Origin of the sequence: Massilia aurea (assembly GCF_024753205.1) — a bacterium.
Lineage (GTDB): Bacteria > Pseudomonadota > Gammaproteobacteria > Burkholderiales > Burkholderiaceae_D > Telluria > Telluria aurea.
Genome location: NZ_JANUGZ010000005.1, coordinates 278,235 through 393,577, shown reverse-complemented (window position 1 = coordinate 393,577; position 115,343 = coordinate 278,235). Strand labels below are relative to the sequence as shown.

The 115,343-nt window shown below is 65.4% G+C and carries 97 protein-coding genes, 9 tRNA genes and 3 pseudogenes (2 of these 109 cut by a window edge); 48 read left to right on the top strand and 61 right to left on the bottom strand.

Going from position 1 to position 115,343, the window contains the following annotated elements; translation table 11 throughout:
* From ureG to NX775_RS21100, 8 genes and pseudogenes are all read right to left on the bottom strand, one after another.
* Positions 1-13: the beginning of an urease accessory protein UreG gene (ureG, locus tag NX775_RS21135; protein WP_258837752.1), read on the bottom strand. 611 nt of this gene lie to the left of the window's left edge; the window shows 13 of its 624 coding nt (coding positions 1-13); its start codon is at positions 11-13; its stop codon lies off the left edge, out of view.
* A 23-nt stretch (positions 14-36) separates the two neighbouring features.
* On the bottom strand, positions 37-702 hold the full coding sequence (locus tag NX775_RS21130; protein WP_258837751.1) for an urease accessory protein UreF: 666 nt from the start codon (positions 700-702) through the stop codon (positions 37-39).
* Positions 699-1,232, bottom strand: a complete 534-nt coding sequence (gene ureE / locus NX775_RS21125; RefSeq protein ID WP_258837750.1) for an urease accessory protein UreE — start codon at positions 1,230-1,232, stop codon at positions 699-701. Before ureE ends, NX775_RS21130 begins: the two co-directional genes overlap by 4 nt.
* Before the next feature lie 9 nt (positions 1,233-1,241).
* Positions 1,242-2,941: pseudogene (gene ureC / locus NX775_RS21120) on the bottom strand (urease subunit alpha).
* Positions 2,941-3,273, bottom strand: a complete 333-nt coding sequence (locus NX775_RS21115; RefSeq protein ID WP_258837749.1) for an urease subunit beta — start codon at positions 3,271-3,273, stop codon at positions 2,941-2,943. Before NX775_RS21115 ends, ureC begins: the two are co-directional and overlap by 1 nt.
* 12 nt (positions 3,274-3,285) lie before the next feature.
* Positions 3,286-3,588 carry an urease subunit gamma gene (locus tag NX775_RS21110; RefSeq protein ID WP_183551533.1) on the bottom strand — a complete coding sequence of 101 codons (303 nt, stop codon included), beginning with the start codon at positions 3,586-3,588 and terminating at the stop codon, positions 3,286-3,288.
* Between the two features lie 26 nt (positions 3,589-3,614).
* Positions 3,615-4,454, bottom strand: coding sequence for an urease accessory protein UreD (locus NX775_RS21105; protein WP_258837748.1), 840 nt, complete (start codon positions 4,452-4,454; stop codon positions 3,615-3,617).
* A gap of 103 nt (positions 4,455-4,557) precedes the next feature.
* Positions 4,558-6,030, bottom strand: a complete 1,473-nt coding sequence (locus NX775_RS21100; RefSeq protein WP_258837747.1) for a GGDEF domain-containing protein — start codon at positions 6,028-6,030, stop codon at positions 4,558-4,560.
* Positions 6,031-6,207: 177 nt separating this feature from the next.
* Between NX775_RS21100 and NX775_RS21095 the strand changes: the two genes are divergently transcribed.
* The 3 genes from NX775_RS21095 to NX775_RS21085 are packed head-to-tail and all read left to right on the top strand — an operon-like array spanning position 6,208 to position 8,474.
* Complete coding sequence (locus tag NX775_RS21095) at positions 6,208-7,173, top strand: SDR family oxidoreductase (RefSeq protein ID WP_258837746.1); 966 nt, start codon at positions 6,208-6,210, stop codon at positions 7,171-7,173.
* A gap of 24 nt (positions 7,174-7,197) precedes the next feature.
* Entirely contained in the window at positions 7,198-8,238 is a 1,041-nt protein-coding gene (gene ku, locus NX775_RS21090) for a non-homologous end joining protein Ku (protein ID WP_258837745.1), read from the top strand.
* 2 nt (positions 8,239-8,240) lie between these two features.
* Entirely contained in the window at positions 8,241-8,474 is a 234-nt protein-coding gene (locus NX775_RS21085; protein WP_258837744.1) for a hypothetical protein, read from the top strand.
* 22 nt (positions 8,475-8,496) lie between these two features.
* Here NX775_RS21085 and ligD read toward each other — a convergent pair whose 3' ends face one another.
* Positions 8,497-11,070, bottom strand: coding sequence for a DNA ligase D (ligD, locus tag NX775_RS21080; RefSeq protein ID WP_258837743.1), 2,574 nt, complete (start codon positions 11,068-11,070; stop codon positions 8,497-8,499).
* Between the two features lie 123 nt (positions 11,071-11,193).
* Here ligD and NX775_RS21075 point away from each other — a divergent pair, with 123 nt between their 5' ends.
* Positions 11,194-12,135, top strand: a complete 942-nt coding sequence (locus tag NX775_RS21075; RefSeq protein WP_258837742.1) for a D-2-hydroxyacid dehydrogenase — start codon at positions 11,194-11,196, stop codon at positions 12,133-12,135.
* Here NX775_RS21075 and NX775_RS21070 read toward each other — a convergent pair.
* On the bottom strand, positions 12,132-16,016 hold the full coding sequence (locus NX775_RS21070) for a sensor histidine kinase (protein WP_258837741.1): 3,885 nt from the start codon (positions 16,014-16,016) through the stop codon (positions 12,132-12,134). The two genes, NX775_RS21075 and NX775_RS21070, sit on opposite strands and share 4 nt — an antisense overlap.
* Positions 16,017-16,125: 109 nt before the next feature.
* Here NX775_RS21070 and NX775_RS21065 point away from each other — a divergent pair.
* The 5 genes from NX775_RS21065 (at position 16,126) to NX775_RS21045 (ending at position 17,588) form a co-directional block, all read left to right on the top strand.
* Positions 16,126-16,202: transfer RNA gene (locus NX775_RS21065), tRNA-Arg, on the top strand.
* A 192-nt stretch (positions 16,203-16,394) separates the two neighbouring features.
* A tRNA-Arg gene (locus tag NX775_RS21060) sits at positions 16,395-16,471 on the top strand.
* Positions 16,472-16,560: 89 nt separating this feature from the next.
* Complete coding sequence (locus tag NX775_RS21055) at positions 16,561-17,190, top strand: NUDIX hydrolase (RefSeq protein ID WP_258837740.1); 630 nt, start codon at positions 16,561-16,563, stop codon at positions 17,188-17,190.
* An 81-nt stretch (positions 17,191-17,271) separates the two neighbouring features.
* Positions 17,272-17,348, top strand: a tRNA-Arg gene (locus NX775_RS21050).
* Positions 17,349-17,511: 163 nt separating this feature from the next.
* Positions 17,512-17,588, top strand: a tRNA-Arg gene (locus NX775_RS21045).
* 133 nt (positions 17,589-17,721) lie between these two features.
* On the opposite strand, the gene NX775_RS21040 is transcribed toward NX775_RS21045, so the two are convergent.
* The 3 genes from NX775_RS21040 to NX775_RS21030 are packed head-to-tail and all read right to left on the bottom strand — an operon-like array spanning position 17,722 to position 22,137.
* Positions 17,722-19,614, bottom strand: coding sequence for a sensor histidine kinase, YfiR-like protein-associated (locus tag NX775_RS21040; RefSeq protein WP_258837739.1), 1,893 nt, complete (start codon positions 19,612-19,614; stop codon positions 17,722-17,724).
* Complete coding sequence (locus tag NX775_RS21035; protein WP_258837738.1) at positions 19,614-20,201, bottom strand: TOL_0243 family YfiR-like periplasmic protein; 588 nt, start codon at positions 20,199-20,201, stop codon at positions 19,614-19,616. The genes NX775_RS21040 and NX775_RS21035 overlap by 1 nt, the downstream gene beginning before the upstream one ends.
* Positions 20,202-20,217: 16 nt before the next feature.
* Positions 20,218-22,137 (bottom strand): TOL_0244 family TonB-dependent receptor, encoded by a 1,920-nt coding sequence (locus NX775_RS21030; protein ID WP_258837737.1) that lies wholly within the window; start codon positions 22,135-22,137, stop codon positions 20,218-20,220.
* Positions 22,138-22,429: 292 nt separating this feature from the next.
* Between NX775_RS21030 and NX775_RS21025 the strand changes: the two genes are divergently transcribed.
* The 3 genes from NX775_RS21025 to NX775_RS21015 all read left to right on the top strand — a co-directional run bounded on the left by NX775_RS21025 (position 22,430) and on the right by NX775_RS21015 (position 27,586).
* Entirely contained in the window at positions 22,430-23,263 is an 834-nt protein-coding gene (locus tag NX775_RS21025; protein ID WP_258837736.1) for a response regulator, read from the top strand.
* Between the two features lie 161 nt (positions 23,264-23,424).
* Positions 23,425-26,451: an ATP-binding protein gene (locus tag NX775_RS21020; protein WP_258837735.1), complete on the top strand. Its 3,027-nt coding sequence runs from the start codon at positions 23,425-23,427 to the stop codon at positions 26,449-26,451.
* Positions 26,452-26,581: 130 nt separating this feature from the next.
* Positions 26,582-27,586, top strand: a complete 1,005-nt coding sequence (locus NX775_RS21015; protein ID WP_258837734.1) for a GGDEF domain-containing response regulator — start codon at positions 26,582-26,584, stop codon at positions 27,584-27,586.
* A gap of 101 nt (positions 27,587-27,687) precedes the next feature.
* On the opposite strand, the gene NX775_RS21010 is transcribed toward NX775_RS21015, so the two are convergent.
* From NX775_RS21010 to NX775_RS21000, 3 genes are all read right to left on the bottom strand, one after another.
* On the bottom strand, positions 27,688-28,656 hold the full coding sequence (locus NX775_RS21010) for an IS1595 family transposase (protein ID WP_258837733.1): 969 nt from the start codon (positions 28,654-28,656) through the stop codon (positions 27,688-27,690).
* Positions 28,657-28,806: 150 nt separating this feature from the next.
* A complete protein-coding gene (locus NX775_RS21005) occupies positions 28,807-29,226 on the bottom strand; it encodes a hypothetical protein (protein WP_258837732.1) in 420 nt (139 codons plus the stop codon).
* Between the two features lie 189 nt (positions 29,227-29,415).
* Positions 29,416-29,895, bottom strand: coding sequence for a hemerythrin domain-containing protein (locus NX775_RS21000; RefSeq protein WP_258837731.1), 480 nt, complete (start codon positions 29,893-29,895; stop codon positions 29,416-29,418).
* A gap of 191 nt (positions 29,896-30,086) precedes the next feature.
* Here NX775_RS21000 and NX775_RS20995 point away from each other — a divergent pair, with 191 nt between their 5' ends.
* Positions 30,087-30,806 carry a sensor histidine kinase gene (locus NX775_RS20995; protein WP_183551481.1) on the top strand — a complete coding sequence of 240 codons (720 nt, stop codon included), beginning with the start codon at positions 30,087-30,089 and terminating at the stop codon, positions 30,804-30,806.
* A 76-nt stretch (positions 30,807-30,882) separates the two neighbouring features.
* On the opposite strand, the gene NX775_RS20990 is transcribed toward NX775_RS20995, so the two are convergent.
* From NX775_RS20990 to NX775_RS20980, 3 genes are all read right to left on the bottom strand, one after another.
* Positions 30,883-32,184, bottom strand: a complete 1,302-nt coding sequence (locus NX775_RS20990; RefSeq protein WP_258837730.1) for an NAD(P)/FAD-dependent oxidoreductase — start codon at positions 32,182-32,184, stop codon at positions 30,883-30,885.
* Between the two features lie 95 nt (positions 32,185-32,279).
* The gene (locus tag NX775_RS20985; RefSeq protein WP_183551475.1) at positions 32,280-33,050 is read right to left on the bottom strand and encodes a LytR/AlgR family response regulator transcription factor; all 771 of its coding nucleotides are present in this window, start codon (positions 33,048-33,050) and stop codon (positions 32,280-32,282) included.
* A complete protein-coding gene (locus NX775_RS20980; protein ID WP_258837729.1) occupies positions 33,047-34,309 on the bottom strand; it encodes a sensor histidine kinase in 1,263 nt (420 codons plus the stop codon). Before NX775_RS20980 ends, NX775_RS20985 begins: the two co-directional genes overlap by 4 nt.
* A 309-nt stretch (positions 34,310-34,618) precedes the next feature.
* Between NX775_RS20980 and NX775_RS20975 the strand changes: the two genes are divergently transcribed.
* From NX775_RS20975 to NX775_RS20945, 7 genes and pseudogenes are all read left to right on the top strand, one after another.
* Positions 34,619-35,383 carry a glycosyltransferase family 2 protein gene (locus NX775_RS20975; protein ID WP_258837728.1) on the top strand — a complete coding sequence of 255 codons (765 nt, stop codon included), beginning with the start codon at positions 34,619-34,621 and terminating at the stop codon, positions 35,381-35,383.
* Positions 35,380-36,084 carry a TVP38/TMEM64 family protein gene (locus NX775_RS20970; protein WP_258837727.1) on the top strand — a complete coding sequence of 235 codons (705 nt, stop codon included), beginning with the start codon at positions 35,380-35,382 and terminating at the stop codon, positions 36,082-36,084. Before NX775_RS20975 ends, NX775_RS20970 begins: the two co-directional genes overlap by 4 nt.
* A complete protein-coding gene (locus tag NX775_RS20965) occupies positions 36,056-37,783 on the top strand; it encodes an ArnT family glycosyltransferase (RefSeq protein ID WP_258837726.1) in 1,728 nt (575 codons plus the stop codon). Before NX775_RS20970 ends, NX775_RS20965 begins: the two co-directional genes overlap by 29 nt.
* 68 nt (positions 37,784-37,851) lie before the next feature.
* The gene (locus NX775_RS20960; protein ID WP_258837725.1) at positions 37,852-37,989 is read left to right on the top strand and encodes a hypothetical protein; all 138 of its coding nucleotides are present in this window, start codon (positions 37,852-37,854) and stop codon (positions 37,987-37,989) included.
* Between the two features lie 112 nt (positions 37,990-38,101).
* Entirely contained in the window at positions 38,102-39,346 is a 1,245-nt protein-coding gene (locus NX775_RS20955; protein ID WP_258837724.1) for a DEAD/DEAH box helicase, read from the top strand.
* Between the two features lie 549 nt (positions 39,347-39,895).
* Positions 39,896-40,681 carry a flocculation-associated PEP-CTERM protein PepA gene (gene pepA / locus NX775_RS20950; protein ID WP_258837723.1) on the top strand — a complete coding sequence of 262 codons (786 nt, stop codon included), beginning with the start codon at positions 39,896-39,898 and terminating at the stop codon, positions 40,679-40,681.
* 419 nt (positions 40,682-41,100) lie between these two features.
* Positions 41,101-42,046, top strand: a pseudogene (locus tag NX775_RS20945) (IS110 family RNA-guided transposase).
* Positions 42,047-42,387: 341 nt separating this feature from the next.
* Here the strand turns inward: NX775_RS20945 and NX775_RS20940 are convergent.
* From NX775_RS20940 to NX775_RS20920, 5 genes are all read right to left on the bottom strand, one after another.
* Positions 42,388-42,756 carry a hypothetical protein gene (locus tag NX775_RS20940; RefSeq protein WP_258837722.1) on the bottom strand — a complete coding sequence of 123 codons (369 nt, stop codon included), beginning with the start codon at positions 42,754-42,756 and terminating at the stop codon, positions 42,388-42,390.
* A 130-nt stretch (positions 42,757-42,886) separates the two neighbouring features.
* Positions 42,887-43,210: a hypothetical protein gene (locus tag NX775_RS20935; protein WP_258837721.1), complete on the bottom strand. Its 324-nt coding sequence runs from the start codon at positions 43,208-43,210 to the stop codon at positions 42,887-42,889.
* Positions 43,211-43,363: 153 nt separating this feature from the next.
* Positions 43,364-43,669, bottom strand: coding sequence for a hypothetical protein (locus NX775_RS20930; protein WP_258837720.1), 306 nt, complete (start codon positions 43,667-43,669; stop codon positions 43,364-43,366).
* 134 nt (positions 43,670-43,803) lie between these two features.
* Positions 43,804-46,509, bottom strand: coding sequence for a bifunctional acetate--CoA ligase family protein/GNAT family N-acetyltransferase (locus NX775_RS20925; protein WP_258837719.1), 2,706 nt, complete (start codon positions 46,507-46,509; stop codon positions 43,804-43,806).
* Between the two features lie 147 nt (positions 46,510-46,656).
* Complete coding sequence (locus tag NX775_RS20920; RefSeq protein ID WP_258837718.1) at positions 46,657-47,067, bottom strand: hypothetical protein; 411 nt, start codon at positions 47,065-47,067, stop codon at positions 46,657-46,659.
* Between the two features lie 113 nt (positions 47,068-47,180).
* Between NX775_RS20920 and NX775_RS20915 the strand changes: the two genes are divergently transcribed.
* Genes NX775_RS20915 through NX775_RS20900 form a run of 4 tightly spaced genes read left to right on the top strand, consistent with a single transcriptional unit; the run spans position 47,181 to position 50,805 of the window.
* Positions 47,181-47,594 carry a hypothetical protein gene (locus NX775_RS20915; RefSeq protein ID WP_258837717.1) on the top strand — a complete coding sequence of 138 codons (414 nt, stop codon included), beginning with the start codon at positions 47,181-47,183 and terminating at the stop codon, positions 47,592-47,594.
* 60 nt (positions 47,595-47,654) lie between these two features.
* Positions 47,655-47,993 (top strand): hypothetical protein, encoded by a 339-nt coding sequence (locus NX775_RS20910; RefSeq protein ID WP_258837716.1) that lies wholly within the window; start codon positions 47,655-47,657, stop codon positions 47,991-47,993.
* Positions 47,993-49,396 (top strand): TolC family protein, encoded by a 1,404-nt coding sequence (locus NX775_RS20905; protein WP_258837715.1) that lies wholly within the window; start codon positions 47,993-47,995, stop codon positions 49,394-49,396. The genes NX775_RS20910 and NX775_RS20905 overlap by 1 nt, the downstream gene beginning before the upstream one ends.
* Positions 49,393-50,805: a multicopper oxidase family protein gene (locus NX775_RS20900; protein ID WP_258837714.1), complete on the top strand. Its 1,413-nt coding sequence runs from the start codon at positions 49,393-49,395 to the stop codon at positions 50,803-50,805. Before NX775_RS20905 ends, NX775_RS20900 begins: the two co-directional genes overlap by 4 nt.
* Here NX775_RS20900 and NX775_RS20895 read toward each other — a convergent pair.
* From NX775_RS20895 to NX775_RS20885, 3 genes are all read right to left on the bottom strand, one after another.
* Positions 50,802-53,537, bottom strand: a complete 2,736-nt coding sequence (locus tag NX775_RS20895) for a PAS domain S-box protein (RefSeq protein WP_258837713.1) — start codon at positions 53,535-53,537, stop codon at positions 50,802-50,804. The two genes, NX775_RS20900 and NX775_RS20895, sit on opposite strands and share 4 nt — an antisense overlap.
* A 157-nt stretch (positions 53,538-53,694) precedes the next feature.
* The gene (locus NX775_RS20890; protein ID WP_370660607.1) at positions 53,695-56,136 is read right to left on the bottom strand and encodes a heavy metal translocating P-type ATPase; all 2,442 of its coding nucleotides are present in this window, start codon (positions 56,134-56,136) and stop codon (positions 53,695-53,697) included.
* Between the two features lie 131 nt (positions 56,137-56,267).
* A complete protein-coding gene (locus NX775_RS20885; protein WP_258837711.1) occupies positions 56,268-56,606 on the bottom strand; it encodes a hypothetical protein in 339 nt (112 codons plus the stop codon).
* A 171-nt stretch (positions 56,607-56,777) separates the two neighbouring features.
* Here NX775_RS20885 and NX775_RS20880 point away from each other — a divergent pair, with 171 nt between their 5' ends.
* The 3 genes from NX775_RS20880 to NX775_RS20870 all read left to right on the top strand — a co-directional run bounded on the left by NX775_RS20880 (position 56,778) and on the right by NX775_RS20870 (position 58,851).
* On the top strand, positions 56,778-57,275 hold the full coding sequence (locus tag NX775_RS20880) for a nuclear transport factor 2 family protein (RefSeq protein ID WP_258837710.1): 498 nt from the start codon (positions 56,778-56,780) through the stop codon (positions 57,273-57,275).
* A 222-nt stretch (positions 57,276-57,497) separates the two neighbouring features.
* Positions 57,498-58,127, top strand: coding sequence for a superoxide dismutase (locus tag NX775_RS20875; RefSeq protein WP_258837709.1), 630 nt, complete (start codon positions 57,498-57,500; stop codon positions 58,125-58,127).
* Positions 58,128-58,221: 94 nt separating this feature from the next.
* Positions 58,222-58,851, top strand: coding sequence for a Rossmann-fold NAD(P)-binding domain-containing protein (locus tag NX775_RS20870; RefSeq protein ID WP_258837708.1), 630 nt, complete (start codon positions 58,222-58,224; stop codon positions 58,849-58,851).
* A gap of 5 nt (positions 58,852-58,856) precedes the next feature.
* Here the strand turns inward: NX775_RS20870 and NX775_RS20865 are convergent, their stop codons facing one another.
* The 5 genes from NX775_RS20865 to NX775_RS20845 all read right to left on the bottom strand — a co-directional run bounded on the left by NX775_RS20865 (position 58,857) and on the right by NX775_RS20845 (position 64,214).
* On the bottom strand, positions 58,857-60,911 hold the full coding sequence (locus tag NX775_RS20865; RefSeq protein WP_258837707.1) for a TonB-dependent receptor: 2,055 nt from the start codon (positions 60,909-60,911) through the stop codon (positions 58,857-58,859).
* Between the two features lie 218 nt (positions 60,912-61,129).
* Positions 61,130-62,389, bottom strand: a complete 1,260-nt coding sequence (locus NX775_RS20860) for a PQQ-dependent sugar dehydrogenase (RefSeq protein ID WP_370660611.1) — start codon at positions 62,387-62,389, stop codon at positions 61,130-61,132.
* A 29-nt stretch (positions 62,390-62,418) separates the two neighbouring features.
* Entirely contained in the window at positions 62,419-62,850 is a 432-nt protein-coding gene (locus NX775_RS20855) for a DUF2231 domain-containing protein (protein ID WP_258837705.1), read from the bottom strand.
* A gap of 184 nt (positions 62,851-63,034) precedes the next feature.
* On the bottom strand, positions 63,035-63,460 hold the full coding sequence (locus tag NX775_RS20850) for a hypothetical protein (protein ID WP_258837704.1): 426 nt from the start codon (positions 63,458-63,460) through the stop codon (positions 63,035-63,037).
* Between the two features lie 22 nt (positions 63,461-63,482).
* Positions 63,483-64,214 (bottom strand): hypothetical protein, encoded by a 732-nt coding sequence (locus NX775_RS20845; protein ID WP_258837703.1) that lies wholly within the window; start codon positions 64,212-64,214, stop codon positions 63,483-63,485.
* A 431-nt stretch (positions 64,215-64,645) separates the two neighbouring features.
* On the opposite strand from NX775_RS20845, the gene NX775_RS20840 reads away from it, so the two are divergent.
* Together NX775_RS20840 and NX775_RS20835 are read left to right on the top strand one after the other, a co-directional pair.
* Positions 64,646-68,002: an nSTAND1 domain-containing NTPase gene (locus NX775_RS20840; protein ID WP_258837702.1), complete on the top strand. Its 3,357-nt coding sequence runs from the start codon at positions 64,646-64,648 to the stop codon at positions 68,000-68,002.
* Complete coding sequence (locus tag NX775_RS20835) at positions 67,999-68,499, top strand: hypothetical protein (RefSeq protein ID WP_258837701.1); 501 nt, start codon at positions 67,999-68,001, stop codon at positions 68,497-68,499. The genes NX775_RS20840 and NX775_RS20835 overlap by 4 nt, the downstream gene beginning before the upstream one ends.
* A gap of 11 nt (positions 68,500-68,510) precedes the next feature.
* Here NX775_RS20835 and NX775_RS20830 read toward each other — a convergent pair whose 3' ends face one another.
* The 7 genes from NX775_RS20830 to cysS form a co-directional block, all read right to left on the bottom strand.
* Positions 68,511-69,743 (bottom strand): MFS transporter, encoded by a 1,233-nt coding sequence (locus NX775_RS20830; RefSeq protein WP_258837700.1) that lies wholly within the window; start codon positions 69,741-69,743, stop codon positions 68,511-68,513.
* A gap of 329 nt (positions 69,744-70,072) precedes the next feature.
* Positions 70,073-70,165, bottom strand: a tRNA-Ser gene (locus NX775_RS20825).
* 97 nt (positions 70,166-70,262) lie between these two features.
* Entirely contained in the window at positions 70,263-71,510 is a 1,248-nt protein-coding gene (locus tag NX775_RS20820) for an aspartate kinase (protein ID WP_258837699.1), read from the bottom strand.
* A gap of 148 nt (positions 71,511-71,658) precedes the next feature.
* The gene (gene tilS / locus NX775_RS20815) at positions 71,659-73,083 is read right to left on the bottom strand and encodes a tRNA lysidine(34) synthetase TilS (protein WP_370660606.1); all 1,425 of its coding nucleotides are present in this window, start codon (positions 73,081-73,083) and stop codon (positions 71,659-71,661) included.
* 26 nt (positions 73,084-73,109) lie between these two features.
* Positions 73,110-74,087, bottom strand: a complete 978-nt coding sequence (locus NX775_RS20810) for an acetyl-CoA carboxylase carboxyltransferase subunit alpha (protein ID WP_183551355.1) — start codon at positions 74,085-74,087, stop codon at positions 73,110-73,112.
* 98 nt (positions 74,088-74,185) lie between these two features.
* Positions 74,186-74,875 carry a DNA-3-methyladenine glycosylase family protein gene (locus NX775_RS20805; RefSeq protein WP_258837698.1) on the bottom strand — a complete coding sequence of 230 codons (690 nt, stop codon included), beginning with the start codon at positions 74,873-74,875 and terminating at the stop codon, positions 74,186-74,188.
* Positions 74,875-76,275 (bottom strand): cysteine--tRNA ligase, encoded by a 1,401-nt coding sequence (cysS, locus tag NX775_RS20800; RefSeq protein WP_258837697.1) that lies wholly within the window; start codon positions 76,273-76,275, stop codon positions 74,875-74,877. Before cysS ends, NX775_RS20805 begins: the two co-directional genes overlap by 1 nt.
* A gap of 286 nt (positions 76,276-76,561) precedes the next feature.
* Here cysS and NX775_RS20795 point away from each other — a divergent pair, with 286 nt between their 5' ends.
* The 7 genes from NX775_RS20795 (at position 76,562) to NX775_RS20765 (ending at position 81,719) form a co-directional block, all read left to right on the top strand.
* On the top strand, positions 76,562-77,179 hold the full coding sequence (locus NX775_RS20795; RefSeq protein ID WP_183551349.1) for a peptidylprolyl isomerase: 618 nt from the start codon (positions 76,562-76,564) through the stop codon (positions 77,177-77,179).
* 59 nt (positions 77,180-77,238) lie between these two features.
* Positions 77,239-77,730 (top strand): peptidylprolyl isomerase, encoded by a 492-nt coding sequence (locus NX775_RS20790; protein ID WP_258837696.1) that lies wholly within the window; start codon positions 77,239-77,241, stop codon positions 77,728-77,730.
* 55 nt (positions 77,731-77,785) lie between these two features.
* Entirely contained in the window at positions 77,786-78,544 is a 759-nt protein-coding gene (locus NX775_RS20785) for a UDP-2,3-diacylglucosamine diphosphatase (RefSeq protein ID WP_258837695.1), read from the top strand.
* Positions 78,545-78,707: 163 nt separating this feature from the next.
* Entirely contained in the window at positions 78,708-79,076 is a 369-nt protein-coding gene (locus NX775_RS20780) for a GntR family transcriptional regulator (RefSeq protein ID WP_258837694.1), read from the top strand.
* On the top strand, positions 79,073-79,945 hold the full coding sequence (locus NX775_RS20775) for an ABC transporter ATP-binding protein (protein ID WP_258837693.1): 873 nt from the start codon (positions 79,073-79,075) through the stop codon (positions 79,943-79,945). The genes NX775_RS20780 and NX775_RS20775 overlap by 4 nt, the downstream gene beginning before the upstream one ends.
* The gene (locus NX775_RS20770) at positions 79,942-80,925 is read left to right on the top strand and encodes a hypothetical protein (RefSeq protein WP_258837692.1); all 984 of its coding nucleotides are present in this window, start codon (positions 79,942-79,944) and stop codon (positions 80,923-80,925) included. Before NX775_RS20775 ends, NX775_RS20770 begins: the two co-directional genes overlap by 4 nt.
* Before the next feature lie 5 nt (positions 80,926-80,930).
* Positions 80,931-81,719, top strand: coding sequence for a hypothetical protein (locus tag NX775_RS20765; RefSeq protein ID WP_258837691.1), 789 nt, complete (start codon positions 80,931-80,933; stop codon positions 81,717-81,719).
* Here NX775_RS20765 and NX775_RS20760 read toward each other — a convergent pair.
* The 3 genes and pseudogenes from NX775_RS20760 to rnr form a co-directional block, all read right to left on the bottom strand.
* A complete protein-coding gene (locus tag NX775_RS20760; RefSeq protein WP_258837690.1) occupies positions 81,679-82,344 on the bottom strand; it encodes a YceH family protein in 666 nt (221 codons plus the stop codon). The two genes, NX775_RS20765 and NX775_RS20760, sit on opposite strands and share 41 nt — an antisense overlap.
* A 187-nt stretch (positions 82,345-82,531) precedes the next feature.
* Entirely contained in the window at positions 82,532-83,275 is a 744-nt protein-coding gene (gene rlmB, locus NX775_RS20755) for a 23S rRNA (guanosine(2251)-2'-O)-methyltransferase RlmB (RefSeq protein WP_258837689.1), read from the bottom strand.
* Positions 83,276-84,535: 1,260 nt separating this feature from the next.
* Positions 84,536-86,795, bottom strand: a pseudogene (gene rnr, locus NX775_RS20750) (ribonuclease R); the annotation flags it as partial.
* Between the two features lie 397 nt (positions 86,796-87,192).
* Here rnr and NX775_RS20745 point away from each other — a divergent pair.
* The 4 genes from NX775_RS20745 (at position 87,193) to NX775_RS20730 (ending at position 87,667) form a co-directional block, all read left to right on the top strand.
* Positions 87,193-87,277, top strand: a tRNA-Leu gene (locus tag NX775_RS20745).
* A gap of 37 nt (positions 87,278-87,314) precedes the next feature.
* Positions 87,315-87,399: transfer RNA gene (locus NX775_RS20740), tRNA-Leu, on the top strand.
* A 46-nt stretch (positions 87,400-87,445) separates the two neighbouring features.
* Positions 87,446-87,530 (top strand) — tRNA-Leu (locus tag NX775_RS20735).
* 52 nt (positions 87,531-87,582) lie between these two features.
* Positions 87,583-87,667 (top strand) — tRNA-Leu (locus NX775_RS20730).
* A gap of 103 nt (positions 87,668-87,770) precedes the next feature.
* Here the strand turns inward: NX775_RS20730 and cueR are convergent.
* Entirely contained in the window at positions 87,771-88,160 is a 390-nt protein-coding gene (gene cueR, locus NX775_RS20725) for a Cu(I)-responsive transcriptional regulator (protein ID WP_258837861.1), read from the bottom strand.
* A gap of 124 nt (positions 88,161-88,284) precedes the next feature.
* Here cueR and NX775_RS20720 point away from each other — a divergent pair, with 124 nt between their 5' ends.
* Both NX775_RS20720 and phaP read left to right on the top strand, forming a co-directional pair.
* Complete coding sequence (locus NX775_RS20720; protein ID WP_258837688.1) at positions 88,285-88,491, top strand: hypothetical protein; 207 nt, start codon at positions 88,285-88,287, stop codon at positions 88,489-88,491.
* 73 nt (positions 88,492-88,564) lie between these two features.
* Positions 88,565-89,128 (top strand): TIGR01841 family phasin, encoded by a 564-nt coding sequence (phaP, locus tag NX775_RS20715; protein WP_258837687.1) that lies wholly within the window; start codon positions 88,565-88,567, stop codon positions 89,126-89,128.
* Between the two features lie 25 nt (positions 89,129-89,153).
* On the opposite strand, the gene tssA is transcribed toward phaP, so the two are convergent.
* From tssA to NX775_RS20680, 7 genes are all read right to left on the bottom strand, one after another.
* Entirely contained in the window at positions 89,154-90,164 is a 1,011-nt protein-coding gene (gene tssA / locus NX775_RS20710) for a type VI secretion system protein TssA (protein ID WP_258837686.1), read from the bottom strand.
* A 27-nt stretch (positions 90,165-90,191) separates the two neighbouring features.
* A complete protein-coding gene (gene tssH, locus NX775_RS20705) occupies positions 90,192-92,849 on the bottom strand; it encodes a type VI secretion system ATPase TssH (protein ID WP_258837685.1) in 2,658 nt (885 codons plus the stop codon).
* Positions 92,825-93,346 (bottom strand): type VI secretion system baseplate subunit TssE, encoded by a 522-nt coding sequence (gene tssE / locus NX775_RS20700; RefSeq protein ID WP_258837684.1) that lies wholly within the window; start codon positions 93,344-93,346, stop codon positions 92,825-92,827. Before tssE ends, tssH begins: the two co-directional genes overlap by 25 nt.
* Before the next feature lie 76 nt (positions 93,347-93,422).
* The gene (locus NX775_RS20695) at positions 93,423-93,914 is read right to left on the bottom strand and encodes an Hcp family type VI secretion system effector (RefSeq protein WP_183551309.1); all 492 of its coding nucleotides are present in this window, start codon (positions 93,912-93,914) and stop codon (positions 93,423-93,425) included.
* A 55-nt stretch (positions 93,915-93,969) separates the two neighbouring features.
* Complete coding sequence (tssC, locus tag NX775_RS20690) at positions 93,970-95,460, bottom strand: type VI secretion system contractile sheath large subunit (RefSeq protein ID WP_258837683.1); 1,491 nt, start codon at positions 95,458-95,460, stop codon at positions 93,970-93,972.
* 1 nt (position 95,461) lies between these two features.
* Positions 95,462-95,977, bottom strand: coding sequence for a type VI secretion system contractile sheath small subunit (gene tssB, locus NX775_RS20685; protein WP_258837682.1), 516 nt, complete (start codon positions 95,975-95,977; stop codon positions 95,462-95,464).
* A gap of 61 nt (positions 95,978-96,038) precedes the next feature.
* Positions 96,039-96,629 (bottom strand): tetratricopeptide repeat protein, encoded by a 591-nt coding sequence (locus NX775_RS20680; RefSeq protein ID WP_258837681.1) that lies wholly within the window; start codon positions 96,627-96,629, stop codon positions 96,039-96,041.
* 203 nt (positions 96,630-96,832) lie between these two features.
* Here NX775_RS20680 and tssJ point away from each other — a divergent pair, with 203 nt between their 5' ends.
* From tssJ to icmH, 3 genes are read left to right on the top strand one after another with little or no spacing between them, the layout of a single operon-like run.
* Complete coding sequence (tssJ, locus tag NX775_RS20675; protein ID WP_258837680.1) at positions 96,833-97,435, top strand: type VI secretion system lipoprotein TssJ; 603 nt, start codon at positions 96,833-96,835, stop codon at positions 97,433-97,435.
* 54 nt (positions 97,436-97,489) lie between these two features.
* Positions 97,490-98,869: a type VI secretion system baseplate subunit TssK gene (gene tssK / locus NX775_RS20670; RefSeq protein WP_258837679.1), complete on the top strand. Its 1,380-nt coding sequence runs from the start codon at positions 97,490-97,492 to the stop codon at positions 98,867-98,869.
* Positions 98,866-99,630 (top strand): type IVB secretion system protein IcmH/DotU, encoded by a 765-nt coding sequence (icmH, locus tag NX775_RS20665; RefSeq protein WP_258837678.1) that lies wholly within the window; start codon positions 98,866-98,868, stop codon positions 99,628-99,630. The genes tssK and icmH overlap by 4 nt, the downstream gene beginning before the upstream one ends.
* 35 nt (positions 99,631-99,665) lie before the next feature.
* Here icmH and NX775_RS20660 read toward each other — a convergent pair whose 3' ends face one another.
* From NX775_RS20660 to NX775_RS20645, 4 genes are all read right to left on the bottom strand, one after another.
* A complete protein-coding gene (locus NX775_RS20660; protein WP_258837677.1) occupies positions 99,666-100,448 on the bottom strand; it encodes an OmpA family protein in 783 nt (260 codons plus the stop codon).
* Between the two features lies 1 nt (position 100,449).
* A complete protein-coding gene (tagF, locus tag NX775_RS20655) occupies positions 100,450-101,397 on the bottom strand; it encodes a type VI secretion system-associated protein TagF (RefSeq protein ID WP_258837676.1) in 948 nt (315 codons plus the stop codon).
* Positions 101,397-105,158, bottom strand: a complete 3,762-nt coding sequence (gene tssM, locus NX775_RS20650) for a type VI secretion system membrane subunit TssM (RefSeq protein WP_258837675.1) — start codon at positions 105,156-105,158, stop codon at positions 101,397-101,399. The genes tagF and tssM overlap by 1 nt, the downstream gene beginning before the upstream one ends.
* Before the next feature lie 118 nt (positions 105,159-105,276).
* Complete coding sequence (locus NX775_RS20645; RefSeq protein ID WP_258837674.1) at positions 105,277-106,116, bottom strand: M15 family metallopeptidase; 840 nt, start codon at positions 106,114-106,116, stop codon at positions 105,277-105,279.
* A 60-nt stretch (positions 106,117-106,176) separates the two neighbouring features.
* Here NX775_RS20645 and NX775_RS20640 point away from each other — a divergent pair, with 60 nt between their 5' ends.
* From NX775_RS20640 to NX775_RS20630, 3 genes are all read left to right on the top strand, one after another.
* Positions 106,177-106,920, top strand: coding sequence for a hypothetical protein (locus NX775_RS20640; RefSeq protein WP_258837673.1), 744 nt, complete (start codon positions 106,177-106,179; stop codon positions 106,918-106,920).
* 87 nt (positions 106,921-107,007) lie between these two features.
* On the top strand, positions 107,008-108,663 hold the full coding sequence (locus tag NX775_RS20635) for a VRR-NUC domain-containing protein (RefSeq protein WP_258837672.1): 1,656 nt from the start codon (positions 107,008-107,010) through the stop codon (positions 108,661-108,663).
* A complete protein-coding gene (locus tag NX775_RS20630) occupies positions 108,602-110,950 on the top strand; it encodes a helicase C-terminal domain-containing protein (protein ID WP_370660605.1) in 2,349 nt (782 codons plus the stop codon). Before NX775_RS20635 ends, NX775_RS20630 begins: the two co-directional genes overlap by 62 nt.
* A gap of 4 nt (positions 110,951-110,954) precedes the next feature.
* On the opposite strand, the gene NX775_RS20625 is transcribed toward NX775_RS20630, so the two are convergent.
* From NX775_RS20625 to NX775_RS20595, 7 genes are all read right to left on the bottom strand, one after another.
* Entirely contained in the window at positions 110,955-111,683 is a 729-nt protein-coding gene (locus tag NX775_RS20625) for a LytR/AlgR family response regulator transcription factor (RefSeq protein WP_258837670.1), read from the bottom strand.
* A 4-nt stretch (positions 111,684-111,687) separates the two neighbouring features.
* Positions 111,688-112,755, bottom strand: a complete 1,068-nt coding sequence (locus NX775_RS20620; protein WP_258837669.1) for a sensor histidine kinase — start codon at positions 112,753-112,755, stop codon at positions 111,688-111,690.
* Positions 112,755-113,480: a LiaI-LiaF-like domain-containing protein gene (locus tag NX775_RS20615; RefSeq protein ID WP_258837668.1), complete on the bottom strand. Its 726-nt coding sequence runs from the start codon at positions 113,478-113,480 to the stop codon at positions 112,755-112,757. The genes NX775_RS20620 and NX775_RS20615 overlap by 1 nt, the downstream gene beginning before the upstream one ends.
* The gene (locus tag NX775_RS20610) at positions 113,470-113,847 is read right to left on the bottom strand and encodes a LiaI-LiaF-like domain-containing protein (protein WP_258837667.1); all 378 of its coding nucleotides are present in this window, start codon (positions 113,845-113,847) and stop codon (positions 113,470-113,472) included. Before NX775_RS20610 ends, NX775_RS20615 begins: the two co-directional genes overlap by 11 nt.
* Before the next feature lie 180 nt (positions 113,848-114,027).
* Positions 114,028-114,204, bottom strand: a complete 177-nt coding sequence (locus tag NX775_RS20605) for a hypothetical protein (RefSeq protein ID WP_258837666.1) — start codon at positions 114,202-114,204, stop codon at positions 114,028-114,030.
* A gap of 69 nt (positions 114,205-114,273) precedes the next feature.
* Complete coding sequence (locus NX775_RS20600) at positions 114,274-114,489, bottom strand: hypothetical protein (RefSeq protein ID WP_258837665.1); 216 nt, start codon at positions 114,487-114,489, stop codon at positions 114,274-114,276.
* A gap of 219 nt (positions 114,490-114,708) precedes the next feature.
* Positions 114,709-115,343, bottom strand: the final stretch of a protein-coding gene (locus tag NX775_RS20595; RefSeq protein WP_258837664.1) for a TonB-dependent receptor. The gene runs 2,389 nt beyond the window's last position; only the last 635 of its 3,024 coding nucleotides appear in the window; its start codon lies off the right edge, out of view; its stop codon occupies positions 114,709-114,711.

Sequence of the window (115,343 nt, the reverse complement as noted above, 5' to 3'; positions counted from 1 at the left end):
TGGATGTTGTCATGGTTCCTCCTTCGTCAACAATGATCAAGACCGGTACAGGCGGCCATGCTGGACTTCGTGGCGCATCGACAGCATCGACAGGCCGGGCGCCCAGTTCGACATTTCGTCGTCCGGCAAACCCCGCGCCAATTGGGCGGCGCGCTCGATGTCGGGCCGCAGCGACAGCAGCAGACGCTGGCCGGCGACCTGCCCTAGCGGCACCGATTTGACGCACACCAGCACCTGGTTCTCGACCCATGCGAACACCATCGCCAGCAGCGCTTCTTCGTGCGGAATATCGAGTCCGTCGACTGCGCAGGCAAACGCCAGCGGCAGCGTAACGTCCTCTCCGAGCGCGCGCGTGTCGGCCACGCCCAGCTCTGCGATCAGGCGACTCAGCGAATAGCCCATCTGGACCGATTCGGCGCGCAGTTCGGCCGTGTCGCGCGACGCCAGAAAGCACCCGCCCCACTGCGCGATCGTCTCGCTGTCGCGCGCGGCGAACGCTTTCAAAAGACGCCACAGCACAGGCGCATCCCAGCGCGCCACCACGTCATCGAGGTAGCGCACGATCCACGCGCGGGCGCTGTCGGCGTCCGTGACCAGGCCTTCTTCGAGCGCCGCTTCGAGACCCTGCGAATAGCTGTAGCCACCGATCGGCAAAGCCGGGCTGGCAAACTGCAGCAGGTGCAGCAGGCTGGCGGCGTTCATGCCGGCCCCGGTTCAACCGGCGTCACGTCCGACGGCCGGTGGATCTTCTGGCGCAGCGGCACCGGCGCCAGCAAGCCGCCCGGCCCCTGCTCGTGATGGTGACCGTGACCGCCACCATACGCGCCCGCCTCCGGCTCGAATTTGGCCAGTTCTTCACTGACCTCTGCCCCCAGCCCTGCGACCATCTCGCGCAGCACGGGATCGACACGGATGCGCAGCCAGCCCGCCCCCACCTGCGTCTGCGTATGGCGGTTCCCCAGGTGGAATGCGCAGCGCGCCAGCAACGTCGGGTCGCCGCAGCAGACGACATACGTTGGTTCCAGCGCAGCCTCGACGCGCACGATGCGCCCGCCTTCGCCCAGCAGCAGGTCGCCATCGCGCAGCACGGTGCCGCGCACGAGGAACAGCGCGACCTCTTCGCCCGAGGCCAGGCGTGCGCGCTGGCGGCAGCGCTCCCGTTGTTCGAACGGCAGCACCAGCGTGTCATGCACGACGTCGGCAGCAAGGATGCGGGTATGCAGGGAAATCATGGATGGCCTCTAGAACAGGAAGTAACGCTGCGCCAGCGGCAGCACGCTCGCCGCTTCGCAGACCAGCAGGCGGCCGTCGGCCCGCACTTCATAGGTTTCGGGATCGACTTCCATGTGCGGCGTGGCGCCGTTGTGGATCATGTCGCGCTTGCGCAGGCCGCGCGTGCCACGCACGGCGATCGTCGTCTTGGTCAGTCCCAGCGTGCCTGCGATGCCAGCGTCGAACGCACTCTGCGACACAAACGTAAACGATTTGCGCAGGCCGCCGCCGAACGCGCCGAACATGGGCCGGTAATGCACCGGCTGCGGCGTCGGGATCGATGCATTCGGGTCGCCCATCAGGCTTGCCGCGATCATGCCGCCCTTGACCACCATCGATGGCTTGACGCCGAAAAAGGCCGGCCGCCACAGCACGACGTCGGCGATCTTGCCCACCTCGAGCGAGCCGACGACATGCGCGATGCCGTGCGTGATGGCGGGATTGATCGTGTACTTGGCGATGTAGCGCTTGACGCGGGCATTGTCGTTGCGGCTGCTGTCGCCCGCCAACGCGCCGCGCTGGGTCTTCATCTTGTGCGCCGTCTGCCAGGTGCGCTGATCGTCTCGCCCACGCGGCCCATCGCCTGCGAGTCCGAAGACATCATCGAGATCGCGCCCAGGTCGTGCAGGATGTCCTCGGCGGCGATCGTCTCGCGCCGGATGCGCGACTCGGCAAACGCCACGTCTTCGGCAATCGCCGGGTCGAGGTGATGGCAGACCATCAGCATGTCCAGGTGCTCGTCGAGTGTATTGACCGTGAACGGGCGCGTGGGATTGGTCGACGACGGCAGCACGTTGTCGTAGCCCACGGCCGCGATGATGTCCGGGGCGTGGCCACCGCCCGCGCCCTCGGTGTGGAAAGTGTGGATCGTGCGGCCTTTGAACGCTGCCACGGTCGACTCCAGAAAACCCGCCTCGTTGAGCGTGTCGGAGTGCAGCGCCACCTGCACGTCCAGCCGTTCGGCCACCGACAGGCAGTTGTCGATCGCCGCGGGCGTGCTGCCCCAGTCCTCGTGCAGCTTCAGGCCCACGGCGCCGGCATGGACCTGCTCCTCGAGCGGGCCGGGCTGGCTGACGTTGCCCTTGCCGAAAAAGCCCAGGTTCATCGGGAACGCGTCGGCCGCCTGCAGCATCGAATGAATGTGCCAGGCACCCGGCGTGCAGGTCGTGGCGGCCGTGCCGACGGCCGGCCCGGTGCCGCCGCCCAGCATCGTCGTGATGCCCGAGTACAGCGCTTCGTCGATCTGCTGCGGGCAGATGAAGTGGATGTGCGTGTCGACGCCGCCGGCCGTGACGATCATGCCTTCGCCGGCGATGATCTCGGTCGCCCCGCCGATGGCCATCGTGACATCCGGCTGGATATCCGGGTTGCCGGCCTTGCCGATGGCCGCGATCAGGCCATCCTTGATGCCGATGTCCGCCTTGACGATGCCCCAGTGGTCAATGATGACGGCGTTAGTGATGACCGTGTCCATCACACCCTCGCGCAGGCGCTGCGACTGCCCCATGCCGTCGCGGATCACTTTACCGCCGCCGAACTTGACCTCTTCGCCGTAGGTCGCGAAGTCGCGTTCGATCTCGATCACGAGGTCGGTGTCGGCCAGGCGAATGCGGTCGCCCGTGGTCGGGCCATACATGTCGGCGTAGGCCTGGCGGCTGAGCGTGACCATCATGCGTCTCCCGATGACGCAGGCGCGGGCAGTGGCCCCGACACGCGGCCCTGGAAGCCGTGCACGATCCGCTCGCCCGCCAGGTCGACCAGTTCCACCGTGCGGCGCTGGCCCGGCTCGAAGCGCACTGCCGTGCCGGCCGCGATGTTCAGCCGCATGCCGAGCGTGCTATCCCGCTCGAACTGCAGCGCAGGATTGACTTCATGAAAGTGGTAGTGCGAGCCGACCTGCACCGGCCGGTCGCCCGCATTGGCCACGACCACAGTCAGCGTGCGCCGACCGACGTTGAGTTCGATGTCGCCGCCCTCGAGAAAGTATTCGCCTGGGATCACGCTGGGCCCCGTCTAGGGAATCGGATGGTGGACGGTCACGAGCTTGGTCCCGTCCGGGAACGTCGCCTCGACCTGGATATCGGGGATCATCTCGGGCACGCCCTCCATCACGTCGCCGCGCGCGAGGATCGTCGTGCCTTCGCTCATCAGCTCGGCCACGCTGCGGCCATCGCGCGCGCCTTCCATGATGGCGGCCGTGATCAAGGCCACGGCTTCGGGGTAATTGAGCTTGAGACCACGCGCACGCCGGCGTTCGGCCAGCAGCGCGGCAGTGAAGATCAGCAGCTTGTCTTTTTCGCGGGGCGTCAGGTCCATGGCGGGTCGGTTCCAGGTGAGCCAGTCTAGGTGAGCCAGATGCGCGGCGGGCACGCCGGGCGGTCGAGCAGATGGGGGCGCAGCAACGCCCACACCTGCGCCATGACGGCGCGCGCCGCTTCGCCGTCGTCGCCGAGATAACGCGCGACGAACACCGACTTCACCTGGCTCGAGGCCAGCTGCGGGTCGAGCGCGCGCACGTGCGCCTGCAGGGCGGCGGGCACGGGCCGACCGACAGCGAGAAAGGTCGCGCACACCGCATGGCCTCGCATGCCGAGGGGGCTGGCGATGCCATCCGGGGTCAGGATGCCCTGCTCCCACCACAGCAGACGGCCGTCCTGGCGGATACGCGTGCGCTGGCGGATCCGTCCGCGCGTAAACGCTTCACCAGCGGCAACGCGGCCAAAGCACAGCACTTCGCTGCCGATATAGGTGCTGCCGGCGGCGAGATCGACGTCATGTTCGAGGTCGACGCTGGCCGCGTCATAGAAGATGGTTTCCTGCGGCAGCCATTCGATGGCAGCGCTCGCGCCAACGCGCAGGCGCACCGCCTGCTGCGACACGCGGCCGTTGGCGCGGTACCACTTGGTCGCGCCGGGACTGGTGGCGAGCACGCTGCAAGCGGGGCCGGCGTCGACGTCGATCTCGAGCCGGTCGCCCCCGACCACGCCACCCGGCGGGTGCACGACGATCACGTGGCAGGCGCCCGGGCCTTCCGGATACAGCGCCTTCTGGACGCGCAGCGGCCCGCGGTGCGTGCGGCGCACGAGGCGCGTCGTGGCGCCATCGCGCACGAAGCCCAGCGCCAGGCTGGCTTGCCAGGCGGGGAAGACGGTGGGTGCATCGGTGGAGGTACAATCGCGCATGCTTGATGAAACAGCACGATGCGTGCCAGCGTCCTTACGTGGCGTGGGACGTCTGTTTTGCACGCGCCGCGCACTGCGAAGGTGCGCGCTGCACCCGAACGCGTCAGGACATCGCCAGCTCGATGCAGTTGCGGCCCGCCCGCTTGGCGCGCGCCAATGCAGCGTGGGTACGCACCGCCATCGAGTCGCCGCTCTCGCCCTCGCCCAGCTGGGCCACGCCGAGGCTGATGGTGACGTGGTCACACCCCGGTATCTCGACCTGCTCGATGGCCGCACGCAGCTTCTCGGCCATCTTCAGCGCGTCAATCGCGCTCGTGTGCGATGCGATCACCTGGAATTCCTCGCCGCCCGAGCGCACCAGCACATCGCTCCCGCGCAGCAGCGCGCGCGCCGTATCGGCCACCGTACGCAGTACCAGGTCGCCCACCGGGTGGCCGAAGGTATCGTTGATCTGGCTGAAGCGATCGATATCGAAGAGGATCAGCGCCAGCGGCAGCCGGTAGCGGCGTGCGCGCTTGATTTCCTGTTCCAGTAAACCTTCGCCGTGGCGACGGTTGGCCAGGTCGGTCAGGGCGTCGGTGGTGGCCAGGTGCGTGATGCGGGCCAGCAGCGCCTCGTTTTCGCGCGTGACCTCGGCCATGCGCAGGCCATGCGCGGCCAGCCCGGCCAGATCGTCCAGTGCCTGCAACTGCGCGGGCGAAAAAGGCTGCGCGTCGCCGAACAGCAGGCACAGGGAGCCCATCGGCCCGCCCGGTCCCTGCCCCGGGATCGGCACGCCGACGACCATGCGCGCGCCAAAGGTGTCCAGGCGCGCCGCCAGCGCCGGTTCTCCCGCCTTGTCGAGCGTATCGAGCAGCGTGAATTCGCCGGTCGCCGCCGCCAGCAGGCCGGGGAACGCATGGCGCAGGGGCGAGTGCAGCAAGCGGCCATCGTGCGCGAGCAGCGCCATCAGGTGCAGCCCTTCCACGCCCTGCTCGGCCTCGAGATGCAGGTCGCCATCGCGGTGCTGGAACAGCGCCGCATGCACGACGCCCGGCCAGCCGGCCAGCGCGGCGCACAGGTGCTCGGCAAAGCGCGCGCTGTCGTCGGCATCGGCCAGTGCCTGTTGACAGGCGCTGCGCACTGCCAGCAGCGTGCGCAGTTCAGTTTCCGATGGTGTGGGCAAGCCTGGGGCCGCGACACTGAAACCAGCGCGCATGCGCGCGGCCAGCAGCGCGCGGGTCTGCTGCGCGCGCAGCGGACCGATGGCGTAGTCGAGCGGACCGAAGGCCATCAGCGCCGGCAGCCAACGTGCATTCGTGAAAGGACACAGGACCAGCACCGGCGCGCCGGCGCGCTCGGCGACCAGGGCGCCCAGCGCCGCCAGGTCGATGGCGAGGTCGCAGCGTTCCAGGTCGAGCACGAGCAGGTCGGCCGGTTCGCGTGCCAGCAGCGCGCGCGCCTGCTCGGCCCCTGCCGCCACGCGCAGATTGGCGAACATGCCATCGCAGCCGTGCTGGAAATCGGCGCGGCGCTGGCCGACGGGATTGACGAAGACGCAGGTAAAGTCCTCGCGCGCGCCGTCTTCTTGATGCATGGTGATTCTCCAGAGGTAGGTCCAGCCGCGCCCTGTCGGCATGGCTGCACGGCAAGTTTGCCATAAGCGGGCGTGCCAAGCATAGCAATTGTCGTCCTGTGTGTGGGAGCGCACCGTCGCACCAGGGTGCGCGCCGAATACTCTTGCAAACGAAACCACACTCACGGGAGAACCACCATGGCACATCAAGACGACGTGGCAGCAAAGCAGCGCGCCATCCAGGAAGAGCAGGACGCACGCGACGCCAGGAAGAACGACTCCGAGAGCAAAGAAGCCGTCCAGACCGGGGTTGACCAGCCGGCGCCGCCGATGCCGGCGCAGCACCTGGCCAAGCCGGGACTCGAAGCCGATATGGAAAGCAAGCCGAAGTTCATGGCCGAGGGCTACAAAGGTAGCGGCAAGCTTGACGGCATGGCCGCCATCGTCACCGGCGCCGACTCGGGCATCGGACGCGCAGTCGCGGTGCTGTTCGCACGTGAAGGCGCCGATGTCGCCGTCATGTATCTGAACGAAGATGTCGACGCCGCAGAGACCAAGCGCTGCATCGAGGCCGAAGGCCGCCGCTGCATCACGATCGCGGGCGACGTCAAGGATCCGGCGTTCTGCAACGACGCCGTGCAGCAGGTGGTCAAGGAATTCGGCCGCCTGGACGTTCTGGTCAACAACGCCGCATTCCAGGAACACGCCGATTCGATCCTCGATATCACCGAAGAGCGGTTCGAGGAAACCTTCCGCACCAATATCTTCGGCTACTTCCACATGGCCAAGGCCGTCGTGCCGCACCTCAAGCGCGGCGCGTCGATCATCAATACGGGCTCGGTCACCGGCCTGAAAGGCTCGGCCAAGCTGATCGACTACTCGTCGACCAAGGGCGCGATCCACGCATTCACGATGTCGCTGGCCGGCAGCCTGCTCGACCAGGGCATCCGCGTGAACGCGGTGGCGCCAGGCCCTGTCTGGACGCCACTGAATCCGGCCGACAAGGGCCCGGACGACATCACCGAATTCGGCGCCAGCACCGACTACCGGCGCCCGGCCCAGCCTGAAGAACTCTCGCCCGCCTACGTGTTCCTGGCCTCGCCCGTGTGCTCGGGCTACATCACGGGCATCGTGCTGCCGGTGACCGGCGTCGTTGGCGAATAACGGACCCACAGCGAGGAGCAGGCAATGGCACGCAGCATGTGGAAGGGCGCGATCAGTTTCGGACTGGTCCACATTCCGGTCGATATGTACCCCGCGGTCGAGACCAAGGGGCTCGACCTGACGATGCTCGACCGGCGTGATTTTTCGCCGGTCGGATTCAAACGCTACAACAAGGGCAATGGCAAGGAAGTCGTCTGGGACGACATCGTCAAGGGCTACGAGTACGAGGACGGTGAATACGTCGTCCTGTCGGACGAAGACCTGCGCCGCGCCAATCCGGAAGCGACGCAGACGATCGACATCCAGGCCTTCGTCGACGCTGGCGATGTGCCGCTGATCTACTACGACCAGCCCTATTACCTGGCGCCCGGCAAGGGCGGCGCGAAAGTCTATGCGCTCTTGCGCGAGACGCTGCGCGAAGCGGGCAAGATCGGCATCGCGCACGTGGTCATCCGCGTCAAGCAGCATCTGGCGGCGCTGATCTGCGTGGGCGACACGATCGTGCTCAATACGCTGCGCTACCCGGACGAAATGCGCGACGCGGGTGAACTCAAGATCCCGTCGCCCAATTCCAAAACGGCTGCCGTCACCGTCAAGGAACTCAAGATGGCGATGGCCCTGGTCGAGGGCATGAGCGAAGACTGGGCGCCGGCACAGTACCACGACAGCTACCGCGAAGACGTGCTGGCCCTGGTCAAGAAGAAGATCAAGGCCAAGCAGACCAAGACCATCACGCAACCCGAGCCTGAGAAGGAAAAGCGCACCACCGGCAAGGTCATCGATCTGGTCGCCCTGCTCCAGGCCAGCCTTGGCAAGAAGCCGGCCAAGGCGGCGCTGGCCGACCTTGACGACGACGATGATGACGACGATCCGCCACCACGCAAATCGCGCAAGCCGGCCGACGACGAGGATAGCGAGGATGACCAGCCGCCGCCACGTGCGCGCAAGGCGGCGACAACGTCAGGGGCCCGTGCCACTGCTACCAAGGCAGCAGCTAAGCCGGCAGCCAAGAAGGCAGCGGCGAAAGCCAGCACCAAGGCGCCTGCGCGCAAGAAGGCGGCGTGAGGATGGACGGATTCATCGACTTTCTCCAATGGCCTGCGATGGCCGTCAGCCTGATTGCCGCCTACCTGGTCGGCGCCAAGCGCGCCGAGCGCCGCATCCTGGGCTTCTGGACCTTCATCTTCAGCAATGTGCTGTGGATCGTCTGGGGCCTGCACGACGAAGCGTGGGCGCTCATCGCGCTGCAGGTGGCGCTGATGGCGATGAACGTGCGCGGCATCTTCCGGAACGAAGCCTAGCGTACCGCGCGTTCCCTCACCCTCAGGGCACGAACCCGAGCTGCTTCATCGCTTTGGTCAGTGTCTTCGCCGCCGTGGCATAGTCCTGCCACGGCGTATTCCCCACATCCAGCCGCTCGTGCACATTGGCAATCGTCCACTGGTCGCTAGAAGTCAGTTTATCCAGCTCATCCCAGCCCAGCGGCACTGAAATCCCCAGCCCCGGGCGCGAACGCGCCGACCATGCCGCCACCGTCGTTGCCCCCTGCCCGTTGCGCAGGTAATCGATGAAGATTTTACCGACCCGGTTTTTCGGTCCGCTCTTGAAGGCGAAGCGCTCCGGTAGCGTTTGCGCCATGTGGTGCACGATCGCCTGCGAGAAGCGCTTGACCGTGTCCCAGTCATGGTTGCCCTTGATCGGCACCACGACGTGCAGGCCCTTGCCGCCGCTGGTTTTCAGGAACGCAGGCAAACCCAGTTCGTCGAGGAAGGCATGCATCAGCTGCGCTGCTTCCTGCATCTCGGGCCACTTGATGCCGTCGCCGGGATCGAGGTCGAACACCATCCGGTTCGGTTTCTGGTAACTGCCCTTGAACGCGTTCTGGGTATGGATCTCCACCACGTTCCACTGGGCCGACGACAGGATACCCAGCGGCGTGGCCACTTCGAGCATGGGCGGGTGCTCGGTGTCGAGCGCCTGGTCCAGGTCGCGCAGACCGGGCATCTTGCGCACGTCGACGTGCTTCTGGAAAAACAGCTCGCCGCCCACGCCCTCGGGCGCACGCACGAGCGAGACCGGGCGCCCTTTCAGATGTTCCATCATCAGGTCGCCCACCAGCGCGTAATAACGCACCAGCGCCAGCTTGGTGGTGCCCGACGCCTTGTCGATTACACGCTCGCCGTTGGTGATCTTCAGCGATGCGGGCAGCTTGCCCTGTGCGGCCACTGGCTCGTCATCGGTAACGACGTCCTCCACCGGGAGCGCCTGCTCCCGGGTGATGTTCCTGGCCGGCTTGTCCTTGCGCAGCCCCTGAAACACCGGATGGCGCACGGCGCCGCCGCTCGTCCAGTCCGAGAAACTCACTTCCGCCACCAGCACCGGCTTGACCCAGTGGTGCGCGCGCCCCGGCACGGCGCGCGGCGGGAACGGGCTCGTGTCGGTACGCAGGGCTTCGAGTTGTTCGGCGATGCTGGTCAGGGTCGCGTGGTTGAAGCCCGAGCCGACGTTGCCGGCGTAGCGCAGCACGCCGTCTTCGTCATGGACTCCGAGCAGCAGCGCGCCGATGCCGGTGCGCGCGCCCTTCGGATCGGTGAAGCCGCCGATGACGAATTCCTGGCGCCGGCCGCATTTGAGCTTGATCCAGTCGGGAGAACGGCGCGACACATAGCGGGCGTCGCGCCGCTTGCCGATCACGCCTTCGAGGCCGATCTTGCAGGCGGCGACGATCAGTTCGTCCGGCTTGGCGCCGAATTCGGCGGAAAACCGCACCTTCTCCGATCCGGCATTCTGAAGCACCTGTTCAAGCACCGTGCGCCGGTCGACCAGCGGCATCTCGCGCAGATCGTGGCCGTCGAAGTACGGAATATCGAACAGGAAGTAATCGATGTCGACGGCGCCGTTGCCGTCGAACGCTGCCTGCAGCAGGCCGAAATCGGGTTTGCCGGCGTCGTCATGGACGACGATCTCGCCGTCGTACCAGCCGTCAGGCAGCGCCATGCGTTCCAGCTCCTCCTTCAGCGGCGTCAGTTTGTCGGTCCAGTCGTTGGCGTTGCGCGTGATGAGACGCACGGCGCCCTCCTCGATGCGCGCGAGCATGCGGTAGCCGTCGAACTTGACTTCGAACAGCCAATTTTCGGGGTCGGGCGGCGGTGCATCGACAAGGGTGGCCAGTTCAGGCGAGAATTTCGCAGGGAGCGGCGACGTGGCGTCTTGCGTCGCCGCGCGCTTTGCCGGCTCCTTTTTTGCTGCCGCTTTTTTGGCGGGTGCTTTTTTGGCGGGTGCCTTCTTTGCAGGTGCCGCCTTCGCTTCCTCGCGCAGCGCCTCGACCTTCTGCGCCGCGCGCTTCGGCATCGACAATGCCTTCACGCTGTCGGGCAGTTCGTCGACCAGCGAGAATTCTTCGGCCGGACGCGCGTAATCGTCTTTCTCCTTGATCAGCAGCCATGGCGGCTGCTTTTCGCCACGGCCCTTCATCCGCACGAGCGTCCAGCGGCCGTGCATCTTGTGACCGTGCAGCGCGAACTTGATGCTGCCCTTGGCAAAGCCCGCGCGCGGATCTTCCAGCGGCTCCCAGGTGCCCTTGTCCCAGATGATCACCTTGCCGGCGCCGTACTGCTTGGCCGGAATCGTGCCTTCGAAGTCCGAGTACGAGATCGGGTGGTCCTCGACCTCCACGGCCATCCGTTTGTCATGCGTGTCGTAGCTGGGGCCTTTCGGCACGGCCCAGCTTTTCATTGTGCCGTCGAGCTCGAGCCGGAAATCGTAGTGCAGACGGCTGGCCCAGTGCTTCTGGATCACGAAGGTGAGCACGTCCTGTCCCGCCTTCCCGCCATCGGCCGGCTCGGTCGTGATATCGAAATTGCGTTTGGCTTTGTAGGCTTTGAGCGCGTCCGTCATGGCAACCTCTGGGAAATTCGATGATTGCCAGCGTAGCCCCGTGGCGCGCCGCGGACTGTACGGCAACTCACGCTGACAGGGGCTGTTATGATTACCGCAAGCCGCCAACCGCGAAAGGACACCATGCAGCGAATCGTTTTTCTCGACCGTGACAGCCTGCGCGCCAATGTCCGCGTGCCCGCCTTCGAACATGCATGGGAGGACCATGCCGCCACCGCCGTCGAGGATGTCGTGGCGCGTCTGGCCGGGGCCACCGTGGCCATCACCAACAAGGTGCCGTTGCGGGCCGACGCCATCGCCCGCCTGCCCGACCTGAAGATGGTCGCCATCGCCGCGACCGGCACCGACAATGTCGACCTGGCGGCCTGCCGCGCGGCCGGCATCGTGGTTTCAAATATCCGCAATTATTCGCTGGTGTCGGTGCCCGAGCACTGCTTCACGCTGATCCTGGCGCTGCGCCGCAATCTGCGCGCCTACGCGGCCGACGTCGAGGCAGGCAAGTGGGAAACCTCGAGCCGCTTTTGCCTGCTCGACCATCCGATTGGCGATCTGGCCGGCACGCGCCTGGGCATCGTCGGCTACGGCGCGCTGGGCCGGCAAGTGGCCAGCATCGCACGCGCTTTCGGGATGGAGGTCGTCGCCACCTCGCGCTCGCCGATCACGGACACGGACGTCACGGAACTGCCGCTGGACGAATTGCTGGCCACCTCGCAGGTCGTGAGCCTGCACCTGCCGTTGACCGACGCCACGCGCCACATGATCGGCGCGCGCGAACTCGCTCTGATGCAGCCCGGCGCGCTGTTGATCAACACGGCGCGCGGCGGCCTGGTCGATGAGGCGGCGCTGGCCAATGTGCTGATGGAAGGCCGCATCGCCGCCGGCTTTGATGTCCTGAGCGAAGAGCCGCCCTGCTCGAACAATCCGCTGCTGCGCCTGCGCCTGCCGCACTTCCTGCTCACGCCGCACATCGCCTGGGCCAGTTTTGGTGCGATGCAGACGCTGGCCGATATGCTGGTCGATAATATCGAGGCGTGGCATGCCGGCACGCCGATCAACGTCGTCTAGGGCGCGGGGCTGACCGCGGGCGCCAGGGCCTCGGGCGCTTTTTGCGGCAGTTCGAGCAAAAAGGCGGTGCCGGCATCCGGCAGGCTCACGACGCGGATCGTCCCGCCCATCAGCGTGGTGACGATGTTGTAGACGATGTTCAGTCCCAGGCCGGTGCCGCCCTGGCCCATGCGGGTCGTGAAGAACGGATCGAAGATGCGGCCCAGGTGGGCCGGGTCGATGCCGCGGCCGTCGTCGCGGAACGTGAGCGCGACGCGGCCGTCGGTTTCCAGCGCCGTCAGCGTCATGACGCCGCCCGGGCCGTCGAACGCATGCAGCATCGCGTTGTTGACGAAGTTGATGATCACCTGGCCCAGCGGGCCAGGAAAACTGTCCATCGCAATCCCGGCCGGCACGTCGATGTCGAGCCGGTGCCCGGCGAGGCGCACCGTATTCATCAGGGTCGCGCCGATTTCATGGCAGGCCTGGGCCAGGTCGAACCGGCGCCGCTGGGCACTGGCCTGGTCGACCGACACCTGGCGGAAGCTGCTTACCAGCTCGGCCGCATTGTGCAGGCTGCGCACGATCAGCTGCGACGCGTCGCGCGCCGCGCCCATGTAGTCGGCCAGGTCGGACCGCTTGAGCGTGGTCGCCTCGAACTGCGCCGCGACCGCATGCGTGCGTTCCTGCAGCGTGCTGGCCATGAGAAGACTGTTGCCGATCGGCGTATTGAGTTCGTGCGCCACACCGGCCACGAGCGAGCCCAGTGATGCCAGACGTTCCTGCGCCGCCAGCTGCACCTGGGTTTCCTTCAGGCGCGCGTAGGCTTCGGCATTGTCCATGGCCACGCCGACGTAGGCGGCGAGTGTACCGAGCATGTCGAGGTGGACCTGGCCGTAGGCGCTCGGCTCCAGGCTTTGCACCGTCAGTGCGCCCAGCACGCGCTCGCCCGCCGTCACCGGCACGCATAGCAGCGAGCGCGGCATCGGCAGCGCAGTCGCCGGTGCGGTCAGCGCCACCCCGGCAGCCAAATCGGGCGCGCCGGGCAGACATGCGGGCAATTCGGTGTCGACGTCCGCCAGCAGGAATGCCCGGTTTTCGGCCACGCAGCGCGCCAGCAGGTGCCCGGCCGGGTCGAAGGCCAGCTCGCGCGGGGTCTCGCGCCGGCCGAACGCCATTGCGAACGGCAGCTCGAGCACACCGCGCTCGCCCTGGCGCAGCGCGACGGCAAACAGCGGCGCATCCATCAGCGCCTTGACGTGCTGGTACAGCGTCAGCATGATCGCCTCGTGGTCGAGGTTCGTGGTCAGCATGCGTCCCATCTCGGACAGCAGCGCGATATTGCGGTGCGCGCGCTCGACCGATTCCTTCTGGCGTTCAACCTCGCGCTTGCCCCGTTCGGCCGCTTCCTTCTGCAGCAGCAGCTCGCCGGTGCGGGCGTCGACTTCGCGCGCGAGCAAGCCCTGGCGCGTCACGAGCGCGCCGATGCGCAGCCGATAGGCGAGGTACGACAGCGTCACCACCAGCGCCACGGCCAGCGTACGGAACCACCATGTCTTCCAGTACGGCGGCGTGATCGTGATCGCGAGCGTGGCTGCCTCCTTGCTCCAGAGCCCATCCTTGTTGCTGGCCCGGACCCGGAACACGTAATGCCCGGGATCGAGATTGGTGTAGGTGGCAAAGCGCCGCCCCGCTCCGGTATTGACCCAGTTGGCGTCGAAGCCTTCGAGCTGGTAGGCGTACAGATTGCCCATCGGGTCGGCGTAGTGCAGCGCCGCGAATTCGAGCGAGATCACGGTATCGCGGTGCGACAGCGTGATCTCCCGTTGCGCCGTCAGGTTGTGGATGCCGCGCGAGCGGTTCAGCACCTGCAGGTCGGTAATCGCCACCGTCGGCGGGAACGGATTGTCGTGCACATCGGCCGGGTTGAACGAGGTGACGCCGCTGACACCGCCGAAGTGCAGCTGCCCGTCGGCGCCGCGCCGGCCGGCGCCCACGAAATAGGCGCCGTCGATCAGGCCATCCTTGGCGTTATAACTTTTGGTCTGGCCGGTGACCGGATCGACGCGCGTGATGCCGGCGGTCGTGCTGACCCAGATGATGCCGTCGTTGTCTTCGAGGATGGCGCCGATCGACTGCGCGTCCTGGCTGCTGAACGGGTAGTAGCGAAACGACGTGCGTCCGCCAGCCTGCCCCATCCGGTGCAAGCCCCCGGCAGTGCCCACCCACAGGTCGCCGGCCCTGGACTCGAGCAGGTGATACACGCGGCTGTGGCGCAGGCTCGTGCTGTCGTTCGGGTCATGGCGAAAGCGGCTGAACGTGCCGCTGACGGGGTCGAAGCGCTCCAGGCCCGATTCGGTGCCGATCCACAGCACGCCGCGCCGGTCCTCGACCAGGGCAAACCCGTAGTTGTCGCCCAGGCTCGTCGCGTCGCCCGGCACGTTGCGCCAGTTGCGCGCGATCGTGGCGCCAGGCGCGACGGCCGACAGGCCATCGCGCGTCATCACCCACAGCGTGCCGTCGCGGCCCTCACGCAGTGCCTGTACATGGTTGGCGCCCGGGCTCTGGCCCAATTCGACCCGCCCCATGCGCCCGCGCGCATCGCGCCACGCGAGGCCCGTGGGCCCGCCGATCCAGAGCCGCTCGCCGGCCTGCGCCAGCGCGGTGACGACCTTGCCCGTGAACGCGTCGGTGCCGAAGTGGCGGGTCGTGCGCGAGGCCGGATCGAGCAGCATCAGGCCATCACCGCTGGTGCCCAGCCACAGGCGCCCGGCCGGGTCGTCGACGATCGCGCGCACCCTGGCGCGGCCCATCCCTTCCGTTTCGCCAAAACGCGCAAAGCCCCCGCTGGCCAGGTCGGTGCGGTTGATCCCGCCAAAATACGTGCCGACCCACAGCGTCCCGGTGCGGTCGACCAGCAACGCCGACACCATGTTGTCGGACAGGCTGTGCCGGTCCTGCGGCAGATGACTGTAGCCTGTGAACCGGCCAGTGGACGGATCGAGCCACTTCAGGCCATCGGCCGAGGTGCCGACCCACAGCTGCGCGCCGTTGTCGTGGTACAGCGTGCGGATACGCGCGCCGCGCATGCCGTCGGCAGCACCGATCCGGCGCCGCTGCGGCACATCGCCCTCGATGCGCCACGCCTCGAGGCCCGCTGCGGTACCGATCCACAGCGTCTGGCGCGGCCCCATCGACAGCGCCAGCACGGCATTGCGCTCGGCGTCATCGGGCGGCGCCATCGTGAAACGCGTGACCTGGCCGCTCGCCGGGTCGAGCCGGTCCAGGCCTGCGGCAGTGCCGACCCATAGCGCCCCGCGCCCGTCGAATGCCAGTGCGTTGACGCGGTTGTCGCGCAGGCTCGCCGGGTTGTCCGGATCGGATACATGGTTGCGCTGCTGACCCGTGTGCGGGTCGAAGCGCACCACGCCGTCATTGGTTGCGAGCCACAGCGCGCCATCGGGCCCGGGCACGATCGCCGCCACCGAACGCTTGACGGTGCGACCCGGCTGGGTGAGCGCAAACCGCTCGAAACGCCCGGTCGCCGGATCGTGCCGCGCCAGCCCGCCCTTGGTACCGAACCAGAGGCGCCCGGCCGGATCTTCGTACGAGGCCGAGATGAAGTTGTCGGGGATGCTGGCCGGATCATTGGCGTCGTTGCGGAAGATGACGAGCCGGTAGCCGTCGTAGCGGTGCAGGCCGGCCTGGGTACCGAACCAGATGAAGCCCTGGCGGTCCTGCAGGATGCTCATCACCGAGTGCTGCGACAAGCCTTCTTCGACCGACAGGCGCTCGAAGCGCAGATTGCGTTGGTTGGCGTCGGCCGGCAACGCCAGCGCGAGCAGCAGGAAGAAGGTGAAACGAAACAGGCCGCTACAGGCAGCCCAGGTAGAACCTGGCATGGTCATCCGATCGATTTGCGCTGCAACCAATCTACCAGAGGACTTTGTTGCCGTGAAATAATTTGAGTCTTCCCGAAATAAAATGTCGCTGCTATAATGCGTGCCTCGGGCGGCTGTAGCTCAGCTGGATAGAGTACTTGGCTACGAACCAAGGGGTCGTGGGTTCGATTCCTGCCAGCCGCACCAGAAGATACGAAGGGCCAGATCGCGAGATCTGGCCCTTTTTCTTGGTCGCCGTATTTGTTGCAGACTGATGGACATGTCTGGCGGAATATGGCTTCCGACAGAGCACCTACTGACTGGCAGATGAATCAGCATTACATGAGCATAATCACCCTTTGCCAAGATGCTCACTGCCCGCTATAATGCTCGCATTGGGCGGCTGTAGCTCAGCTGGATAGAGTACTTGGCTACGAACCAAGGGGTCGTGGGTTCGATTCCTGCCAGCCGCACCAAACCTTTTCAAGATAAGGGCACTTCGCAAGAAGTGCCCTTATTGCATTTGGGCTCGTGTCACACGCTTCTCCCAATACACTCCCCGACAATGACCACCCTCCATCCGCAACCCGATGAACACGGTGCGCCGGTACGTCTCGCGCACCCGTCAACGCCAACAACCACCGCCACTTGGGATGACCCGGCCAGCATCGCCACCGTGATCCCACTCGGCGCCCTGCCCCCGTCGCTGAACGACGTGCCGTTTGCGCCCTGGCTCGACATCCCGGCCAGCACCGCCGACTGGCAGGTGGTCCCCGGCCAGGCCGACATCGACGAGCCACCCTTCGCCGTGCCCGCAGGATTCGCGCCTGCTGCAGGCGTGGTGATCGTGGAAGACGATGGCCGTGTGTGGGCCGTCGCTCCCTCCAATGCTTTCGGCGGATATGACGCCACCTTCCCCAAGGGCCGTGTCGACCCGGACATCAGCCTGCAGGCAACGGCCATCCGCGAAGCGTTCGAGGAATCCGGCCTGCGCGTGCAGATAGTGCGGCATCTGATCGACTGCCGGCGCACGCAGACGGTAACGCGCTACTACCTGGCGCAGCGGCTGGGCGGCAATCCGGCGCTGATGGGCTGGGAAAGCCAGGCCGTGCACCTGGTGCCGATGGCGCTGCTGGAGACGGTGCTGGGCAATCCCAACGATGCAGTTATCATCGACGCCCTGCGACGAATCTGAAGCCTCGCCGACGCCGGTAGAAACAAAGTCCCGATAGAAGTTTGCCAAGATCAGCACACCCCGCTATAATGCGTGCCTCGGGCGGCTGTAGCTCAGCTGGATAGAGTACTTGGCTACGAACCAAGGGGTCGTGGGTTCGATTCCTGCCAGCCGCACCAAAGTTTCAAAGAGAATGGCTCAGAAGAAATTCTGAGCCATTTTTCTTTTGCGCGTCAGTTTCTGCTACTTCCAGATCGGTCGAGACGTTTCCCGGTGCGGGACCACACTGAAACACGGCAGACTTTGCCAATCCGGCACATGCTGCTATAATGCGTGCTTCGGGCGGCTGTAGCTCAGCTGGATAGAGTACTTGGCTACGAACCAAGGGGTCGTGGGTTCGATTCCTGCCAGCCGCACCAAAGTTTCAAGAGAATGGCTCAGAAGAAATTCTGAGCCATTTTTCTTTGCGCCCTGGTTTTTTACATCGCCATCGACATCACCACGTCATCTAGAGGACAGGCTTGCCCTGCCCCGCCAGACGACGCATCACACTCAGGTACGCAGCTTCTTGATGATGCTGCGGCTACCCAGGATTTCCTCGATCTGCTCGAAGCGCACCGGCTTGACCATGTGGTGATCAAATCCCGACTCGAACGCCAGCTGGCGGTCTTTTTCCTGACCCCAGCCCGTGACGGCGATCAGCACGGTCAGCGCCCCGGTCGGCAGCTTGCGGATCCCGCGCGCCAGGTCGTAACCGGACATGTGCGGCAGGCCGATATCCAGGAAGGCGTAGTCCGGGCAGAAACGCGCGGCGGCGGCCAGCGCATCGGGTCCGTTGTGCGTGATGACCACGCTGTGCCCCATGGCCGTGAGCAGCGCGCCGATGCTGTTGACGAAATCGACGTTGTCGTCGGCCAGCAGGATGCGATAGCTCTCGGCACTGATGAACGCGGCCGGGGTCGGCTTGGTGGGCGGCTCCGGTTCAACGACGATCGGCAGGCGCACGACGAAGCGACTGCCATGGCCGAGGCCTTCGCTGTGCGCCGTGATCGTGCCGCCATGCAGCTCGACAAGCTTGCGCGCCAGCGACAGGCCCACGCCCAGGCCGGCATTGCTGCGTTCAAGCGTCGAGTCGACCTGCACGAACATGTCGAACACCGAGTCGAGCATCTCCGGCGCCAGGCCGATGCCGGTATCGGCCACTTCGAGGATCAGGGTGTTCTCGTCCACCTCGCCCTTGAGCACGACGCGTCCGCCCCGGTTGGTGTACTTGGCCGCATTGTTGAGCAGGTTCGACAGCACCTGGGCCAGGCGCGTCGCATCGCCATGCAGGAACACGGGGCGGTCGGGCAATTCGAGCACCAGCTCATGCCCATGCAGTTCGATGTAGGAGCGCACCACTTCGAGTGCATCGTTGACGACGGCCTTGAGTTCCACCCGGCCCATCTTGATCGTGAACTTGCCGGTATTGATGCGCGAGACGTCCAGCAGGTCGTCCACCAGACGCACCATCTGGCGCAGCTGGCGTTCCATGATGTCGGTCGCGCGCTGGGTTGCCTGGGCGTCGCCGCTGCGGATGCGCAGGATATCCAGCCCCGTGCGGATCGGCGCCAGCGGATTGCGCAGTTCGTGCGCCAGCGTGGCGAGGAACTCGTCCTTGCGGCGGTCGGCCACGATCAGCGCGCCCTCGGCCTTCTGGCGCACGTCCATCTCGTGCTCGAGCGTGCGGTTGGCCGTCTGCAGCGCGTCCGAGCGACGACCGATCTCGGCCAGCATGTCGTTGAAGGCTTCGACCAGTACGCCGATTTCGCCCTTCTGGTGGCCCGGAACGCGCAGGCTGAAATCGCGCCGCAGCATGACCTGGCGCGCGATATCGGTCACCGCTTCGAGCGGGCGCGTGATCGATGCTTGCAGGCGCGAGGCCACGATGGCGGCAATCACGAGTGCGCCCAGCAGCACGCCGCCAAGGATCGCACCATAGCTTAGCGCCCGGTCCAGCACGCCGTAGCGTGAACGCAGGTAGACGGTCCCGACCCGGTCGCCATTTTCGACGATGTCGTGGTACATGACGACTTCGCCGCGCTCGATGCGATAGCCGGCTGGCTCTGGCCGCTCGGGCAGGCTGGCCTTGACGCCGCTGCGCACGTAGGTGGCAAAGCGCGTGCCATTGGCGGTGAATACGGCCGCGGCCACGATCTGCGGGCGCACCCGCAGCAGGGTCAGGCTCTGCGCCACGTCGGCCGGGTCGTTGAACGAGACCGCCGGTGCGGTTACGCTGGCGACGATGTCGGCCTGGGTGGTCAGATCGTCGATCCAGTAGCGCTGGAAGGTGCGCAGGTCGAGCAACAGCATGGCGATACCCGCGCACAGCAACGCCACTGCGGTGGTGGACACCGCCATGAGGATCAATTTGCTGCGCACGGAGCCGGTATCGTGCATAGACATCACGTGGCTCCTTTTTGCACACGGTTCGCTACCGTCAGCAGGCGCGAACTGAGCTTCACATTCTTCTTTTCCGCCGCATCGAGGGAGACGTCGAAACGCACCCGATCATCGACGATCGTAAAATTGATGACGCTGCCGCTGCGCAGCCCGCCATCGCACTCGGTCACGGTCAGCTGCGCATTGGCGGCGCGCAGCAGGCGCGCGGCGCGTGCGTTATCCTCGCCGGCAACGAACAACACGTGCAGCGGCTGCGCCAGATCCTGCTCGCGCAGCGCGCGCACCGTGATCATGCGCCCGGCCACCAGGCGCCCGGCGGCGATCCGGGTCAGCTCGGCCGCCATGTCGTCGGCGCCGACCACGCCAATGCTCACCGGCGTGGTCGCATCGGCAAACGAGCCGGCCGGAAAATCGGCATACCCCAGAAACTTGTACAAAAAAGCGGCCTTGACACGTCGTTCGAGTACGGGCGCAGCGTCGACCACGATCGCGTGCGCAGGCTGGCCAAGGCCGAGGCTGGCCAGCAGCGGCAGCATCAGGGCCAGGCACGCCCTGCGGCGCGGCAGACAAGCTGGTTGATTGATAGTCATGAAATCCATTCGCACGTCAAAAACGCAGCGTGGCGCTGGCAAACACCGTGCGCTCGAGCAACTGGCGGCTGCCTGCCGCGACAAATTCGGCGTGGCGGGCATGCAACAGATTGCGCCCGGCAAGGGCGAGCTCGAGATCGGGACGCACTTGCCACGCGATCCGCGCGTCGAGCTCATGATAACTTGGCACGGCCAGCTGCGGCAGTCGTGCGACGTAACGGAGTGAAAAATCTGCCCAGATGCGCTCGCTCAGATCGTGCGCACTGCGCAAGGTCCAGGTCAGGTTGGGATCATTCCCACCCAGACCGGACAACCCGGTGGTGTCGCGACTGGCCGGCTCGCGCCCCATGTCGACGTCCTGCAGCAAGCCGCCGGCGTGCAGGCGCCAGCCGCGCGCGGCTTGCCAGCTGGCCCAGAATTCGATGCCGCGCAGATTGCCCTTGCCCAGGCTGCTGATGACGTACGGCAACCGTACACCGGGCGTCGCCGGCTCCAGGGAACGCAGTCGCTCGAAGTCGGTATAGAACAGCGTGGCCGAATACGACAGCGTCGGCATGGGTTGGGCGCGATATCCCAGTTCGGCCACGCGCGCCGTTTCCGCCACCGTGTCGGCGCCGCCGGCAATCAGGAACTGGCGCGGCGAGGCCGGATTGACGAGAAACAGATCTCGGTCGATGCGCGACGGCGCACGCACCGTGCGCGACAGGGCCGCCCACAGCGTTGCCTGGTCGCTCGCGTCCCATGCCAGGCGCAGATTCGGCAGCAACTCGCTGCCTGTATACACATTGTGTTCGACGCGCATGCCGGCCACGGCGCGCAGCGTCGGTGTCAGGGTCAATTCATCCTGCACGAACAGGTGCGACCAGCGCAGGTTGCGGCGCGCCGGCGTGAAGCGCAACACCGGCCCGCCGTCGATCTGATCGCGGCTGTTGCGATAGCCGCCGCCCCAGGTGATGCCATGTGCACCGAAGCGCACCAGGTGCTGGGCTTCGACGTCAACCGTGTCGATCTGCTGCATCCCCACGCCCGGCTTGCTGCGCCGCGTCTGATCGAGCCACGCATGCATGCGCACCTGGCCGGCATCAGCGAGGTCGCGCTGGACTTCTGCCCGCAGATTGGCGCCGGACATCGTTCCGCTCGATAACAGGGACGTGTTGCGCAGGCGCCCCTGGTACACATCGCCGCTGAGCGTGACATCCTGCTCGCTACCTTCCCAGTCGAGACGAAAGCCCGCCTGCTCACGCGCCATGCGATTGTCGGGGGCGTCAGCTGGCGTGCGATCGGCCTCGATCCGGGCTTGCCTGGCATACACGCGCCAGTGCGGGCCGTTCTCGAACTGCCCGCCGTAGCGCACGCCGGCGCCATGCTCATCAGGTCCGGCGTACGCCGTGACGACGCCGCCGTGTGTCTGGGCCGCGCTGCGCGTGATGATATTGATGACGCCATTGACGGCGTTCGTGCCCCACACCGTACCGCCCGGCCCGCTGACCACCTCGATGCGCGCGACGTCTTCCAGCCCCACATCCTGCATTTCCCAGACCACACCCGAAAACAGCGGCGAATACACGCTGCGGCCATCGATCATCACGAGCAGCTTGTTGGCCTGAGGCGACAAAAATCCGCGGGCGCTGATCGCGTATTCATGGGTATTGATGCGGGCGACCTGAAGATTCGGCGCCAGCCGCAGCACTTCGGGCAGCGTGGTGGCGCCCGAACGGGCGATGTCAGCAGCGCTGATCACGAACACCGACGCCGCCGCGCGCGCCAGCGGCTCGCTCTGGCGCGAGACAGACGTCACGGCGATATCGGATAATTGTTCGAGCGAATAATCGGCCCACGGCAGCGGGCCCGAGCCATCCTGCGCGCTTGCATCAAGGGAATAGGCGGTCGACAACAGTGCGGCGATGGCGCAAACGTACAACGAAAAAGGTGGCATAGTTGCCATCGTAGAACATTTTCTCGATCGCACCAAGTGCGCACACGCCACAACGCGGTTCTTCACAACATCCCCGGGATATTGATTAAACCAATGACGGTTATTGGAAATATAAATTGGACTGATTTGACGCAATGCAGCATGATTGCACTGTCTCCTCTATTCTCCTCCCAGGAAATAGATTCAGCCCGCCTCTCACGAAGCGGGCTTTTTTTTGCGCGCACGGTTGCCCGAGCAGGTGCATCCTGTTTGGTGTAGGATGCCGCCCATATTTTCGTTTTTACAACAATCCATGCCAGACCTCGACCTTTCCGCCCGGAGCACCGCTTCCTACGACTGGAGCACGACCGCCCTGGGCGACGCTGCCCGCTGGCCGTTGCCGCTGCGGTTGTGCAGCGATCTGTTGCTCAATTCGCCGCTGCCGACCCTGCTGGTATGGGGACCGGAAACGGTCCTGGTATTCAATGAGGCCTACGCCGCCCTGGCCGGTCCTGGCTACGGCCGCGTGCCGGGCGGCTCGGTCCCGCCCGTGATGCCGCCACCGCTGGCTGCGGCCGGTGCGGCGCTGGCTGCGGCCTGGCGCGGTGAGGCCGGTGTGCTGGCCGACACCGCCCTGACCTTCCGCCGCCTCGATGGCAACGCGGACAACCGTTTCGACCTGCGCCTGTCCCCGGTACGCGACGAAACCGGCACTGTGCGCGGCGTGCAGATCGCCCTGGCCCCGGCCACCGCGCAGCCGGCCCAGGAAGCGGTCGACGATGCAGGCCTGCGCATCCTCGTCGTTGAAGACAATGTCGACTCCCAGTACCTGGTGTGCGAGATGCTCAAGGCCTTCGGCCACGAAGCCGACGGCGTCGCGCATCCCGACGATGCCCTGACGCTGCTGGCGAGCCAGCGCTACGACGTGCTGTTTTCCGACGTCAGCCTGCCCGGCATGTCCGGCGTCGAACTGGTGCAGCGCGCCATCAACGACGACCCGGCGCTGTCGATCATCTTCGCGTCGGGATATGGCGACACGCTGCTGCGGCACCTCGAGTTCCCGTACCAGTCGCTGCAAAAACCGTATGAAATCGACCAGCTGCAGGATGCGCTGGCCAAGGTAGTGCGTCAGCCGGGCCGACGCTGACCGAGGGGCGAAACGGTCCGCATTCACAAAGTGTGAGTCGGACCCGCCCGGCTGGTCTACAATGAAACGCATCCTGCCCGGCTTCGGGCGCATGGCAACCCCGGCATGAACTCTTCATCACAACACGTCCGCCGCATCGCGCGCCACCTCCGGAGGCCGGCATGAGCACTGCCCGCGACGTGTCCGGCCAGGATCTGGTCGCCGCACAAGAGGCGCTCCAGCACGCCACCGAGCGCATGGAAAACATGCTCGAAAGCCTCACCGACGGCTTTTGCGCGGTGGACCGCAACTGGCACATCACCTATATCAATGGCCGCGCCCTGCAGATGGTCGAGCCGCTCAACAAGCGGCGCGGCGATCTGGTCGGGGCCAAGCTGTGGGATGAGTTCGAAGACCTGCACGGCACAACGGTCGCCCTCGATTGCGTGCGCGCCATGGAGGAGCGCGTTACCGTCAATCGCGAATTCTATTACCGCCGCCTGAACGCCTGGCTCGACATGCGGGTCTACCCTTCCCCCGAAGGCCTGACCCTGTATTTCCAGGACATCACGGCGCGCAAGCTCGACCAGCAGGCGCTCATCGACAACAACAACCGCCTGCAACTGGCAATTGCCGCCGGGCGCCTGGGCGACTGGCGCTGGGATGCGGCCACCGACCGCGTCACCTTCGGTGCACGCGCGGCCGAGATCCTCGGCTTGCCGGCCGATGTCGCGCTCGCCTGGCCAAGCCTGCGCGAGCGGCTGCAACCCGAAGACCGCAAGGTCGTGCGGCGCGCCGTGCTGGCCGCCTTCTCGCAGGGCACCGACCTCGATCTCGAATGCCGCCTGCTTGCACGCGGCAACCTGCCCGGCGGCGCGGCGCACTGTGTGGCCCTGGTCGGCCGCCCCGACTACGCCAGCGCCGTCGACGGCGGCGGCGTGCTGGGCATGACGGGCATGGCCCAGGACATCAGCGCCCGGCGCGCGGCCGACGACCACCTGCGCCAGAGCGAAGAAGAATTGCGCGCGCTGGCCAACACCATTCCGCAACTGGCATGGATGGCCGATCCGGACGGCTCGATCGTCTGGTTCAACGAGCGCTGGTACGAATACACGGGCATCACGCCCGAAGAATCGACGGGCTGGGGCTGGCAAAAAGTGTACGACCCGGCGGTGTTGCCTGCCGTGCTCGAACACTGGGATGAATCGGTGCGCACCGGCACGGCGTTCGAGATGGAATTTCCGATCCGCGGCGCCGACGGCAATTTCCGCTGGTTCCTGACGCGGGTCGAAGCGGTGCACGACCGCGACGGCAACGTGGTGCGCTGGTTCGGCACCAATACCGACGTCGACCAGGTCAAGCGCGCCGAACAGGCGCTGCGCGACGAATCGCACGTGCTTGAACTGCTCAACAGCACGGGCAGCATGCTGGCCTCGACGCGCGATCTACGCGCCGTGATGCAGGCCGCCGCCGATGTCGCCTGCGGCGTCTGCAGCGCGCGTCATGCCGCCTTCGTCCATTACGGCCAGGATGGCGCAGGCACGCTGTATTCGCTGTACACACTGTCGGGCGCCACGTCGGCCCAGTTCCAGGACTTCGCCGAACCGGGCGCCAGTGCCCTGTTCGGTCCGGGCCTGCGCACCACCCGCCTGCAGCGCGTCGCCGACCTGGCGGCCGATCCGGTCCAGGCCGGCAGCGCGCTGCGCTTTGGCCTGCCGGATGGCCACCCGCCGGTACGCAGCTACCTGACCGTGCCCGTCATGGCGCGCTCGGGTGAACTGCTCGGCACGATGTTCTTCGGGCACCCGGAACCGAACGTCTTTACCGAACGCAGTGAACGCATCGTCAGCGGCATCGCGGCGCAGGCCGCCATCGCAGTCGACAATATCCGCCTGTACGAAGTGGCCAGCCGCGCGGCTGAAGAACGCAAGGTGCTGCTCGAGAACGAGCGCGAAGCGCGCGCCGAAGCCGAGCGCACCAGCCAGATGAAGGATGAATTCCTGGCCACGCTGTCGCACGAGCTGCGCACGCCGCTGTCGGCCATTCTTGGCTGGTCGCAGGTGCTGCGCCGCGGCAGCCGCGATGGCGCCGACCTGCAGCGCGGCCTGTCGACGATCGAGCGCAATGCGCGCGCCCAGGCGCAGCTGATCGAAGACTTGCTCGACATGAGCCGCATCACGTCCGGCAAGGTGTTGCTCGACATGCAGACGCTGGCGCCGGGCAGCTTCATCGATGCCGCTATCGAAACGGTACGTCCGGCGGCCGACGCCAAGGGCATCCGTATCGAGCGGCGCTATCCCGAAGGCGTTGCCATCCCGTCCGTCGCGGGCGACCCGGGGCGGCTCCAGCAAGTGGTCTGGAACTTGCTGTCGAACGCGATCAAGTTCACGCCGCGCGACGGGCTGGTCACGATCGAGCTGGGCTACCACGACGGCCAGGTGGCCATCACGATCCGCGATACGGGTTCGGGCATTGCGCCCGAATTCATCACGCACGTGTTTGAGCGCTTCCGCCAGGGCGATGCCTCGATGACACGCAGCCATGGCGGCCTGGGCCTGGGCTTGTCGATCGTGAAACACCTGATCGAGCAGCACGGCGGCACTGTACGCGCCGAGAGCGCCGGGCCTGGCCAGGGTGCGAGCTTCACGATTGAACTGCCGGCGGCGCTGTCAAGCATGCCACGCGCGTCTCGCCAGGCGGGCCTTGGCGCTGGCGCGCTGCCCGAGATGGTGTCAGCTACCCTTCCTGCCGCGCCAGAGGCAGCACCCGAACCGATGGTGCGCGACATGCGCGGCATGTCGGTGCTGGTCGTGGACGATGACCGCGATGCGCGCGAGCTGATTGCCCGCATCCTGTCCGATTGCCATGCCAACGTGCGGCTGGCCGGCAGCGCACAGGACGCCATGGCGCAGCTGCGCGCGAGCCCGCCCGACCTCCTGATCAGCGATCTGGGCATGCCCGATGTCAATGGCCTCGAGTTCCTCGCCTGGGTCCGCGCCCTGCCGCGCGATGCTGGCGGCCTGATTCCAGCCATCGCGCTGACGGCGTTTGCACGCTCCGAAGACCGCTTGAAGGCGCTCGAGGCCGGTTTCTCGGCCCATGTGTCCAAGCCGGTTGAACAGAGCGAATTGATGGCGGCAATCGGCATGGTCAGCACGCCACCCGCCGTCCCAATGCTCGCGGAAAGCGGTCGCGGCCATAGTCGATGATGTTCCTACCTTCGGACGCGGCGCTGTCCTACAAGAAATTTTATGGTCCTTGCTACACTAATTAGAGGTAAGGTATCGTTAGATTCCACCCCGAAATGGGGCGCCGCCCAGTTTCGATAAAGAGATAAGCATGCCGAGCAGACAAGACATTTTGAACGCCAAAATTCTGGTGGTAGACGATTCGCCCGACAATATCGAGCTGATGGAAGAGATATTGCGCGAAGAAGGCTACACCTGCGTCAGCTCGACCATGCTGCCGGAGCAGGTGTGCCCGCTCCATCGCGAACACAATTACGACCTCATTCTGCTCGACCTGCAAATGCCGGGCTTGAATGGCTTCCAGGTCATGAAGGGCCTCAAGGAAATTGAACAGGGTGGCTATCTACCTGTGCTTGCCCTGACGGCCCAGCCAAGTTTCAAGATCGCCGCGCTCGAAGCCGGCGCCCGTGACTTCATCAGCAAGCCGTTCGACCTGCTCGAGGTGCACAAGCGCATCCACAACATGCTCGAAGTGCGCCTGCTGTACAAGGAGCTGGCCCAGTATTCGAAGGCCCAGCAGGAGCTGGCGCTGCACGACGCCCTCACCGGCCTGCCAAACCGTCGCTTGCTCGAAGACCGCATCGAGACGGCGCTGCAGCACGCCAACCGTACCCATGCCAAGGCCGCGATCATGTATCTCGATCTGGACGGCTTCAAGGCGATCAACGACACCTATGGCCATGCCTACGGCGACGAGATCCTCAAAGCCGTGTCGCAGCGGCTGCTGGCCAGCTCCCGCAAGGAAGACACCGTTGCCCGCCTGGGTGGCGATGAATTCATGGTCGTGCTGGGCGATATCCATGGTCTGGTCGACGCCCAGGGCCCGGCTGCCAAGCTGGTTGAGTCCCTGTCCGAGCCATTCTTCATCAACGATCTGACGCTGCGCCTGTCGACGTCGATTGGCATCAGTATCTATCCAGACGATGCCGAATCGGTCGACGCCCTGATCAATATCGCCGATTACGCACTGTACGAAGCCAAGCGCGCTGGCAAGAACCGTTTCTGCTCGCCGGCGGCCAATCGCCAGGCAGCGTCCAAAACCAGCGGTGCACCAGTGCCGGCGCCAGCGCCCGAGCTAGCAACGCCGCATCGCTGACACGTCACCTTCTTTCAGTTGACTAAACCGGGGCTCTCGCGCAAGCGAGCGCCCCGGTTTGTTTTTGCATTGGCTGCGCGAATAAAAAGGCTCAGTCAGCGTTATCTGTTGATGACGCTGATGGCAATGCGAAGCAACTGTTCCGGCGAAATAACCCGCTCGCCATCCAACGCCCAGCGCCAGCCGAGGTAGTTGGGCAGGTAGCGCGACGCCACGCCACGAAAGCCCTGCAGCCACACCTTGAAGCGCTGGTGGTAGGCGTTCACGTTCTGCACGTGGATGGCAAGGCTGCCCAGACGTCTTACACGCACACCGGCGCGCACATTGACCGCTTCGTGCGCGATCCTGTGCTTGTGTGCAAACGTGCGGTAAGCGGGATGGCCGTCACTGACAAGCAAGGCTTGCCTGTCAAGTCTGGGCAACAAGTCACGCTCGAGTTGCGCAGCCGTGAGAGCACCCCGGCCAGTGACGGCATCGACCGTGCGACCCTCGCGGTCGCGGCCGACCAGAATGCAATCGAGTTCGCTGGAAATGCCCCGTTTGGCAGCATGGCCGCCGCGGTGGCGCGGTGGTCGATCAAGCGTACGCGAACCTTTTTGTGATTCGAGCAGAAATGTTTCGTCAGCCTCGACGATGCCATTCAGGAGCGCGGGCCGGTCGAGCTTGATCCAATGCAGGAAGCGGTGTCGCCAGCGAAAGGCGGTGTTGCGGTGTACGCCAATTCGATCTGCTCCCTTGCGTACGGGGAGTGAATCGAGCAGCACCTGCGAATACGCGAGCCATTTGGCTTTGTGCCTGAGCCGCGCCAGTGGCGTGCCGGTGAGGTCGTTAAAGGTGCGGCCGCAGGCGCAGCAGCGGTAGCGCTGCAAGTCGTTGGCGAAACCATGCCGGTAGCAGTGCTCGTTGCTGCACCTGGGGCAGCAGCGGCCTGGCGTTCTGACCTCAGTGATGAGCGCAACAACCTGATCAAGCCCAGCTGCAGGATGCAGGGCATCCAGCATTTGCCGGCGCTGCGGCTGGTTCAGGGAAGGCAGTTTTGCGAACCAGCCCTTGAAACGTGGCGCTTTCATGATCGACTCCTGACGCTGGGGACAGGGGTTGGACCACTGGACTACTCGTCAGTTCAAAGCTAGTCTCTATTTAACGTTGACTGCGCCAATAAAAAAACAGGCCACGGAACCTGCGTTCCGTGACCTGCTCCATCCTGCCCTGCCGTGTGCTTAACGCTTCTCGGCTGGCGGGCAATCGCGAATCGTGCTCGTTTCTTCGATCGAACGCGCGTTCTGGTGATCGCGGCCTGCGTCGACCATCTCGGGCGGCACTTCAATGCGGGTGATGCCGGCATCGACCGAAATCGGATCGCTGGCCGGGAACGTCATTTCGACAGCGTCATCGAGCAGGGTCTCTTCGGCCTGCTCTTTGCTCGACTGCGTCTCGCTGCCGGCCAGCGCCTTGATCGCGACAGCGAAGCTGACTGCCTGCAGGCTGGCCAGATCGCCAATGGTCTTCACGCCCAGCGTGTCAGCCAGCGCAGTGGCTTGCTGCTCGCCGATGCCGCGCAGTGCCGACAATGGCGCGTCGGCCAGTTCACGGAAACTCTTGCCACGGAACTGCTCATTTACGATGTTATCGATATTCATGGTGTGTCCTCTCTTATATAACGCTCCCGTCCGCTATGGAACCGGCTAGCTTTCACTATCGCATACCAGCAATAGCACGTATGTGCGGCAGCGAACGTCTTGACTGCCCGCACCGTCGAATTCTTAGTTAAATGGAACGGGCGTAAAAAAGCCGGCCCCGGGGAGGCCGGCCAGTCTGTCAACGACGTTTTAAACCGTGGCGAGAATTTCGTCGCGGCGGGCTGCCATTTCAGCGCCCATGGCTTGCAGGTCGAGGTCGAGCTTGCGCACTTTCGGGAACATTTCTTCCTCTTCCTCTTCGACGTGGTGCGACACGTATTCGCCCAGCACCTTCACTTTGGCATCATAGTAGTCTTCGTCAGGCTCCATCTCCTGCACCTGTGCGATCAGGTCCTTGGCCGAAGCATGTTCGACGAACGCTTCGTCGAGCATGTCTTCCATTTCCTTCGACGTCTTGCGCAGCGCCGGATAGAAGATTTCTTCTTCGATCGACGTGTGCATGATCAGGGCTTCGCAGATTTCATTGGCCAGCTTCTTCTTGCTGACGGTGGCACGCTCGCCCAGCTCTTCGAACTTGTCGAACATGTCTTTCACTTCGTCGTGCTGGCTTTTCAACAGTTCCAGCGCATCCTGCGGGCCGCTCGTCTTTTTGGTCGTTGCTTTGGTCATGGTGTTACCCCCGTATTGTTCGTTGAATGATGACTCGTTGGCCACATCGCCAGAGTGCGCCTGCCACGCGATCGGCACTGTTCGCGACCTCACACTCGGGAGAACAGAACGAACCGCTCTTGCAGCACCCAATGCGCGACGGATAAATGACAATTGTTGTATGATTTGGGAAACATTTAATTGAGACCCTGATGACTGAACCGGTCCTACCGCATCCCGACCCGGAGCTGGAACGCCTGGTCGCGGCGCGCACTGCTGAACTCTCCGACATGGTGTCCTGGCTGGCCAACAGCTGGGACCAGGAGCGTCGCCAGCTCGCGCGCCAGTTGCACGATAGCCTGGGTTCGTCGATGACGGCCCTGACGATGCACCTTGCCCTGCTCACCCAGCGCCTTCCGGCCGAAGACAAAGCGCTGCGCGACCGCGCCGCGCAGATGAAGGTCCTGCTCGGGGGCGTCATCGAGACTAACCGCCAGATGCAGCTCGCGCTGTGGAACGACAAGCTCGAGTTTCTCGGGTTGCGCACTGCGCTGGCCGAGCTGGTGCCTGAATTCGGCGCCGAGCACGGCATCCAGGCACAAGCCAGCCTGCCCGAGGAAGACGGCGCCTGGTCGCGCGAGCACGCCGTGCTGCTGCTGCGCTGTGCCGAAGAAGGTTTGCGCAACGCCGCGGCGCATGCGCAGGCGACGCGCGTGGACGTGATCCTGGATGACGACGGCGAGATGGCCATGCTGACCGTGCGCGACGATGGCGTCGGTCCCGGCGCCGATCCGCTGGCTGCGGATGAACGCCATGGCCTGCGCCTGCTGCGCGAACGCGCCCGCACGCTGGGTGGCAACCTGATCCTGGTGCGCACCGAGCAAGGCGGCGCCATGCTGCAGATGACGCTGCCGCGCGAATTGCCGGCCTAGACAGCGGTAGGGTCTTTAAAAACAACAACGGCGGCCACTGGCCGCCGTTGTTGTTTGTGCCCTGACGACAATCCCGTCAGTGCAGCTTGACCAGCGGCGTGCTGCGCCGGATCAGGAAGCGCGCCACAGCCAGGAGGCCCGTGCGGGTATTGCCCATTACGGCCCGGTGGTGCATCAGGTGCAGGCTGGCGTACATCAGGCGCGCGATGCCGCCCTGCACGAACCAGCTCGCGCCGCGAAGCGAACCCATCAGGCTACCGACACTGGTGTTCTGACCGACCGACACGAGCGAACCGTAATCGCGGTACTCGTAAGGCTCGGTCAGGGGCGGCTGGCCCTTGTCCATGCGCAGGAAGGTCGTGACGAGGTAATCGGCCTGCTGGTGCGCCGCCTGCGCGCGTGGCGGCACCGGCAAGCCGTTGCCGTCGATGCAGACCGCGCAGTCGCCCAGCGACCAGATCGCTTTGGCGCCCTTGACGCGCAGATGCGAATCGACATCCAGGCCGCCGCCACGTGCGGTCTGCAGGCCGAGCTTGCTGAGCATCTCGGGGGCGCGGATACCCGCCGCCCAGACGCACAGGTCGGCTGGATACACATTGCCATTGGCATCGAGCACCTTGTCGCTGTCGATCGCCGTGACGCGGCAATCGCTGACGACGCGGATGCCGCGCTTGTTCAGCAGGCCCAGCGCCGCATTCGACACGCGCTCGGGAAGCGGCGCCAGGATGCGCGGCGCGCCTTCGAGAATCGTGATGCGCACGTCGCGCTTGACGTCCATCCGTGCAAAACCATAGCGCGCATACGCGCCCGACGCTTCGCGCAGTTCGGCAGCCAGCTCAACGCCGGTGGCGCCGCCACCGATGATGACGACGTCCAGTCCGGTTTCACGGCCCTCTTCGCGCTGCTGCTCGACCGCCAGCATCAGGCGCAGCATGCGCAGGCGGAAGCGTTCGGCGTCTTCGGTCGCATTGAGCGAAATCGAGTGCTCCTGCGCGCCCGGCACGCCGAAGTAGTTCGAAGTGCTGCCGATCGCGATCACGAGCGACGTGTACGCCAGGCGACGCGCCGGCAGCACTTCGTCGTGTTCGGTGGCCGAATACACGGCCCCGATCTCGATCGCCTGGCCTGCCTCGTCCAACCCGGTCATCGGACCGAGCACGAAATTGAATCCATTGTCGTGCGCGAGCATCGCGTACGACAGACCTTCCTGGTGGATGTCCAGGGTGCCCGCCGCGACTTCATGCAGCGACGGTTTCCAGATGTGGTACAGGCGGCTGTCGACCAGCGTCACCTTTGTCGGGCCGAGTTTACGGCCCAGTTTGCATGCCAGCTCCAGACCGCCAGCGCCGCCACCCACGATCACGATATCGCTACGCAAGCTTGCCTCCTTCTTGATGCCCCAACCGGCAACAACGCCGGCCTGATGGCCATCTGAGATTTTACTACGGCAACGTATCGCGCGCTGGCCCGTGCCTACATGTGACGAAAGAGCGCCATGAACGGTTGACTGACTGTCAGCGTCTCGGGCCGGTTGCGCAGGCGGATGACGCCCTTGCCGCTGTCGTCGCGCGTGACGCCCGCCACCGCCCGCAGGTTCACGATCGTCGAGCGGTGCACCTGCCGGAACATGGCCGGGTCGAGCACCTCGAGCAGGTCGCGGATGGGCTTGCGCAACAGCGATTCTCCCTCGGCCGTCATGACCACGGTGTATTTCGAGTCGGACTGAAAATACGCCACGTCGTCGACCAGGATCAGGCGCGTTTCGACGCCGCGGCTGGCCGTCAGCCAGACCAGTGGCTGGGCGCGTGGGGCCGGCGGCGCGACGCTCTGCAAGCGCGCCAGCAGCGCCGCCAGCTGTGTCGTATCCGCCACACCGCGCGCCAGCCGATCGCGCAGCCGGGCCACGGTTGCGGCCAGGCGTTCGCGCCCGATCGGCTTGAGCAGGTAGTCGACGGCGCCCCGGTCAAAGGCGTCGAGTGCGTACTGGTCATAAGCGGTCACGAACACGATCTCGGTGCGCAGTCCCGCCGCCAGCACGCTCGAGGCTACCTCGAGGCCCGACAGCCCCGGCATGCGGATATCGAGGAACGCGACCTCGGGCCGGTAGCTGGCAATGGCGTCGAGCGCGCTGCCGCCATCGTCGCAGGCGGCCACGATCTCGAGGTCCGGCCACACCTCGCCCAGCAGTTTGACCAGCTCTTCCTGCAGCAGGAGTTCGTCTTCGGCAATCACGCAGCGGGTCATGTGCGCACCCCCGCACCCTGCAGCGCCAGCGGCACTGTGATGGTAGCGGCCACACCGCTCGGGAAGTTGGCGACGATGGCAAAGCTCGCCATGCTGCCGTAGCCGAGGCGCAGGCGCTCGCGCACATTGCGCAGCCCGATGCCGGTGCCGGTATTCTCGAGCGAGAAACCGCGGCCGTCGTCGGCCACCGTCACGGCCGCCGCATTGTCGATCGCGCGCGCCAGGATCCAGACGGTGCCGCCACCCGGCTTGGGTTCGAGCCCGTGCTTGATGGCGTTCTCGACGAGCGTTTGCAGCATCATCGGCGGAAACACGAGCCGGCGCAGTTCGTCCGGCACATCGACCTGCAGCGCCAGGCGCGGTCCCATGCGAATGGCGAGGATATCGAGGTAGGCACGGGCACGTTCCAGCTCTTCGCCCAGCGTCGACGGCGCATCCTCGGTGCGTGGCAGCGAGTGGCGCAGGTACTGGATCAGGTTACCGAGCATGGCGTCGGCGCGCGCCGGATCGGTACGCGTGAGTACCTGGGCACTGGCCAGCGTGTTGTATAAAAAATGTGGTTCTACCTGGGCGTGCAGCAGATTCAGGCGCGCCACCGTCAATTCCTTCTCGGTCGCACTTTCGCGCACGGCCTGTGTTTCGAGGCGGCGCCGTTCGGCGATGCGGCGCGTGATGGCGCGCACGATGGCGTCGGCATTTTCCAGATTGCTGCCCTGGTCGACCAGGAACCAGTCGATCCAGGCCGGGTCTTCCGGTTCGCAGATCAAGGTCACGCTGCCGGCCGCGTCGCCATTGGGCGTGATCGTCGCGCGGATCTGGTTGCGCCAGGTCGACAGGCGGGCCAGCGCAGCGCCGGCCGACGCATTGCCGCCATACAGATCGGTGCGCTCGACCTTGGCGCGCACCTGCAGGCTGTCGCGGGCGCTGTCGACAGCAGTGACGCCGGGCAGTTCGCGGATCGCGGCGTCGATCATGTCGAACGCTTCGCCGGCCTCGAACGGGATCTCGATCTGGCGCCGCTGGCGGTTTGCCAGCGTGGCCGCGTTCACGGTGCCGGCCAGCAGCCGCACGCGGCGCGTGTGCGAGAACGCGATCAGGAGGACCCAGCCGACCAGTGCAAACCCGAGCAGCGTGACATACGCCTCGATATCCAGATCGATATCGTGCAGCACGGTTTCGCTGATGAAGATACCCAGCGCCAGATACACCGCGCCCCAGGCAACGACCAGGCGACCGTGGTGGAAAAAACTCGACATCATGATGGGCTTTCAAGCGTTGAAGAATGGCGCCAGCATAGGCACGCCGTGGTTCGCAAGACAGCATTATGCGACGAAGCCGCGGCTGGGCCGACGAAACCGGCCCCGGCGACGTTGACGTGGCGTTTGCCAGGCCACTCGCCTGGCCGTTCCCTGCATCAACTGCTACTTCCCAAGGCGGTCGCGACCTCGTACACTGTGCTGTATTTACAGCTCAACCGTAGTTAGTCGACACCAGATATCGTTACCCGGAAATTCTTGCAGAACATGATGCGCAGTTTTTTTGCGCTCTTCCAGGAGGGATTGAGCGACATGACTGACAACCCAAACAACGAGCATGCGTGGCTGGTGTCGGTACTGATTCCGGCAAAGGATGAAGCCGGCAATATCGGCCATCTTGTGGACGAAATCCACCACGCCCTCGCCGGGCATCTGACGCACGAGGCCGTGCTGGTGGACGATGGCAGCAGCGACGACACCGGCGCCGTGTTCCTGCAGCATTGCCAGCAATGGGGCATGCCGGCGCGGCTAATCCGCCACGCACACAGTGCCGGCCAAAGCACGGCCTTGTGGACCGCCGCGCGCCACGCCACCGGGCGTTTTCTCGTCACGATCGATGGTGACTGCCAGAACGATCCGGCCGACATTCCGGCGCTGGTGGCGCAGGGACTCACCCTGAGCGAAACGCACCGGCATTTTTGCATTGCCGGCTTTCGCGCCGACCGGCGCGACACGCGCTGGAAAAAAATCCAGTCGCGCATTGCCAACGCCGTGCGCCGCCGCATCCTCGACGACGGGGTGCCTGATACCGGCTGCGGCCTGAAGCTCGTGCCGCGCGCCACCTGGCTGTGCCTGCCCTATTTCGACCACATGCACCGGTTCGTGCCAGCGCTGGTCAAGCGCCTGGGCGGTGTGATCGCCATCGTGCCGGTGCGCCATCGCCACCGTACTGCCGGCGTGTCGAAATACACGGCGTGGAACCGGCTGTGGGTGGGCATCGTCGACATGTGGGGCGTCAGCTGGCTGATCCGTCGCAGCAAGCTGCCGCTGATCGACCGCATGGAAGTGCGGCATTGAAACCCGCGCTGGCCCTGCTGGTCAAACCGCTGCTGCTAACTAGCGTGCTGACGCTCGGCTTCGTGTCGCTCCATTTCCAGTGGTGGGGGTCATTTACCGAACTGGATCTGCTCAACCGCCTGTTCGAGCGGCACTGGGCCGTTGCCTGGCCCGTGTTCGCGATCACCGGCATCATCTACACCGCGCTTGGCGGTCCGCGCCAGGTGCTTGCCTTCGCCTGCGGCTGCGTCATCGGTGGCGTGCCGGGCGCGTTGCTGAGCACTCTGCTGACCGGCTTCGGCGCCCTGCTGGCAATCTGCTGCGTACGCCACATTGGCACGGCCTGGGCCAGCACCCGCTATGGCGACTGGGTTGCCATCATCCGCCAACTACTAGCCCGCGACACCTGGCTGTGGATCTGTACGCTGCGGCTGATGCCGGTCGGCAGCAACCTGGCCACCAATATTGCCGTGGGACTGGCCCGGCTGAGCATACCGGCAGTGTTCTGGGGCAGCCTGCTGGGCTACTTGCCGCAAATGCTGCCGTTCAGCTTTGCCGGCGCGGGCCTGGCCTTGCACGACGAACAGCAGCTTTGGCTCGGTCTGCTGACGCTGGCGCTGTCCACGGCGCTCGCGCTCTATCTCTATCATCACGGCTTCAAGCAGCGTCTGCAGCACATCCGGGGACAAATGCATGCCACGCCAGCACACCGGCAACCTTGATCAAGCCCCAAGCTGGTGGCCGTGGCTCGTCGGGCTGACGCTCATTGTGCTGTTCGCCGGCATCGGGCTGCGCGCGCCCTGGCCAGCCGATGAGCCGCGCTTTGCCCAGGTCGCACGCGAAATGGTGGAATCGGGCCAGTGGCTGTTTCCCACGCGGGGCGGCGAATTCTATCCGGACAAGCCGCCTGTCTTCATGTGGCTGATTGCCCTCTTCTATCAGCTGACCGGACAACTGAAGATCGCGTTTCTGCTGCCCAGTGCGCTGGCGGGGCTGGGGACGCTGTGGCTGGTGTTCGACCTGGGGCGCCGCTTGTGGGGTGAACACGTCGCGCGCTCGGCCGTGCTGATCCTCGTGTTCACGCCCCAATTCCTGCTGCAGGCCAAGGGCGCGCAGATCGATGCGGTGCTGTGCTTCTGGATCACGCTGGGCTGCTATGGCCTGGTCCGCCACTTTCTGGTCAGTCCCGCCTGGGGCTGGTATGCCGCCAGCTGGGTGGCGATGGCACTGGGCGTCATGACCAAGGGCGTCGGGTTTCTCCCGGCATTGATGCTGATCCCGCTGGCGATCTGGCACCGCCGCTTTGATGAATCCGGGCACCAGGCCTGGCGCCTGCGCGCGTGGTGGGGGCCCGCGCTGATGCTGGCCACGCTCGCGCTGTGGCTGGCGCCGATGTGGCTCACGGTCGAGCGCGTGCACAGCCCCGAACTGCTGGCCTACCGCGACAACATCCTGTTCAGGCAGACGGCCGAGCGCTATGCCAATGCATGGCACCACATCCAGCCGTGGCACTACTACCTGACGACTGCCTTGCCGACGATGTGGTTTCCGCTGGTCGTGCTGTTCGTACTGCGGCTACGCGGCATCATCGACCTGTGGCCGCGTGACGCAGCGCTGCGCATCCTGCTGAGCTGGGTTGCACTCGTGCTGCTGTTCTTTTCGCTGAGCCCAGGCAAGCGCGAGGTCTACATCCTGCCGGCGCTGCCGATGTGCACGCTGGCGCTCGCCTGCGTGTGGGAGCAGACGCCGGCCGCGGGCCGCCACGCCGCGGCAGTCCTGTTGCGCGCAGTGCTCGTGCTGATGGGCGTGCTGCTGATCGCGCTGGCGGGCGTCGCATGGCTGGCGCCCCACCGGCTGCCAGCCCGGGCCGACGACTATGCCGACGCCGTCGCGGCACTGGCGCCCGGTGTGCTGCTGCTGGGGCTGGCGTTGGCCGGCATCCCCCTGCTGCTGCGCAAGCGCGCCCTGTTCGAGCAACTTGCGCTGGCCAGCCTGCTGACCTGGCTGTGCATCGCCTTTTGGCTGTGGCCAACGCTCGACCCGCATCGCACGCCGCGCGCCGTCTTGCAGGAACTCGAGCGAAAGATCGAGCCCGGGACGCAGGTCGGCATGCTCGAATTCAAGGAGCAGTTCCTGCTGTTTGCCGACCGGCCGCTGGTGCATTTCAGCTATCTGGCGCCGCTGGCGCAGCAAGAGTCGAGCGCATGGCACTGGATGCGCGCCGATCCTGCACGCGTGCTGCTGGTGCCCGACCATCTGGCGCTGCGCTGCTTCGATCTGACGCGACAACGCGTGCTTGGCCAGGCCCATCGCCGCGACTGGGTCGTTCTGGATGCCACGGCGCTGCGTGAACGCTGCGACGGACCAGTCGGCCACGCACTCTATCGCTATGTTCCCGTCAGGAAGGACATGCTGTCATAGGCCGCCAAGGCGCGCCAGTGCGCGCCGGTCCGGCGTATGATGGTCGTCTGCTACCCGGAGGATTCATCATGCAACTACGCACTTATTCCGCCGCAGTACTGACCATCGCCTGCCTGATGCTGGGCGGCTGTCGCGAACACAATGCGCCGGCCCAGCCGATCGCCCCGGCCGCGCAAACGGCCCCGCACACGCCAGCGTCGTCCTGATCCTGCACGAACGAGCACGGCGCGCAGCCTTTGCAGCGCGCCGATGATCGCCATGCCGGCGCCGGCAGGTTACACTGCGGCCTGTCCATTTTCGTCGCAAGGTGTCCTGCCCATGTCGTTTGCTTCCCTCGGCCTGATCGAGCCGATCGTCCGTACCCTGGACGCCCTCGCCTACCACACGCCCACCGCCGTCCAGGAGCAGGCGATTCCCGCCATCCTGGCTGGCAACGACGTGATGGCCGCCGCCCAGACCGGCACCGGCAAGACCGCCGGCTTCACGCTGCCGATCCTGCAGCGTCTCGTCATGGGTGGCAAGGTCGGCAACAACGCGGCGCGCGCGCTGATCCTGGTACCGACCCGCGAACTGGCCGAGCAGGTGCACGAAAGCGTGCGCACCTATGCCGAGGGCCTGCCGCTGCGCTCGATGGTCGCTTATGGGGGCGTGAGCATCAATCCGCAGATGATGACGCTGCGCAAGGGCGTGGACGTCCTCGTCGCCACGCCGGGCCGCCTGCTCGACCTGCACCGGCAGAACGCGGTGCACTTCAACGAAGTCAAGACGCTGGTGCTGGACGAAGCCGACCGCATGCTCGACTTGGGCTTCGCGCGCGAGCTCGACAACATCCTGAAACTGCTGCCGAAGAAGCGCCAGACGCTGCTGTTCTCGGCCACGTTCTCGGACCCGATCCGCGCGCTGTCGAACCAGATGCTGCGCGAACCGGTGCGCATCGAGGCAACGCCGCGCAACACGACCGTCGCTGCGATCCGCCAGTGGGTGATCCCGGTCGACAAGAAGCGCAAGGCCGCGCTGTTCGTGCACCTGCTCGAACGGCGCGACTGGACGCAGGTGCTGGCCTTCGCCCGTACCCGCAAGGGGGTCGACGAGCTGGTCGGGCTGCTCGAATCCAAAGGCATCCCGGTCGACTCGATCCACGGCGACAAGCCGCAGCCGGCGCGCCTGCGCGCGCTCGACCGTTTCAAGGCCGGCGAGGTACGCGTGCTGATTGCTACCGACGTCGCCGCGCGTGGCATCGACATCGACGACCTGCCGGCCGTGATCAATGTGGATCTGCCGATCGTGGCCGAGGACTACGTGCACCGCACCGGGCGCACGGGCCGCAAGGGCGCGAGCGGCGAGGCGGTGTCGCTGGTGTGCGCCGACGAAGTCGAGCAACTGGCGGCAATCGAGGTGCTCACGCGCCAGACGCTCGACCGCGTGGAAGAGCCGGGCTATGCACCCGAGCACCGCGTGCCGGAGACCGATGCAAAGGGTCAGATCGTCAAGAAGCCAAAAAAGCCGAAAAAGCCCAAGGGCAATGCGCCCGTGGTCAGTGAGGACGTGCGCTTTCGGCGTTAAGAGCGCCTGACGACGCCGTTTGGCATACCGCGAACAGATGAGCGAACAGGCAAGTGAGAGAAACGCCTGGTGGATGTCTGCTCGTCGCTCATGTTGTGCGCGCAGTCTGCGACAGCCGTGTAGTCAGCACAAGGCGCACTCGACGACCCGCCGCCATCGGTGGAGCCGTCCGCGCATTTCTACGCAATCGCGCGCGATTCGAGCAGCAATGGCCCGATGGGGCAGTCAATCCCGATGGCCTCTCGAAGGATATGATCGACGGCATGCAGCTTGCCTGGGCGTTTTCGACCACGGCTTGCTCATCCTTTCACTGCCGGGACAGACGCTACCAGCGGAATGAGGAAACGCGCGTCGTGTACTCGCCCGCCCGGTACCGCAGCTGAGTTCGCGCGGCAGGTGCTACCTGTATGTCGAAATTCTTTACAGTGCAGCAGCAAAATTCTAGCCAACAATCCTTAAATGCTTGATTAGAAAGAAAGTTTTGTTCTGGCACGTTTGTTGCTTAATAGATTGCATTAGTAACCCATGACAATTCAGGAGATTTACCCAATGAACGCCTTCAAGAAAACCATCGTCGCCTCATCGATCGCAGCTGCAACCATCTTCAGCGGTACTGCCGCAGCAGCAACTTTCAACCCCTTCACCGTTGACCCAGTCAACGGCAGCCAGGCAAACTTCGTTGCTGACAAGATCACCGGTAACTACACCGAAACAGCGACCTTCAACCAAGATGGTACCTTCAACGTCTCGCTGGTGTGGACTGCTGGCCAGTTCGTCGGCAACGGTGGCAACACCGCATACGAAGCTTTCCAGACCGGCCTCGGCGCAAACTACGGCCTGTTCGCTAACTACTCGGCAAGCGGCACTTACTCGGTGAGCGGCTCGACCACCACGTTCAACTTCCAGCCAGGCACCGGTAGCCTGGACCTGTTCATGGACACCACGCTGGGCGTTGCAGGCGGCAACGTCCTGCTGGGCTCGGGCAACCCAATGGCTGGCCAGGGCACGCTGAACCCAATGCTGAGCACCTGCTCGAACCCAGGCAATCCAAGCGGCAACGGCATCAACTGCGGCAGCTTCGGTGCATCGAGCTCGTTCGCGCTGACCGCAGCAGGCAGCAACTTCTTCGTCCTGCCTAACCCGTTCTACTCGATGTCGTTCCAGTCGGGCCAACTGAACAACTTCACGCCATCGGGCACCCAGACCATCAATGGTTCGCTCGACGTCGTGTTCGAAAACGCAGCTGAAGTGCCAGAGCCAGCATCGGTTGGCCTGCTGGGCCTGGGCATGCTGGGTCTGTACGCAGCACGTCGTCGCAGCAAGAAAGCAGCCTGAGCACTGTAGACCCGCCTTGCGGGCCTGTTTTTGCATGAAACCTTCAAACAAAAAACCACTGCCCGTAAAGGCAGTGGTTTTTTTACTTTTTCGCGTGTTCCGTGCTGTTTTGCCAGCATAAACGCTGTGACTTTCTGAAATGGGTGTGACGAAAGTTACTACGGCATCGAGCTGCGCCCACCAGATTTTGCTAATCGCTGCTACGATTTTTCGCTGAATAGCTGCGACGGACCCGTACGCATATCGAGATAGCTGCGACCCACTTCGTCCTGACCTGACAACCGTCGTAATGCCACCAGCAGGGACCGGAATCGGCTGCTTCCGACCCAGAGCAATGGGATGGACTCCTTCTCCCCTGAGGGCACGTTAGTGCCAAACCAGAGTTTCGACAAAACCGGTTTGGAAAGAAGGAGTCCGCCATGAAGCTTATCCGCGTTGGAGTCGATTTGGCAACGAATGTCTTTCAACTGCACGGCGTAGACCGCTCGGAAAAAACGGCCTGGCGGCGCAAGCTGGTCCGTGGTGATTGGATCGAGGAACTGCTCGACAGGATTGAGCCGGGTTGCGAGATCGGAATGGAAGCATGTAGCGGTGCACACTACCGGGCCAGCAAGCTGCAGGCTCAGGAATATACGGTGAAGTTAATCGCTCTGCAGTTCGTTAAATCCTACGTCAAGAGCAACAAGAACGACGCAAACGATGCAGAAGCGGTCTGTGAGGCGATGAGTCGGCCGAGCATGCGTGTCGTGGCCATCAAAACCGTCGAGCAGCAAGATATCCAGGCCGTACACCGGGTGCGCTCAGGTTTGATGGATGAGCGCAAGGCCAAGGCAAACCAGCTGCGCGGCTTAGCATCTGAAGATGGGTTGGCGGCGTCGAAAGAACTGCTGCACCTGAGGTCAGCGATCCCACGCTGGCTTGAGGATCAGGAAAACGGTTTGACCGACGTTTTCGTCGGCTCTTGCATGGGCTGTAGGGAGATCTGAAGACACTCGATGAACGAATTGAAGAACTCGACCGGGAGATTGAACAGATTGCTCGGCAAGACCCGGTCGCTATACGCTTGCAGCAAGTACGTGGTATCGGGCCGCTGACCACAACGGCTCTGCTGGCGACAGTAGGTGACGCCAGCCAATTTGCTAGCGGGCGCGAGATGGCTGCTTCGTTTGGGCTCACGCCCAAACCAACCAGCTCAGAAGGAAAAGAGCGATTGCTCGGCATTAGCAAGCACGGCGACGCTTATCTGCGCAGTTTGCTCGTGCATGGAGCCCGAATATCGCCGCAGTGGCGTTAGCGAATAAGACCGCGCGCATCGCCTGGGCAATGCTGACCGAAGGCACCGATTACCGATCTCAAGCCGCGTAAGCATAGCTTTAAAACTACTGAAGTAGTATCCGAACCACGATTGCATAATAAGCAGCATGATGGCCAACAGGTCGACCCGGCGCTGACAGAACCCGATAAGGTCTGAGGCTTCCGAGCCCGTCAAAGCGATAGGGAGTCAGCGCGCGAATAGCCCATCAGGGTCCAGCGCCTTAAGCAGGTGCAGCAGCACGAGACCGGATATACGTGAGCAGTCGTACCTCACGGCCTGAAGACGGATTGCTTGCAAACGAGGAGGAGTCCATATACGGACCTTCGATAAGAGCAGCGGTGCCTCTTCAGCACCAAGTTAGTGGTCGTCTGGCAGGATAGGTGCTGCTACCTTAGCTTTGTGCAGTAACCAGTCTGTTGATAACGCATCCGGATCTTATTAAAGCAAAACCTCTTTGACCACGACGACTCTGCCAGGACAATTTGTCGGTGCTGTATTTCACAATCTCATCTCCAGGTCGAAACATCGATTTCAGTGTCAGCCAGTGGGAATTCATATATCCGAACAATACATTAGGCGTATTAAGTCCTTGCTGTTGCCAAGATAAAAGATCAGCCGCTGCTTGCTTCTCGATTTCCTCGATAGTTAGAGGAGATGAGACCTCATCCGTGAGCGAAAATGTATCGCACCGTTCACTTACCGTACCTGCTATGGAAACCGTACACCCAATCATCATAATCAAAGCGGCAAGAGTTTTCACAAAGACCTTCCTTAAAATTGAATGACCGCTTCTGGCCGATCTCGGCCGTTCGGTCCACATAGCAGGTTGCCAAGTCGGAAAAATCGCAGACTATCACGACAGGCTGCTGCCGACCCTAAGCCGCCGTTCGCTAGCTATCGGTATGTAGCTGCGCGTAGGCTTCAGCCTCAACGCGACCATCGCCACAAATAAGATCGCCGTCTTCATCAAGCACGCGATAGCTATGTTGGACGCCGCCAATGCTTGCGGCGCCGTCGAGGCCAAGCAGCAAGGTATAGAACGTGTCCGTGAGCGCGAGGTTCAGTACATCGCGCAGTGCAATGGTCTGCTGTTCGCTAAGGCCCATCGATGCGATCCTTTGGGAGACTAAAGTTTCGCCGGCCGTACTCATGAATAGCTCAAGCAAGCCATCCTTTTCCGTCTGCCAGTGCCTCACAAACTCGGCAGGAGTCACTTCGTGTTCCTTCTAAGTCAGCACAGCATGGTGTACGTCCGCTCCTGGGCCGAAAGTGGACGGTCGGTATAGCTAACTGTACGACCATGTTACCGCCAGAGCAAGCAACAGGTTTTATCAAGCGTTCCAGGCCGGCATTGCGCCGCGCCTGGTTCAGACACCGCTGCGCGCGGGCACCGGGCTACGCCGGCGCGCCAGGCCCCGTTCGCACAGCGCGCCGGCGGCATATAGCAGCACGAAGGCCGGCGTGACGAACAGGCCATACGCGTCGGGCCAAGACAGGAATTCGATGGCGCGGCCAAGGCCCAGCGCCTGCACCACGACCAGCTGGCCGGCAATCGGCAATTGCAGGAAGACCAGCTGCGACGCGTCGTCGCCAGCACCGAGCGACACGATGCCGACGCAGACCAGAATGAACACGGCGTACGGGGCGCACAACAACAAACCGAGTCGGGACATCGCAGGAGCAGGGTCGGGCCCTGTTGACAAAAGGCGGTACAAATCGTCACGACGTGACAGGGCGACAAACACCGCCACCTTACCACCGCAAACCAGCCCAAAATCCTCCGAATGTCACATGGTGCGTGAAACGGTTAACGTAATGCGAGGCGCATGTTTCGGGTGCCGTCCTCGCGGTCGATCGTCACGTCGAAGCCCAGTTTTTTCACCATTGCGACGATGCGCGAATTCTGCGGCAGCGCTTCGCCGACGATCTCGCCGGTGCCGCGCGCGCGGCAATACCGGATCAGCTTTTCCATCATGATGCGCCCCAGCCCCATGCCTTTGAGGTCCGAGCGCACGGTAACGGCAAATTCAGCGCTCGTGTTGTCGGGGTCGGCCACGACACGGGCGACCGCCAGCGTCTCGAACACCCCGTCCGCGTTCTTGCGGGTGGCGATGAAGGCCATCTCGCGGTCATAGTCGATCTGCGTGAAGCGCGCCAGCTGCGACGGCTGCAGCTCGCGGATGCGCACGAACATCCGGTAGCGCACGTCGTCGGGCGTGAGCGCGTCGAAGAACGCCAGGTGCGCCGGCCCGTCCTCCGGACGGATCGGACGCAGCAGCAGCGGCGCGCCCTGCCACTCGATGGTCTCTTCCAGCTCGCGCGGATAGGGCCGGATCGCCAGCCGGTCGAGCGTGCTGCCCGAACGGTCGGCCAGCGCCAGCCGCATGCGTGCGTCGAGCACGATCGCGCCGCGGCTGTCGACCACGAGCGGGTTGATGTCCAGCTCGACGATTTCCGGAATATCGGAGATCAGGCGCGACACCTGGATCAACACCGCCAGCACGGCGTCGAGATTGGCGGCCGGCCGGTTGCGATAGCCGGCCAGCAGCCGCGCCACGCGCGTGCGGTCGACCAGGTCGCGCGCCAGCACCAGGTTCAGGGGCGGCAGGCCGACCGAATAATCATCGAGCACCTCGACCGCCACACCACCCTGGCCAAACACCAGCACCGGTCCGAACACCGGGTCGAGCGCGGCTCCCACGATCAGTTCGTGGCCGTGCGTGCGGCGGCACATCGCCTGCACCGAAAAGCCGTCGAAGCGCGCCTGCGGGAACAGCTCGCCCAGCCGCGCGCGCATGCGCAGCGCAGCAGCGCGCACGGCGTCTTCCGAATCGAGGTCGAGCGTCACGCCGCCGACATCGGACTTGTGCATCACGTCGGGCGTGAGAATCTTGACGGCGACCGGGAACCCGATCGCGCGCGCCGCCGCCACGGCCGCATCGGCGTCCACGGCGGCGCGCGTCTCGACCAGCGCCAGGCCGTACGCGCGCAGGATCGCCTTGGTCTCGGGATCCGACAGCAAGAGGCGCTTGGCGGCGATCGCCTCGCGTACCAGCGCGCGCGCGGCGCTGCGATCGGGCGCCATGTGGCCCGCCATCGATGGCGGCACTTCCATCAGCAGGTTCTGGTTGCGCCGGTAGTTCACCAGTTGCAGGAAGCCGTTGACGCCGTCTTCGGGCGTGCGGTACGTGGGCATGCGCGCCTCGGCCGCAATCGCGCGCGCAGCCACGACCGAGGCGCCGCCCAGCCAGCACGACAGGATGGGGCGCGAGGCGGCGCGCGCCAGCGGTGCAATCGCATTGGCCACGTCGCGGCTGTCGACGGTCGCAGTCGGCGAATGCACGATCAGCACCGCGTCGACCTGCGGGTCGGCCAGCAGCACGTCGAGCGCCGCGGCGTAGCGCTCGGGAGGCGCGCCGCCCAGCAGGTTGACCGGGCTGGCACGCACCGGATTGCCGGGCTGCGCATTGTTCCAGCCAGCCGGCAGCGCGGCATCGAGCCGCATGACCGATTCGGGCGACAGCGTCGCCGCCACGCCACCGCCATAACGCAGCGCGTCGCGCGCCAGCACGCCCGGCCCGAGGCCGTTGCTGACGATGGCCAGGCGCTCACCATGCAGCACGCGGGCATAGGCCAGCGTCTCGACGGCCGCGAACAGCTGCTCGGTGGTGTGCACGCGCAGCATGCCGGCGCGCCGGATTGCGGCGTCGAACACGTCGTCTTCGGTCGCCAGCGCGCCGCTCTCGCTGGCCGCAGGCCGGGCGCCGTCGGTATCGCTGCGCGACTTGAGCACGATTACCGGCTTGCTGCGCGCGGCGGCGCGCGCCGCTGACATGAATTTACGCGCGTAGCGCAGCTGGTCGACATACAGCAGAATGGCGCCGGCATTGCCATCGCTGGCCATGTGATCAAGCACGTCGCCCAGGTCGACGTCGGCCGAGTCGCCCAGCGAGATGAAGTGCGAAAAGCCGATCCCGCGCGTGCGCGCCCAATCGAGTACGCCCGTCATCAATGACCCGGACTGCGAGACAAAGGCAATCCGTCCCGGCAGTGCGCCGCTGTGGGCCACGCTGGCGTTCAGGCCCAGGCCCGGCACCAAGAGGCCCGCGCTGTTCGCGCCGAGAAGACGCAGCAGATAAGGGTGCGCCGCGTCGAGCGTGGCCTGGCGCAGGCTGCGCCCGCGGGCATCGCGCCCGCGCGCCAGGCCGCTGGTAAGCACCACGGCGGCGCGCGTGCCGCGTTCTCCCAGCTGGCGCACCAGCTGCGGCACGGTGGGGGCCGGCGTGCAGATGACGGCCAGGTCGGGCGCCTCGGGCAAGTCGGCCACGCTGGCGTAACACGGCAAGTCGCCCAGCTGCGTGTATTTGGGATTGACGGCAAACAGCTTGCCCTTAAAGCCGCCGCCCTGCAGATTGGCCAGCAGCGTCGCGCCCATGCTGCCCGGGCGCGCCGAGGCGCCGATCAGCGCCACCGATTTCGGCGCGAACAGGTGCTGCAGGTTACGGACGCTCATGAAAGCACCGGGGAAGTGCGCGGCATGGCCGGGCGGTTCAGGTGGCAGGCGGCATGCGACATGGATGGGACCTTTGCGTCAGTGGCGTCAAGTAACACCAGCATACCGCCACGGCGCACTGCAGCGCGCACAAAATCCGCGCCGCGGCTAGCGGAAGGCGAACACGCCGCCGATGCGCCGCTCGGGCAGCGCCCGCAGTTCGGCCGAACAAGCAAGCAATTCGCGCATCAGGCCATCGGCCAGGCCCTGCGTATGACATGCCACGACCTCGGCATCGAAGGCGACGTCGGCCATGCAGCTGCGCATGTGCTGCGCTTCAGCCAGCTCGCACAGCGCGATGGCCGCCAGCATGTCGTCGGATGCCGGCGGCAGCACTGCGTAGAAACGCAGGCGAAACTGGCGATCCAGCAGCATGCTGCCGTTCAGGAAGCGGTCAACACCGACGTCGAACAGGACGTGCGCGATGACTTCAGCCGCCCTGCCGGCTACTTCTTCCTGATTCTTCCTGCGCCGCAGAGCGAGCAGTCGCTCGATCAACACCATGCCTGCCCTTGTCATTGAATTGTCATTGAATCAACCCTGCATGCTATCAGCCGGGCACCTTGCCCCGCAAGGTTTCCGGCCGTCATCATGACAGCAGTGTTGCGCGGACGCCATGCTAGAATTACCGCGTGAATTCAACTGTCCATGTCTGCCTGCGCCACGCGCTCGTGTGGCTGCTGCTGCTGGCGATTCCCTTCCAGGGCATCGCTTCGGCAGGCATGCTGGCGTGCACCCATGCGGCCATGCAGCACGGCGGCGTTATCGCCATGGCTGCCTCGCACCACATGGATGCCGGGGCGGATCACTGCCACGATGCCGGCCCGCAGCTTGCCAAAGCCACCGACCATGCGCCGACAGACCACGACCAGGAGCGCTGCAGCGCCTGCGCCGCCTGTTGCATCGGCGCCGCCATGGCCGGCGCACCAACGATTCCCGCCGCGCCGCAGACTTTGTCGACCCGGCTGATCGAGGCAGCCACCGGCCGCCCCGAGGCCGTCGATCTCGCGTTACCCGAACGACCTCCCCGCTTCCCGCTCGCCTGAATCAGCACACCACCGCGCCACGCTGGCGCGGCATCATTGCATTTCACCGAACGAGGAACCATGTCCACCTTTACCCGACCACAGCTGCTGCTGGCCTGCGTGCTGGCCGGCGTTCTGACGCCTGCCGTAGCGCAGAGCGGCCACCGGACCACGCCGGCCGCCAACGCCACCGCCCCGGACGCCGCCGTACCGGAAATCCGCTATCAGCCGGCGTACATGCCACCGGCACGCGCCGCCGCGACGACCACGCCCGATCGCGCGTGGCAGGAACACAACCGCATCGTGGCAGCCCAGCCCGGCCACGATGCGCATGCCGGGCAAGGCAAGCCGGCGCCCGATCCGCACGCGCACCACCACACCCCTGCCCCTGCACAGCCAGACCACAAGGAGCACCACTGATGGCAAGTCCAATTTCTTGGCATGCGACGCTGGCCCCGAGCCTGGCCGTTAGCCTGGGCCTGCTGCTTGCCGGCTGCGCCAGCGTCGCGCCCGAGCGCGCCTTCGAAGCCAGCGCCACTGCCGCGCAGGCGCGCACGGGCGTGGATGCGCGCCTGCTGCGCAGCGATGCCGACCGCCAGGCCTTGCAGGCGGAGATCGACACGCTGCTGCAGGCGCCGCTGACGCAGGACGCCGCCGTGCGCATCGCCGCGCTGAACCACCCGGGCCTGCAGGCCACCTACTGGGAAGCCGGCATTGCCCAGGCCGACGTGGCCCAGGCCGCTCGCCTGCGCAATCCGGGCTTCGGGTTCTCACGCATGGACGGCGGCGGCAACCGGGAAACCGAACGCTCGGTCTCGATCGACCTGGCGGGCCTGCTCACGATGCCGCTGCGCCAGCGCATGGCCGCGCGGCGCCTTGACAAAACGACACTGCGCGTGGCGGCTGCCATCGAGCATCACGTCAACGCTACCCGGCGCGCCTGGATCGAGGCCGTGGCGGCGCGCCAGGCGGTAGCCTATGCGCGCCAGGTGGCAGACGCCGCCGACGCATCGAGCTCACTGATGGCGCGCATGACCCAGACCGGCAATGCCAGTGCGCTGGACCTGGCGCGCGAGTCCGCCTTCCACGCCGAAGCCGGTGCCGGCGTACTGCGCGCCGACCGCCTGGCCAACGCCGCGCGTGAACACCTGACGCGCCAGCTTGGCCTGTGGGGCGCGCAGGCGCTCTACGCACTGCCCGAGCGCTTGCCCGACCTACCGGCGGCGCCCGCCGAACTGGCCGGCATCGAACGCACGGCACTGAGCCAGCGCCTGGACGTACAGGCCGCGCGCGCCGCTGCAGCCGGCACCGCCGCCGATCTGGGCCTCACGCGCACCACGCGCTTCGTCAATGTGCTCGACCTGGGCTATGCCGACAAGCGCGAGACAGGCGAACCGAAAAGTGATGGCTACGAGATTGGCCTGGAGCTGCCACTGTTCGACTGGGGCGGCGCCCGCGTGGCGCGCGCCGAAGCGGTGTACATGCAGTCGCTCGGCCAGGTCGCGGCCGTCGCGGTCAATGCCCGCAGCGAAGCGCGCGCGGGCTACCTCGGCTACCGCGCCAGCTACGACGTGGCGCGCCACTACCGCGACCAGGTGATCCCGCTGCGCAAGCAGATCGCGGACGAGACGCTGCTGCGCTACAACGGCATGCTGGCCAGCCCGTTCGAGCTGCTGGCCGACGCGCGCGAACAGGCTGCCGCGGTCCACGCCACCATCGAAGCGCTGAAGGATTTCTGGCTGGCCCAGGTCGACCTGGAAACCGCCATCGGCACGCGCCTGCCGGCGCCATCGATCACTAATATGAAGGACACACCACAATGACCAACCGCAGATCGTTCCTGACCGGCGCCGGCGCCGGCATCACGGCACTGGGCGCCTCGCTCGTGAGCCGTGCCGGCGCGGCGTCGCTGCCGGAAGCCACGACCCATACGTCGAGCGCCACCGCCGCGCCGCTGGCCCCGACGGGCGGACGCCCGTACAACCCCGTCGTCACGCTCAACGGCTGGACGCTGCCATGGCGCATGAAGGACGGCGTCAAGGAATTCCACCTGGTGGCGGAACCGGTCGTGCGCGAATTCGCGCCCGGCATGCAGGTCAATCTGTGGGGCTACAACGGCCAGAGCCCGGGCCCCACCATCGAAGTGGTCGAGGGCGACCGCGTGCGCATCTTTGTCACCAACAAGCTGCCCGAACACACGAGCGTGCACTGGCACGGCCAGTTGCTGCCGTGCGGGATGGATGGCGTGACGGGCCTGACCCAGCCCGGCATCCAGCCCGGCAAGACCTTCGTCTATGAATTCGTCGCGCGCCATGCGGGCACCTTCATGTACCACCCGCACGCCGACGAGATGCAGCAGATGGCGATGGGGATGATGGGTTTCTGGGTCACGCACCCGAAGAACCCGCGCCAGCACGCCGTCGACCGCGATTACGTGATGCTGCTTTCCTCGTACGACATCGAACCGGGCAGCTATACGCCGCGCACCAACACGATGCTCGACTTTAATCTGTGGACCATCAACAGCCGCGTGTTCCCGGGCCTGGATCCGATGGTCGCGCGCCTGGGCGACAAGGTGCGTATCCGCGTCGGCAACCTGACGATGACGAACCACCCGATCCATCTGCACGGGCACCGCTTCGAGGTCGCTGGCACCGATGGCGGCTGGGTGCCGAAATCGGCGCGCTGGCCCGAGGTGACGACCGACGTCGCCGTCGGCCAGATGCGCGCCATCGAGTTCGTGGCCGATGCACCGGGCGACTGGGCCTTCCACTGCCACAAATCGCACCACACGATGAATGCGATGGGCCACGACGTGCCCACGCTGATCGGCGTCGACCATCGCGGCGTGGCGGAGAAGATCAACAAGCTGGTGCCGGGCTATATGGTCATGGGCGACAAGGGCGGCTCGATGGGCGACATGAAGATGCCGCTGCCGGCCAACACGCTGCCGATGATGAGCGGCGACGGCCCGTTCGGCAACCTGGAGATGGGCGGCATGTTCACGGTGCTGAAAGTGCGCGAAGGCCTCAAACGCGGCGACTACAGCGACCCTGGCTGGTACCGGCATCCAGCCGGTACGGTCGCGCGCGAATGGACCGGTGACGGGGCCGAGGCGCTACCGCCAGCGCCACGCGCGCCGGATGCCCGCCCTGCACCGGCGCCCGCCGACCAGGCCATGGATGCGCGCAAACCCGGCGCGAACGACATGACGGGGCACGAGCACCACTAGGGGGCTGCCGGTGTCTCTGGCACCTCGGGTACCTTACGTAGCAGCGCGATCAGCTGCTGTGGTGCGACCGGCTTCGTGAAGTGCTCGTCGAAGCCGGCCGCCAGCGAGGCGGCCCGGTCTTCCTTTCTGCCGCGCCCCGTCACGGCCACCAGGTACGGGCGCGGCGCATCCTGGGCCAGCATGCCCGCCAGTTCCAGGCCATCCAGGTGCGGCATGCCCAGGTCGAGCACCGCGATCCGGGCCGGCCGTTCGCGGTGCAGGCGCAGCGCTTCTGCGCCATCGTGGGCCACCATCACGGTCGCGCCTTCGGAGCGCAGCAGCCAGGCCAGCGATTCCGCTGCGTCCACATTGTCGTCGGCGACCAGGATATGCTTGCCCAGCGCCGCGCCATCAGGCACGGGGAGCACCTCGCCCGGCGCCATGGCCGGCTCCTCGCACAGGCGCAGGCGCACGAGGAAGGTCGCGCCGCGGCCCGGCCCGTCGCTGTCAGCGCGGATGCTGCCGCCATGCAGTTCGACAAAGCCCTTGGCCAGCGACAGCCCGATCCCCAGGCCGCCCTGCGCTAGGTGACTGGCGCTGCCGGCCTGCACGAATGGATCGAACACGCGTTCGAGCATGTCGGGCGCCAGCCCTACGCCGCTATCGGCCACCCACGCCACGGCCTGATTGTCTTCGCGCCGCAAGCCCAGTTCGAGACCGCCGCCGGGCGGCGTGTACTTGGCCGCATTCGTGATCAGGTTGGCGAACACCTGCGTCAGGCGCAGCGGATCGGCGTCGACCCACAGCGGTTCGTCAGCCACCCGCAGCGCCACCTGATGGCGCCCGGCCTCGATCAGCGGCATGCTCGTCTGCAGCGTTTCGCGCAGCAAGCGGCCTAGGTCCACGCGCACGCGGCGCAGTTCGATCTTGCCGCGGCTGATGCGCGACACGTCCAGCAGGTCGTCCAGTAGACGCGCCATCTGGTCGGTCTGGCGCGCCACCATGGCCGCGATCCATTCGATGCGTTCCGGCGCCAGCGCCTTGCTGCGTAATAGTGAGGCCGCATTCGCGATCGGCGCGAGCGGATTGCGCAGCTCGTGCGCCAGCGTCGCGATATAGACGTCCTTGCGCCCGTCGGCCTCGCGCAGGCTGTGCATCGCCGCTTCGCGCTCGGACACGTCCAGCACCAGCGAGAACACGGTCTGGATCTCGCCTGCCTCGTCGACCAGCACCGAGTTGTACCATTCGCAGCACAGCGCGCGCCCGTCGCGGGTGCGGTTGCGGTTGGCCGACTTGGCGTAGCGCGTGCCGGAGTCGATCAGGCGCGCGATCATCGTGTCGACCTGGTTGGCATCGCCCTCGTGAATTATGCCCATGCCGTCGATCCGCTGGCCGATGGCCTCACCTGCGGACCAGCCGAACAACTCTTCGGCGCGGCGGTTCCACAACGTGATGACCAGGTCGCGGTCCCACTCGATCACGGCCAGCGGCGTGTTCTCGATCAGGTAGCGGGTCTGGTCGAGCGCCCGTGCCAGCGCTGCACTGGCCTCGGTGCGCTCGGTGATGTCGTCGATGACGATCACGGCGGCGGCCAGTTCGGCGGCGCTCTCGCGCAGCGGTGCGCCGCTGACCGCGAACACGCGGCGCGCGCCGCCCTGCACGCTCTCGATCATGGCATCGTCAAAGGCCCGGCCACTGATCGCACGTGCGACCGGTTCGCAGATCAGGTCCAGCATGCCCTTGACGCCGTCGGCTCCGAAGTGGCGCGCCATTTGCGTGGCCTGGTCGTTCGCCATCACGCAGCGGCCCCGAGCATCGACGATCAGCACGCCGTCGGGCAACTGGCGCAACACGGTGCCGAGCAGGCTTTGCCACTGCGCATGGGCGCGCGTTTCGATCATTTCCTCGAACGTTGCATGCAGGCGCGCGTGCAGCGCGATATTGTCGATCGCCAGCGCGCCCAGCACGAACAGCGACGTCGATAGTCCGTACAGGCGCCCGGCATAGAACCCGAGGTCGTAGAGACCCGTATTGAACACGCAGGACAGACCCACTTCGAACACCCAGGCCGCCATCGCGACGGTCAGCCAGACATCGAGCACGGTGCGCGGGCGCTTTTGCACCGTGGCGTACAGCACGTAGACCGACAGCGCCAGTATCGCGACCGAGATGCCATGGTAGAGCGGCAAGGTGCGCGTGCCGTCGATCAGCCTGGGCAGATACGGCGCGCCGGTCGTGCCCACCAGCACCAGCAGCGAAACGAACAGCGCGGTCAGCAGCGCGCCGATGCGCATGAAGTGTGGCGGCAGCGGCGCCCCGGCCAGGCGTCCGCGCGCGCTGCGCGAATAGCCGAGCACGAACAGCGGATACAGCGCGTGCCAGGCCGCGTGCAGCCAGGCGGCGGTCTGCGGGTTACCGCCGAGCACGCCCTCGTCGCCAAGCAGCCCGTGGAACGTGAGCATATGGGCGCCGGCAATCAGCGCCGTGAACAGGTAGCCAAGCGCAAGGATGCCCAGGGCGAGCGAGCGCCGCGTGTGGACATGGCCGAGCAGCAGGATGCCGGTGACGAAGTTGCTGGCAATCAGCGTCGACAGATAGATTGGCAGGAATTCCGGCGCGTGCGGCAAGGGCACGCCGGCTGCCGGCACCAGAACCGCAAACAGCAGCCCCAGCGCCGCCAGCACCATGACCGCCCGGCGCAGCTGGGCTCTACCGGGCGGATGCTTGACCAGGTCGATCGGTTCTGCGAGCACACCATCTCTCATGAGGATTCCGCTGACGAGGTCGGTCGGGGATGCCAGTGTTCGGTATTGTTCTTTCTACAAAATATAGCCTAAATGAATATTGTTTGGGGGTGTATTTATCCGCTTATCGTCCAGGAAACACATTGGGCCGTGTGACCGGTCTGCTTCAGGCGCCGGCCGTCACCGGATAGCCAGCGCTGTCGATGGCCGCCGCCAGCGGGGCCACCTCAAGCGCGCTGTCGATGCGGACCTTGCCGCTGGCCAGATCGATGTTCACCGTGGCGGCCGGGTCGACGGCGTGGACAGCGGCCGTCACGCGGCCAACGCAGTGCTTGCAGGTCATGTCGGCAACAGTCAATTCATACATGGGAAGTTCTCCTTTGGTTGGGGGTGCAGGAATGGGGTCGGACTCGGGTGCAGGCGCCCCGGTGACAGGGGTGGCAGGGGTGGCAGGGGTGGCAGGGGTGGCAGGGGTGGCAGGGGTGGCATTCGGCGCGGCGCGCCAGCGGCGCAGCAGCAAGGCGTTGGCCACGACGCTGACCGAGCTGAGCGCCATCGCGGCGCCGGCCAGCACCGGATTGAGCAGGCCGAAGGCGGCCAGTGGCACGCCGATCAGGTTATACACGAAGGCCCAGCCGAGGTTCTGGCGAATCTTGCGCCAGGTACGCTGCGAAACGTCGAGCGCGTCGGCCACCAGCATCGGATCGCCCCGCATCAGCGTGATGCCGGCGCTGTGCATCGCGACATCAGTCCCGGTCGCCATCGCCATGCCGACGTCGGCGGCGGCCAGCGCCGGTGCGTCGTTGATGCCGTCGCCGATCATGGCGACCGTGTGGCCAGCCTGGCGCAGTGCCGCGATGACGTCGGCCTTGTCGGCCGGCAGCACCTCGGCATGGACGCGCGTGATACCGAGTTCGCGCGCCACGCCCTGCGCGGCGCCGGCGCTGTCGCCGGTCAGCAGCACCGGCGTGATGCCGCGCGCCACCAGCCTTGCGACGGCGTCCTGCGCGCCGGGTTTGAGCCGGTCGCCGAACGCGAGCAGGCCAAGCACGGTGACGGCGTCGCCGCGCCGCTCGGCCAGCCAGGAGACGGTGCGCCCGGCCGCTTCATGCGCCTCTGCCCCACCCGCCACGACGTCGAGGTCGTTCATCAGGCGCCGGTTGCCAAGCAGGATGGTGGCGCCGTCGACATCGGCTTGCACGCCACGGCCCGGCAGAGCGCGCCCGTCGGTCGCGTCCGGCACGGGCAGCGCGCGCCGCGCCGCTTCGTCCAGCACGGCGCGCGCCAGCGGATGGGCGCTGGTTTGCTGGACCGCGGCGGCCAGCGTGAGCAGGCGCGTCGCGTCTAGCCCTTCCAGCGCCAGCAATTGCGGACGGCCCTCGGTCAGGGTGCCGGTCTTGTCGAACACGACGACGTCAACGGCGTGCGCTGTTTCCAGTGCCTCGGCGTCCTTGATCAGAATGCCGTAACGCGCAGCCACGCCGGTGCCGACCATGATCGCGGTCGGCGTGGCCAGGCCCAGCGCGCACGGACAGGCAATCACCATCACGGCGACCGCGTTGAGCAGCGCGCCCTGCCAGTCACCCGTGCCCACGCCCCAGGCCAGCAGCGTGACGAGCGCAATGGCGAGCACCACCGGCACGAACACGGCGCTGACGCGGTCGACCAGGCGCTGGATCGGCGCCTTGGCGGCCTGCGCGTCTTCGACCATGCGGATGATCTGCGCAAGCGTCGTGGCGCTGCCGACAGCGCTGGCGCGCACCAGCAGTAGGCCGTCCGCATTGACCGCGCCGCCCACGACCGCGTCAAGCGGGCCCTTGGCCTGCGGCAGGCTCTCGCCGGTCAGCAGCGATTCGTCAACGTGGCTCAGGCCCTCGAGCACGACGCCATCGGCCGGCACCCGTTCGCCGGGCTTGACCACCATGACGTCACCCACGCGCAGCGCTGCCAACGGCACACGGACATCGGCGCCGTCGCGGCGCACGAGGGCGTCGGCGGGTTGCAGGCGTTCCAGCGCGCCCAGTGCCTCGATCGTCTGACGCCGGGCGCGGCCTTCCAGCCACTTACCCAGCAGCACCAGGGTGATGACGACGGCCGACGACTCAAAATACAGGTGGGATACAGCATGCCCGCTCTGCGTCAGCAGCAGGTACAGCGACAGGCCGTAGGCGGCGCTCGTACCGATGGCAACGAGCAAGTCCATATTGCCAGCGCCGGCGCGCAGCGCGCTCCAGCCAGCGCGGTAGAAACGCGCGCCGAGCCAGAATTGCACGGGCGTAGCCAGCAGCCACTGCACCCAGCCTGGCAGCATCGCGTCGATGCCAAACGGCGCCAGGAACATGGGCAACACCAGCGGGATGGACAAGAGCGCGCCGACAGCGACCGGCCACCAGGTGGCGGCGCCGGTCTTGACGGGCACGGTCGGCGCGTCAGTCGTCTCGATGCGGGCCGCGTAACCGGCCGCTTCGACGGCGGCCATCAGTGCTGCCGGTGGCGCAGCGCCGTCAATCCGGGCCTTTTCGGTGGCCAGGTTGACACTGGCGCCCGTGACGCCAGGGACGTGTGCCAGGGCTTTTTCGACGCGCGCCACGCAGGAGGCGCAGGTCATGCCATCGATTACCAGTGTGACCGGCGGCTGTGCGGGAGAGAGTGTGTTGGCATCCATCCGACAAGGATAAACCTTCCCACTACGGGAAGGTCAACACCTTGGTAAAGTGTGCCTGACCTTAGCTGCCGAACTCAGCTGCCAAAGTTGAACAGCACGCCCACCGCAAGTTCGACCCACAGCGCGGCAAACACCAGCGCCAGTGCGCCGATGACGGCGACGCGCTGCCACAGGAGCAGGCGCGCGACGCGGCGGCCCGTGCGCAGGCACGTCCAGCCGGCGCTGGCCAGCAGCACCGCAGCCACCGCGAAATCGAAGCCGGTCCACTGGACACCATGCGCGAACTGCATCCCTGCCAGCGGCACCAGCAGGATCATCGCAGTTGCCAGCGCGACGCGCACGGCATCGATACCCATCGACGCGCGCAGTGCGACGTCGTTCGAAGGGGCGTTTCCGCCGCCTGCCATCGTCATGAAATACTCCGGTGAGTCACCGGCCAATCGTGCCGGAGCCGCCAGTGTAATCTTATTGTCGTGCCGACAACAGAAATAAGTCCAACAATCGCCTTCTGACGAAACATTCTGTTACATTCGTGTCACACCAGACTTTATATACTGATCTAAAGTTTCTCTGGACCAGTCATCATGCGCGCCCTGCCGCCAGCTCTATTCCTGTCATGTCTGTTTGCCTCGGGCGCTGCGACCGCACACGTGCCACTGCGCGGCGCCCCGCCCGGCCTCGCCGTTACAACTGCGCAGTCGCCACTGCTGGTGTCGCTGCGCGATGCCGAACGGCACCTTGCCGAGGCCGTCGCCACACGCGATGTCGATGCCCTGCGCGACCTGATTGCCACCGACTACTATCACGTCGAAACCAATGGCCGCGTGCGCACGCGCAGCGAATTCATGCAGGTGCTGGCGCGCGACGAATACGAGTTTCGCTCGTACAGCAATGTGAGCATGGAAATCCAGTTGCTCGACAGCGGCCACACGGCCATCGTCCGCGGTCGCATGCAGGCCGATCTGCAGCCAGTCGGCGTGCCGCGCGAGTTTCGCGGACGCTATGTCCGCGTCTGGCAGCTGCAGACCGACGGCTGGCGCAACACGATGATGCAGAGTACCGAGATCCGGCCAGCACGCTGATAACTACCTTCGCGCTCGCCCTGCGCGGCAGCCAATTGCAGATGCTGGTATTCTGGACAAGTCAGGGCGCACGCTGAACACGTTTCGGCGGGTGCCCCGGGGTGTGCGTTGCCCATCCCACGTTGACCAGCACATGCACGACGCCGGGCCGTGACGAACATGGCCCTGGTGCCTCGCTTCATACCGGAACAGTGTTCCCAACCATCTGAACGGAGAATGATCATGCCATACACATTGCCACCACTGCCTTACGCTTACGATGCCCTCGAGCCGCATTTCGATTCGCGCACGATGGAAATCCACCACACGAAGCACCATCAGGCTTACATCACCAACGTCAACAACGCGCTGGGCGAAGCCGGCGTCGCCGAGATGCCGGTCGAGCAGCTGATCGCCGATATCGGCAGCCTGCCGCAAGCCGTCCAGGGCGCCGTGCGCAACAATGGCGGCGGTCACGCCAACCATTCGCTGTTCTGGACCGTGCTGACGCCCGAAGGCGGCCAGCCAACCGGCAAGGTCGCACAGGCGATCGAAGACGACCTGGGCGGCTACGAGAAGTTCAAGGATGCCTTCACCAAGGCGGCGCAGACCCGCTTTGGTAGCGGCTGGGCCTGGCTGACCGTCGGCAAGGACGGCAAGCTGCTGGTCGAAAGCAGCGCCAACCAGGACAGCCCGTTGATGGGCCAGTTCGCCGGCATGTCGGGCGGCACGCCGATCCTGGGCCTGGACGTCTGGGAACACGCGTACTACCTGCAATACCAGAACAAGCGCCCTGACTACATCGCGGCCTTCTTCAACATCATCAACTGGGCGGAAGTCGAACGCCGCTACGAAGAAGCGCTGGCCAAATAAGCCGGTGCCCGGGCCTGCCATGCAGGCCTTGCTTTCCACGCGAGGCCGGCCATGACGCCGGCCTCGCGCCGTTTACGCCGACTAAAGGACACCCATGAAACTGCTGCTGGTTGGATCGAGCGGGCTGGTTGGCAGCCACGTGCTGGAGATGGCGCTGGCCGACCCGAAGGTGACATCGGTGGTGGCGCCCACGCGGCGCCCGCTGCCGGCGCACCCGAAACTGCAGGCGCCCATCGTCGACTTCGACGCCTTGCCGCCGGACGCGGCGTGGTGGCAGGCCGACGCTGTCATCTGCACGCTGGGCACGACGATGCGCAGCGCCGGCTCGCAAGCTGCTTTCCGGCGCGTGGACCATGATTACCCGCTGGCCGTGGCCAGGCTCGCGCGCCAGCACGGCACGCCGTGCCATGTGCTGAACTCGGCCATCGGCGCCGATCCGGACGCACGTTTTTTCTATAACCGCGTCAAGGGCGAACTCGAACGCGACCTGGCAGGGCTGGGATTTGCGTCGCTGACCCATGTGCGCCCGGGCCTGATTGGCGGAGAGCGCCAGGAACAACGCCTAGGCGAACGCGTGTCTGGCGTCATACTGGGGCTGCTCGGGCCCGTGCTGCCGCGCCGCTGGCGCATCAACCCTGCCCCGCGCATTGCGCACGCCCTGGTCGACGCCGCGCTGCAATCGCGCCCGGGCGTGCACATCGTCCCCTCCGAGCAACTGGTCTGAGCAAACTACAACTTCACATTCAGCGAAATATAGGCGGCCCGGCCATTACCCGATGAGAACATCGGCTGCGCCTGGCTTGCCGGCCAGAAGAAGTTGTCGTACCACGCGTATTCGTAATTGCGGTCCGCGATGTTCTTGACCTGGACATCGATGCTGGTGCGCGGAGAGATCGCGTAGCGCACATTGGCGTCGAACAGCACGAAGCCGCCGAACTTGCCCTGCTCGTTCGGATTGTCGATGTAGTAGCTGCCCTGCGAACGGCCCTGCAAGCCGAAGCGCCAGCTGTCCGAATGCTTGTAATCGAGGCTCACGTTGGTGATGTGGCGCGGCGTCGAGAACACCTCTTTGCCGGCCAGCGAGACGCCATTCGCGCCCGTGGCCTTGAGCACTTCCGCTTTTTGCAGCGAGTGCGACAGCGACAGTTCGAGCTTGTCGGTGACCTTGCCCGACAGCTGGAAGTCGAGACCTTCGCGGCGCGTCTCGCCCAGCCCGACCGTGGTGCCGGTGGCCGGCATGTTCGCCACTTCGCCGGTGGCATCCTGGCGCCAGATGGCCAGGCGCAGGTCGCTGCGTGTGGTGGGCTTGAGCTTGACGCCGACTTCCTTGCCGGTATTGACCGACGCATCGAACGGCGCCTGGCCCGGCACCAGGTAGGCCGGCCCCACGGAACCGGTCAGGATCTGGAACGTGCGGCCCCAGTTGCCATACACACTGATGTCCGCCGCCGGACTCCAGACCATGCTGAACTTGGGCTGCTTGATCCAGCCGTAATCCTGCAATCCTGCGCTCGCCCCGCCCGCCAGCGGCTGGTTGCCCGTGAAGCGGTCGACCCGGTAGCCCGGTACGAGCTGGATCGTGTCGGTCGCCTTGATCACCGCCTGGACATAAGCGCCGACATTGTTGAACTTGTAGCGGTCGTCGTTCTGGGTGCGGGCCGGCGTCGTGAAGTCCGTCGGGATGGCGAAGTTGTAGCGCAGGCGGCGGTAGCCGTTGTCCTGCCGCTCGGTGTTGACGCCGCCATCGACCGTGACGCGCTCGTTCGCCCGCCACGTCAGGGTGCTCATGAAACCGATCTGTTCTTCATCCCACAAACGGCGCTGGCGCGGTGCATTGCCTTCGGGATTGCTGGTGAAGGTGACGCGGCGGTCATCCTTGTACTCGTTGTAGTACAGCTTGTTGCTGAGGAACGCGTTCGGCGTGATATGCCAGTCCAGATGCGCGCTGGCATGGTGCATGTCGCGGTCGGTCTTGTCATTGGCGTTCTTGCGCGGCGACTGGCGGCGGTCGGCAGCGAGCTCGGCCGCGGTCAGAAAGCCCGGCTCGCCCGACGTGTGCTGGTAAGTGCGCACAACCAGGCCAGCCGTGACCGCCTTGTCGTTCGACGTAACAAACCACTTGCCGCCGACCGTGTATTTGTTGGAGTCGCCATTCGCGCGGTAGCTGTCAGTCAATTGCCTGGCCACAAAATAGTTTTGCGCAAAGCCATCGGCTTCGCGGCCATATGCCGCCTGCACTTCGCGCGTGTTGAAGCTGCCGTAGGTGAACCGGCTGTCAAAGTAATTGCCGCCCTGGCGCGTGCCGATATTCAGGTTGCCGCCGATATTGTGCAGGCCATAGCGCGGGTCGTTCGTGCCGCGCACCACTTCGATGTAGTCGACTTCGAGCGGGAAGATCATGTCGATGAAGCGCTGGTTGCCGCTGTTGACATTGCTCGGGATGCCGTCGATCAGCACCTTGATGCCATTGATATAGCCTTCGCCGTTAAAGGCGCGAAAACTCGCCTTGCCCGATTCGGCGCCCATCCGCGTTTCGGTCAGCTGCACACCGGGCAACTGGCCGACGAGCTCCCAGCTATTGGTCACGTTCTTGTCTTCGATCTTGTCCGCGCCCAGCACGTCGACCGATGTCAGGACGCGGCTCGAGCGCAAGGCGCCGGCATCGCGCTGGGCGCTAACGCGCACCTCGCCCATGACGATTGCGGGATCGGCAGCGTGGGCCAACGTGGAACCGAGGGTTGCCAGAGCAAGTGCATGGGCAACAGGAAGGAGCTTGAATGTCATCAGAAAGACCTTGTCGTGGACAGCGCAAGCGGCAATGCTTGCTGAGTCAATAATGATAAACCATTATCAGTAGGGATGGCAATATGCACGGTGGGGCCAAGTCGGACCACACACGCGCTGCCGTTGGGTACGACAAAGCAGAAGGCGAAAAAAAGCCGCAGCGCGAATGACGCCAGGCCTGGCATCATCCGCGCTGCGGCGGTTGCTTCACACGACGATCAGCGGTTCGGCGCCACGCGCCACACCGTATTGGCCAGGTCGTCGGCAATGATCAGCGCGCCGCGCGGATCGACCGTCACACCCACCGGACGGCCGCGTGTCTTGCCGTTGGCATCGCGGAAGCCGGTGGCGAAGTCGATTGCCGCGCCGGCTGGCCGGCCATTCGCGAACGGCACGAAGATCACCTTGTAGCCCACTGGATTGTCGCGGTTCCAGCTGCCATGTTCGCCAACAAACGCGCCATTGGCAAATTTTGCGCCCATGGTCGGCAGGGAGAAGTGCAGACCCAGCGCCGCGACGTGCGAGCCAAGGCCATAGTCCGGCTTGATGGCAGCCGCCACCTTTTTCGGGTTCGGCGGCATTACGCGCGGATCGACATTCTGGCCCCAGTAGCTGTACGGCCAGCCATAGAAGCCGCCCTCTTTCACCGAGGTCAGGTAATCCGGCACCAGATCCGGACCCAGTTCGTCGCGCTCGTTCACGACCGACCACAGCTGGCCCGTTTCCGGGTTCATCGCCAGCGCCGTCGGGTTACGCAGGCCCGTGGCGTACGGCTTGTGGGCGCCCGTCGTCACGTCGATCTGCCACACCATTGCGCGGTCGACTTCGGCTTCCATACCGCGCTCGGTGATGTTGCTGTTCGAACCGATACCGACGTAGACATAGCGGCCATCGGGGCTGATGGTCATCGCTTTTGTCCAGTGGTGGTTGATCTCGGCGGGCAGCTGCGTGAGCGTGACCGGCGCTGCGGCAGCCTTGGTCTGACCCGGCTGGTAATCAAAGGTGACGACCGCATCCTGGTTCGCCACGTACAGCTTGTTGTTGGCAAACGCCAGGCCGTACGGCGCATTCAGGTTCTCGGCGAACACGGTCTTGAGCTCGTACTGGCCATCACCGTCCGCATCGCGCAGCAGCGTCAGGCGATTGCCGCCCTTGACCTTGGTATTTCCCTGCGCCTTGATGTAGCCGGCAATGACGTCTTTCGGCTTGAGCTTGGCCGCGCTGCCGCCACGCCCTTCCGCCACCAGGATATCGCCGTTCGGCAGCACCAGCATCTGGCGCGGGATCTTCAGGTCGGTCGCGATGGCCGTGATGCTGTAGCCCTCTGGCACGGTTGGCTTCTGATCGCCCCATGCTGTCGGCTCGGCAATCTTCATGCTCGGAAACAGGCCGCGCTCGGGCGCCGGCAGTTTCGGATCCGGGCCGCTGGCCAGGTTGGTATTGGCTTCGTTACTGCAGGCGCTGGCCAGCAGGGTCATGCTGAACAGGGCAAGTGCGCTCGAGCGATTCATTTCAGTCCTCCCGAACGTGGGTTAAGGCCTAAGACAGCGGTAATGCAAATCAGGATAAAGACGATGGCCGATAGCAACAGACCGGTCGGCATGAGCGCCCAGGCATCCTTGGCATGCTGGAAAGCGTTGACCAGGCCAATCACGAAGGTCAGCAGCAGCAGCACGAAGTAGTTCAACGGCCGACCGGCCATTGGCCTGGCGCGCAGCAGATTGACCAGCGCGAACACGAGCGCCAGTCCGGCAAACAGCAAGGCACCGGCGTTCAGCCACGAAGCGAAATTGCTCCACTGGATCTGGTAGGTGTTGTAGTAGGTGTAATCGCTGAGCAATGCGCCGAGGAACAGCGACACACTGCCGGCAAGCAAGATCGTGTGGAGCACGCCTGGCGCGCGGACATAGCCTGCGCTGGCCGTGGTGACAGTAGACATGGGGTTGACCTTATTGGTAATTTTGATAACGCAGACTATAGCGGCTATGCCAACTGACTGTCGCCTCGTTGAGCACGCCGCGCATCGCGCGTCGTCGTCATGCCAATCGCCCCGTCCGTACATCGATGGTGAAGACGGTATTCGCCCGTAGCACCGGGCTTCAATAAAGCGCTCAATGAAGCCTTCAATGAGGCCGTTGCGCCGCCAGTGCGATCCGGTACAGGGCGCATGCGCCGTCGGGCGCCGGCCGGTGGTCGATCTCGACCGTCAGCAACGGCCGGCGGGAAGCGCCCGAGCCAGCCAGGGTCTCGGGCTGCATCTGCGCCTCCCCGGCAGCGCAGACATAGCGCAGTGGGCGCGCCACCGGCCAGTGGGTACAAGATTCCAGCCGGGCGTTGCGCGTGAATACCTGGAACACCAGCGGCAGCACGACGACACACTGTGCTGCCGCCGCCTGCGCGGCATCACACCACAGTTCGGCGCCATCGGGCGTATGGCGCAGCAGCAAGCCGTCGCGCAGCATCAGCGCCGTCGTCTCGAGGCTGGGGATGAAGCGCAGGTCGATGGCCCTGCCCACCAGATGCGGGTGGCTGATCACGATGGCCAGCATGGGCTGGTACCTGGCCATCGGTTTATGGCGTCCGCAGGAGAAGGCAACGGGGCAGGTGCTCCTGCAGCGCTGCCATGCAGCGCGCGGCCATCTGCTCCTGGTCGCCGATGGCGTTGTCGCTCTCCAGGTCGCTGTCATGGGCACGGTCGAACTGCGCATACCACAGCACTGCCCCGCCTGTCCCCTGCCGCAGGATCAGGGAGACCCGCAGTAGCAGGGCATCCTGGCGCACGGCACCCTCGAGCAGATAGAGGGCGCGGGGCCGCTCGGCCGACGGCGTCGCGCGGTCCGCGCTTGCCAGACTGAGCGAGTGGAGTTCACGGTACAGCCGGAATCCCAGTTCGTCGTTCAGGCCTGCAGTAAAGTGCGCGGCCTGCGCGTCGCCGCACAGGCAGATGAGTGGGCTGAACAGCAACAGCGGCGCGGCGACCAGGCTTGCGGGGCCTGCCGGCTGGCTGTCGGCGAGTACGATGCGCGCGTGGTAGCGGCCTTGCGGCACCGTGATGCGCAAGGGATCGGCGGCCCCCTCGTCCGCGTAATACGCCGTCAGGCGCAGGCGCAGGCGCCCGGCCTGGACCCGGACGATGGGATCGTCTGCGGGGAGATACGCTGCCGGATCGCGGCCGAACACGGCAACGCCGATTTCGTGTTCCGGCGGCGAGGCAGCCGTCTCGTCGCACACCAGCACGCGCTCGACCAGATAGCTGAGCAGCGCCGTGCAACGGCGTGCTTTGACAAATCGTTTGCTCGTCACCACACGTTGCAAGGCCTCGCGGACGACGTCATCGGAGCATGGCCGTGGCGCATTGGCGACGGCCGGCGTTCCGGTGATGAGTGACAATGCGGGGGGGTTCATCGTGCTCTCCTCTGGCGCGCGTCGTACGCACTGTGCCGACGCATCCTATGGCAACCCCGGCGTCGGTGCCTTCCGGTTACCTTCCCGCGCCTGCACATACCGCAAGTCCCTGATTCGACTGAGTAAGTTGGCGGCCCTACCCCGCCCGCTCCCGCGCCTGCAGCCAGCGGAGCGGCGCCCATCCAGATAACCACCATTAGTGCAACCGAAAGATTGTCAGGTTTACAAAACCGTCTTTCACGTGAGATATTTACAGCCTCAAGTCGGCAGGCCGGTCCCGCCTGCCCCGACCGACCGGGATGCGCTTCATCCACCCCCAGGGAGTGATCTTGAACCACGCATCATCACCGGAATTACGTGCGCTGCGCGAGGGCGACCCGATGATCAAGGGTGGCCGGTTCCTGCTTGGCGACTGGACGATCGACGTGGCGGCGCACCGGATCGCGCGCGGCGACGACGTGATCGCACTGGAGCCGCGGCCGATGGCCGTGCTGGCCGAGCTGTGCCGCCGTAGCGGCGAGGTCGTGACGGCCGATACCCTGCTCGATGCCTGCTGGCCTGGCCAGGTGCAGGGCGACAACCAGGTGCACAAGGTGATTGCCGGCCTGCGCCGGGCGCTGCAGGACGCGGCCTCCAACCCCCGCTACATCGAAACCATCCGCAAGCAGGGCTACCGGATGATTGCCCCGATCCGCGTATTGTCCGATGGCGGACCGCGCAGCCTGAGCGGCGCCTGGCGCGGCGCGTCGCCGTTTCGGGGACTGGAACCGTTCGGCACGGAACATGCGGCCGTGTATTTCGGCCGTGATGAGGCCATCAAGCAACTGCATCAGCGGCTTGGCGAGCAGCAGGCGCGGGGCCATGCGCTGGTGGTGCTGCTGGGTCCCAGCGGCTCCGGCAAGACGTCGCTGGTACGGGCCGGCCTCATTCCCGCCATGCTGGCCGCGCCCGCGCCGGGCGATGCGCGCGTGCGGGCTTGCACCGCGACGGTGCTGGATCTGGGCGCGCTCGACGAGACCGGCCCCTGGCACGCGCTGGCCGGCGCCCTGCTCGATTGGGAGATCGACAATGTCGCGCTGTTGTCGGGCCACAGCATTGCCTCGCTGGCGACGCTGCTGCGCGCCGAGCCGGACGACGTGCTCCGGCTGCTGCGGATCGGTTTGCAGGCGCGGCGCGCCAGCACCCAGGGCGCGCCGCTGCTGGTACTGGACCGCCTGGAAGGCCTGTTCGGTCCGGCCATCGCAGCGGGCCTGCAGGATTTTGTCGACTGTATCGGGCGGCTGGTACGCAGCAGCCTGGTACTGGTGCTGGCCGTGTGCCGCAACGATGTCTATCCCAGCCTGTCGTCCCACCGCCTGTTCATGCACGACAAGGAGCACGGCGCGCACATGGACCTGGCCCCGCCTGACGCCCAGGCGATCATGCAGATGATCCGCCTGCCCGCACGCGCGGCCAACCTGGTCTATGGCAGCGATGCGAGCAGCCTGAACCGGCTTGACGACCGCCTGTGCGCCGATGCGATGCAGGCCGGCGACGCCCTGCCGCTGCTGCAGTACACGCTGCAGGCGCTGTACCTGGCGCGTGCGCCGGGCGACGAGCTGACCTGGACCGCATACGATGCATTGGGCGGCCTGGAAGGCGCCATCGGCAGCCGGGCTGAGGCGATCCTGGCGGCCTTGCCGGTCGCCCAGCAGGCGGCGCTGACGCGCCTGCTGCCGCGCCTGGTGACGCTGTCGGCCGACGGCGCCTCGCCCAGCAGCCGCTCGGTCACCGCCGCTAGCCTGGCCGACGTGCACGAGCGGGCATTGGTCGATGCGCTGATCGAAGCGCGCCTGCTGGTGGCCGACCGCCTCGGCGGCGGGGAAATCGGCTTTCGCGTCGCGCACGAAGCCTTGCTGCGCCGGTGGCCACGGGTCACTGCCTGGATTGCGCAGCACCGTGCAACGCTGACCGCCCGCGCCGAGCTGGGGCCGTGGGTGCGCCGCTGGCTGGACAGTGACCGCGCCAGGACATGCCTGTTGCCGCGGGTGCCGTTGCTGTGGCAATCACGGGATGCGGTGCGCGCCGCGCCACAACTGTTCGGGCGCGACGAGCACGACTTCGTGACGCGCTCGCAGGCGCGTCTCACGGCGCTGGCGCGCTGGCGCGTGGGCGCGCTGGTCGGCGCACTGGCGCTGGCGTTGACCGCCGGCCTGGCGGCCGTGCACAACGCACAGCTGGCCGACACCGTGAGCGCACGCGAGCACCAGAGCCGGCGCCTGGCCACCTTCATGCTGGGCGAGCTTGCCGACCAGCTGCGGCCGATCGGCAAGCTCGATCTGCTGGGCAGCATCGGGGAACAAGGCTTGCAGGTGCTCAACCCGCAGGATGTCCGGGACGAGCTGCCGGCCGACACCCTGCAGCGCGCCAAGGCGCTGGTGGTGATCGGCGAAGTCAATAGCAGCCGGGGAACGCAGCAGCTCGCGCTGGCCGGCACGGCGCTGGCGCGCGCCTACGCACTGCTTGCGGCCATGGGACCGGCGCCGGGCCTCGATCCTGGCGAGTATTACAAGACGCTGGGCGCCAGCGCGTTCTGGCTGGGCCAGATCGCCTATGACGCCGGCCGCCTGGACGACGCCACTACGCAGATGAACCGCTATCGCACGGCCAGCCAGGCCTGGCTGGCCGCTGCGCCGGCGCATCCCCAGGCCAGGGCCGAGCTCGGGTATGCGCTTGGCAGCCTGAGTTCGATTGCGATGCGGCGCGGCCGCTGGGCTGACGCGCAGCGCGGCTTCGAGGCCTCGCTCGCGCTCAAGCTGGCGGTGCTGGCCGACCATCCGGATGATGTCGACGCCCAGGACGCGGTTGCCAGCGCGCGCGCATGGCTGGGCCAGCTGGCGCATCTGAAAGGCGACAGCCGGCGTGCGCTGGCGCTGTACGACACCGCGCTCGGCGTGCAGCGGCAACTGCAACAGGCACGCCCCGGCGAAGCGGTGCGGCTGCGCGATCTGGGCGTCATCGAGAGCCGGCGCGCCGAGGCACTGCAGGCGCTGGGCCGGCCCCTTGACGCCATCGCGGCCAGGCAGGCAGCAGCGCACTGGATGCGCAAGGCGCTGGTCGCTGGCGCCAGCAACGCCTTCTGGCAGGCCGAGAGCCTGCTGGCCGACAGCGCCCTGCTGCTGGCGCAGTCGGACGCCGGCATGCCCGTCACTGCCGAGATGGCCGCATTGCAGCGCCGCCTGGCGGGTCACGACCAGGCCGGCCAGTCCATGCGCGAGTGGCGCCAGGGCGCGGTGCAGGCGCGCCTCGTGCTCGCCGCGCAAGCGCTGCGAGCACGCGACCCCGCCAAAGGGCACGCCGCGGCCAGCGCCGCGGCGCAGGACATCCGCGGCCTGATGGCGCAATACCCGTATCTGTGGCAGGGCCGGGAGCTGCAGGCACGGGCCGCCATGCTGCTGTTGCAGGCCGACGCCGGCGCGGTAACCCATTCCCATCCGGCCGCGCAGTGCAAGGCGGCGCGCAGCGCCTTGCAGCCGGCCATCGACACTGGCCAGGCGGGATTCGTGCGCGAAGCCTGGCTGGTGGCACGTGCATGTGCAGGGGAAGGCGCCATCACCGGCGCCGATGTGCAAACGCTGACGCAAGGCGGCTACCGGCCGCAATCGCCAGCATTTCTTAACGCAGTTTCAACCAGGATCGCACCATGACAACAGCAGCGCCGGTCTCCATTGCCGCATCCGTGCCAGGCAGTGCCCCCATCTTCTTCGTGGTGCCCGTCATTCCCGACGACGGCAGCGTGGAAAACGTGTTCTATTACGCGCAGGCTGGCAGCGAGCAATACTGGGAAAAGATCTCGCCCAAGGACCTCGACGCCAGGCGTGGCGGGGGCGACGCCAATGGCGTCATGCTGTTTCAGCCTGATATCGAGGCCATTCTGCAGCACACGCACCTGACGGGCGACCGGCTCGACCGCAGTGTCACCCTGTACGCGGGCGTGGCGCGCACCCTGTCGGTGAGCGCCGATCCCCTGCCGAGCGCCTGCCTGTTCGACGCCAACCGGTTCATGGTCATTCCGGTGGTTCCCCACACCACGCGCGGCGTGATCCTCGTGTTCAGCAAGCAGTCGACCGGCAAATCGCCCACGCCCGTGTTCGAACTGATTGCCACCACGGATCCCGAAATCAAGAACGGCGTGGGCAAATAGACCGGGAGGGATTAACCGGACGCACCAGGGGCGCGCGCCGCGGCGCCCCGCCAGTAGAACTGCGCACGGCTGCGCCAGATGATCAGCAGGGTTGCGCACAGCGTTGCCGTGGCGGCCCAGGCAAACGACCCCGCGCCGAAGTGGCCCAGCAACATGCCGCCCACCACGCTGCCGGCGAAGATCGCGAGATTCCACACCGTCGTCATCATCGACTGCGCCACGTCCTGGCCAGGGCCCGATGCATTCGACAGCGACGTCACGAACAAGGTCGCGGCGCCGCCGAATGCCAGCCCCCATACCGCAATCGCCACGTACACCACGGCCTGCACGCCGGGCCACAGCGCCAGCATGACGGAGGCCAGCAAGAACAGACCCGTGCTGGCCATGACCAGCTGGCGCAGCCAGCGGTCGACCAGCGTCCCCACCAGAAGCAGGCTCAGTAACGCGGCGCCGCCGAACAGCGCGAGCAGGAAATCCACGCGCGGCGCGAGCCCGGCCAGCGTCACGAGCGGCGCGATATACGTGTACAACAGGTTGTGCGTCACGACGTACAGCAACAGCACCGCCAGCACGGTGCGCACACCGGGCAGCGCGAACACCTGCGCCACGCTCTGGCGTTGTTGGCTGGGAATGGCGCGCAGCGCCGGCAGCCGCAGCACGATCCACAGCATCAGCAGCGCCGCCAGCGCACTGAGCGCGCCGAACGCGATGCGCCAGCCAACCAGATTGCCGACATAGGTGCCAAGCGGGATGCCGACCGTCAGCGCCAGCGGCGTGCCCGCCATCGCAATGGCGATCGCCCTGCCCTTGTACTGCGGCGCGACCATGCGCGCCGCGTAGCCGACCAGCATGGCCCAAGCCAAGCCGGCCGCCACACCGCCCAGGAACCGGGCGACAAAGATCAGCGCCAGGCTGGTGGACAGCGCGGTGATCGTGTTGGCAATCACGAAGCCGGCCAGCGACGTGAGCAGCAAGGTGCGGCGGCCCACCCCTTGCGTGGCGGCGGCCAGCGGGATCGCGGCCAATACCGAACCCAGCGCGTAGATGCTGATCAGCTGGCCCATCACGGACTGCGAACTGTCCAGGCTGGCAGCAAGCTGCGGCAGCAGCCCGGCGGGCAGGACTTCGGTGAGGATGACGACAAAGCTGACCATCGTCAGCGCCAGCAATGAGGTCAGTGGCAGCTTCGGGGCGGCGGGTTGATCACGGAGTTGGTCGGGGTTCGTTAAGGTATCTGGTGTCATGGGTAATGCAATGGCGAACGCCGCAGCGGCGACGCATGGTTGACACACGAACAGCGGGGGTCAGGTCTGACATTCGGACACGATCTCGACAGTCGGCAGTCGTAACTAGCTAGAATCGGGCCATCCTGATACTGGGCAAATCACCATTGGAAGTGGCCAAGGCTGAGGTCGTGTCCGAATGTCAGACCTGACCCCGGCTGTAATTGGAAGTGGACAAGGCTGAGGTCGTGTCTGAATGTCAGACCTGACCCCGGCTGTACAAGCGTGTCGTTCGGTTGATGCGAACGCAAAGAAAAAAGCCACCTTGCGGTGGCTTTTTTCATCGTTCTTGGCGGAGACGGTGGGATTCGAACCCACGATACAGGTATAAGCCGTATGCATCCTTAGCAGGGATGTGCCTTCGGCCACTCGGCCACGTCTCCAATCAACACCAACGTTTCGGTCAGCGCTGAGTGCAAGCATCTTAAGGGTTGGTGCTCATTTGGTCAAGAAAACACACCCAAAAAATTGCAAACTGGCTTAACTTTGTTCGAGATTAAACGACTTGTGCAGGGCGCGCACGGCCAGTTCCATGTACTTCTCGTCGATCAGCACCGAAATCTTGATCTCCGACGTCGAGATCATCTGGATGTTGATGCCCTCTTCCGACAGCGTGCGGAACATGTCCGAGGCCACGCCGACGTGGCTGCGCATGCCCACGCCCACGGCCGAGACCTTCGAGACCTTGGCGTCGCCGACGATCTTGGCCGCGCCCAGGATGTCCTTCTGGTCTTCCAGCACCTTCATTGCCTGCACGTAGTCGTTGCGCGAGACCGTGAAGGTGAAGTCGGTCTTGCCGTCCACCGACTGGTTCTGGATGATCATGTCGACTTCGATATTGGCTTCGGCGATCGGGCCCAGGATGTGGAACGCGACACCTGGCTTGTCCGGCACGCCCAGGACGGTGATCTTTGCTTCATCGCGATTGAAGGCGATGCCGGAGATGACGGCTTGTTCCATATTGCTTTCTTCCTCAAACGAAATCAGGGTGCCGGAGCTGGCTTCTTCGGCCAGGGGCATCAGGGGATCGGTCAGCGACGACAGCACACGCGTCGGCACCTGGTAGTTGCCGGCAAACTCCACCGAGCGGGTTTGCAGCACTTTCGAGCCCAGCGAAGCCAGCTCAAGCATTTCTTCGAAGGTGATCTTCGACAGGCGGCGCGCCTCGTCGACCACGCGCGGGTCGGTCGTGTAGACGCCGTCGACGTCGGTGTAGATCAGGCATTCGTCGGCCTTCAGCGCGGCTGCAATCGCCACCGCCGAGGTGTCCGAACCGCCGCGGCCGAGGGTCGAGATATTGCCGTCCTCGTCCATGCCCTGGAAACCCGTGATGATGACGATCTTGCCGTTGGCCAGGTCCCGCATGACGCGCGTGTCGTCGATCGACTGGATGCGCGCCTTCGTGAACGACGAGTCGGTGCGGATGCCCGCCTGCCAGCCGGTGTACGAGACCGCGTCCTTGCCGATGGCCAGCAGCGCCATGGCCAACAGGCCCACGGACACTTGCTCGCCGGTCGAAGCGATCATGTCCAGTTCGCGGGGATCGGGCTGGTCCATGATCTGCTTGGCCAGACCGATCAGGCGATTGGTTTCGCCCGACATGGCGGACGGCACAACGACGATCTGGTGACCTGCGTCGTGCCACTTGGCCACACGGGCCGCGACATTCTTGATACGGTCCGTCGATCCCATCGACGTCCCGCCGTATTTGTGGACAATTAAAGCCATATCAGGAAGGGTTCCAGCTAGGGGTAAGGATCAAAAAGGGACCCTTACTCTAGCATGGTGCAGCGCGGCATCACAAGGCTCGTTGGCGTAAAAGCTATACGAAAAGAAAATAACCTAATGCTTTTCGCAACGCAGCCGACTGTACCCGTCAGGCCGCGTTCGCTTGCCAGCGCAATTCGATCCTGTCCTCGCCGTCTTCCAGCACATGCGCGCAATCCATCCCGATGCCGGCGGCGAACAACAGCTCGCGGCCACGGCTGACAGTGGGCAGGCGCTCGCGCTCCCAGGCCGGCACGCCCAACGCCTGAAAATGCGCCTTCAGGCCGCGCGTGGGCCGGTTGGCCGCCGTCTTGAGGCGCTCGCCGCCCTTGCGGAAATCGATCATCAGCGGCAGTGCGCGCAGCCAGGCGGCGTCGAAGCCGCGTGAGGCCGGCACGAAGTGCAGCACGCCGCCGTAGGCCGGAAACGCCATCGACGCTTCGCCCTGCCAGCGGAAGCGCTGCCCTTCCTTGACAAAGATGCCAAGGTCGTCCGGATCGCGCATGCCTGCCAGTTCGGGCAAGTGCGGCGTCAGGTACAGCTTGCCGCGATGGCGGCGGATGTGGCAGTCGGGATGCGTAACCTTCAGCTGCGCATCCTCGCGCGCCGAGAACAATTGCCAGACCATCTCGGCGAGCCACGCGGTCGACGGCATTGCCAGCCCCCGCACGGCAAACAGATGGCGCAGGCAGTTGTCGATACGGTCGGCGCTGAGCGCGCCGAGCACCGCGAGGTCGACCGCATCGCCATCCAGGCAGGCGGCCAGGTCCTGCGCCGCCAGTTCTTCGAGCATGCGCTGGGCCGACGCCACGTGCGCGGCGCCGCGCGCCAGGCGCGCCTGAAAGCCGGGGAAGTTCGCGGCCAGCGCCGGCATCACCTGATGGCGCAGCGCATTGCGGGCATAGCGCGCATCCTGGTTCGATTCATCCTCGACCCAGCGCAAAGCGTGCGTCGCGGCGTAGGCCTCGAGCGCCGCACGCGGCTGCGTCAACAGCGGCCTTGCCATCACTGTGACGTCGTCGCCCAGCAAGCCGGGCGAGCGGTTGGCCGCTTCCATGCCGGACAAACCGGCCGGGCCCGAGCCGCGCAGCAACTGCAGCAGCACGGTTTCGGCCTGATCGTCGAGGTGATGCGCGGTCAGCAGCAGCGTCGCGCCATGCTCACGGCACATGGCGCCCAGCGCCGCATAACGTGGGCGGCGTGCGGCAGCTTCGACGCCGGAACCGTCGACCGGGATCGTCACGCGACGGTGGTCGAACGGCACGCCCAGCGCTGCGCAGCTGCGTTCGCAATGCGCGAGCCAGGCATCGGCATTCGGGCTCAGGCCGTGGTGGACATGGAAGGCAAATAGGGGGATGCCCTGCTGCGCGCACCAGGCATGGGCCAGGTGCAGCAAGACCATCGAGTCGAGGCCGCCGCTGCAGGCGATCGCGATCGAGGTGGGCGTGTAGGTGATGGACAGGCGCGCAAGCGCCTCATTGCATGCTGCCGGGACCGATCCGGCTGGATCGGTCCCGCGATTGGTTCTGCTCACTGTTGAGACTCACTTACTATTGTTGCTTACTCTTCGCGCGGCGGCGTTTCCTTGAACTTGCCGTACGCCATCAGCTTGGCGTGACGGGCTTCAAGCAGGTCCTTGGTCTTCATGCCCTGGAACTGGCGCAGCGTGTCGGCCAGTGCGCGCTTGAGCAATTGCGCCATCTGTTTCGGATCGCGGTGCGCGCCACCCAGTGGTTCGTTGACGATCTTGTCGACCAGGCCCATCGCCTTCAGGCGGTGTGCGGTCAGGCCCAGCGCGTCGGCGGCGTCGGCCGCGCGCTCGGACGTCTTCCACAGGATCGATGCGCAGCCTTCCGGCGAAATCACCGAATAGGTCGCGTATTGCAGGATCAGCACGGCGTCGCCCACCGCGATGGCCAGCGCGCCGCCAGAACCGCCTTCACCAATGATGGTGGCGATGAGCGGCACCTTCAGTTCGGCCATCACGTACAGGTTGTGGCCGATGGCTTCGGACTGGCCGCGCTCTTCCGCTTCGATGCCAGGGAATGCGCCCGGGGTGTCGACGAAGGTAAAAATCGGCAGGCCGAACTTTTCAGCCAGCTTCATCAGGCGCATGGCCTTGCGGTAGCCTTCGGGCTTGGGCATGCCGAAGTTGCGCATCGCGCGCTCTTTGGTGTCGCGGCCCTTCTGGTGACCGATGACCATGCAAGGCTGGCCATTGAAGCGGGCCAGGCCGCCAATGATCGACTGGTCGTCGGCAAACGTGCGGTCGCCATGCAGTTCATGGAAATCGGTGAAGATCGAGTTCACATAGTCCATGGTGTACGGACGCTGCGGGTGACGCGAAATCTTCGACACTTGCCACGGAGTCAGCTTGGCGTAGATGTCTTTGGTGAGCTGCTGGCTTTTCTTGTCCAGGCGATCGATCTCCTCGGAGATATCGACGGCGGAATCATCTTGTACGAACCGCAGCTCTTCAATCTTGGAATCGAGCTCGGCGATCGGCTGCTCGAAATCGAGGAAAGTTAATTTAGTCATTGTCACTCCGGGTAATGTCTTGGCCGTGCTCTGAGGCTGCGCGGCGGATCAGGGCGCTATTCTACCGTAAGCCGGTGGCGTGTCGGGCGGATCGGAGCTCAGGCCGCAGGGGCGACCGGGTCCAGGCTGCGCCATAAATACCAGGTCGCCACCGTGCGCCAGGGTTCCCAGTTGGCCGACACCTCACGCGCATCGCTGCGCGAAACAGGTTCGCCCGAGAAATAGTTTTGGCTGATCCCCTGAATCAGGCCGGGATCGTCCAGTGGCAGGACGTTCGGCCGCAGCAGATTAAATATCAAAAACATCTCGGCTGTCCAGCGGCTGATGCCGCGAATGCGGATCAGCTCGGCAATGACGGCTTCGTCATCCATTTCGGACCACAGGTCGGCGTGGACCCGCTTGGCCTTGAAGTGGTCGGCCAGGTCGAGGATGTATTCGGTCTTGCGCTTGGACAGCCCGCAACCGGACAACTGGACTGCGCCCAGCTTGATGATCTGGCTCGGGCCCAGGGTCGGGCAGACGGCAAGCAGCTTGCCCCAGGCCAGATCGGCTGCCTTCGGCGTGACTTGCTGGCCGACGATCGAGCGCGCGAGCGTCGTGAACGGATCGGGCTGGCCGCGCAGGTGCAGGTCGCCGAACTGCGGGATCAGCTTGTTCATGATGCGGTCGCGCTGCATCAGCTCGCGCTTGGCTTCGGCCCAGTAGATCGGCACGGCGAGCGCATCGTGCGCCGGCGACGTGCCTGCCAATGCAGCCACGCTGCCCGACTTGTCCTTGTTCGCTGGCATTATGTACGGCGCCAGGTCGTTCCGTCGGCCTTGTCTTCCAGGACGATGCCCGCCTCCGTCAACTCCTTGCGGATGGCATCGGCGCCAGCGAAGTCGCGCGCGGCCTTGGCGGCTGCGCGGCGTGCGATCGCATCCTGGATCGCTGCTTCATCCAGGCCGCCCTCGCCCGCATCCGGACTGCCCGCCTGCAGGAACGCCTGCGGTGACCGTTCGAGCAGGCCGAGCACGGCGGCAAGCGCCTTGAGCTGGCGTGCAGCATCGATAGACCTGGTGCGGTTGACTTCGCCGGCCAGATCGAACAGCGCGGCCACTGCCAGCGGCGTGTTGAAGTCGTCGTCCATCGCATCGCGCACGCGCCGGGCGTGGGCTTCGTCCCAGTCGATGGAAACCGGCTCATTACCCAACTCGATGCCGTTCAGCGCCGTGTACAGACGGGTCAGCGCCGCCTTCGCGTCGTCGATATGGACATCGGAATAATTGAGCGGGCTGCGATAGTGGGCGCGCAGGATGAAGAAGCGCACGACTTCGGCGTCGTACTTCTTGAGCACATCGCGGATCGTGAAGAAGTTGCCCAGCGACTTGGACATCTTTTCGTTATCGACGCGCACGAACCCGTTGTGGATCCAGTAGTTGACCATTGGCGCGCCAAACGCGCCTTCGGACTGGGCGATCTCGTTTTCGTGGTGTGGAAACTGCAGATCGGCGCCGCCGCCATGGATGTCGAAGTGTTCGCCCAGCGTCGCGCACGACATGGCCGAGCATTCGATGTGCCAGCCCGGCCGGCCCTGCCCCCACTGCGAATCCCATTTGGCATCAAGCGGCTCGGATTCCTTGGCGGCTTTCCACAGCACGAAGTCGAGCGGATCGCGCTTGCCGGTGTTGACATCGACGCGCTCGCCGGCGCGCAGGTCGTCGAGCGACTTGCCCGACAGCTTGCCGTAGCCGTCGAAGCCGCGCACCGCGTAATTGACGTCGCCGTCTTCGGTCTTGTAGGCCAGGCCTTTTTGTTCGAGCTTGCCGATGATCGACAGCATCTGCGGGACGTACTCGGTAGCGCGTGGCACGACGGTCGGCGGCAGGATACCCAGCGCGGCCGTGTCTTCGTCCATGTACTGCACGAAGCGGCCGGTCAACGAACCAATGGTTTCGCCATTCTCGACAGCGCGCTTGATGATCTTGTCATCGATGTCGGTGATGTTGCGGACGTACTCGACCTCATAGCCAGACGCGAGCAACCAACGGTATACGACATCGAACGCCATCATCATGCGTGCGTGGCCAACGTGGCAGTAATCGTAGACAGTCATGCCGCAGACATACATGCCGACCTTGCCGGCGACCTTCGGGACGAAAACCTGCTTGTCACGCGCCAGCGTGTTGTAAATCTTGAGTTGGCTCATTGAATTTTCGGTTCGCACGAGGATGGCAAACGCTCGCCGGCGCCGCAACGACCATCCCGGCGCGGCATTGCATGCGCGCCAGCCGGATGGGTGCGGCGTGGGGTGCGCCTGGGGCCTCGGTGTTATTCTTATTTGATAGAATGGGACGTTGTTTGTAAGCGCTTCTCTTGTGCGCTTCAAGGAAAGTATAGCATTGATAAAAACCCGGCTGGCCCCATACGGACCAGCTTTATTTTTGGGACAACCCTTGACAGCGCCACGTGCGCGGTCCATCAGAGGAAGCCAGATGTCATCGTCATTCAACCGCCGCTTCGCCCTCGTGCGCGTCGCTGGCGCCACCGCTGCCCTCGCCTGCGGCCTGCTGTTCTCCGGCAGCGCGCTGGCTGCCGACATGCCGCAGTATTCGATCAAGACCAGCATGGGCGAGATCGTCGTCGAACTCGATCAGGAGAAAGCCCCCAAGACCGTGGCCAACTTCGCGGCCTATGCCAAGTCGGGCGCCTACAACGGCACGATCTTCCACCGCGTGATCGAGGGCTTCATGATCCAGGGCGGCGGCATGAACGAAAAGTTTGAAGGTCGCAAGACACTCAAGCCCATCAAGAATGAATCGAACAACGGCCTGTCGAACCAGCCGTACACGATTTCGATGGCGCGCGAAGACAATCCTGACAGCGCCACCTCGCAATGGTTCATCAACGTGGCCGACAATTCGGGCATCGATTTTCCGTTTGTCGGTGGCTCCGGTTACACGGTGTTCGGCAAGGTGGTCAAGGGCCAGGAAACGGTCGACAAGATCAAGGCCGTCGTGGTCGACGACGTGCGCGGCATGCAGAACGTGCCAGTCGTGCCGATCAAGATTACGTCCGTGACGCTGCTCAAGGGCGACAAGCTAGTAAAATAAGGGTTCCGCCGCGCCTGCATCCGGCGCGCATGCCCATCAACCAATTACAAGGACACCACATGACGAAGATTCTCATCACCACCAACCAGGGCAACATCACCGCTGAACTGGACGCTGAAAAAGCACCGAAGACCGTTGCCAACTTCATCGACTACGTCAACAAGGGCCACTTCAGCAACACGATCTTCCACCGCGTGATCAAGGACTTCATGATCCAGGGCGGCGGTTTCGAGCCAGGCATGAAGCAAAAGCCAACGCCGGCCACCGTCGAGAACGAAGCCAAGAACGGCCTGAAGAACGACAAGTACACGCTGGCCATGGCCCGCACGTCGGATCCGCATTCGGCATCGGCCCAGTTCTTCATTAACACCAAGAACAATGCCTTCCTCGACTACCCGGGCCAGGACGGCTGGGGTTACGCCGTGTTCGGTAAGGTCACCGAAGGCCAGGACATCGTCGATACGCTGAACAACGTCAAGACCAGCCGCGGCGGCATGCACTCCGACGTGCCAGTCGATCCAGTCATCATCGAGAAAATCGAAGTTCTGTAATGCCTGGCGCGCACCAGCCTCAGTCGGTCTCATGAGCGTTCAGTTGAGCGCTCCCATGACGCTGCCTGCGCGCCCGTTCGCGCTGTTCATCTCCGACCTGCATCTGCAGGTCTCGCACCCGCGTACGCTGGAAGCGTTTTTACGTTTCCTGGCCGAGCGCGCGGTGCATGCCGAGCAGTTGTATCTGCTCGGCGATATCTTCGAATACTGGGCCGGCGACGATGACGTTGCCGATCCATTCCACCAGACCATCATCACGGCGATCCGCGCCGTTGCCGACGCCGGCGTGGCGGTCTATTGGATCGCGGGCAACCGCGACTTTCTGGTCGGGGCAGGCTTTGCGCATGCCGCACACCTGTCCCTGCTGCAGGAACCCCATGTCATCGAGGCCGGCACGCGCCGCATCGCGCTCGTGCATGGTGACGCGCAGTGCACGCTGGACACCAAATACATGGCGTTTCGCGCCCAGGTGCGCGCCCCCGACTGGCAGGCACAATTTCTTGGCATGCCGCTCGCGCAGCGCAAGGGCATCATTGCCGGACTGCGCGAAGGCTCGCGCGAAGCCCACACGGGCAAGTCGTACGAAACGATGGACGTCACGCCCGAGGCAGTGGCCGATGTGTTCGCCTCGCTTGATGCCGACGTCATCATTCACGGGCACACGCACCGGCCCGCCGTGCACGCGCACGGCGACAAGCTGCGCTACGTGCTGCCCGACTGGGAGCTCGACGAGGTACCTGCCCGCGGTGGCTGGCTCGCGTTGTACCCGGATGGCAGCCTCGTGCGCCACGACGTCGACGGCGCCACTCTCTAAGATCCTTCCACGCTCTACCCGCCGCGCATGATCTCGCGTCTGCATATTGACCTTTGCGCGACCACTGTTATACTCAACTACAACACCACTTCAACACACCACCATGAGGAGGCAGGCATGCGCATCACAATGACGCCGCACCGAACCACCACGGAGGCCCCCGATGACCGTCGGCTGGAACGATAAGACCCCGATTTACCGCCAGCTCAAGGAGCGCGTCGTCGGCATGATGCTCGACGGCGATCTCAAGGCTGGCGACGCCCTGCCCTCGGTGCGCAAGATCGCCGCCGACTATCAACTCAACCCAATCACCGTGTCGAAGGCCTATCAGGAACTGGTCGACGAGAATCTGGTGGAAAAACGAAGGGGAATTGGCATGTATGTCACCGAAGGCGCCAGCGAGAAACTGCTGGCAAGCGAGCGCGCACGTTTCATCAGTGAAGAGTGGCCGGCGATGCTCGAGCGCATCCGCCGCCTGGGCCTGGACGTCAAAGAGCTGCTGACCAACGCCGACCACGGAGGTGCCGCATGAGCGCCGTCATTTCCGCGCGGGGTTTGAGCAAGCACTACGGCAAGCGTGTCGCCGTCGACAGCATCGATATCGAGATCGCCGCCGGCCGCATCGTCGGCCTGATCGGCCCTAACGGCTCGGGCAAGACGACGACGCTCAAGGCGGCCCTTGGCCTGATCCAGTGCGAAGGCGAGCTGTCGGTACTGGGCCTGGATCCGCGCACCCAGCGCGACGAGCTGATGAAGGACGTCTGCTTCATCGCCGACGTCGCCATCCTGCCGCGCTGGCTGCGCGTGAAGGATGCAATCGACTTCGTGGCCGGCGTGCATCCGCGCTTCGACCGCAGCAAGGCCGAACGCTACATCGCCAATACCAAGCTGACGCCGACGATGAAGGTCAAGGAAATGTCCAAGGGCATGATCGTGCAACTGCACCTGGCGCTCGTGATGGCAATCGACGCGAAGCTGCTGGTGCTGGACGAGCCGACGCTCGGCCTGGACATCATCTACCGCAAGACGTTCTACCAGAACCTGCTCGAAGACTATTTTGACGAACACAAGACGATCGTCATCACGACGCACCAGGTCGAGGAAGTCGAGCACATCCTGACCGACCTGCTGTTCATCCGCGACGGCAAGATCGCGCTGGCGGCGTCGATGGAAGAGATCGGCGAGCGCTATGTCGAAGTCATGGTGGGCAGCGACAAGGTAGCCGCGGCCAGAGCGCTGCAACCGATCGACGAGCGCACCGTATTCGGCAAATCCGTGATGCTGTTCGACGCACTGCGCGCGGGCGGCCTGTCCCGCACCCAGCTGGCCGCACTCGGCGAAGTCCGCAACCCGAGCGTGGCCGACCTGTTCGTCGCCACCATGAAAGGAACCTACGCATGACTACGCCAATGAGCACCATGAAATGGCTGATCCGGCGCGAACTGTGGGAACACAAGGGCGCCTTCTTCTGGGCGCCGCTGGTCGTGGCCGCCGTGATCGTGCTGCTGTTCGGTGGCGGCTTCCTGTACGCCATCATCGCCAACCCGTCGTTCCACGTGCAGGTCAGCGGGGAACAAGTCATGACGGTCAATGGCTTGCCGCCCGCGGTGCTGGCCAAGCTGGCCGCTGCCGCCGCGTCGAGCTACCTGGTGATCACGGCGCCGCTGTTCTTCGTGCTGCCGGTAGTCGTGTTCTTCTACTGCATGGCGGCGCTGTACGATGACCGGCGCGACCGCAGCATCCTGTTCTGGAAATCGCTGCCGATGTCCGATGCGCAGACCGTACTGTCGAAGGTCGCAACGGCGCTGCTGGTCGCGCCGCTGGCGACGATCGCGATCGGCATTGCCGCCTCGCTGATCCTGCTGGTGATCGGCCTGCTGGGCGGCGCCATCAAGGGCATCAACCTGATCGCACCGGTGCTGGCCAATGTCGACTTTTACCTGGCGCCCGTGTATCTGATCAGCTTCCTGCCGCTGTACATCCTGTGGGCGTTGCCGACAGTGGGCTGGCTGCTCCTGGTGTCGAGCTGGGCAAAGTCACGCGTCTTCCTGTGGGCCGTCGGCGCGCCGCTGGTGGCGCTGGCGATTCTGGCCTGGTTCGATTTCCTGGCCGGGCGTTTTGCCGGGGTGTCGATGAACGTCAAGTGGTTCGGTGAAGAGATCGTGGCGCGGGTGCTGCTGGGCGTATTCCCCGGGATCTGGTTCGGCGAAGTCAATGGCGCGGCGCTGGCGCAGCAGCAACAGGCCGGGCTCGATGGGCCGCTGCTGCTGGGCACATCGTATGCCACGCTGCTCACGCCGGGTGTCTGGATCGCGGCCGCTGCCGGCTGCGCGATGATCTACGGCGCGATTCGCCTGCGTCGCTGGCGTGACGAGGGGTAAGCGCGATGCGACTTCCCTTCATCCTGATGCTGGGCATGTTACTGGGTATGAACACCAGCGCCAGCGCTGCCGACACGCCACCGGACAGTCCCGAGACCATCCACGTCAACGCGATCCGCAAGCCGGAAGTGCGCAAGTACACGGCGATCGTCGCGGGCCTGGACGCCTTCGAGCGCCATCACCGCATGGCACCAGGCGCCGAGGCCCTGCGCTTTAAGGTCGAGCGCCGCGCCTGGACCGACAAGACACCCAAGCCGGGCGAGGCGCCACTGGCGCTGCGCCTGGAAGGCAAGGACGGCTTCGTGCTGCCGCTGACCCTGAACGATGCGGTTGAGACGATCGTGCCGCGCAGCAGCGCGGCGCTGGCGGCGGACAGCGAACTGGTGCTCAATCGCAAACGGCGCATGTACCGTGTGACGCCGCTGGTGCGCTCGCCCGGCCTGCCAGAGAACGTACGGCGCCTCGGCGACCTGCGGCTTGAATGCCAAGTGTTGGTCGCGATCGGCAAGGAGGAACTTGGCCTGATGCGCACGCTGTTCGTCAACAGCGTGCTGCTGACGCCCAACTGGTGCAACTTCTTCAATGCCGAGCGCGAGGGCTTTCAATTCGAGGCGCCAGAGCGCCTCGCACGTGCAACCTTGCGTGAAGGTGATCGCACGAAAGACCTGCCGGTCGAGGGGCAGAGCTTTCGCACCGCCATGAACGATCCGGACTGGAGCGACGACGCGCTGATCGAACTGGCGTTCGAGCCGGTTACTGAAACTGCTGGCGAAACGCCTCGAACTGGCCCTTGAGGTCTTCCATCTCGCCGCGCAGCGCGGCGACTTCTTCTTCGAGCTGCGCGATGCGGCCGCCCTGCGTCAGGTTGCTCGCGCTGCTGGACGTCTGCTCGCTACCGGCGACAATGGTGATCTCGCCGCCCAGCAGCTGGCCGTAACGCGATTCCTTGGTACCCGGCGCGCGCTCGAGTTTTACGACCAGCGGCGGGTATTTGTCGATCAGGAACTGCAGCGCCGTTTCGACATCGGCCACCGTCTTGAATTCGTGCAGGCGCCCGCTGCGGGTGCGGATCTCGCCGGCGGTCTGCAGGCCGCGCAGCATCAGGATGGTGAGCACGGCCAGCTTGTCCTGCTCGAGCGTCCACTTGATGCGCATGCGGTGTTCGTACTTGACGACGCGCGCACCGGCCTGCGAGATGGCGTTCACGAGCTTGCGCTCGGCCAGCCGCTGCAGCGTATCGAGCACGACCGCTTCGCTGATCTGCATGACCGGATCGCGGCTCGACAACTGGTTGCAGCCATTGACGATCGCGTTGAGCGACATCGGATAATTATCGGGCGTCAGGCCTTCTTTTTCGGCCAGCACGGCCAGCACGCGCAGCTCGACCGGATCGAGTACCGCCACCATTTCATTCGTCATGCGTTTCCTTGTTATGCCAAACGGTTCAGTTGTTCGACGCGAGTTTACCACCGTCGTTGGCGCAGGATGGCCTGGCGTGTTTCGTCGCCGATTCGGGAGGAGCATTACTGGGTGGGGATTTGGTACTGCGGAGGGATGAAAACTGCCCGGATTACCGCGAGCGCGGCAATCCGGACATGAAGAACAATTAGCTTTCGCGGCCGATACGCTGGCGGCGTGCTTCGTACAGGCAGACGCCCGAAGCCACCGACACGTTCAGGCTTTCGACCGAACCGAACATCGGAATGCTGACCAGCACATCGCAGGTCTCGCGCGTCAGGCGGCGCATGCCCTCGCCTTCCGAACCCATGACCAGTGCGGCCGGGCCCGAGAAGTCGGCTTCGTACAGACCCTTGTCGGCGTCGTCCGTGGTGCCGATCAGGAGAATGTCGCGCTCCTTCAGCTCGCGCATCGTGCGCGCCAGGTTGGTCACCGTGATGTACGGGACCGTCTCGGCGGCGCCGCTGGCGACCTTGGCGGCGGTGGCATTCAGGCCGACCGCACGGTCCTTCGGCACGATGACCGCGTGCGCGCCGACACCGTCGGCCACGCGCAGGCAGGCGCCCAGGTTGTGCGGATCGGTGATGCCGTCCAGGATCAGCAGCAATGGCGGACCTTCGATGGCGTCGAGCAGCTCATCGAGATTGCGCGCCAGCGCGAGCTGGCTGGCAAACGCGATCACGCCCTGGTGACGACGGGTACCGGTGATCTTGTCGAGACGCGCGGCCTCGACCGGCATCACGCGCACGCCGGCCGCCTTGGCGTTGGCGATCAGGTCCTTCATGCGGCCGTCGTTGCGCTCGGCATCGACGAAGATTTCTTCCACTGACTGCGACTCGTGACGCAGTCGCGAGGTCACGGCGTGGAAGCCGAAAATCATTTTATTTTTCATTTGCTACTTTTCGAATGCTTTCAGGGACTTACTTCTTGCTGGTTTTGGCTGCGGTCTTTGCTGCAGTCTTCGACGCGGTCTTCACTGCGGTCTTGGCCGGGGCCTTGACAGCTTTCGGTGCGGCCGGCTCAGCGACAGCCTTGGCTGCGGCCTTGCGTGGTGCAGCTGCCGCCTTTTTGACTGGTGCTTTGGCAGCGACTGCCTCGGCCGGGGCCTTGGTGGCTGCTGCCTTGGCTGGCGTTTTGACCGCTGCTGCCTTGGCCGGGGCCTTGACTGCCGCTGCCTTGACCGGCGCCTTGACAGCAACGGTTTCGACCGGAGCCTTGACTGCTGCTGACTTGGCTGGTGCCTTGACCGCTGCCTTTTTCGCTGGTGCCTTGACCGCTGCTGCTTTGGCCGGTGCATCAACTGGAGCTGCGTCGACTGGCGCCTTCACGGCAGCCGTCTTGGCAGCAGCTTTTTTGGCTGGCGCCTTGACCGCTGGCGTTGCCACGACAGGTGTAGCTGCAGCTGGTGCTGCTGCAACTGGCGTCGCAACGGCTGGCGCTTTCGCGACCGCTTTCTTTGCCGCGGCTTTCACTGGCTTGGCGTCGGCAACCGGCGCTGGCGCAGGAGCTGGTACAGCCGCGACCACGTCGTTGACGACGGCCTTGGTTGCACGTGGCTTGCGCGCTGGCGCTGGGGCAGCGGCTGCGTCGGCAGGCTTTGGCGGCGCGACCGGTGCTGGTGCTGCTGCAACCGGTGCTGGTGCTGGTGCTGGTGCTGCAACCGGTGCCGGCGCTGGCTTCGCCGCCTGCACTGGCGCTGGCTTCTGCGCCTGCACTGGCGCCGGCTTCGGTGCCTGCACTGGCGCCTGCGGCGTCGCTGTCGTCATTGGCGCTGCTGCTGCTGCCGCAGCGCGCTCAGCCGCCTTGGCCTTCTGACGAGCTTTGCGCGATTTCGGCTTGGCCTGCTGCGGCTCGATGCCATCCTGACCAAGCGGACGTGCAATCTCGAGTGGCGACTGCTGTGGACGACCCTGGTCGTTATTGCCGCCGTTGTTGCCTGGCTTCGGACCACGCGAACGACCACCGCGCGAACGCTTGCCGTTACCACCGTTGTTGTTGCCGTTACCGCCGTTATTATTACCGTTACCGCCGTTGCCGCTGTTGTGATTGCCGTTGTTGCCACCACCATTGCCGCCATTGTTCTGACGACCATCGTTCGTGCGTGGCTCGTTGCTGCGCTGTTCCTTGTTGCGGCCACCCTGATTGCGCTCGCGCCCGGCATCGTCGCCCGACGACTCGGCGCCAGGCGCGGACGCCAGCGTCAGGTCGATCTTGCGCGATTCCAGATCGACGCGTGCCACCTTGACGGTCACCTTGTCGGTCAGGCCATAGCTCTGGCCGGTACGCTCGCCACGCAGCACGTGGCGCGCTTCGTCGTACTGGAAGTAATCGGCGCCCAGTTCGGTGACGTGCACCAGGCCTTCGACGAACAGCTCGTCGAGTTGCACGAAGATGCCGAAGGTGGTCACGCCAGCGATCGTGCCGGTGTACTCTTCGCCGATCTTGTCCTGCATGAAGAAGCACTTGAGCCAGTTCTCGACATCGCGCGACGCTTCGTCGGCGCGGCGTTCGTTCGCCGAGCAGTGCACACCCAGGGCGTCCCAGATGGTCAGGTCTTTTTCGTTCTTCGGCGCCTTGCCGTCAGCCTTGTCTTTCGCGGCCTGCTTGCGGGCCGAGTTCGACTGCGTCGTGTTCAGCTTGGCCAGATCGATGCCCTTCGGCTCATACTTCTTGCCAAGCAGGATCGCCTTGATCGCGCGGTGCGTTAGCAGATCGGGATAGCGACGAATCGGGCTGGTGAAGTGCGCGTACGCCTCGAACGCCAGACCGAAGTGGCCGACATTGTCCGGGCTGTAGACGGCTTGCTGCATCGAGCGCAGCATCATCGTCTGCAGCAGTTGCGCATCCGGCCGCTCCTTGATCTGCTGCATCACGGCGGCGTAGTCGCGCGCGCTCGGCTTGTTGCCGCCGGCCAGGTTCAAGCCCACCTGCTTGAGGAAGGTGCGCAGCTGGTTCAGCTTTTCTTCGGTCGGCGTCGCGTGAATGCGGAACGTGCCCGGGTGCTTGTGGCGCAGCAGGAAATCGGCGGCGCACACGTTGGCCGACAGCATGCACTCTTCGATCAGGCGGTGCGCATCGTTACGGGTGCGCGGAATAATCTTTTCGATCTTGCCCAGCGCATTGCAGACGATATAGGTTTCGGTGGTTTCGAAGTCGATCGCACCGCGCTCCTGGCGCGCCTTGAGCAGCGCGCGGAACACCTGGTTCAGGTGTTGCAGATGCGGCACGATGCCTGGACGCTTCTTGGCTTGCTCGCCGTTCTCGTCAGCCAGGATGTCGGCCACTTCGTTATAGGTCATGCGCGCAGCCGAGTGCATCACGGCCGGGTAGAACTGGTACGCAGTGACTTCGCCATCTTGCGAGACCACCATGTCGCACACCAGCGTGCAGCGGTCGACCGCCGGGTTCAGCGAGCACAGGCCGTTCGACAGCTTCTCGGGCAGCATCGGGATCACGCGGCGCGGGAAGTAGACCGACGTCGAGCGTTCGATCGCGTCAGCGTCGAGCGAGTCGTTCGGCTTGACGTAATGACTGACGTCGGCGATCGCGACCAGCAGGCGGAAACTGTTCACGCCCTTGATGGTCACGGGTTCGCAATAGACGGCATCGTCGAAGTCGCGTGCGTCTTCGCCGTCGATCGTCACCAGTGGCACGTCGCGCAAATCCACGCGGTCGGCCAGATCGGCATCGATGACTTCGTTCGGCAGGCGCCCGGCCTGCTTAAGCGCGGCTGGCGAGAAGATGTGCGGCACGCCGAACTTGCGCACGGCGATTTCGATTTCCATGCCCGGGTCATCGAGCTCACCGAGCACTTCGACGATACGGCCGGTCGGCTTCTGGAAGCGGCCTGGCTGCTCCAGCAGTTCGACACTGACGATCTGCCCTGCACGGGCATTGCCGGTCGGGCCGGTGACGATCACGTCCTGGGCGATGCGCTGGTCTTCGGGCGAGACGATCCACGCGCCCTCTTCATTGAGCAGGCGCCCGATGATGTGCGTATTCGCGCGCTGAACGACTTCGACGATCGAGCCTTCGGGACGGCCGCGGCGGTCCATGCCCGTCACGCGCGCCATGACGCGGTCGCCGTGCAGCACTTTCTGCATTTCGCGGTCGGACAGGAACAGGTCCGGACCCGGTTCATCGGGAATCACGAATCCAAAACCGTCGCGATGCGCGCTGACCTTGCCGGCCACAAAGGCGGAATGATCGGCCAGCATATAGGTGCCACTGCGGTCGGAACGGATCTGGCCGTCACGCTCCATCGCGTTCAGGCGGCGGCCGAGGACTTCCTGCGCTGCGGGCTGAACATCAAGGGCATGCGCCAGGGCGGCTGCATCGAGCGATTCAGCGGCGTCGCGGAAGACAGCGAGGATTTCCTCGCGGCTTGGAATGGTATGAGTAGGTTGCTTCAAATCGATTCTTTTTTCTTTGGCCAGTAGAGCGCCGCACATCACATAAGGGCGGCAGCGTGGTTAATTGACACCATGACAGGCGTAGTGTAACGGAGGTCTATCCGATTCGCCTAACATGATGTGCGCCAACGACCTGCGCCCGTTACGGGATGCATGCGCAAAATGCTTGCGCGGGGTACTTGCACGGGAGTCCTTGTCGAGAACTTCACCTTGGGTCTTTGACTATTGAAAATGATCCGCTATAATCTCGCTCTCTTCAGCAACGGCGACAACGCCGGAGCGATGAAAAGCAGTGGTAGCAGAGGATGTTTGATGCGCCGGTCAGCTATGTTTCACGAATAGTTGATCTGGCGGAAAATGACAAACCCTGCTATTGTAGCAGAGATGTTCTTGCAGTGCCCACGTGGCGGAATTGGTAGACGCGCATGGTTCAGGTCCATGTGCCGCAAGGTGTGGGGGTTCGAGTCCCTCCGTGGGCACCAAAAAGTTCATCGGTTGTAAAGTTCGTGTAGTTGCAGTGCCCACGTGGCGGAATTGGTAGACGCGCATGGTTCAGGTCCATGTGCCGCAAGGTGTGGGGGTTCGAGTCCCTCCGTGGGCACCAAAGGTTTCAAGTAGTAGTAAGTAGTGTCGTTGTGAGTAGTCCCAGTGCCCACGTGGCGGAATTGGTAGACGCGCATGGTTCAGGTCCATGTGCCGCAAGGTGTGGGGGTTCGAGTCCCTCCGTGGGCACCAAAAGTCTATCTCGTAGTTAGTAGTCAGCAGTATCGTTGTCAGCAGTTGCAGTGCCCACGTGGCGGAATTGGTAGACGCGCATGGTTCAGGTCCATGTGCCGCAAGGTGTGGGGGTTCGAGTCCCTCCGTGGGCACCAAAAAATGTTGTGAGTTTGTGGACCCCGTGTCCCGCAAAACGCCGTAGCCTTCGAAACAGGGTTACGGCGTTTTGCGTTGTACGCGCTGTTTTCTGACGCGAGTTCAGTGCGTCGCCAGATCGTCCAGAATCGGGCATGCCGAGCGCGCATCGCCATGGCACGATGCCGCCAGGCTCACGAGTGTACGGCGCATCGCCGCCATCTCCGCGATCTTGCGGTCCAGTTCCTCGATATGCGTCTGCGCCAGCGCGCGCACGTCGGCACTGGCCCGGCCCTTGTCTTCCCACAGCGCCAGCAGGTTTTTGATCTGGTCCAGCGAAAAGCCCAGCGCCCGCCCCCGATGGATGAATTGCAGCACGCGCACATCGCGCCCGCTGTAAAGGCGATAGCCAGCGCCGGTGCGGCGTGGCGCCGGCACCAGGCCGATCGATTCGTAGTGGCGGATCATCTTGGCCGTGACGCCCGACGCGCGGGCGGCGTCGCCGATGTTCATGTTCGATGGGGTCGCTTGCACGGTGCACTCCGGTTGTCGTTCACGCACCAGCTTACACCTTCCCACACTGGGAAGGACAAGTGCATGCTTGACTTGCGCGCCGGAACGGTCGAGCATGGGCGGCATGCAGATTCTTCGCTCGGCCGTCCTCGGGACGGCGCTCCTTGTCGTTCTCTCTTCCAGCCTGGCTGCGCCGGCGCCGTATTACCAATGGCGCAGCAAGCTCACGGGCGAGCTGGCCTGTTCGCCGACGCCACTGGGTGAAGGCTGGGTCAAGGCGACCGGCCCCTATCGTGACGCGCGTTGCGAAAAACCCATCGTTGTTAAATAATGAATCCGGCAGACGTCGTTTATCTGTCATTGTTCAGCTTTCAAAAACAGCTTACCCACTGAGGAGACACCCCATGTTTACCAGCCCGGAACAGTTTGCCAACGCCACGAAAACCCTGTTCGACCTGCAGATGCAGACCTTCAATGCGCTGGCCGGCAAGACCGTCAAGGGCGTCGAGCAGGTCGTCGCCCTGAACATGAACGCCATCAAGAGCACGATGGACAGCACGATGCAAGCGAGCCGTGACGTCGCCCAGGCCGGCAATCCAAAGGCCGCGTACGAGTCGCTCGCGGCGCGCATGCAGCCAGCCGCCGGCGTGACCAACGCGGCCGAGTACACGACGCAGTTGAAAGCGATCATCGACGACATGCACAACGAGTTCCGCGGCGCGGCCGATGCGCACGCCGTCGAAGCGAAAAACACGCTGTCGGCGCTGATCTATGACGTCACGCAGAACGTCAAGCCGGGGTCCGAGAACGCGGTCCAGATCATGAAGGCGGCGATCGACAATGCCTTCAAGGGCTACGAGCAGGTAACGGCCGCCACGCGCCAGGCAGTGCAGACGGTCGAAGCGCAGTTCGAACGCGCCAGCACCATCGTCACGCCGGGCGGCGGCAAGCAGGACAAACCCGAGTAAAGTCGTCCCCCAACAACCCGGCCCCTCAGGGCGCCGGGTGTTTCATCGGCTGGTCCGCCTGGTCGTCGATCCCCAGCAAGTCTTCCAGCCGCGCCAGCGACACCTCATCCTTGATTACCGAACGCAGCCAGGCGTGTAATGGCTGTTCGCCCCAGCGCGCCGCTTTTTCCGCCAGATACGCAACGGGGCTGTGCGGCTCCGTGCGCCGGAAGAAATCGGCGACCTGGCGAAGCTGCGCCAATGCCTGGTCGCGGTGCCCGACCGGTCCGTCGATGTGCGCCGGCCGCGCCACGGCGATGACGCCGCCCTGCCCTGCCGTCGATGACGCAGCGCTTGTCACCGCTACCGGCAGGCTTGGTGAAATCAGGTCGATGACGTCGCGCAGCGTCGTGCGGGCCACGCTGTAGCTGGGGCCGTCGTTGCCCAGTTGCGCGTCGACGACGCGTTCCAGTTCGCTCAGGGCCGCGACAGCCGCTTCACAATCAGCCAGCAGCGCCTGCACGAACGCCGGCTTGCTGCGTGCACGCAGCACCTCCAGTTCGGCCACCGCGTCCGGCCCCCGTGCGCGCGCCACTTCCCATGCCTGCAGCGTCAGCGCGCCGCTCTCGTCCAGCGCGACACCCTTGGCCAGCGGCGCCACGCGGCTGGCCAGCCAGGCCAGGATGCCGATGCGTCGCTCGACGCCGTCTTCGTCGGCCTGCGGGTGCACGCCGTCCCAGTAGCGCGCGCACAGCGCAGCCACCAGGCCCAAGCCATCGGCCAGGCCGCGCATGCCGCCGGTCCGGGTGCTTGCCTCGGCCAGCCAGACGGCCAGTTGCAAGTCCTTGCTGCGCGTTTCGAGCAGGGCGGCGCAGCGTTTGCCGACGAACTTCCAGTCGGCTTCCTTGAGCGCCGTGACCCAGGCGCCCTGCTCCAGAGACGGATCGTCTGCCAGGCGCGCGCGGGCGATCTCGTCGACTTCGGACGCAAAGGCCAGGTCGGCGCCGCACGGATTGTCCGGCGTGATTGGTGTGAGCAACAGGTCGATAGCGAGCATGGTGTCTCCTTGGGGTCAAGTCTGCAATCAAGCCTGCACCGGTTCGATCAGGTATTTGAACTTGCCGGCGCGGGTAGCGCCGACCTTCACGCGGGCGATGGCGCCGCCTTCCATCATCCGCGCCAGCACGTTGTCGGCGATCTCGGGCAGCAGCGTGCCGCCCAGGATGTTGTCGATATTGCGCGCGCCGGAATCGACTTCGGTGCAGCGGCTGAGCACTGCCGCCACCAGGGCGTCGTCGTACTCGAAGCTGGCCTTGTGGTTCTCGAGCACGCGCGCACCGATGCGCGCGAGCTTCAGACGGATGATATTGGCCAGCACCTCGTCGCCGATCGGGTAGAACGGCACCACACTCAAGCGGCCCAGAAAGGCTGGCTTGAAATGCTTCATCAGGCTTGGGCGCAGCAGCTCGGCCAGCGCGTCGGGTGTGGGCAGGTCGGCTACCGGCTTGTTCAGGCAGGCAGCCATCAGCTGGCTGGCGCCCACGTTCGACGTCAGGATGATGATCGTGTTGCGAAAGTCGATGTCGCGGCCTTCGGCATCGTCCATCACGCCCTTGTCGAAGACCTGGTAGAACAGTTCGAGCACGTCGGGGTGCGCTTTCTCGGCTTCGTCGAGCAGCACTACGCTGTACGGATTGCGCCGCACCGCTTCGGTCAGCACGCCGCCCTCGCCATAGCCGACATAACCGGGCGGCGAGCCTTTCAGGCCCGAGACGCTGTGCGCTTCCTGGTATTCGCTCATATTGATCGTGATGAGCTTGCGCTCGCCGCCGTACAGGATGTCGGCCAGCGCCAGCGCCGTTTCGGTCTTGCCCACGCCCGAGGTGCCGACAAACAAAAACACGCCCTTCGGCTTGTTCGGATCGTCGAGGTTGGCGCGCGCCGTGCGCACGCGCTGGGCCACGACGCTGCTCGCGTGGCGCTGGCCCAGGATGCGCTCGTCGAGCATCGCCTGCAGATTGACGACGGTGCGGATTTCATCCTTGACCATGCGCCCGAGGGGGATGCCGGTCCAGGCGGCGACGATGGCGGCGACCGTGTGCCCGTCGACCCGCACCGGCACCAGGGGCGCGTCGCCCTGCAGGCCGCGCAGGCGCTCGCCGAGCGCGCGCAGTTGCGCGCCGCCGTCCCCCGCTGCGTTTGGTCCCGCCGCTTCGAGTTCCGTGCGCAGCGTGCCGATCTGGTCCGCCAGCACCTGCTCGTCGGCCCAGCGGCCCTGCAGCGCAACCTGCTCGGCCGCCGCACTGGCGCGCTCTTCGCCCAGCGACGCCAGCGCGGACGCGTGATCCTCGCCGGCGCTCGTGTCGCGGCTCAGGGCTTTGATACGGGCGTCCAAACGCTCGATGCGGCGCCCGCAATCTTCCAGCAATGCCGGCGTGGCGCTCTGGCCCAGCGCCACCCTGGCGCAGGCCGTGTCCAGCACGCTGATGGCCTTGTCCGGCAACTGGCGCCCGCTGATGTAGCGGTGTGACAGGCGCACGGCCTCGGTGATCGCCTCGTCATAGATGCGCACGCCGAAGTGCTGCTCCATCAGCGGCGCCATCGCGCGCAGCATCGCCGCCGCCGTGTCTTCGTCGGGCTCCTCGACCTTGATCACCTGAAAGCGCCGCGCGAGTGCCGCATCCTTTTCGAAGTATTTCTTGTATTCGCCCCAGGTGGTTGCGGCGATCGTGCGCAGTTCGCCCCGCGCCAGCGCAGGCTTGAGCAGATTGGCCGCATCGTTCTGGCCGGCCGCGCCGCCGGCGCCGATCATCGTGTGCGCTTCGTCGATGAACAGGATGATCGCGTGGGGGCTCTGCTTGATCTCGTGGATGACATTCTTGAGGCGGTTTTCGAACTCGCCCTTCACGCTGGCGCCGGCCTGCAGCAAGCCCATGTCGAGCGTGTGGATCTCGGCGCCCTCCAGCACGTCCGGCACGTCGCCCAGCGCGATGCGCAGCGCCAGGCCCTCGACGACGGCTGTTTTTCCGACGCCCGCTTCGCCCGTCAGGATCGGGTTGTTCTGGCGCCGCCGCATCAGGATGTCGATCGCCTGGCGAATTTCCATGTCGCGCCCGATGACCGGGTCGACCTTGCCGTCGCGCGCACGCGCCGTCAGGCAGGTCGTGTACTGATCGAGCGCCGGCGTGGCGCGGCTCGCAGACTGCGCGAGTTCGGACGCGGCGTCCGGCCCGGGCTCGCTGCTTTCCGCCGCCAGATCCGTTTGCTCACCCGAGCCGCGCGTGAGGCGCTCGAGATCGTGCTTCAGGCGGTCGAGCGGGAAGCGCGCAAACAGTGGCGACGCACGTTGCGCCAGTTGCGCCAGCGACGGCTCGGTCAGGAGTGCAAGCACCAGATGGCTGCTGCGGATTTGCGGGGGCCCGCCGGTGCCGAGCGAGGCGATCAGCCAGGCATGCTCGAGCAGCAGCGGCAGATGGCGTGAAAACACGGGCGTGCGCGCGCTGCCGGTGGCAAAGCGCGCCACTTCGCGGCGCAGGTCGGCTTCGAGGCCGGTGAGACTGATATCGCAGTGGCGCGCGATCGCGGCCAGGTCGCTGCCCGGCTGCTCGATCAGGCCAAGAAACAGATGCTCGACGTCGACTTCGTACTGGCCCAGTCCGACGCAGATGCTGGCGGCGCGCGTGGCCGCCGCGCGGGTCGTGTCGTTGAGCTTCGAGATCAGCGTCTTGAGATTGATGTCCATCGTGCCTCCTGGTCAGGTGGGGTCGCAGCCTTGGCAGGCCGGACGGTACGGTTGACGTCGTAGTGCAGCGACGACGGTTGCAGCACTGCGTTGAAGTTGATCGTCTCGTCCTGGCCACCCAGCGCGCAACGAGCGTGAATGACAAACTGCAGGCGGTTGACGTCGCCCGCATCCGGCGCAAACGCGGCGCGCACGTCGGACAGGCGCGGCTCGTGAAACGCAAGCGCCTCTTCGATGCTGGCGCAGACGGCGTCGCGATCAAGGCTGCTGGTCAGGCAAAACCCGGCGAAGTCGATCAGGCCGTAATTGAGCAGCGACACGCGCGCATGCGGGTAGCCGGCCAGATCGGCGGGATCGAGCGCGAGGCGGGTATTGAGCAAGGCTTCGAGGTCGCGCGCGATGCTGTCCTTGACCCGTTCGATGCCGAGCGCGCCGGGCGCAAGATCGCGGCGTTCGTCCATGAGGCGGTCGAGCAGGCCAGGCGTGCAGCCTTTCATGGTGTCTCCGAGGGGGGGTAATTACAGAAAACACGCGGCGGCGCGTGGCCGCCGCGTGGCAAGCGGCGGGCGCCGCTCAGACGATCTTGTTGGCCGCCAGGTCCCAGCCGCCCGAGGTGTTGCCGCCGGCGCCGCCGGTCACCTTTTGCTGGGTGTATTTCCACTTGATCTTCGAGAACTTCAGGCCCACCGCTTCGTGGATGATGCTGCCTTCGGCAACGCTTGGCTGGACACCGCCGATCAGCACGTTTTCAAGCTCGATCTCGAAGTACTTGATGCGCTCGCCCTGGCCATCGGCGCGCATGAATTCCAGCTTGGCCTTGGGGATGGTTTTGCCTGCCGAGCAGGTTTGCAACAGGATGGGCGAGGCCAGGTCGGCGAGCTTGGTCAGCGCAATTTCCTGATGCTCGCAGCGCTCGGCGGTGTGACCGCCGCCGGTGGATGCCGTGGCCGACCGGGGCTGGCTCACGCCCCAGTTCACCGAGGTGCACTCGATCCAGTCCTTGTGCCGGTCATCCTGCGACTCGCCTTTGATCCCGTCGATCTGCAGGTACACGTCAATTGCCATGTTCTACTCCAAGTGTGATTGAAACGTCGGTTGAATAACAAGTTGGTTACAGCAGTCAGTTCTTGGTCGATTGCGGCAACTCCGCGACCAAACGGAGCGAAACGGACAGCTCATCGAGCTGGAAATGCGGTCGGAGAAATGACACGGCGCGGTACACGCCGGGCCGGCCCGGCACCTCGGACACCTGCACACTGGCTTCGCGCAGCGGGAACTGCGCTTTCTGGTCCTGGCTCGCGTTATCGTCGAGCAGGACGTACTGCGTCAGCCAGCGGTTCAGGTAATCCTCGACATTGGACGCTGCCGCGAAGCTGCCGATCTTGTCGCGCATCATGGATTTCATGTAATGCGCTATACGCGACACAGCAAAGATGTATTGAAGTTGCGACGACAGCACCGCATTCGCATTGGCCGCCTCGTTGTTGTACTTGCGCGCCTTCTGCGCCGACTGCGCCCCAAAAAAAGCGGCGTACGAGGTGTTCTTGCAGTGCACGAGAGAGATGAAGCCCAGGTCCGACATTTCCTTCTCGCGGCGGTCCGTGATCGCCACTTCGGTCGGGCACTTGAGCGCCACCTCGCCCTCGTCGGTCTTGAACGTGTGGGTCGGCAGGTTCTCGACCAGCCCTCCACCCTCGACGCCGCGGATCGCCGCGCACCAGCCGTAATCCTCGAACGCGCGCGTCAGGCGCGCGCCGAACGCATATGCCGCGTTGCACCACAGGTAGCGTGAATGGTCGCTGCCGTCGACATCTTCGACGTAATTGAAGCCTTCAGTGGTCATGCCGTCGGCCGGGTGGTACGGCAGCCGGCCCAGGAAGCGCGGCAGCGTCAGGCCCACGTAGCGCGCGTCTTCCGACTCCCTGAACGCCTTCCACTTCGCGTATTCGGCGGTGTCGAACACCTTGGCCAGATCGCGCGGCTTGCCCAGGTCGCCGAAACTTTCGACGCCGAACAGTTCGGGACTGGAGGACGTGATGAACGGCGCATGGCTGGCGGCGGCCACGTGCGACATCTGTTCGAGAAAATAGATGTCTTCGGGCTGGCGCGTGATTTCGAAGTCACCGATCAGCGTGCCGTACGGCGCGCCGCCGAAGGTACCGAATTCTTCTTCGTAGATTTTCTTGAACATCGTGCTCTGGTCGAATTCCATGGCCGACTGGAAGTCTTTCACCAGCTCGCGCTTGGACGCGTTGAGCATGCGGATCTGCAGGTTCGCGCCCGTCGTGCTGTTTTTGACCAGGTATTGCAGGCCCGTCCAGCTGCGCTCGAGCTTCTGGAATTCGGGCGCGTGCATCACGCTGGATAACTGGTCGGAGATCATGCGATCGAGCTCCGCCAGCCGGGCGTCGATCGTGGCCGACAGGTTCGACGACATCACCATCGTGCCCTGCATGACCTGGCTGACCAGCTCCGAGATCAGGTCGCGCGCCCGCACATGCTCGCTGCTGGACGTGGCCACGCGGCTCTGTTCGACGATCTGGTCGAGCAGCGACGCATCCAGTTCGGGGGCGCCCGGCTGTGCACCCGTTGATTCGAGGACTGCGGCCATCTCAACCCTCCTTGCCGGTGTCGCCCTGCTGCTTGCGCAGGCTGTCGAGCTTCTCGGTATTGCCCAGCACGTCGGTCAGGATGTCTTCGAGCTTGTCGTTCCCGGCCAGCTTGTTGCGCAAATCGGCCAGCTTGGTGCGCGCCTCGAGCAGCCTGGCCAGCGGCGCCACCTGGCGCACCACCGATTCGGGCCGAAAATCCGCCATCTCGCGAAACTGCAGCTGCACGCCGAACTCGCCGCCTTCCGGCGACAGGTGGTTGTCCACCTTGAAGCTCGCCACCGGCGCCACGCCCCCTAACACTTCGTCGAAATTGGATGCATCGACATTAACGAACGTGCGGTCCTTCAGGCGTTTCCTGTCGACCTGGGGATCGGTCCCAAAATCGCCGACCACACCGACCACGAACGGCAGCTCCTTGTTCTCGGTTGCGTCGCCGATCTCGACGTCATACGTCATCTGCACGCGCGGCGCGCGCACTTTCTGCAACCGTTTTTGTACGCTTTCGTTCTTGGCCATGTCGACTCCAGTGGGGAAATGGGATGGCCGGCGTGGCCGGCCACTGGTAAGGAATGCCGCGTTATTTCAGGACGTCGAACGGGCTGCCGCCCGCAGCAGCAGGTGCAGGCCGCGACGGCGCCGCCGCCGTCTGGGTGGCGGGCTTGCGCACCGGCGCGCGCGCAGCCGGTCGCGTACTGACCAGCACTTCTTCGCCCAGACTGGTGCGCAGCAGCTTGGCCAGGTCCTGCGCCTCGCTGCGCACCGACCCCTGCAGATTGTTCTTGCGGGTCAGGTCGGCCAGCGCCTTGCTGGCCACGCGCAGGCCGCTGACGGCCAGGATGCTGTAGGCCAGCGTGTCGTTGGGGTCGCGCGCCAGGGCTTCCTGGGCATGACTGATTGCCTCGCCATACTGGCTGGCGTCGAAACGGATCTGGGCCATGCGCACCCACGGTTTCTTGTCGACGGGATGGGCCACGCTGGCCGATTTGAGCAATGCGATCGCTTTTTCGGGCTGGCGCGCCGCCAGCGCTGCATCGGCCTGCACGTAGATGTTCCCGGACACGGCGGCGCGCGGGGCGTCCGCGCCACTGACCGTACTCGTACCGTCAGTGGCGCACCCGGCCAGGACGGCAACGCCGATCAGCATGGGTAACAGTCGTTGGCGAATCATGTTCGGCTCCGGTGGGTAAACAAGCCACCATTATTCGCATCGGCATCTCCACGAAGTTGCGCACGGTCAACGGCAAGCGGATTCAGCAAGCAGGTGTGGGATCGATGCGCGAACGGGCGACGCCTTGCGCTGGCGCAGCGTATGCGGGCGGGAAACGGATTCAATCCAACGCTGGCGTTCAAGAAACTGCACAGGAGAACCGGATGACCCCAACCCACCGCTGCGCGCTGTCGATGCTCGCGTTCACGTTCACGTTCACGTTCACTGCAGCGCTGACCGGCTGCGGCAACGCCCCGCATGGTTCGTTTGCCAATGCGGCGTTGGGCGCGGTGGGCCTGCGCAAAGCGGCCGGGCTGCCCGAATCGCAACAGCCGCCCCGTAACGTGCCGCTGCGGCTGCACGCCGCCACACGCCTGAACGTCAACGAGCGCGGCCAGCCGCTGGCGCTCGCGGTGCGCCTCTACAAACTGCGCCAGAAGGACGCCTTCGAAGAGGCGCCCTACGCCGCCTTCCTCGACCCGCAACAGGAGCGCGAGCGGCTCGGCGCCGACCTGCTCGATGTCCGCGAAATCATGCTGGTGCCGGGGCAACGCTACGAAGTGACCGAAAAGGTGGCGCGCGAAGCCGGCCACGTCGGCATCGTGGCGCTGTTCCATAACCCTGCGGCCGGGCATTGGCGCACGACAGTCAGCAGCGCGGACGCCGAGCGCAACGGCGTGAATATCGGTCTGCATGCCTGTGCAATGAGTGTGGCCGGTGGCGCCGTCAGCGGCGCGAGTACGCTGGGGTCTGTGCGCTGTCAATAAACGTCGAAAACTTTCCTGCAAGCTAAACAGTTTCGGACACCAAGCGAGGCCGCCGTGAGCATGCCATCCAAGGTCTTATGGGACGAAGGATTGTTCCTGCGGCCCCAGCATTTCCAGCAGCAGGAGCGCTACCACGATGCGCGCCTGAACCAGACCGCGTGCGCGCTGCATCCGTATTGCTGGGGCGTGCGCAGGATGACGATCGACCTGGACGCGCTCAGGAACGACGTGCTGCGCCTGGAGGCGCTGTCGCTGCTGTTCCCCGAGGGCGAGGTGTACCGGGCGCCCGATGGCGACATCCTGCCGCCCCAGGTGCGCCTGGCCGACCTGCCGCCCGAGCTGCAGACCGTGACCTATCACGCCGCCTTGCCGGCGCTGCGCGCGCATGGCGAGAACTGCGAGAACAGCGCCGGCCCCGGCGACGGCGTGCACGAGCTGCAAGATGCACTGCGCTTTTCCCGCCACGAACGCGAAACGTCTGACCTGTACAGCAGTGCCGCCGAAGCCCCGGTCACGTATCTGCGCAAGACGCTGCGGCTGGTGGCCGACGGCGACGCGCTCGAAGCCTTTGAAAGCTTTCCACTGCTGCGCCTGCGCCGCGTGGCCACCGGCGGCTTCGAGCCCGATCCCGGCTTCATGCCACCAAGCCTGTCGATCGACGCGGTGGCCGGCCCGGGCATGGGCCTGCACGGGGCGCTGGCGCGGCTGATGGAAAAGCTCCTGGCCAAGGTGACCGCGCTGTATGGCGACCTGCGCGAGCCAAGCCGCAACGTGGTCGAGATCCGCGGCGGCGACGTGTCGGCGTTCTGGCTGCTGCACACGGCCAGCGCCGGCTATGCGGCGCTGGCTCATTACCTGCACCACCGCGAGCTGCATCCCGAGCGCCTGTACGGCGCGCTGCTGCACCTGGCCGGCGGCCTGATGACCTATTCGCGCAGCTACCGGCTGGACGACCTGCCCGCGTATGTCCACGCCGATCCGGGCCCGCCCTTCGCGCGCCTGGACGGCATCATCCGCGACCTCCTCGACACCGTAATCTCGTCGCGCTACTTCACCATCGCGCTGCGCCACGACCGGCCGTCGTACTACCACGGCGCGCTCGATTCGGGCCGCATCACCCCGCAGACCACGCTGTACCTTGCCGTGGCCGCCGACCTGCCGGCGCTGCGCCTGGTCGAATCCGTGCCGCTGCAATTCAAGGTCGGCGCGCCCGAAGACGTCGACCGCTGCGTGCTGTCGGCGCTGCCGGGCGTCAGGCTGCTGCACGCGCCGCAGGTGCCCAGCGCGATTCCCGTACGGCCCGACATGGTCTACTTCGTCCTCGACGTGCGCGGGGCGCTGTACGAGGCCATGCTCAAGGCGCAGGCGATGTCGGTGTACGTCCCCAACGGGCTGCGCGAACTGCGCCTCGAACTGATCGCGGTGTCGGCATGAGCGCCTTCATCGAGCGCCGCGCCGCGCCCAAAGGCGATACGGGCGAGCGCGCCATCCGCACGCAACGCCTCAGCGACATCATGTACGAGGGCTTCTACGCGCTGTTCCTGCTCAAGACCGGGTGCGGGCCGCAGGACAAGGTCGCGTTTGCCGACAACATGACGAGCTTTCTGATGGACGTCGACCGCAACGCCAAGGCGCTCGGGATCGCGGCCGACGACATCCTGGCCGCCAAGTACGCATTCTGCTCGGCGGTCGACGAAATCATCCTGCGCTCGACCTTCGACGTGCGCGACGCATGGGAGACCCGGCCCCTGCAGCTGCGGGTGTTCGGCGACCAGCTCGCGGGCGAGCATTTCTTCCACCGGCTCGAGGACCTGCGCGCACGCGGGGCGCAGCAGGTCGAGGCGCTCGAAGTTTTCCATATGTGCCTGCTGCTGGGTTTCGAGGGCCGCTATGCGCTCGATGGCAAGGACAAGCTCGATTACCTGGTGGCGCGCCTGGGCGACGAGATTGCCCGCATGCGCGGCCGCACGCGGGGCTTCGCGCCGCATGCCGAGCGGCCGGACCAGGTGGTCAACCGCGTACGCAGCGACCTGTCGCTGTGGGTGCTAGGGGCGGTGTTTACGGTAGCCGGGCTGGGTGCGTACGTGGGCTTCCGGACCGTGCTGGGCAACGACACCGGCTATGCGCTGGCGCATTACAACGATCTGGTAACGCTGCCGCCGAAAGCGGCGAACGTGACGATCACATTGCCGTGAGGCGCCGACGGCCCCGGCCGGGAGGCCGGGGCGCTTTACTGGAGTACCTTGAACTCGATGCGCCGGTTGCGCGCCTTCCCTTCCGGCGTGCGGTTGTCCGCCACCGGCCGGTCGGGCCCCTCGCCCGATACCGCGATCGAGTCGGCCGCAATGCCCTGGGCCACCACATACGCCTTGACCGCTTCGGCACGCGCCTGGCTCAGTGACAGGTTGCCGGCGCGCGAACCGGCGTTGTCGGTGTGACCAATGACGCCGACCTTGACGCCCTTGATCTTGCGCAGCGCGACGGTCATCCCGTCCAGCACGGCGATGCCGGTAGGCGTGAGCGTCGCCTTGCCCGATTCGAATTCGATGATGCGGTCGGCCAGCGCCACATCGAGCACCACCTGCTGCGACACCTGCACCCGCAAGCCGTTGTTGACCGTGTAGGTGGGATTCAGACTCGCCGCGATGTCGCCTGCGATCTTCTGACGCTGCTCCTCGCTGGCCACATCGCCGCGCAGGCTGACGCTGTTGCCGTCGATGTGCAACTGGCCGCCTTTCACCAGGCGCAGGTTGGGACCGATCAACCGGCCGACATACGTGTTCCAGTTGGCGGGCGTCGACACGGTGCCGACCGCTAGCTGGTCCACCACGCGCGCGGCGCCGTAGACGCCGCGCAGGCGTTCGAGCAGCGCCGCCCTGGTCGCCTCGTCTGCCACGGTGCCGGTCACCAGCACCGGTGCGTCGGTCTGGGCCTGGACCTGGGTCTGGGCCTTGGCTGCGCCCTGCTGCAGGCCCGTCAGGCACAGCATGACGATCAGTGTGCGAAGTATCACGTCAGGCTCCGATGAAGGTTGTCATGAACAGCGTGCGCGCCAGCGCCAGCGGCAGATCGGGCTGGGCCAGCTGGCTGGCCAGCGCGCGCACGTCGGGCTCGAGCTGCAGCTGCTCGTCGATCCAGGCCGTGTGCTGCAGGCGTACCTGCAGGTCGGCGCCCACCAGCGGATCGATCATCGCGCGCAGCGTGTCGGCCAGCGCGGCGCAAAAGCCCACTACCAGCACCGGCCGCGCGTCCTGGTGCGTGATGAACAGCGCCAGGTCGAACCCGGCGCGCCGCAGGAATGGCGCGATCAGCCCGAGCCAGAACGCCGCCACCGGATAGCGCGCCGCCGGGTCGGCCGGCAGCGGCAGCACGAGACTCTTGTCGAGCGTACGGGGCGGGCTGCGCATCACGGGCTGCAGCAAGAGGCCAAGCGCCAGCACGAGTCGCGCGACACCACAGTCGTCCAGCAGCGCGTCGAGCGAACCCACCGTGCCGGCATCGATCCAGGCCGTGCAGGCGCCAACATCCCCCAGGCCAATCGCGCTGTCGGCGATCGCCTGCAACGACGCCGTGGGATCGGCATCTGCCAGCACGTTCGGACAGATCTCCTGCAAAAACGTCCACAGCGGGGCAAAAGCGACGGGACAGTGCGCCACGAACGCGGCCGGATCGGCCACCATCAGCGTGCGCGTGGCCAGAAACGGAAAGCGCCGCCCGGACTGGTCGCGGCTGGCCAGCAGATGCCCGGCCACCGCGTGGTGGCGCGCCGGGCCGACGAGGGCGAAGCTCACCGGCGCCATGGCGTCGTAGTGCACGCGCCAGCGCGCATCGGACGGCAGCAAAGTCATCACCTGCGCCAGCCAGGCGTCGAGCATGCCGATCGTGGCCGGTTCGTGCGCCAGCTTGACGAAGTCGGCGCGCGCAGGCAGCTTGCCGAAGTAACCGATCCGGTCGGCGCGCATCACTGGCCTCCCGTGCTGGCCAGTGCGGGCGTCGCCGCATCGAAGCGGCCAACGATCGCCGGCGGCAGACGCATGCCACGAAAACCCTGGCCCTGCGCCTGCCCACCCCCGCCCCCACCCGCTTGCGGACTGCTGACGATCTTCAGGTCCACCGCCACCGTCACATTGTTACTGCTCCAGCGCAGCTCGAACACGCCGCCGTCCTTCTTCGTGCGCTGCGCCGATTCGAACAGGCGCTGCAGGCCGAACTGGCCGGGCTGGTTGAACAGTTCCACGGTGCGGCCGTCGAACGTCACGGCCGACACGCGCGCACCCGATACGCCCTGCGGCCCCGGATGCACCATATTGCTCCAGCTGGCCGGGGTGTTGCGGTAACGGAGTTGCTGGCCATCGATCTCCAGTGTGTATTCGAGCGTGCCGGGCGCCGTGAGCGGCAGCACCTGGAACACGGTCTGCGCCGCCGTGCCGGCCGCCACGCCGTTGTTCGACAGCGGCGCGATCCAGGCCGGGAATGCGGCCACCGCCTGCGGCGCGAGCGAGATGCCGATGTCGGCCCAGGTGCGCGCGGCCAGCACGTCGCCGCGCCGCACCACGAGCGGGCCCATGGCCGTGCCCACGAACTTGGCCACTGCGCCGTCGGGCCCGAACACCTGGCCGATCTCGCCTGGCGTGGCCTCGATGCTGGCGCCTTGCGCGAACGGATACTTGGCCGCCAGCGTGCGCGTGAACGGCTCGACGACCTGCGCCTGCCAGGTCTTGTTGATCTCGGCCTCGGACGGCAGCACGATCATGGCGAAGGTCTGCGTCAGCGGCCGCACGAGCAGTGGCCGCAGCGCGCTTTTCTGGCTTTCGCTCATCCCGGTGAGCATCTGCTCGTCGACGTAGCGCAGCGCCTCGGCCAGTTCCGAGCCGGTCCCTTCGAGCGTCTGCTGCATGAACTGCTTGGCGCCCGGCCCCGGGTCGCCCTGGTTCTTCAGCGTATTCAAGCGCGTGCGCAGGCGCGACAGCGCGTCGAGGTAACCCGTCATCAAGGACGCCTCCTTCTCCCTGGCACCGACGAGGCGCGCCACGCCGGCAAATTCGCGGCCGATCGGGCCCGCGCTTTGCGGCCCGCCGGTCAACTCGGCGGGATCGATGGCATCGGCCAGCGTGCGTGCATCGGACGGCGCCCGGCGCAGGATCTTCTGCTTGATCCACTCGGCGACGCCGCGTTCGGTCTTGCTCGCGGGCTGGCGCAACCCGCCCGGATTGTCCCACGCGGTCTCTTCATGGATCGTGCGCAGCAGCCGGGCGATGGGCGACGTCTGCGGGTCGCCCAGGCGATTCATTGCCTGTACGCTGGCGTCAAAGCCGCGCAGGTCGGTGATCGCCACGCCCTGCACGAACTTGACCCATTCGCGTGCATAGTCGGCCTTGTACAGGTCGATCAGGGCCTTCTGGATCTGCTCCGGGCTACCCTCGAGCGTCAGGTCGTCGCGCGCCGTGGTCTTGAGCACCCAGTCGACGGTATTGAGTTCGCGGTTCGACGCTTCGCGGATCGCGCCCAGCACGAACTTGTCCCACGCCGCGCGCGTGAACGCGCCGCTGACCGCATGGCTGCCGGCCACCAGGGCGCTGTCCTGTTCGCCGACGATGCGCGCCACCGTCACCGCCGGGAAGCGCGTGGCGGCGCGCGTGCGGATGTCGGCGTACACGCGCTCGCGCGCCGGCGTGCCGCGCACCACGCGGCGCAGGTGCTCGCGGGTGGTGTCGAGCAGGCCCAGCTTGAGCGTCATCTGCGGCCAGGCCGGGTCATCGATATTGGCCAGGTGGAAGCTGAGCAGGCGTTCGGCGCTGCGGATCATCTGCTCGCGCGGCATCGCGCCGCGGTGGGATTCGAGCCAGCCGCGCCAGTAGCGCGTGAGCTGGTCGTTCAGGTGTCCCGGCTCGGCGTGCGTTTTATCGCCCAGCATCAGGTAGGTCTTGAGCGCGTTGTAGGCGTCGCCGACGCTGGTAGGCGACGCGTCCTGGTACGGCTGGCCGGGCCGGGCCGCCGGCGTGGCCGCCTGGCGCGCCGGATCCAGGCTGGCCGCATTGTTGTTCACTTCGGTCAGCATGGTCTCGAGCGCGCCCGTCACCGGTTCGACCATCACCGCGCGCACGCCGGCGAAGTATTCGTCGCGCAACTTGCGCGACAGCTGCCCGCCCTGGTACAGGCCGAAGCCCAGCGCCCACGGCTTGTCCTGGCTGTAGCCATCGAGCAGCTCGATGCGGTCCTGCAGGATATCGAGCGCTTCGAGCCGCGACTGCAGGTCGATGCGGCCGGCCTGCAGCCGGGTCACTTTGTCGAGGTCGGCCTGCACATTGGCCACCAGCTGGCGGTTGCCCATGTAGGCCCAGGACCAGCCGCCCATCGCGCAGCCCAGCAGGATCGTGGCCGCGAAGAACACACCCAGCTTCCAGCGCGCCGCCGCCGGATGCGTGTAGCGCCTGACCAGGTCGCGGTCGGCGAAGATCACCTTGCGAAACAGGTCCAGCAAAAAGTAGCCCGACTGCCCGGCTGCCGGCTCGGCCACCGCGCCTTCACGATTGCCCAGCGCCAGGTCGAAGCGGCTGGCCACGCGCTGGCTCGACAGGTCTTGCACGCTGCCTTCCTGCAGCGCGCTGGTGAAGTAAAAGCCGCGAAACACGGGCTTGAACTGGTAGGTATTCTCGTCGAACAGCGTGGCCAGAAAGGCGCGCAGCGGCGTCCTGATCGCCGCAAATTCAAGGGGGAACGTGAACACGCCGGGGCGCATCAGGGTGCTGCGGTTGGCGCCCATGCCGGCCAGGCTCATCTCTTTCAGGCCATCGACGAGCGCCTCGAACTCATCGTCGAAAAAGGCCAGCACGTCCTGCGGCGAGCTGCGGCGGTTGTAGCGCAGCGTGGCGCCCCAGATGCGCTCGCGCTCGGCCTGTTCGCTGCCATGGAAAAAGTCCACGAAGCCCGCCACCAGATCGACCTTCGTGAACACGACATACACGGGCGGATGCACGCCCAGGCGCTCGGTCAGCTCCTGCATGCGGGTGCGCAGGTTCTTGGCCAGCTCGTGCGATGCCGTGGCCGGGCCAGCCATCAGTTCGGCCACACTGACGGCGATCAGGATGCCGTTGACCGGCGCGCGGTGGCGATGGCGGCGCAGCAGATCGAGAAAGCCGAACCACTCGTCGCGGTCGTCTTCCTGCACCGAGTAGCGCCCGGCCGTGTCGAGCAGGATGCCGTCGGTGGTGAAGAACCAGTCGCAATTGCGGGTGCCGCCCACGCCCTGCACGGCCTTGTTGCCGGGGATCGGAAACGTCAGTCCCGAGCGGACGATGGCACTGCTCTTGCCCGCCGCCGGGTTGCCGATGACCATATACCACGGCAGTTCGTACAGCGCCGCGGCGCCACGCGTCAGGCCCAGCTTGGACGTCTTGATGGTGCTGACCGCATCGAGCAGATTCTTGCGCAGCACGGCGACGTCGCCCTTGCCGTTGTCGTCCATCCCATCGTCCGTGGCGTGACCACCGCCCTCGCCCTCGGCGATGGCAGACGCCAGCCGGGCGCCCTCGCGCGCGCGCCAGGCGCGCCGGATCATCCAGCCGGCGCCCCAGCAGCCAAGCAAGGCCAGGCCCACGATGGCGGCCCAGACGATGGCGATGTCCAGCGCCACCGCGCCAAGCACCAGCAGCGCCGCGACGGCGACCACACCGATCAGGATCAGCATGCGGCTGCTGGTCAGGAAATTCCAGAATCGCGCCATGGCGGGGCCCAGGTCCGTTGAAAAAAGAGTCTCACAGGAAATGCTCGCACGCGCATGGCTGCCGCCGCTTGAGCGGGCGCAACACGGTGGACTTGGTGCAACGCCGGTGCTCGCCGCCTCAGCGCCGCATCACCCCGCGCAGGCGCAGCTCGGTGTGGCCAAAATCCATCATCTTCCAGCGCCCGCCCCAGGTCAGACCGAGCGACTCGGCAACCTGTCCGTAGGCCTGGTAGCCGCGCATCGCCCACGGATCTTTTTCGGAAATCACCAGCTTGCCGTCGCGCAGGAACGCGCAGTCGCCCGCCAGGCCGTACTGGTGCCAGCTCTGGAACGCGCGCGCATTGGTGACGTTGCTGCCACTGGCCGCCAGCGCATCCTGGCGCGCCGGGCTGCGGTAGCCTTCGAGCAGCGCCATCTCGTAGCCGTGCTGCTCCTTCATGATCTTGAAGGCCAATAGCAGGCGCGCGCTGAAGTCGGGGTGCAGCAAGCCCCAGTTGCGGCTCGCGCCCACGAGCATCGGCCGTATCAGTTCGACTTCGGCGGTCGTAAACACGTCGGGCGGCAGCGCCACCGGGGGCGCCAGTTGTTCGCCGGCCAGCAGCGCCGCCACCTGTTCATCCGGCATGGCGGCGCTGCCCTGGTACACGGGCAGCATGGCGGGATTGCTCAGCGCCAGCGCCAGCAGCGACGGGATCAGGATCACCGGCGCGACAATGGCGAACACGACCCGATGCCGGCGCAGGAAGCGCAGCAGGCGCTCGCGCAGTGTGAGCGCGGCCGCATCGCGCGCGGCGCCCAGCGCCCGCCCGCCCGCGTGCCCCCAGGCGCCGGCATGCCGCACCAGCGCGCGCAGGCGACCGATGCCGCGTGTTGCCAATGCGCGACCCGTCGGGAACACGGCCAGCCAGATCAGGCCGGATGCGCCACAAACGTACAGAAGCGCGATAAAGATCAGCATCGGTACCTCCAGGATTGTTTCTAATCGGAACTGGAAAAACCCCATCTTAGGAGTGCTGCCGTGCGTTCATCAGACGAACATCAAGCGAACCCCACGCAACCGCATCTGCGGCCCGATCTGATGTCATCGGCGCGGCACGGCGGCAACGAAGACAGCATTCTCGCCAGGCTCGAACGCGAGCCGGCGCGCCGCACGGCGCCCGGCGGCACGGGCGTGCGGGTGGCCTGGTATGGCGGCGCCGTGCTGGTCGCGCTGGGGTTGACGGGCGCCCTGGCCTGGCTGGCGGCGGGGCAGGACAGCCCGCACAGGGTCGAGCCGGCGCACGCGGCGATGGCGGCGCGCGCAATCGTGGCCGATGAACCTGCTGCGCCGCTGGCGGCGGCCGTGATCGTCGACGCTGCGCCGGCACTGGCGCCAGTGGCAGCGCCAGTGACAACGCCAGCACCCGCAGTCAGCACGGCGCACGTCCTGCAGCCGCCGGTGCCACCGCTGCGCCTGTTGCGACCGGCGGACGGGGTGCGAGTGCCCGTCAAGCCGACGCGCACGGCTGCTGCGCCCGAACGCAGCGCGGCCAAGTCCGTGGTCCCGGTGCCGGCCCCGCTCCAGGCGCGCGCAAACGTACCGCGCCAGGCTGCGCGGCCAACAAAGCATGCCGGACCGGCGCGTGTGACCGAAACGCCCGACAGCGATGTCGCCCTGATCTCGGCCGTCATCTATCACGCCAATGGCCACGCCCTGCCCGACCCCGAGATGAACCCGGATCGCTGCGCCGGCGACGCCTGTCGTCCACGGCCAACGCGCTAGCACCGCGCGGGACGATCGCGCCGAAACTGCTGGATTCCCCGTCCGCCCGGGCTTATACTGTACATAAGAACAGTAACGCGGGTGGTCATGATCAGGTTGTTGGAAAACGAGTTTTATTATCTGGACAACTTTCAGCGCGTTCTCGACTGGATCGGCGAACGCTATGCCGACCTGCTCGACGCGCAGGAGCACGCGTTCCTGGCCGCCTTCCCTGCCCTGCCGCACGCGGCGCGCGCGCTGTTCGTGCGCATGGTCATGCGAAAAGGCACGCTGTTTCGCGCCAGTAAACTCCGCTACGCCGAGATCGGCTGCCCGGTCGAGGCGGCCGGCCACTTGCTCGGCACCGGCTGGATCGAGGCCGATCCCGAACTCTCGCTCGACGAACTGTTCGACCTGCTGTCCAAGCCCGAAGTCGCCGAGGCCTTCCCGCACCTGCGCCAGAAAAGCGCGCGCAAGGGCGACCTGCTCGAAGCCTTGCGGGCCGACTGCGCCGACCCTCGCCGTTTTTCGGGCTGGTATGGCGACTGTCCCGACGTCGCGTGGCGCATCCACGTCAAGCCCCTGTGCGATCGCCTGCGCCTGGTTTTTTTTGGCAACCTGCGCCAGGGCTGGACCGATTTCGTGCTGTCCGATCTGGGCCTGTTCCGCTACGAGCAGGTCGACATCTCGCCGGCCTCGCGCGGTTTCCGCCAGCGCGCCGACATCGACCACTACATCCTGCTGCACGCGTGCCGCGAACGCTTCGCTGCCGGCGAAGCGGTCGAGGATGTCGTGCGTGACCTGCCCGAGCATGCGTTCGACAACGACTGGCTGGCCAGCCGGCGCGAAAAGCTCGTGTTCCAGATCGGCCAGCACTACGAAAAGCAGAAAGACTGGGATGGCGCGTTTGCCGCCTATGCCCGCTGTCGCTACCCCGGCGCACGGGGCCGCGCCATCCGGGTGCTCGAAAAACACGAGCGCTTCGACGACGCCTGGGCCCTGCTGACCGAGGCTCAGGCCACCCCGGAGAACGACGCCGAGCGCCAGCACCTGGCCCGCATCGCGCCGCGCCTGGCGCGCCGCCTTGGCCACGCGCGCCTGGGCCGGCTGCCGAAAACCGAGGTGCAGCGCATCGACCTGTGCCTGGCACCGCCGAACGGCGAGCGCTGGGTTGAGGGCGCGGTGCGCGACCATCTGGCGCAAGATGATGCGCCCGTGTTCTACGTCGAAAACGCGCTGGCCAATACACTGTTTGGGCTGCTGTGCTGGCGCGCCATCTTTGCCGCCATCCCCGGCGCCTTCTTCCACCCGTTCCATCGCGGGCCGGCCGACCTGTACAGCGCCGACTTCCACGCGCGCCGCCTGGCCGAATTTTCCGCCTGCTTCGATGAACTCGATTCCGGCGCCTACCGCGACACCATCCGCGCGACCTACCGCGACAAGGCCGGCCTGCAGTCTCCGTTCGTGCACTGGGACGGCATCAGCCTCGAGCTGGTCGAACTGGCGCTGGACTGCATCCCGGCCGCGCACCTGCGCAAGTGGTGCGAGCGGATCCTGGCCGACGTGCGCGAAAACCGCACCGGCTTTCCCGACCTGATCCAGTTCTTCCCCCACGAAAACCGCTACACGATGATCGAAGTGAAGGGCCCGGGCGACCGCCTGCAGGACAACCAGCAGCGCTGGATCGAGTACTGCGCCGCGCATGCGATGCCGGTGGCCGTCTGCTACCTGGTCTGGGATCTGGCGCCCGAGATGGCGGCCTGATTTGACCGGTACCACGCAACCCGCCTACACGATCGCCGTGCGCGCGCTGTGCGAGTTCACCGCCAAGGCCGGTGACCTCGACCTGCGCTTCACGCCCTCGCCCAGCGCCCAGGAAGGCATCGCCGGCCACGCCGTCGTCGCCGCGCGCCGGGGCGACGGCTACCGCGCCGAGCTGCCGCTGTCCGGCGAATGGAATGGCTTGCGCGTGCGCGGCCGCGCCGACGGCTACGACGAAAACGAAAACCTGATAGAAGAGATCAAAACGCATCGCGGCCGCCCCGAGTCCATCCCCGACAACCACCGCCACCTGCACTGGGCGCAGGTGCGCGTGTATGGCCACCTGCTGTGCCAGGAGCGCGGCCTGGATGCGGTCAACCTGGCCCTCGTCTATTACGACATCGGCAGCGGCGTCGAAACCGTGCTGCGCGAGCAGCGCGACAGCGCGTGGCTGCAGACCCATTTTGCAGGCCTGTGCGAACGCTTCTCCAGCTGGGCAGCACAGGAGAGCGCGCACCGCGCCGCGCGCAACGACGCGCTGACGCACCTGCGTTTTCCGCACGCCGACTTCCGGCCCGGCCAGCGTCACCTGGCCGAGAGCATCTACCGCGCCAACACCAGCGGGCGCTGCCTGCTCGCGCAAGCGCCAACCGGTATCGGCAAGACGGTCGGCAGCCTGTTCCCGACGCTCAAAGCCATGCCGCAGCAAGGCATCGACAAGGTGTTCTTCCTGGCCGCGAAGACACCGGGCCGGCGCCTGGCGCTCGATGGCGCGGCCAAACTGTGCTCGGCAACTTCAACTCCGCTGCGCGTGCTGGAACTGACCGCGCGCGACAAGGCCTGCGAGCATCCGGATAAAGCATGCCATGGCGAGGCATGCCCGCTGGCGCGCGGCTTCTATGACCGTCTGCCTGCCGCACGCGCCGCTGCGGCCGAGGTCCTGGTGCTGGACCGCGAAGCGCTGCGCACCGTCGCCCTCGAACACGACGTCTGCCCATACTACCTGGGCAGCGAGATGACGCGCTGGGTCGACATGATCGTGGGCGACTACAACTATTATTTCGACGGCGGTGCGATGCTGTACGCGCTGGCGCAGGCCAACGGCTGGAAGGCCAGCGTGCTGGTCGACGAAGCCCACAACCTGGTCAACCGCGCGCGCTCGATGTACAGCGCCGAGATCGACCGCGAGCTGCTGCGTGCCGCCCGCGCCGTCGCGCCACCGGCGGTCAAGAAAGCGCTCGAGCGGGTCGGCCGCGCGTGGACCAATGTCGACAAGGGCGCGCCCGCGCCGTACCAGCTGCTCGAGTCGATGCCTGCGAAACTGGTCGATGCGCTGCAGGATGCGTCCAGCACCATCAACGAACACCTGGCCGCCTTCCCCGGTCCGCTCGACCCTGACCTGCAGCGCTTCCACTTCGACGCGCTGCAATTTGCGCGCCTGGCCGAATCGTTCGGGCCGCACTCGCTGGTGGACCTGTCGCGCGACGCCGACCGCCCTACCTTGCGCGATTCGACGATCTGCATCCGCAACGTGGTGCCGGCGCCGTTTCTCGGCCCGCGCTTTGCCGCGTCGCATTCGAGCACGCTGTTCTCGGGCACGCTCGGCACCTGGCAATACTGCACCGACACGCTCGGGCTGCCGGCCGACACGGCCTGGGTCGAAGTAGATTCGCCATTCACGGCCAATCAGCTGGACGTGCATGTCGCCAAAGGCATTTCGACCCGCTACCAGGCCCGCGCCGCGTCGGTGCAGCCGATCGCCGAACTGATCGCCCGCCAGTTCCACGAACGTCCCGGCAACTACCTGGCCTTCTTCAGCAGCTTCGATTACATGGACCAGGTAGCGGGCGCGCTGGCTCGATTGGATCCGGGCGTGACGGCCTGGCGCCAGGAACGCCGCATGAGCGAGACCGCGCGCCAGGGCTTCATCGACCGCTTCGCGATCGGTGGCGCCGGCGTGGGCTTTGCGGTGCTGGGCGGCGCGTTCGGCGAAGGGGTCGACCTCCCGGGCGAGCGTCTGATCGGTGCGTTTGTCGCCACCCTCGGCCTGCCGCAGGTCAATCCCGTCAACGAGCAACTGCGCGAGCGGATGCAGACGCTGTTTGGCGCCGGCTACGACTACACCTACCTGTACCCCGGCATCCAGAAAGTGGTGCAGGCGGCCGGCCGCGTGATCCGCACCGAGCAGGATCGCGGCGTGGTGTGGCTGATCGACGACCGCTTCGCCCAGCCGGGCATCCGCGCGTTGATGCCGGCCTGGTGGGAACTGGGCGCGCACAACTCGCGCTGAACGCCTATGCCAGCAGTTCGCGGATACGCTGGTAGCCGCTGCGGCTGATGGGCAGCTTGACGCCGCTTTTCAGCACGGCGCAGTGATTGTCCTTGCTCACCGGTTCGATGCGCGCGATTGCGCCCAGGTTGACGATGTGCGAACGGTGGATGCGCACGAAGATGGCGGGATCGAGCTGCGCCTCGAGTTCGGCCAGGCTGCCAAGCTTGAGGTACTGCCTGCCGTCCGCGCAGACCGCGACGTAATCGTCCTGCGCCTCGATGTAATCCACGCTCGCTGTTGGCACCACGTGCACGCGCGCGCCGTCGCGGATCAGAATGCGTTCGAGCGGCGTATGGCGCGCGGCTGCTTCCTTCACCACGGCTTCGATCTGCGCCGGCTGGGGCGTGCGCAGGCGTGCCTGCGCCAGCGCTTCGCCAAGGCGTGCGCGTGAAAACGGCTTGAGCAGATAGTCGATCGCATGCACTTCGAACGCCCGCAGCGCAAACTGATCGTAGGCGGTCGCGAAGATGTAATGCGGCTTGCTGCCGGCCAGTTCGACCACCTCGAAGCCGTCGAGCTTGGGCATCTGGATGTCGAGGAAAACCAGTTCGGGGTCGAGCTCCGCAATGGCCTTGACTGCCTCGAAGCCGTTCGCGCATTCGCCGACGATCTCGACGTCCGCGTGCGTCGTCAGGTACTCGCGCAGCACGGCGCGCGCCAGGTGTTCATCGTCCACGATCAGAACCCGCATGCTGTCAGTCTCCCATGTCTGCGGGCAGGATCAGGTCCACCCGAAACCTTGCGCCGTCGCGCGTCGCATGCACGCTCGCGTCGATGCCATACGCGGCGTGCAGGCGCTGGCGCACGTTCGCCAGGCCGACGCCGCCGCCCTTGCCCGCCGGCCCGCCCTCCGGATCGACGTCGTTCTCGACCCGCAGCTTCAGTTGCGAGCCGGCGCGCAGCGCGTGCACGCGCACCACGCCGCCCTGTGGCAGCTGGCCGATCCCGTGCTTGACCGCGTTCTCGACCAGCGGCTGCAGGATCATCGGCGGCAGCAGACAGCGCGCCGCGTCATCTGCCATCTCGCACGCGAACAGCAGGCGCGGGCCGAAGCGCACCTGCTCGATCGCCAGGAAGCGCTGCGTCAGTTCGACTTCGTCCGACAGCAGAACCTTGCGGTGCGCCTCGAGTCCCAGCGTATGGCGAAAGAAGCCGGCCAGCTGCAAGGTCATGTCGCGCGCGGCGTCGGCATCGATGCTGGTGAGCGCGCTGATCGAATTGAGACTGTTGAACAAGAAGTGCGGATCGATCTGCGTGCGCAGCATGCGCAGTTCGGCGTCCTGCGCGAGCAGCTTCAGTTCGAGTTCGCGCGTTTCCAGCCGGCGCGCGCGCTCGAACTCCAGCGCCAGATAATGCGCGCACGCAGTCATCCCGTACAGCAGCACGCCGACACCAAACATCACCGCGGCGACGGGTGGCGAGAGCTGCACGCCGCCCATCGATGGCGCCAGCCAGCGCCACAATGCCGCCCACGCCACCGCCGCCGCGCACCACAGCAAGGCGGCGCTGGCAGCCGTGACAAAAAACACGACCAGCACCGAGCGCAGCGGCTTGCTTGCCAGCGGATAGGCGCGGCACAGGTAGTAGCTCGAAAAGCCGCACACGCTCGCATACACCAGCATCAGCGGCAGCGCGAACAGCAGGCTGGCCGGGATGCCGGCGCCGGTGGCCGCGTTCAGCAGGCCCGCAAGCATCAGCCCCAGCATCAGCCAGGCCGCCAGGTACAGCGCGGCGCTGCGCCCCGCCCAGAACATCCGGCCCATCAGTTGCGGATTTCCACACCGCCCATGATGGCGTAGCCGCGAATGACGAGGCGCTTGCTGCCATCGGGCGGCGCGATGGTCTTTTCTTCGAAGCCGCCCAGGATCGGCGTGCCAAGCAGGATCACGGTCCAGTCGGGCGGACACTTGATGGTCACGCCGCCCCAGAACGCGAACACGTTGATCACCGCCTCGCCCCGGATCGAGGCGCCGCGCATATCGAGTTCGCAGCCGCCCATGACCGCCGTGATTTCACCTCCGCGAAAATCCTGCGTAGTCACGCGGCGCTCGTAGCCGCCCAGGATCGCCGTGATGTCGACGGTCTCGCCGCTGCCCGTATCATCGAGCATCCCGGCACCATGATGGGCCACGCCACTGCCCGGCATGCCGCGGCTACGCAGCGCCTTGGCAACCAGAAAACCGCCCAGGCCAATCAGGATCAGCGGCCACAAGGTGCGCACGCTGAAGTTGATGATGTCGAGCCGGTCGAGCATCATCAGGATGCCCACGCCAACCAGCGCAGCGCCAAGGAGCGTGCCACCCTGGCTGCGTGTGTCGCACAGCTTGACCGTGCCGACGATCACGAACAGCATCGGCCAGAAGGAAACCGCGCGATGCATGTCCACCAGGCCGAGGTTATCGAGCAGGAACAAGAGGCCCATGCCGATGACCAGCACACCAAGCACCACCTGGCCCGTCACGCCCCTGTGCAAGCGATCATTTTTCATAGCGGCCCACCTTCTGGTTATTCAGGAAACGACGGGCGATGAATGGATCGAGCACCAGCTTGATGCCCCACATCAGGATGAACAGCGGCCAGCTATTACGGAACGTCAGGCCGAAGGCATTTTCGAGTACTGCAAACAGCCACAGGCCGGCAAACACCGTCCACAAGCCGTTGCCGAATTCCTTGGGACTCGGGTAGCCGATGGTCTGGCTGATACCGACAGCGACCAGCAGCAGCGGCGCGTAGTGCCAGTAGTCTTCGGCGTTGATGTAGTACAGGCGATCGAGCAGCACGACGGCGCCGACGACGATGAGCAGCAAGCCCCAGACGATTTGCTTGCGCCAGCGGTAGGATTCTTCGGATTGCATGGTGCGGACCTCCTTGTGAACGAATAGGAATCACGATAGCAAGGGTCGGCACAGTGGGGAAAGTAGTTTTCGGCGAATGGCGAATCCATACCGGTGAACGGCGAATCGACGCCCTTGATAACCATACAGGCGAAAAAAAACCCGCCGTAAAGGCGGGTTCAATGTGCAGCGCAGCAGCTATCAGGCAGCGCTGGCGGCTTCCTGGCGCTTGATCAGGCCTTTTGGCACGTTGCGGTACTTGGCGCGTGCTTCGGCCTGGCGTACGGCTTCACGCGCGATGTTGGTGCGCTTGATCTCGATGCGTTCTGCCTTGCCGCGATGTTGAGCGATGTGCTTGCTTCCGATTCTCTTGGTCATAACGGTCTCCTTGGTTGAACTATGCGCCGCGTCCTTGACAGGACGTCGACGCGAAAACGTGTGCGAAGGCTAGTTGCCGGTCGGGGCGATCTTGAGCGCCGCCGGGATCAACGTCGCCCAGCCAAGCTGGCGCCGGATTTCTTCTGGCGCCGGTGGCGGCTTCGGATCGCGCGAGCGGCGCGCGAGATATTCGCGCACCAGATGCTTGGCTGGATGCTTGACATCGTACATGGCAACCTCCGCTTCCTTGCTGCCCGGTGCAGCCACGAGGCCCGCACCGGTCATGAAATTGGTGCCGATCCTCGAGGCGACCGGCTAACCTGTTGAGGTGTCGGATGGCTGCGAATTACTTCGCGCGTTCCTCACTCAGACAGGAGCATCTTAACGGCTGCGCCAAGGATTCACCGTTAAATGCCGCACACTTTGGGCGTCAATACGGATGAGTTCGACATACCCATGTAAAAAGGGGGCTGCAGCCCCCCTCCCTTTTGCGTCATGCCGCAATCAGAACTTGTAGCGCAAGTTCAGATAATACTGACGACCGCTGACGTCGAGCTTCTGCTGCTCTTCTTCGCTGTAGCGATACTGCGCGCGCTTGGCGTTGGTCAGGTTGGTCGCGCTGAACGCGAGCTCCAGGTTGTCGGTGAAGTAGTAGTTGGCCGACAGCGCCAGCGTCGTCACTGCATCGGCGTACGTTGGCGCGGTTGGCATCGCCACGCCGTTGATCACGGTCAGGCCCTGGCTGTTGGCCGTTGGCGCCGGCGCGGTCGTGCTGTTGACGTACTCGCCGCGGTAGTTTGCGACCAGACGCGCCGACAGCTTGCGGTCTTCATAGTACAGGCCCAGGTTGCCTGTCCATTCGGATGCGCCCACCATCGGCCGGCCATCGTCGACCTTCGTCTTGGCGCGGCTGATGTTCGACGTGAAGCCGAAGTTGGTCTGGCCGAACGGCTGCTCGTACTGCAGCTCGATGCCGTTGATCTTCGCGCCCTGCTGCGAGGCGGTGTTGATGAAGAAGGACTTGACGGTCTGGTCGCGCGGATCCTGCAGGTCGATCGTGGTGCTGCCCACCGCGCCCGTTTTCGGATAGCCGTTGATCGACGAATGGAACACGCTCAGCGCGACGATCGAGCGCGGTG

Excerpts from the sequence above, each read along its gene's own strand:
- NX775_RS21130 (WP_258837751.1), bottom strand. The coding sequence starts at position 702 with ATGAACGCCGCCAGCCTGCTGCACCTGCTGCAGTTTGCCAGCCCGGCT.
- ureE (WP_258837750.1), bottom strand. The coding sequence starts at position 1,232 with ATGATTTCCCTGCATACCCGCATCCTTGCTGCCGACGTCGTGCATGAC.
- NX775_RS21110 (WP_183551533.1), bottom strand. The coding sequence starts at position 3,588 with ATGGACCTGACGCCCCGCGAAAAAGACAAGCTGCTGATCTTCACTGCC.
- NX775_RS21105 (WP_258837748.1), bottom strand. The coding sequence starts at position 4,454 with ATGCGCGATTGTACCTCCACCGATGCACCCACCGTCTTCCCCGCCTGG.
- NX775_RS21100 (WP_258837747.1), bottom strand. The coding sequence starts at position 6,030 with ATGCATCAAGAAGACGGCGCGCGCGAGGACTTTACCTGCGTCTTCGTC.
- NX775_RS21095 (WP_258837746.1), top strand. The coding sequence starts at position 6,208 with ATGGCACATCAAGACGACGTGGCAGCAAAGCAGCGCGCCATCCAGGAA.
- ku (WP_258837745.1), top strand. The coding sequence starts at position 7,198 with ATGGCACGCAGCATGTGGAAGGGCGCGATCAGTTTCGGACTGGTCCAC.
- NX775_RS21085 (WP_258837744.1), top strand. The coding sequence starts at position 8,241 with ATGGACGGATTCATCGACTTTCTCCAATGGCCTGCGATGGCCGTCAGC.
- ligD (WP_258837743.1), bottom strand. The coding sequence starts at position 11,070 with ATGACGGACGCGCTCAAAGCCTACAAAGCCAAACGCAATTTCGATATC.
- NX775_RS21075 (WP_258837742.1), top strand. The coding sequence starts at position 11,194 with ATGCAGCGAATCGTTTTTCTCGACCGTGACAGCCTGCGCGCCAATGTC.
- NX775_RS21070 (WP_258837741.1), bottom strand. The coding sequence starts at position 16,016 with ATGCCAGGTTCTACCTGGGCTGCCTGTAGCGGCCTGTTTCGTTTCACC.
- NX775_RS21055 (WP_258837740.1), top strand. The coding sequence starts at position 16,561 with ATGACCACCCTCCATCCGCAACCCGATGAACACGGTGCGCCGGTACGT.
- NX775_RS21040 (WP_258837739.1), bottom strand. The coding sequence starts at position 19,614 with ATGTCTATGCACGATACCGGCTCCGTGCGCAGCAAATTGATCCTCATG.
- NX775_RS21035 (WP_258837738.1), bottom strand. The coding sequence starts at position 20,201 with ATGACTATCAATCAACCAGCTTGTCTGCCGCGCCGCAGGGCGTGCCTG.
- NX775_RS21030 (WP_258837737.1), bottom strand. The coding sequence starts at position 22,137 with ATGCCACCTTTTTCGTTGTACGTTTGCGCCATCGCCGCACTGTTGTCG.
- NX775_RS21025 (WP_258837736.1), top strand. The coding sequence starts at position 22,430 with ATGCCAGACCTCGACCTTTCCGCCCGGAGCACCGCTTCCTACGACTGG.
- NX775_RS21020 (WP_258837735.1), top strand. The coding sequence starts at position 23,425 with ATGAGCACTGCCCGCGACGTGTCCGGCCAGGATCTGGTCGCCGCACAA.
- NX775_RS21015 (WP_258837734.1), top strand. The coding sequence starts at position 26,582 with ATGCCGAGCAGACAAGACATTTTGAACGCCAAAATTCTGGTGGTAGAC.
- NX775_RS21010 (WP_258837733.1), bottom strand. The coding sequence starts at position 28,656 with ATGAAAGCGCCACGTTTCAAGGGCTGGTTCGCAAAACTGCCTTCCCTG.
- NX775_RS21005 (WP_258837732.1), bottom strand. The coding sequence starts at position 29,226 with ATGAATATCGATAACATCGTAAATGAGCAGTTCCGTGGCAAGAGTTTC.
- NX775_RS21000 (WP_258837731.1), bottom strand. The coding sequence starts at position 29,895 with ATGACCAAAGCAACGACCAAAAAGACGAGCGGCCCGCAGGATGCGCTG.
- NX775_RS20995 (WP_183551481.1), top strand. The coding sequence starts at position 30,087 with ATGACTGAACCGGTCCTACCGCATCCCGACCCGGAGCTGGAACGCCTG.
- NX775_RS20985 (WP_183551475.1), bottom strand. The coding sequence starts at position 33,050 with ATGACCCGCTGCGTGATTGCCGAAGACGAACTCCTGCTGCAGGAAGAG.
- NX775_RS20980 (WP_258837729.1), bottom strand. The coding sequence starts at position 34,309 with ATGATGTCGAGTTTTTTCCACCACGGTCGCCTGGTCGTTGCCTGGGGC.
- NX775_RS20975 (WP_258837728.1), top strand. The coding sequence starts at position 34,619 with ATGACTGACAACCCAAACAACGAGCATGCGTGGCTGGTGTCGGTACTG.
- NX775_RS20965 (WP_258837726.1), top strand. The coding sequence starts at position 36,056 with ATGCCACGCCAGCACACCGGCAACCTTGATCAAGCCCCAAGCTGGTGG.
- NX775_RS20960 (WP_258837725.1), top strand. The coding sequence starts at position 37,852 with ATGCAACTACGCACTTATTCCGCCGCAGTACTGACCATCGCCTGCCTG.
- NX775_RS20955 (WP_258837724.1), top strand. The coding sequence starts at position 38,102 with ATGTCGTTTGCTTCCCTCGGCCTGATCGAGCCGATCGTCCGTACCCTG.
- pepA (WP_258837723.1), top strand. The coding sequence starts at position 39,896 with ATGAACGCCTTCAAGAAAACCATCGTCGCCTCATCGATCGCAGCTGCA.
- NX775_RS20930 (WP_258837720.1), bottom strand. The coding sequence starts at position 43,669 with ATGTCCCGACTCGGTTTGTTGTTGTGCGCCCCGTACGCCGTGTTCATT.
- NX775_RS20925 (WP_258837719.1), bottom strand. The coding sequence starts at position 46,509 with ATGAGCGTCCGTAACCTGCAGCACCTGTTCGCGCCGAAATCGGTGGCG.
- NX775_RS20920 (WP_258837718.1), bottom strand. The coding sequence starts at position 47,067 with ATGACAAGGGCAGGCATGGTGTTGATCGAGCGACTGCTCGCTCTGCGG.
- NX775_RS20910 (WP_258837716.1), top strand. The coding sequence starts at position 47,655 with ATGTCCACCTTTACCCGACCACAGCTGCTGCTGGCCTGCGTGCTGGCC.
- NX775_RS20905 (WP_258837715.1), top strand. The coding sequence starts at position 47,993 with ATGGCAAGTCCAATTTCTTGGCATGCGACGCTGGCCCCGAGCCTGGCC.
- NX775_RS20900 (WP_258837714.1), top strand. The coding sequence starts at position 49,393 with ATGACCAACCGCAGATCGTTCCTGACCGGCGCCGGCGCCGGCATCACG.
- NX775_RS20890 (WP_370660607.1), bottom strand. The coding sequence starts at position 56,136 with ATGACCTGCGCCTCCTGCGTGGCGCGCGTCGAAAAAGCCCTGGCACAC.
- NX775_RS20885 (WP_258837711.1), bottom strand. The coding sequence starts at position 56,606 with ATGACGATGGCAGGCGGCGGAAACGCCCCTTCGAACGACGTCGCACTG.
- NX775_RS20880 (WP_258837710.1), top strand. The coding sequence starts at position 56,778 with ATGCGCGCCCTGCCGCCAGCTCTATTCCTGTCATGTCTGTTTGCCTCG.
- NX775_RS20875 (WP_258837709.1), top strand. The coding sequence starts at position 57,498 with ATGCCATACACATTGCCACCACTGCCTTACGCTTACGATGCCCTCGAG.
- NX775_RS20870 (WP_258837708.1), top strand. The coding sequence starts at position 58,222 with ATGAAACTGCTGCTGGTTGGATCGAGCGGGCTGGTTGGCAGCCACGTG.
- NX775_RS20865 (WP_258837707.1), bottom strand. The coding sequence starts at position 60,911 with ATGACATTCAAGCTCCTTCCTGTTGCCCATGCACTTGCTCTGGCAACC.
- NX775_RS20860 (WP_370660611.1), bottom strand. The coding sequence starts at position 62,389 with ATGACCCTGCTGGCCAGCGCCTGCAGTAACGAAGCCAATACCAACCTG.
- NX775_RS20855 (WP_258837705.1), bottom strand. The coding sequence starts at position 62,850 with ATGTCTACTGTCACCACGGCCAGCGCAGGCTATGTCCGCGCGCCAGGC.
- NX775_RS20850 (WP_258837704.1), bottom strand. The coding sequence starts at position 63,460 with ATGCTGGCCATCGTGATCAGCCACCCGCATCTGGTGGGCAGGGCCATC.
- NX775_RS20835 (WP_258837701.1), top strand. The coding sequence starts at position 67,999 with ATGACAACAGCAGCGCCGGTCTCCATTGCCGCATCCGTGCCAGGCAGT.
- NX775_RS20830 (WP_258837700.1), bottom strand. The coding sequence starts at position 69,743 with ATGACACCAGATACCTTAACGAACCCCGACCAACTCCGTGATCAACCC.
- NX775_RS20820 (WP_258837699.1), bottom strand. The coding sequence starts at position 71,510 with ATGGCTTTAATTGTCCACAAATACGGCGGGACGTCGATGGGATCGACG.
- NX775_RS20810 (WP_183551355.1), bottom strand. The coding sequence starts at position 74,087 with ATGACTAAATTAACTTTCCTCGATTTCGAGCAGCCGATCGCCGAGCTC.
- NX775_RS20805 (WP_258837698.1), bottom strand. The coding sequence starts at position 74,875 with ATGCCAGCGAACAAGGACAAGTCGGGCAGCGTGGCTGCATTGGCAGGC.
- cysS (WP_258837697.1), bottom strand. The coding sequence starts at position 76,275 with ATGAGCCAACTCAAGATTTACAACACGCTGGCGCGTGACAAGCAGGTT.
- NX775_RS20795 (WP_183551349.1), top strand. The coding sequence starts at position 76,562 with ATGTCATCGTCATTCAACCGCCGCTTCGCCCTCGTGCGCGTCGCTGGC.
- NX775_RS20790 (WP_258837696.1), top strand. The coding sequence starts at position 77,239 with ATGACGAAGATTCTCATCACCACCAACCAGGGCAACATCACCGCTGAA.
- NX775_RS20785 (WP_258837695.1), top strand. The coding sequence starts at position 77,786 with ATGACGCTGCCTGCGCGCCCGTTCGCGCTGTTCATCTCCGACCTGCAT.
- NX775_RS20780 (WP_258837694.1), top strand. The coding sequence starts at position 78,708 with ATGACCGTCGGCTGGAACGATAAGACCCCGATTTACCGCCAGCTCAAG.
- NX775_RS20775 (WP_258837693.1), top strand. The coding sequence starts at position 79,073 with ATGAGCGCCGTCATTTCCGCGCGGGGTTTGAGCAAGCACTACGGCAAG.
- NX775_RS20770 (WP_258837692.1), top strand. The coding sequence starts at position 79,942 with ATGACTACGCCAATGAGCACCATGAAATGGCTGATCCGGCGCGAACTG.
- NX775_RS20765 (WP_258837691.1), top strand. The coding sequence starts at position 80,931 with ATGCGACTTCCCTTCATCCTGATGCTGGGCATGTTACTGGGTATGAAC.
- NX775_RS20760 (WP_258837690.1), bottom strand. The coding sequence starts at position 82,344 with ATGACGAATGAAATGGTGGCGGTACTCGATCCGGTCGAGCTGCGCGTG.
- rlmB (WP_258837689.1), bottom strand. The coding sequence starts at position 83,275 with ATGAAAAATAAAATGATTTTCGGCTTCCACGCCGTGACCTCGCGACTG.
- cueR (WP_258837861.1), bottom strand. The coding sequence starts at position 88,160 with ATGAACATCGGCGACGCCGCCCGCGCGTCGGGCGTCACGGCCAAGATG.
- NX775_RS20720 (WP_258837688.1), top strand. The coding sequence starts at position 88,285 with ATGCAGATTCTTCGCTCGGCCGTCCTCGGGACGGCGCTCCTTGTCGTT.
- phaP (WP_258837687.1), top strand. The coding sequence starts at position 88,565 with ATGTTTACCAGCCCGGAACAGTTTGCCAACGCCACGAAAACCCTGTTC.
- tssA (WP_258837686.1), bottom strand. The coding sequence starts at position 90,164 with ATGCTCGCTATCGACCTGTTGCTCACACCAATCACGCCGGACAATCCG.
- tssH (WP_258837685.1), bottom strand. The coding sequence starts at position 92,849 with ATGGACATCAATCTCAAGACGCTGATCTCGAAGCTCAACGACACGACC.
- tssE (WP_258837684.1), bottom strand. The coding sequence starts at position 93,346 with ATGAAAGGCTGCACGCCTGGCCTGCTCGACCGCCTCATGGACGAACGC.
- NX775_RS20695 (WP_183551309.1), bottom strand. The coding sequence starts at position 93,914 with ATGGCAATTGACGTGTACCTGCAGATCGACGGGATCAAAGGCGAGTCG.
- tssC (WP_258837683.1), bottom strand. The coding sequence starts at position 95,460 with ATGGCCGCAGTCCTCGAATCAACGGGTGCACAGCCGGGCGCCCCCGAA.
- tssB (WP_258837682.1), bottom strand. The coding sequence starts at position 95,977 with ATGGCCAAGAACGAAAGCGTACAAAAACGGTTGCAGAAAGTGCGCGCG.
- NX775_RS20680 (WP_258837681.1), bottom strand. The coding sequence starts at position 96,629 with ATGATTCGCCAACGACTGTTACCCATGCTGATCGGCGTTGCCGTCCTG.
- tssJ (WP_258837680.1), top strand. The coding sequence starts at position 96,833 with ATGACCCCAACCCACCGCTGCGCGCTGTCGATGCTCGCGTTCACGTTC.
- icmH (WP_258837678.1), top strand. The coding sequence starts at position 98,866 with ATGAGCGCCTTCATCGAGCGCCGCGCCGCGCCCAAAGGCGATACGGGC.
- tagF (WP_258837676.1), bottom strand. The coding sequence starts at position 101,397 with ATGCGCGCCGACCGGATCGGTTACTTCGGCAAGCTGCCTGCGCGCGCC.
- tssM (WP_258837675.1), bottom strand. The coding sequence starts at position 105,158 with ATGGCGCGATTCTGGAATTTCCTGACCAGCAGCCGCATGCTGATCCTG.
- NX775_RS20645 (WP_258837674.1), bottom strand. The coding sequence starts at position 106,116 with ATGCTGATCTTTATCGCGCTTCTGTACGTTTGTGGCGCATCCGGCCTG.
- NX775_RS20635 (WP_258837672.1), top strand. The coding sequence starts at position 107,008 with ATGATCAGGTTGTTGGAAAACGAGTTTTATTATCTGGACAACTTTCAG.
- NX775_RS20630 (WP_370660605.1), top strand. The coding sequence starts at position 108,602 with ATGCGATGCCGGTGGCCGTCTGCTACCTGGTCTGGGATCTGGCGCCCG.
- NX775_RS20625 (WP_258837670.1), bottom strand. The coding sequence starts at position 111,683 with ATGCGGGTTCTGATCGTGGACGATGAACACCTGGCGCGCGCCGTGCTG.
- NX775_RS20620 (WP_258837669.1), bottom strand. The coding sequence starts at position 112,755 with ATGGGCCGGATGTTCTGGGCGGGGCGCAGCGCCGCGCTGTACCTGGCG.
- NX775_RS20615 (WP_258837668.1), bottom strand. The coding sequence starts at position 113,480 with ATGAAAAATGATCGCTTGCACAGGGGCGTGACGGGCCAGGTGGTGCTT.
- NX775_RS20610 (WP_258837667.1), bottom strand. The coding sequence starts at position 113,847 with ATGCAATCCGAAGAATCCTACCGCTGGCGCAAGCAAATCGTCTGGGGC.
- NX775_RS20605 (WP_258837666.1), bottom strand. The coding sequence starts at position 114,204 with ATGACCAAGAGAATCGGAAGCAAGCACATCGCTCAACATCGCGGCAAG.
- NX775_RS20600 (WP_258837665.1), bottom strand. The coding sequence starts at position 114,489 with ATGACCGGTGCGGGCCTCGTGGCTGCACCGGGCAGCAAGGAAGCGGAG.